The 103,048-nt window shown below is 65.9% G+C and carries 116 protein-coding genes (1 of these 116 running past the window's edge); 81 read left to right on the top strand and 35 right to left on the bottom strand.

The genetic code is table 11. From position 1 onward, the window contains the following. From FQK05_RS17590 to rplP, 12 genes are all read left to right on the top strand, one after another. Window positions 1-123, top strand: a 123-nt coding sequence (locus FQK05_RS17590; RefSeq protein WP_456064406.1) for an EF-Tu C-terminal domain-related protein, incomplete at its 5' end; no start/stop codon positions are given. Window positions 124-400: 277 nt separating this feature from the next. Continuing rightward, entirely contained in the window at window positions 401-715 is a 315-nt protein-coding gene (gene rpsJ / locus FQK05_RS17585) for a 30S ribosomal protein S10 (RefSeq protein ID WP_121068457.1), read from the top strand. Window positions 716-733: 18 nt separating this feature from the next. Next, a complete protein-coding gene (gene rplC / locus FQK05_RS17580; RefSeq protein ID WP_158969277.1) occupies window positions 734-1,462 on the top strand; it encodes a 50S ribosomal protein L3 in 729 nt (242 codons plus the stop codon). Further along, window positions 1,459-2,076 (top strand): 50S ribosomal protein L4, encoded by a 618-nt coding sequence (gene rplD / locus FQK05_RS17575; RefSeq protein ID WP_158969226.1) that lies wholly within the window; start codon window positions 1,459-1,461, stop codon window positions 2,074-2,076. The genes rplC and rplD overlap by 4 nt, the downstream gene beginning before the upstream one ends. After that, window positions 2,073-2,369 (top strand): 50S ribosomal protein L23, encoded by a 297-nt coding sequence (locus FQK05_RS17570; RefSeq protein ID WP_158969224.1) that lies wholly within the window; start codon window positions 2,073-2,075, stop codon window positions 2,367-2,369. The genes rplD and FQK05_RS17570 overlap by 4 nt, the downstream gene beginning before the upstream one ends. Window positions 2,370-2,578: 209 nt before the next feature. After that, window positions 2,579-3,052 (top strand): DUF4279 domain-containing protein, encoded by a 474-nt coding sequence (locus tag FQK05_RS17565; protein WP_158969222.1) that lies wholly within the window; start codon window positions 2,579-2,581, stop codon window positions 3,050-3,052. A gap of 440 nt (window positions 3,053-3,492) precedes the next feature. Beyond that, window positions 3,493-3,882, top strand: coding sequence for an SHOCT domain-containing protein (locus FQK05_RS17560; protein WP_158969220.1), 390 nt, complete (start codon window positions 3,493-3,495; stop codon window positions 3,880-3,882). Between the two features lie 804 nt (window positions 3,883-4,686). Further along, window positions 4,687-5,529 (top strand): 50S ribosomal protein L2, encoded by an 843-nt coding sequence (rplB, locus tag FQK05_RS17555; protein WP_158969218.1) that lies wholly within the window; start codon window positions 4,687-4,689, stop codon window positions 5,527-5,529. A 3-nt stretch (window positions 5,530-5,532) separates the two neighbouring features. Further along, window positions 5,533-5,811, top strand: a complete 279-nt coding sequence (gene rpsS / locus FQK05_RS17550; RefSeq protein ID WP_158969216.1) for a 30S ribosomal protein S19 — start codon at window positions 5,533-5,535, stop codon at window positions 5,809-5,811. Between the two features lie 3 nt (window positions 5,812-5,814). Then, window positions 5,815-6,195: a 50S ribosomal protein L22 gene (gene rplV / locus FQK05_RS17545; RefSeq protein ID WP_158969214.1), complete on the top strand. Its 381-nt coding sequence runs from the start codon at window positions 5,815-5,817 to the stop codon at window positions 6,193-6,195. Beyond that, a complete protein-coding gene (rpsC, locus tag FQK05_RS17540) occupies window positions 6,195-6,926 on the top strand; it encodes a 30S ribosomal protein S3 (protein WP_158969212.1) in 732 nt (243 codons plus the stop codon). The genes rplV and rpsC overlap by 1 nt, the downstream gene beginning before the upstream one ends. Window positions 6,927-6,943: 17 nt before the next feature. Beyond that, a complete protein-coding gene (gene rplP / locus FQK05_RS17535) occupies window positions 6,944-7,357 on the top strand; it encodes a 50S ribosomal protein L16 (protein ID WP_158969210.1) in 414 nt (137 codons plus the stop codon). 108 nt (window positions 7,358-7,465) lie between these two features. On the opposite strand, the gene FQK05_RS17530 is transcribed toward rplP, so the two are convergent. Then, window positions 7,466-8,149 (bottom strand): hypothetical protein, encoded by a 684-nt coding sequence (locus FQK05_RS17530; RefSeq protein WP_158969208.1) that lies wholly within the window; start codon window positions 8,147-8,149, stop codon window positions 7,466-7,468. Window positions 8,150-8,372: 223 nt separating this feature from the next. On the opposite strand from FQK05_RS17530, the gene FQK05_RS17525 reads away from it, so the two are divergent. Continuing rightward, window positions 8,373-8,993, top strand: a complete 621-nt coding sequence (locus tag FQK05_RS17525) for a 2OG-Fe(II) oxygenase family protein (RefSeq protein ID WP_158969206.1) — start codon at window positions 8,373-8,375, stop codon at window positions 8,991-8,993. Between the two features lie 120 nt (window positions 8,994-9,113). On the opposite strand, the gene FQK05_RS17520 is transcribed toward FQK05_RS17525, so the two are convergent. Further along, entirely contained in the window at window positions 9,114-10,199 is a 1,086-nt protein-coding gene (locus FQK05_RS17520) for a transporter substrate-binding domain-containing protein (protein ID WP_158969204.1), read from the bottom strand. 378 nt (window positions 10,200-10,577) lie between these two features. Between FQK05_RS17520 and rpmC the strand changes: the two genes are divergently transcribed. From rpmC to FQK05_RS17380, 28 genes are all read left to right on the top strand, one after another. Further along, window positions 10,578-10,778, top strand: coding sequence for a 50S ribosomal protein L29 (gene rpmC / locus FQK05_RS17515; RefSeq protein ID WP_158969202.1), 201 nt, complete (start codon window positions 10,578-10,580; stop codon window positions 10,776-10,778). A 12-nt stretch (window positions 10,779-10,790) separates the two neighbouring features. Continuing rightward, complete coding sequence (rpsQ, locus tag FQK05_RS17510; protein ID WP_158969200.1) at window positions 10,791-11,021, top strand: 30S ribosomal protein S17; 231 nt, start codon at window positions 10,791-10,793, stop codon at window positions 11,019-11,021. Between the two features lie 119 nt (window positions 11,022-11,140). Next, window positions 11,141-11,509 carry a 50S ribosomal protein L14 gene (rplN, locus tag FQK05_RS17505; RefSeq protein ID WP_005621870.1) on the top strand — a complete coding sequence of 123 codons (369 nt, stop codon included), beginning with the start codon at window positions 11,141-11,143 and terminating at the stop codon, window positions 11,507-11,509. A 1-nt stretch (window position 11,510) separates the two neighbouring features. Further along, window positions 11,511-11,822 (top strand): 50S ribosomal protein L24, encoded by a 312-nt coding sequence (rplX, locus tag FQK05_RS17500; protein ID WP_158969198.1) that lies wholly within the window; start codon window positions 11,511-11,513, stop codon window positions 11,820-11,822. Further along, window positions 11,815-12,378, top strand: coding sequence for a 50S ribosomal protein L5 (gene rplE / locus FQK05_RS17495; protein ID WP_158969196.1), 564 nt, complete (start codon window positions 11,815-11,817; stop codon window positions 12,376-12,378). Before rplX ends, rplE begins: the two co-directional genes overlap by 8 nt. 18 nt (window positions 12,379-12,396) lie before the next feature. Next, window positions 12,397-12,702, top strand: a complete 306-nt coding sequence (gene rpsN / locus FQK05_RS17490; RefSeq protein ID WP_158969194.1) for a 30S ribosomal protein S14 — start codon at window positions 12,397-12,399, stop codon at window positions 12,700-12,702. Between the two features lie 13 nt (window positions 12,703-12,715). Further along, a complete protein-coding gene (gene rpsH / locus FQK05_RS17485) occupies window positions 12,716-13,108 on the top strand; it encodes a 30S ribosomal protein S8 (protein ID WP_158969192.1) in 393 nt (130 codons plus the stop codon). A gap of 11 nt (window positions 13,109-13,119) precedes the next feature. Next, window positions 13,120-13,653 carry a 50S ribosomal protein L6 gene (gene rplF, locus FQK05_RS17480; RefSeq protein WP_158969190.1) on the top strand — a complete coding sequence of 178 codons (534 nt, stop codon included), beginning with the start codon at window positions 13,120-13,122 and terminating at the stop codon, window positions 13,651-13,653. A gap of 11 nt (window positions 13,654-13,664) precedes the next feature. Beyond that, window positions 13,665-14,024, top strand: coding sequence for a 50S ribosomal protein L18 (gene rplR / locus FQK05_RS17475; protein WP_158969188.1), 360 nt, complete (start codon window positions 13,665-13,667; stop codon window positions 14,022-14,024). Window positions 14,025-14,249: 225 nt separating this feature from the next. Next, complete coding sequence (rpsE, locus tag FQK05_RS17470) at window positions 14,250-14,831, top strand: 30S ribosomal protein S5 (protein WP_158969186.1); 582 nt, start codon at window positions 14,250-14,252, stop codon at window positions 14,829-14,831. Window positions 14,832-14,844: 13 nt separating this feature from the next. Further along, window positions 14,845-15,033 (top strand): 50S ribosomal protein L30, encoded by a 189-nt coding sequence (gene rpmD / locus FQK05_RS17465; protein ID WP_158969184.1) that lies wholly within the window; start codon window positions 14,845-14,847, stop codon window positions 15,031-15,033. A gap of 444 nt (window positions 15,034-15,477) precedes the next feature. Beyond that, complete coding sequence (gene rplO / locus FQK05_RS17460) at window positions 15,478-15,951, top strand: 50S ribosomal protein L15 (RefSeq protein WP_158969182.1); 474 nt, start codon at window positions 15,478-15,480, stop codon at window positions 15,949-15,951. Window positions 15,952-16,060: 109 nt separating this feature from the next. Further along, window positions 16,061-17,425: a preprotein translocase subunit SecY gene (secY, locus tag FQK05_RS17455; protein WP_158969180.1), complete on the top strand. Its 1,365-nt coding sequence runs from the start codon at window positions 16,061-16,063 to the stop codon at window positions 17,423-17,425. A gap of 35 nt (window positions 17,426-17,460) precedes the next feature. Then, window positions 17,461-18,108, top strand: coding sequence for an adenylate kinase (locus FQK05_RS17450; protein WP_158969178.1), 648 nt, complete (start codon window positions 17,461-17,463; stop codon window positions 18,106-18,108). 259 nt (window positions 18,109-18,367) lie between these two features. Continuing rightward, on the top strand, window positions 18,368-18,736 hold the full coding sequence (rpsM, locus tag FQK05_RS17445) for a 30S ribosomal protein S13 (protein WP_158969176.1): 369 nt from the start codon (window positions 18,368-18,370) through the stop codon (window positions 18,734-18,736). Window positions 18,737-18,751: 15 nt separating this feature from the next. Continuing rightward, window positions 18,752-19,147, top strand: coding sequence for a 30S ribosomal protein S11 (rpsK, locus tag FQK05_RS17440; RefSeq protein ID WP_158969174.1), 396 nt, complete (start codon window positions 18,752-18,754; stop codon window positions 19,145-19,147). Between the two features lie 118 nt (window positions 19,148-19,265). Next, entirely contained in the window at window positions 19,266-20,282 is a 1,017-nt protein-coding gene (locus tag FQK05_RS17435) for a DNA-directed RNA polymerase subunit alpha (RefSeq protein WP_158969172.1), read from the top strand. A 204-nt stretch (window positions 20,283-20,486) separates the two neighbouring features. Then, window positions 20,487-20,906: a 50S ribosomal protein L17 gene (gene rplQ / locus FQK05_RS17430; RefSeq protein WP_158969170.1), complete on the top strand. Its 420-nt coding sequence runs from the start codon at window positions 20,487-20,489 to the stop codon at window positions 20,904-20,906. A gap of 130 nt (window positions 20,907-21,036) precedes the next feature. Further along, the gene (locus FQK05_RS17425; protein WP_158969168.1) at window positions 21,037-22,419 is read left to right on the top strand and encodes a trypsin-like peptidase domain-containing protein; all 1,383 of its coding nucleotides are present in this window, start codon (window positions 21,037-21,039) and stop codon (window positions 22,417-22,419) included. Between the two features lie 3 nt (window positions 22,420-22,422). Continuing rightward, window positions 22,423-23,766, top strand: a complete 1,344-nt coding sequence (locus tag FQK05_RS17420; protein WP_158969166.1) for a replication-associated recombination protein A — start codon at window positions 22,423-22,425, stop codon at window positions 23,764-23,766. A 173-nt stretch (window positions 23,767-23,939) separates the two neighbouring features. Then, on the top strand, window positions 23,940-24,320 hold the full coding sequence (gene crcB, locus FQK05_RS17415) for a fluoride efflux transporter CrcB (protein ID WP_158969164.1): 381 nt from the start codon (window positions 23,940-23,942) through the stop codon (window positions 24,318-24,320). Next, complete coding sequence (locus FQK05_RS17410; RefSeq protein ID WP_158969162.1) at window positions 24,317-25,369, top strand: RluA family pseudouridine synthase; 1,053 nt, start codon at window positions 24,317-24,319, stop codon at window positions 25,367-25,369. The genes crcB and FQK05_RS17410 overlap by 4 nt, the downstream gene beginning before the upstream one ends. After that, entirely contained in the window at window positions 25,366-26,046 is a 681-nt protein-coding gene (locus FQK05_RS17405) for an HAD-IA family hydrolase (RefSeq protein WP_158969160.1), read from the top strand. Before FQK05_RS17410 ends, FQK05_RS17405 begins: the two co-directional genes overlap by 4 nt. After that, complete coding sequence (locus FQK05_RS17400; protein ID WP_158969158.1) at window positions 26,043-26,756, top strand: ATP12 family chaperone protein; 714 nt, start codon at window positions 26,043-26,045, stop codon at window positions 26,754-26,756. The genes FQK05_RS17405 and FQK05_RS17400 overlap by 4 nt, the downstream gene beginning before the upstream one ends. 212 nt (window positions 26,757-26,968) lie before the next feature. Beyond that, window positions 26,969-27,985 carry an amino acid ABC transporter substrate-binding protein gene (locus FQK05_RS17395; RefSeq protein WP_158969156.1) on the top strand — a complete coding sequence of 339 codons (1,017 nt, stop codon included), beginning with the start codon at window positions 26,969-26,971 and terminating at the stop codon, window positions 27,983-27,985. 156 nt (window positions 27,986-28,141) lie between these two features. Then, complete coding sequence (locus FQK05_RS17390) at window positions 28,142-29,374, top strand: amino acid ABC transporter permease (protein WP_158969154.1); 1,233 nt, start codon at window positions 28,142-28,144, stop codon at window positions 29,372-29,374. Window positions 29,375-29,377: 3 nt separating this feature from the next. Then, window positions 29,378-30,676, top strand: coding sequence for an amino acid ABC transporter permease (locus FQK05_RS17385; RefSeq protein WP_158969152.1), 1,299 nt, complete (start codon window positions 29,378-29,380; stop codon window positions 30,674-30,676). 10 nt (window positions 30,677-30,686) lie between these two features. Beyond that, a complete protein-coding gene (locus FQK05_RS17380; RefSeq protein WP_158969151.1) occupies window positions 30,687-31,454 on the top strand; it encodes an amino acid ABC transporter ATP-binding protein in 768 nt (255 codons plus the stop codon). Between the two features lie 98 nt (window positions 31,455-31,552). Here the strand turns inward: FQK05_RS17380 and FQK05_RS17375 are convergent, their stop codons facing one another. The 8 genes from FQK05_RS17375 to FQK05_RS17340 all read right to left on the bottom strand — a co-directional run bounded on the left by FQK05_RS17375 (window position 31,553) and on the right by FQK05_RS17340 (window position 40,687). After that, window positions 31,553-32,050, bottom strand: a complete 498-nt coding sequence (locus tag FQK05_RS17375) for a SixA phosphatase family protein (protein ID WP_158969149.1) — start codon at window positions 32,048-32,050, stop codon at window positions 31,553-31,555. Next, a complete protein-coding gene (locus tag FQK05_RS17370; RefSeq protein WP_158969147.1) occupies window positions 32,047-32,715 on the bottom strand; it encodes a ferredoxin in 669 nt (222 codons plus the stop codon). Before FQK05_RS17370 ends, FQK05_RS17375 begins: the two co-directional genes overlap by 4 nt. 160 nt (window positions 32,716-32,875) lie before the next feature. Continuing rightward, a complete protein-coding gene (gene argB / locus FQK05_RS17365; protein WP_158969145.1) occupies window positions 32,876-33,724 on the bottom strand; it encodes an acetylglutamate kinase in 849 nt (282 codons plus the stop codon). A 69-nt stretch (window positions 33,725-33,793) separates the two neighbouring features. After that, window positions 33,794-34,447 (bottom strand): ribosome biogenesis GTP-binding protein YihA/YsxC, encoded by a 654-nt coding sequence (yihA, locus tag FQK05_RS17360; protein WP_158969143.1) that lies wholly within the window; start codon window positions 34,445-34,447, stop codon window positions 33,794-33,796. Next, on the bottom strand, window positions 34,444-36,297 hold the full coding sequence (gene yidC, locus FQK05_RS17355) for a membrane protein insertase YidC (protein ID WP_158969141.1): 1,854 nt from the start codon (window positions 36,295-36,297) through the stop codon (window positions 34,444-34,446). The genes yihA and yidC overlap by 4 nt, the downstream gene beginning before the upstream one ends. A 313-nt stretch (window positions 36,298-36,610) precedes the next feature. Then, on the bottom strand, window positions 36,611-38,305 hold the full coding sequence (locus tag FQK05_RS17350) for a putative bifunctional diguanylate cyclase/phosphodiesterase (RefSeq protein WP_158969139.1): 1,695 nt from the start codon (window positions 38,303-38,305) through the stop codon (window positions 36,611-36,613). A 60-nt stretch (window positions 38,306-38,365) separates the two neighbouring features. Then, on the bottom strand, window positions 38,366-39,253 hold the full coding sequence (gene ttcA, locus FQK05_RS17345) for a tRNA 2-thiocytidine(32) synthetase TtcA (protein ID WP_158969137.1): 888 nt from the start codon (window positions 39,251-39,253) through the stop codon (window positions 38,366-38,368). Between the two features lie 432 nt (window positions 39,254-39,685). Further along, window positions 39,686-40,687 carry a DMT family transporter gene (locus tag FQK05_RS17340; protein ID WP_158969135.1) on the bottom strand — a complete coding sequence of 334 codons (1,002 nt, stop codon included), beginning with the start codon at window positions 40,685-40,687 and terminating at the stop codon, window positions 39,686-39,688. Window positions 40,688-40,882: 195 nt separating this feature from the next. Here FQK05_RS17340 and FQK05_RS17335 point away from each other — a divergent pair, with 195 nt between their 5' ends. The 8 genes from FQK05_RS17335 (at window position 40,883) to uvrC (ending at window position 48,330) form a co-directional block, all read left to right on the top strand. After that, window positions 40,883-41,401 (top strand): CoxG family protein, encoded by a 519-nt coding sequence (locus FQK05_RS17335; RefSeq protein WP_158969133.1) that lies wholly within the window; start codon window positions 40,883-40,885, stop codon window positions 41,399-41,401. A 104-nt stretch (window positions 41,402-41,505) separates the two neighbouring features. Further along, entirely contained in the window at window positions 41,506-42,447 is a 942-nt protein-coding gene (locus tag FQK05_RS17330; protein ID WP_158969131.1) for an ABC transporter ATP-binding protein, read from the top strand. Continuing rightward, the gene (locus tag FQK05_RS17325) at window positions 42,444-43,205 is read left to right on the top strand and encodes an ABC transporter permease (protein WP_158969129.1); all 762 of its coding nucleotides are present in this window, start codon (window positions 42,444-42,446) and stop codon (window positions 43,203-43,205) included. The genes FQK05_RS17330 and FQK05_RS17325 overlap by 4 nt, the downstream gene beginning before the upstream one ends. A 114-nt stretch (window positions 43,206-43,319) precedes the next feature. Next, window positions 43,320-44,117, top strand: a complete 798-nt coding sequence (locus FQK05_RS17320; protein WP_158969127.1) for a S49 family peptidase — start codon at window positions 43,320-43,322, stop codon at window positions 44,115-44,117. Between the two features lies 1 nt (window position 44,118). Then, window positions 44,119-44,331: a hypothetical protein gene (locus FQK05_RS26175; RefSeq protein WP_233270553.1), complete on the top strand. Its 213-nt coding sequence runs from the start codon at window positions 44,119-44,121 to the stop codon at window positions 44,329-44,331. Next, complete coding sequence (locus tag FQK05_RS17315) at window positions 44,328-45,281, top strand: calcium/sodium antiporter (protein WP_158969125.1); 954 nt, start codon at window positions 44,328-44,330, stop codon at window positions 45,279-45,281. The genes FQK05_RS26175 and FQK05_RS17315 overlap by 4 nt, the downstream gene beginning before the upstream one ends. 38 nt (window positions 45,282-45,319) lie before the next feature. After that, window positions 45,320-46,132, top strand: a complete 813-nt coding sequence (locus FQK05_RS17310) for an SDR family oxidoreductase (protein ID WP_267902372.1) — start codon at window positions 45,320-45,322, stop codon at window positions 46,130-46,132. A gap of 293 nt (window positions 46,133-46,425) precedes the next feature. Then, entirely contained in the window at window positions 46,426-48,330 is a 1,905-nt protein-coding gene (gene uvrC, locus FQK05_RS17305) for an excinuclease ABC subunit UvrC (RefSeq protein WP_158969273.1), read from the top strand. Window positions 48,331-48,547: 217 nt separating this feature from the next. Here the strand turns inward: uvrC and FQK05_RS17300 are convergent, their stop codons facing one another. Continuing rightward, window positions 48,548-48,925 (bottom strand): winged helix-turn-helix transcriptional regulator, encoded by a 378-nt coding sequence (locus tag FQK05_RS17300; protein ID WP_158969123.1) that lies wholly within the window; start codon window positions 48,923-48,925, stop codon window positions 48,548-48,550. Between the two features lie 168 nt (window positions 48,926-49,093). Between FQK05_RS17300 and FQK05_RS17295 the strand changes: the two genes are divergently transcribed. From FQK05_RS17295 to FQK05_RS17280, 4 genes are all read left to right on the top strand, one after another. Then, a complete protein-coding gene (locus FQK05_RS17295) occupies window positions 49,094-49,705 on the top strand; it encodes an NAD(P)-dependent oxidoreductase (RefSeq protein WP_158969121.1) in 612 nt (203 codons plus the stop codon). 438 nt (window positions 49,706-50,143) lie between these two features. Then, window positions 50,144-50,785, top strand: coding sequence for a CDP-diacylglycerol--glycerol-3-phosphate 3-phosphatidyltransferase (pgsA, locus tag FQK05_RS17290; protein WP_158969119.1), 642 nt, complete (start codon window positions 50,144-50,146; stop codon window positions 50,783-50,785). Beyond that, window positions 50,785-51,030 (top strand): molybdopterin converting factor subunit 1, encoded by a 246-nt coding sequence (moaD, locus tag FQK05_RS17285; RefSeq protein ID WP_158969117.1) that lies wholly within the window; start codon window positions 50,785-50,787, stop codon window positions 51,028-51,030. Before pgsA ends, moaD begins: the two co-directional genes overlap by 1 nt. A gap of 17 nt (window positions 51,031-51,047) precedes the next feature. After that, window positions 51,048-51,503: a molybdenum cofactor biosynthesis protein MoaE gene (locus FQK05_RS17280; RefSeq protein ID WP_158969271.1), complete on the top strand. Its 456-nt coding sequence runs from the start codon at window positions 51,048-51,050 to the stop codon at window positions 51,501-51,503. Window positions 51,504-52,060: 557 nt separating this feature from the next. On the opposite strand, the gene FQK05_RS17275 is transcribed toward FQK05_RS17280, so the two are convergent. The 3 genes from FQK05_RS17275 to ubiA all read right to left on the bottom strand — a co-directional run bounded on the left by FQK05_RS17275 (window position 52,061) and on the right by ubiA (window position 55,515). Then, on the bottom strand, window positions 52,061-52,393 hold the full coding sequence (locus FQK05_RS17275) for a hypothetical protein (protein ID WP_158969115.1): 333 nt from the start codon (window positions 52,391-52,393) through the stop codon (window positions 52,061-52,063). Then, window positions 52,390-54,447 carry an OmpA family protein gene (locus tag FQK05_RS17270; protein ID WP_158969113.1) on the bottom strand — a complete coding sequence of 686 codons (2,058 nt, stop codon included), beginning with the start codon at window positions 54,445-54,447 and terminating at the stop codon, window positions 52,390-52,392. Before FQK05_RS17270 ends, FQK05_RS17275 begins: the two co-directional genes overlap by 4 nt. 75 nt (window positions 54,448-54,522) lie before the next feature. Beyond that, window positions 54,523-55,515, bottom strand: coding sequence for a 4-hydroxybenzoate octaprenyltransferase (gene ubiA, locus FQK05_RS17265; protein WP_158969111.1), 993 nt, complete (start codon window positions 55,513-55,515; stop codon window positions 54,523-54,525). 11 nt (window positions 55,516-55,526) lie between these two features. On the opposite strand from ubiA, the gene FQK05_RS17260 reads away from it, so the two are divergent. From FQK05_RS17260 to FQK05_RS17250, 3 genes are all read left to right on the top strand, one after another. Continuing rightward, on the top strand, window positions 55,527-56,249 hold the full coding sequence (locus FQK05_RS17260) for a 16S rRNA (uracil(1498)-N(3))-methyltransferase (RefSeq protein WP_158969109.1): 723 nt from the start codon (window positions 55,527-55,529) through the stop codon (window positions 56,247-56,249). 82 nt (window positions 56,250-56,331) lie between these two features. After that, on the top strand, window positions 56,332-56,871 hold the full coding sequence (locus FQK05_RS17255; protein ID WP_158969107.1) for a hypothetical protein: 540 nt from the start codon (window positions 56,332-56,334) through the stop codon (window positions 56,869-56,871). A gap of 273 nt (window positions 56,872-57,144) precedes the next feature. Further along, on the top strand, window positions 57,145-58,515 hold the full coding sequence (locus FQK05_RS17250) for a glutamate--cysteine ligase (RefSeq protein WP_158969105.1): 1,371 nt from the start codon (window positions 57,145-57,147) through the stop codon (window positions 58,513-58,515). A gap of 135 nt (window positions 58,516-58,650) precedes the next feature. On the opposite strand, the gene FQK05_RS17245 is transcribed toward FQK05_RS17250, so the two are convergent. From FQK05_RS17245 to FQK05_RS17220, 6 genes are all read right to left on the bottom strand, one after another. Further along, window positions 58,651-59,025: a DUF805 domain-containing protein gene (locus FQK05_RS17245; protein ID WP_158969103.1), complete on the bottom strand. Its 375-nt coding sequence runs from the start codon at window positions 59,023-59,025 to the stop codon at window positions 58,651-58,653. Between the two features lie 237 nt (window positions 59,026-59,262). After that, a complete protein-coding gene (gene plsY / locus FQK05_RS17240) occupies window positions 59,263-59,868 on the bottom strand; it encodes a glycerol-3-phosphate 1-O-acyltransferase PlsY (protein WP_158969101.1) in 606 nt (201 codons plus the stop codon). Further along, window positions 59,865-61,181, bottom strand: a complete 1,317-nt coding sequence (pyrC, locus tag FQK05_RS17235) for a dihydroorotase (RefSeq protein ID WP_158969099.1) — start codon at window positions 61,179-61,181, stop codon at window positions 59,865-59,867. Before pyrC ends, plsY begins: the two co-directional genes overlap by 4 nt. After that, on the bottom strand, window positions 61,178-61,615 hold the full coding sequence (locus FQK05_RS17230) for a hypothetical protein (protein ID WP_158969097.1): 438 nt from the start codon (window positions 61,613-61,615) through the stop codon (window positions 61,178-61,180). The genes pyrC and FQK05_RS17230 overlap by 4 nt, the downstream gene beginning before the upstream one ends. 27 nt (window positions 61,616-61,642) lie before the next feature. After that, window positions 61,643-62,200, bottom strand: a complete 558-nt coding sequence (locus FQK05_RS17225; RefSeq protein WP_158969096.1) for a hypothetical protein — start codon at window positions 62,198-62,200, stop codon at window positions 61,643-61,645. Next, on the bottom strand, window positions 62,197-63,135 hold the full coding sequence (locus FQK05_RS17220; protein ID WP_158969094.1) for an aspartate carbamoyltransferase catalytic subunit: 939 nt from the start codon (window positions 63,133-63,135) through the stop codon (window positions 62,197-62,199). The genes FQK05_RS17225 and FQK05_RS17220 overlap by 4 nt, the downstream gene beginning before the upstream one ends. Window positions 63,136-63,393: 258 nt before the next feature. Between FQK05_RS17220 and FQK05_RS17215 the strand changes: the two genes are divergently transcribed. The 6 genes from FQK05_RS17215 (at window position 63,394) to FQK05_RS17190 (ending at window position 71,194) form a co-directional block, all read left to right on the top strand. Continuing rightward, entirely contained in the window at window positions 63,394-64,191 is a 798-nt protein-coding gene (locus tag FQK05_RS17215; RefSeq protein WP_158969092.1) for a uracil-DNA glycosylase, read from the top strand. 42 nt (window positions 64,192-64,233) lie between these two features. Further along, window positions 64,234-64,833 carry a metallophosphoesterase family protein gene (locus FQK05_RS17210; protein WP_158969090.1) on the top strand — a complete coding sequence of 200 codons (600 nt, stop codon included), beginning with the start codon at window positions 64,234-64,236 and terminating at the stop codon, window positions 64,831-64,833. Then, window positions 64,833-65,444: a LysE family translocator gene (locus tag FQK05_RS17205; protein ID WP_158969269.1), complete on the top strand. Its 612-nt coding sequence runs from the start codon at window positions 64,833-64,835 to the stop codon at window positions 65,442-65,444. Before FQK05_RS17210 ends, FQK05_RS17205 begins: the two co-directional genes overlap by 1 nt. Before the next feature lies 1 nt (window position 65,445). Next, window positions 65,446-65,979, top strand: a complete 534-nt coding sequence (gene moaB / locus FQK05_RS17200) for a molybdenum cofactor biosynthesis protein B (RefSeq protein ID WP_158969088.1) — start codon at window positions 65,446-65,448, stop codon at window positions 65,977-65,979. A gap of 176 nt (window positions 65,980-66,155) precedes the next feature. Beyond that, window positions 66,156-67,745, top strand: coding sequence for an efflux RND transporter periplasmic adaptor subunit (locus tag FQK05_RS17195; protein WP_158969086.1), 1,590 nt, complete (start codon window positions 66,156-66,158; stop codon window positions 67,743-67,745). A gap of 65 nt (window positions 67,746-67,810) precedes the next feature. Then, complete coding sequence (locus FQK05_RS17190; RefSeq protein ID WP_158969084.1) at window positions 67,811-71,194, top strand: efflux RND transporter permease subunit; 3,384 nt, start codon at window positions 67,811-67,813, stop codon at window positions 71,192-71,194. Here the strand turns inward: FQK05_RS17190 and FQK05_RS17185 are convergent. Then, window positions 71,164-71,631, bottom strand: a complete 468-nt coding sequence (locus FQK05_RS17185) for an NUDIX hydrolase (protein ID WP_158969081.1) — start codon at window positions 71,629-71,631, stop codon at window positions 71,164-71,166. The two genes, FQK05_RS17190 and FQK05_RS17185, sit on opposite strands and share 31 nt — an antisense overlap. Before the next feature lie 68 nt (window positions 71,632-71,699). After that, a complete protein-coding gene (locus tag FQK05_RS17180; protein ID WP_158969079.1) occupies window positions 71,700-72,536 on the bottom strand; it encodes a protein-disulfide reductase DsbD domain-containing protein in 837 nt (278 codons plus the stop codon). A gap of 491 nt (window positions 72,537-73,027) precedes the next feature. On the opposite strand from FQK05_RS17180, the gene FQK05_RS17175 reads away from it, so the two are divergent. Beyond that, window positions 73,028-73,582 carry a YqgE/AlgH family protein gene (locus FQK05_RS17175; RefSeq protein ID WP_158969267.1) on the top strand — a complete coding sequence of 185 codons (555 nt, stop codon included), beginning with the start codon at window positions 73,028-73,030 and terminating at the stop codon, window positions 73,580-73,582. Window positions 73,583-74,120: 538 nt separating this feature from the next. On the opposite strand, the gene FQK05_RS17170 is transcribed toward FQK05_RS17175, so the two are convergent. Both FQK05_RS17170 and FQK05_RS17165 read right to left on the bottom strand, forming a co-directional pair. Next, window positions 74,121-75,416 (bottom strand): hypothetical protein, encoded by a 1,296-nt coding sequence (locus FQK05_RS17170; RefSeq protein WP_158969077.1) that lies wholly within the window; start codon window positions 75,414-75,416, stop codon window positions 74,121-74,123. A 273-nt stretch (window positions 75,417-75,689) separates the two neighbouring features. Then, window positions 75,690-76,664 (bottom strand): L-threonylcarbamoyladenylate synthase, encoded by a 975-nt coding sequence (locus FQK05_RS17165; RefSeq protein ID WP_158969075.1) that lies wholly within the window; start codon window positions 76,662-76,664, stop codon window positions 75,690-75,692. 169 nt (window positions 76,665-76,833) lie between these two features. Between FQK05_RS17165 and FQK05_RS17160 the strand changes: the two genes are divergently transcribed. From FQK05_RS17160 to FQK05_RS17140, 5 genes are all read left to right on the top strand, one after another. Continuing rightward, window positions 76,834-78,555, top strand: coding sequence for an acyl-CoA dehydrogenase (locus FQK05_RS17160; protein ID WP_158969073.1), 1,722 nt, complete (start codon window positions 76,834-76,836; stop codon window positions 78,553-78,555). Window positions 78,556-78,559: 4 nt separating this feature from the next. Further along, window positions 78,560-79,606 carry an MBL fold metallo-hydrolase gene (locus tag FQK05_RS17155; protein WP_158969071.1) on the top strand — a complete coding sequence of 349 codons (1,047 nt, stop codon included), beginning with the start codon at window positions 78,560-78,562 and terminating at the stop codon, window positions 79,604-79,606. Window positions 79,607-79,669: 63 nt separating this feature from the next. Continuing rightward, entirely contained in the window at window positions 79,670-80,152 is a 483-nt protein-coding gene (locus FQK05_RS17150; protein ID WP_158969069.1) for a DUF6173 family protein, read from the top strand. Between the two features lie 251 nt (window positions 80,153-80,403). Next, window positions 80,404-80,538: an aa3-type cytochrome c oxidase subunit IV gene (locus tag FQK05_RS17145; RefSeq protein ID WP_158969067.1), complete on the top strand. Its 135-nt coding sequence runs from the start codon at window positions 80,404-80,406 to the stop codon at window positions 80,536-80,538. Between the two features lie 14 nt (window positions 80,539-80,552). Beyond that, on the top strand, window positions 80,553-81,206 hold the full coding sequence (locus tag FQK05_RS17140) for a hypothetical protein (protein ID WP_158969065.1): 654 nt from the start codon (window positions 80,553-80,555) through the stop codon (window positions 81,204-81,206). 29 nt (window positions 81,207-81,235) lie between these two features. Here FQK05_RS17140 and FQK05_RS17135 read toward each other — a convergent pair whose 3' ends face one another. Together FQK05_RS17135 and FQK05_RS17130 are read right to left on the bottom strand one after the other, a co-directional pair. Next, window positions 81,236-81,589, bottom strand: coding sequence for an AzlD domain-containing protein (locus FQK05_RS17135; RefSeq protein WP_158969063.1), 354 nt, complete (start codon window positions 81,587-81,589; stop codon window positions 81,236-81,238). Continuing rightward, window positions 81,582-82,304, bottom strand: a complete 723-nt coding sequence (locus tag FQK05_RS17130) for an AzlC family ABC transporter permease (RefSeq protein ID WP_158969061.1) — start codon at window positions 82,302-82,304, stop codon at window positions 81,582-81,584. The genes FQK05_RS17135 and FQK05_RS17130 overlap by 8 nt, the downstream gene beginning before the upstream one ends. Before the next feature lie 63 nt (window positions 82,305-82,367). On the opposite strand from FQK05_RS17130, the gene FQK05_RS17125 reads away from it, so the two are divergent. From FQK05_RS17125 to FQK05_RS17100, 6 genes are all read left to right on the top strand, one after another. Next, on the top strand, window positions 82,368-83,255 hold the full coding sequence (locus tag FQK05_RS17125) for a formate dehydrogenase accessory sulfurtransferase FdhD (RefSeq protein WP_158969059.1): 888 nt from the start codon (window positions 82,368-82,370) through the stop codon (window positions 83,253-83,255). Beyond that, the gene (locus tag FQK05_RS17120) at window positions 83,252-83,788 is read left to right on the top strand and encodes a hypothetical protein (protein ID WP_158969057.1); all 537 of its coding nucleotides are present in this window, start codon (window positions 83,252-83,254) and stop codon (window positions 83,786-83,788) included. The genes FQK05_RS17125 and FQK05_RS17120 overlap by 4 nt, the downstream gene beginning before the upstream one ends. Beyond that, window positions 83,785-84,402 carry a molybdenum cofactor guanylyltransferase MobA gene (mobA, locus tag FQK05_RS17115; protein ID WP_158969055.1) on the top strand — a complete coding sequence of 206 codons (618 nt, stop codon included), beginning with the start codon at window positions 83,785-83,787 and terminating at the stop codon, window positions 84,400-84,402. Before FQK05_RS17120 ends, mobA begins: the two co-directional genes overlap by 4 nt. Next, window positions 84,399-84,890 carry a molybdopterin-guanine dinucleotide biosynthesis protein B gene (mobB, locus tag FQK05_RS17110; RefSeq protein WP_158969053.1) on the top strand — a complete coding sequence of 164 codons (492 nt, stop codon included), beginning with the start codon at window positions 84,399-84,401 and terminating at the stop codon, window positions 84,888-84,890. Before mobA ends, mobB begins: the two co-directional genes overlap by 4 nt. Further along, entirely contained in the window at window positions 84,890-87,043 is a 2,154-nt protein-coding gene (locus FQK05_RS17105) for a molybdopterin-binding protein (protein WP_158969051.1), read from the top strand. The genes mobB and FQK05_RS17105 overlap by 1 nt, the downstream gene beginning before the upstream one ends. Window positions 87,044-87,188: 145 nt before the next feature. Beyond that, on the top strand, window positions 87,189-88,388 hold the full coding sequence (locus FQK05_RS17100) for a calcium-binding protein (protein WP_158969049.1): 1,200 nt from the start codon (window positions 87,189-87,191) through the stop codon (window positions 88,386-88,388). Here the strand turns inward: FQK05_RS17100 and FQK05_RS17095 are convergent, their stop codons facing one another. The 4 genes from FQK05_RS17095 to FQK05_RS17080 all read right to left on the bottom strand — a co-directional run bounded on the left by FQK05_RS17095 (window position 88,389) and on the right by FQK05_RS17080 (window position 92,503). Beyond that, window positions 88,389-89,747 (bottom strand): MFS transporter, encoded by a 1,359-nt coding sequence (locus FQK05_RS17095; protein ID WP_158969047.1) that lies wholly within the window; start codon window positions 89,745-89,747, stop codon window positions 88,389-88,391. Window positions 89,748-90,161: 414 nt separating this feature from the next. Beyond that, complete coding sequence (locus FQK05_RS26170) at window positions 90,162-91,439, bottom strand: hypothetical protein (protein ID WP_233270551.1); 1,278 nt, start codon at window positions 91,437-91,439, stop codon at window positions 90,162-90,164. A 16-nt stretch (window positions 91,440-91,455) separates the two neighbouring features. Then, the gene (gene greA / locus FQK05_RS17085) at window positions 91,456-91,926 is read right to left on the bottom strand and encodes a transcription elongation factor GreA (protein WP_158969045.1); all 471 of its coding nucleotides are present in this window, start codon (window positions 91,924-91,926) and stop codon (window positions 91,456-91,458) included. 199 nt (window positions 91,927-92,125) lie between these two features. Then, window positions 92,126-92,503 carry a VOC family protein gene (locus tag FQK05_RS17080; RefSeq protein WP_158969043.1) on the bottom strand — a complete coding sequence of 126 codons (378 nt, stop codon included), beginning with the start codon at window positions 92,501-92,503 and terminating at the stop codon, window positions 92,126-92,128. An 88-nt stretch (window positions 92,504-92,591) separates the two neighbouring features. Here FQK05_RS17080 and soxR point away from each other — a divergent pair, with 88 nt between their 5' ends. Then, complete coding sequence (gene soxR / locus FQK05_RS17075) at window positions 92,592-93,068, top strand: redox-sensitive transcriptional activator SoxR (RefSeq protein ID WP_158969041.1); 477 nt, start codon at window positions 92,592-92,594, stop codon at window positions 93,066-93,068. Window positions 93,069-93,102: 34 nt separating this feature from the next. Here the strand turns inward: soxR and FQK05_RS17070 are convergent, their stop codons facing one another. Beyond that, a complete protein-coding gene (locus FQK05_RS17070; RefSeq protein WP_158969039.1) occupies window positions 93,103-93,411 on the bottom strand; it encodes an EthD family reductase in 309 nt (102 codons plus the stop codon). A 304-nt stretch (window positions 93,412-93,715) separates the two neighbouring features. Here FQK05_RS17070 and FQK05_RS17065 point away from each other — a divergent pair, with 304 nt between their 5' ends. From FQK05_RS17065 to FQK05_RS17055, 3 genes are all read left to right on the top strand, one after another. Then, window positions 93,716-95,371, top strand: a complete 1,656-nt coding sequence (locus tag FQK05_RS17065) for an electron transfer flavoprotein-ubiquinone oxidoreductase (RefSeq protein ID WP_158969037.1) — start codon at window positions 93,716-93,718, stop codon at window positions 95,369-95,371. Between the two features lie 318 nt (window positions 95,372-95,689). Then, window positions 95,690-97,405: a tetratricopeptide repeat protein gene (locus FQK05_RS17060; RefSeq protein ID WP_158969035.1), complete on the top strand. Its 1,716-nt coding sequence runs from the start codon at window positions 95,690-95,692 to the stop codon at window positions 97,403-97,405. Next, entirely contained in the window at window positions 97,392-98,216 is an 825-nt protein-coding gene (locus FQK05_RS17055) for a 4-(cytidine 5'-diphospho)-2-C-methyl-D-erythritol kinase (RefSeq protein WP_158969033.1), read from the top strand. The genes FQK05_RS17060 and FQK05_RS17055 overlap by 14 nt, the downstream gene beginning before the upstream one ends. 114 nt (window positions 98,217-98,330) lie before the next feature. On the opposite strand, the gene FQK05_RS17050 is transcribed toward FQK05_RS17055, so the two are convergent. After that, window positions 98,331-99,329, bottom strand: coding sequence for a polyprenyl synthetase family protein (locus tag FQK05_RS17050; RefSeq protein ID WP_158969031.1), 999 nt, complete (start codon window positions 99,327-99,329; stop codon window positions 98,331-98,333). A gap of 167 nt (window positions 99,330-99,496) precedes the next feature. On the opposite strand from FQK05_RS17050, the gene FQK05_RS17045 reads away from it, so the two are divergent. The 3 genes from FQK05_RS17045 (at window position 99,497) to FQK05_RS17035 (ending at window position 100,723) form a co-directional block, all read left to right on the top strand. Next, on the top strand, window positions 99,497-99,709 hold the full coding sequence (locus tag FQK05_RS17045) for a putative signal transducing protein (RefSeq protein ID WP_158969029.1): 213 nt from the start codon (window positions 99,497-99,499) through the stop codon (window positions 99,707-99,709). After that, window positions 99,710-100,480, top strand: a complete 771-nt coding sequence (locus tag FQK05_RS17040) for a tRNA1(Val) (adenine(37)-N6)-methyltransferase (RefSeq protein WP_158969027.1) — start codon at window positions 99,710-99,712, stop codon at window positions 100,478-100,480. Window positions 100,481-100,558: 78 nt separating this feature from the next. Then, complete coding sequence (locus tag FQK05_RS17035) at window positions 100,559-100,723, top strand: YdcH family protein (RefSeq protein ID WP_158969025.1); 165 nt, start codon at window positions 100,559-100,561, stop codon at window positions 100,721-100,723. Between the two features lie 36 nt (window positions 100,724-100,759). Here FQK05_RS17035 and yddG read toward each other — a convergent pair whose 3' ends face one another. From yddG to FQK05_RS17020, 3 genes are all read right to left on the bottom strand, one after another. Continuing rightward, a complete protein-coding gene (gene yddG, locus FQK05_RS17030) occupies window positions 100,760-101,647 on the bottom strand; it encodes an aromatic amino acid exporter YddG (RefSeq protein ID WP_158969023.1) in 888 nt (295 codons plus the stop codon). A 147-nt stretch (window positions 101,648-101,794) separates the two neighbouring features. Next, window positions 101,795-102,517, bottom strand: a complete 723-nt coding sequence (gene phbB / locus FQK05_RS17025) for an acetoacetyl-CoA reductase (RefSeq protein ID WP_158969021.1) — start codon at window positions 102,515-102,517, stop codon at window positions 101,795-101,797. A 150-nt stretch (window positions 102,518-102,667) separates the two neighbouring features. Beyond that, window positions 102,668-103,048, bottom strand: the end of a protein-coding gene (locus tag FQK05_RS17020; RefSeq protein WP_158969019.1) for an acetyl-CoA C-acetyltransferase. Its footprint extends 795 nt past the window's final position; only the last 381 of its 1,176 coding nucleotides appear in the window; its start codon lies beyond the right edge, outside the window; its stop codon occupies window positions 102,668-102,670.

The raw sequence follows: 103,048 nt of genomic DNA, 5'->3' as shown, positions 1-103,048 counted from the left end.
GACAACGTCGGCTTCACGGTCGAGCTGATCGCGCCGATCGCCATGGAAGACGGCCTGCGCTTCGCCATCCGCGAAGGCGGCCGCACCGTCGGCGCAGGCGTCGTCGCAAAGATCATCGAGTAATCGGGATCGCCCGACGCTGCGATGTGCAAACAGTCGTTGACTTCCGCAGGGAAATCGACGACAGGGCGCCTTCGGAACGTCAGGCACCACGGCCAAGACCGCGTCGGGCGGGGGTCTACCTCGCCTGAACGGGCACCAGATACCGGGCCGCCGCAAGGCACATCCGGAAGACTGACTCTGAAGGGTCGGGGCAACCCGGCTCTCGGGTTCGACGAGGGCCGGCGGAGAAATCCGCCGGTCGTCCTATCAACTCCAACAGCCTGAAAGGGCGAGAACAATGCAAAGCCAGAATATCCGTATCCGGCTCAAGGCGTTCGATTACCGCGTGCTGGACGCCAGCACCCAGGAGATCGTCAACACCGCCAAGCGGACCGGTGCCACGGTGCGCGGGCCGATCCCGCTGCCGAACAAGATCGAGAAATTCACCGTTCTGCGTGGCCCTCACGTCGACAAGAAGTCGCGTGACCAGTTCGAGATCCGGACCCACAAGCGTCTTCTCGACATCGTCGATCCGACCCCGCAGACCGTTGACGCGCTCATGAAGCTCGACCTCGCCGCCGGCGTGGACGTCGAGATCAAGCTGCAGTCGTAAGGCCGGAGGTACATGAACATGCGTTCCGGAGTTATCGCCAAAAAAGTCGGGATGACCCGCCTCTTCATGGAAGACGGCAAGCAGATCCCGGTCACCGTTCTCCTGCTCGACAACCTTCAGGTCGTCGCTCAGCGCACCAAGGACAAGGACGGTTATACTGCTGTCCAGCTGGGCGCCGGCACCGCCAAGGTGAAGCGCGTGAGCCAGCCGATGCGGGGCCATTTCGCCGCCGCAAAGGTGGAGCCCAAGCGCAAGCTGTGCGAGTTCCGCGTGACGGAAGACAACATGATCGAAGTCGGCGCCGAGATCTCGGCCGAGCACTTCCTGGCCGGCCAGAAGGTCGACGTGTCGGGTACCTCGATCGGTAAGGGCTTCCAGGGCGGCATGAAGCGGCACAACTTCGGGGGCCTGCGGGCATCCCACGGTGTGTCGATCAGCCACCGCTCGCACGGTTCGACCGGTCAATGTCAGGATCCGGGCAAGGTCTTCAAAGGCAAGAAGATGGCCGGCCACATGGGTGCCGTGCGTGTCACCACGCAGAACCTCGAAGTGGTCAAGACCGACGCCGAGCGTGGCCTGATCATGATCAAGGGCGCCGTGCCCGGCTCCAAGGGTGGCTGGGTCACCGTCAAGGATGCAGTGAAGAAGAAACTTCCCGAAGGTCTGCCGACCCCGGCGGGGCTGAAAGCTGTCGCAGCTGCAGCCGCACCGGCCGAGGAAGCGCCCGCGGAAGGGGGTGAAGCATGAAATTCGATGTGATCAACCTCGACGGCGGCAAGGCCGGCGACATCGAGCTGGACGCGGAGCTGTTCGGCCTTGAGCCGCGCGCCGACATCCTGCACCGTGTCGTCCGCTGGCAGCGCGCCCGGGCACAGGCCGGTACGCACAGCACGCTGGGCCGGTCGGAAGTGTCGTACTCGACCAAGAAGATCTATCGCCAGAAGGGCACGGGCGGCGCACGCCACGGCTCGCGCAAGGCGCCGATCTTCCGCAAGGGCGGCATCTACAAGGGCCCCACGCCCCGCAGCCACGAGCATGACCTGCCGAAGAAGTTCCGCAAGCTGGGCCTGAAGCACGCGCTGTCGGCCAAGGCCAAGGCGGGCGAGCTGGTGGTCATCGAAGCGGCCGAAGCCGAAGGCAAGACCGCCGCGCTGGCCAAGCAGGTCGCAAACCTGGGCTGGAAGCGCGCGCTGATCATCGACGGTGCTGCCGTGAACGAAGGCTTCCTGAAGGCTTCGCGCAACATCGAGGGCCTGGACGTGCTGCCCAGCATGGGGGCCAACGTTTACGACATCCTGCGTCGCGACACCCTGGTGTTGACGAAGGCAGCTGTCCAAGCCCTGGAGGAGCGTCTGAAATGAGCGCGAAGCCGGAACATTACGACGTGATCCGCAAGCCGATCATCACCGAAAAGGCGACGATGGCTTCCGAGAACAACGCAGTGGTCTTCGAAGTGTCGATCGACAGTTCGAAGCCGCAGATCCGCGAAGCGGTCGAGGCGCTGTTCGGCGTGAAGGTCAAGGCGGTCAACACCGCGATCACCAAGGGCAAGAACAAGGTCTTCCGCGGCCGTCCCGGCAAGCGCAAGGACGTGAAGAAGGCCTATGTCACGCTTGAAGAAGGCAACACGATCGACGTGACCACCGGTCTCTGAGATCCGCCGTTGCGAACAAGATCGAAGGCCCTGCCGGCAACGGCGGGGCCTTTTCCATTGGCGTGGCCTTATCCGTGCAACGGTACACGCATCGTAGGGCGGGGTTTACCCCGCCGCCCCCGGTCGCGGCGGGGTAAACCCCGCTTTACGCATTGCCACACGTAGCCCTGCGGGGCACACTGGTGGTCTGTAGAAAAGGTGCTCGTTTCATGTGGCCTCCCACTCTGGATCGGCAGTATGCCTACTTCCGTGTCACTGGCTTGTTTGATCCGGCCGATGTGACAAAGGCTATCGGCATCGAACCCACTGAAGCCTGGGCCGTCGATGACAAATACAGCCGGAACGGACGCTCGTTTTCCCGTCACAGTTCTAAATGGACTTTGGGCAGCGGTCTGGATGACACACGTCTTCTGGACGATCATCTGGAGGCGCTGCTGTTTCGGCTTGAGCGTCGCTATTCAGGTGTCTTGCAGGCGTCGACATTGGGGCATTTGCAGTTTGTATGTGTCAGTTACTCATACCAGTCTTTCAGCTGGGAACTCGATTTCAGGCACCAGCAACGCGCCACAGCTCTGCACATCGGTTTCTGGATCGACAGCTACGGTCATGGCGACGTCCACGAAGAAGTGGTCGAGTTGCGCGAACAGTTGGGCCTTCGTGGATCGGACATGGAGGAGCGATAGGCTGGCCGATCCCCGCGCGCCCTTCCGCAGCCAATAGCCTCAGAAAACATGAGGCCGTTTTTCGCCTGTTCCAAGAACCTGCCGCTCTCTGTATCCATCAGCACGGCGGTCCGCTCTTGCGAGGCCTTGCCCCATGGTCCGCGATGGCGCACTTCTGTTGCGAGGTGGTGCAGGCAAGCAGTTGTTCATCATTAGGATTGCGCTACTGCCGCTCAAGCCTGTTGTCCCGAAAGCGGGCGGAACATCCTGGACGCCGACGAAGGCGCTTGCGGCTGGGATGGTGCGTGGGGACCACGCACCCTACGGGCGTCAGGCGGTATGGTAGGGGGGTGTTCCGCCGCCATGAACGGTTCAGGATTTGGTATCCTCCGTTCCACGGACCGGGTAATACGTGAATGCGACAGCGCCGGTTCGGCGCGGAACAGGGAAATGGGTGCGCAATGGAAAACGGTTTCGGTATTTTTCACGTCTTCTGGTCGATCTTCTGGCTGTTCCTGATGATCGCCTGGTTCTGGGTGCTGATTTCGGTGGTGGCCGACATCTTCCGCTCGAAGGACCTGTCGGGCGTCGCCAAGGCGCTCTGGGTGGCGTTCGTCATCCTGCTGCCGTGGCTTGGGGTTCTGGCCTACATCATCGTCCGCGGCGGCAAGATGGAGCAGCACCGGCTCGACTTCCAGAAGGAGATGGAGACGGCGCAGAAGGAATACATCCGGTCGGTCGCCAATGTGTCTGCGGCGGACGAGATCGAGCGTCTGGCCAAGCTGAAGGACAATGGCCACCTGTCGGAAGAGGAGTTCCAGGCGCAGAAGGCTAAGGTGCTGGGCACCTGACCGCGTAGGGCGGGGCGCTCTCTGCAGAGGGGACCAACCGCATGGCCCGGGGATCGTTCCTGGGCCGGATCGGGCCTGGAAGACAATGCGTGGGGGGCCACGCTCCTTACTGCAAACGGGCTGGCGCAGTTCCGGCGACAGTGGGGGCGAACCGGTGTTTGGTTTGTCGGCGGACGATTTGGCAAAGATCAATCCTTATGCACTTCTGACGGTGGTCGGTAGGCTGGCCCTCGCTGTCCTGTTTGCGTTCGCGGCGGCGATCCTGATCGAATTTGCTTATGCATCTGCACAGGTGCGTCTCCGCTGGCCACCCGAACTTGAGTATCTGTTCGGAATTCCGTTGGTGGGCCTTACAGCGATATGGGCGTTCCGGGGCTTCTGGCCACGATTGCTTGTTGGCTGTGGCGCTGCTTCCTGTTTGCTATACCGGCATACTTTGGGGGGCTTTTCTGGGCTTCGGCGAACTCTGGTGATGCCGCAGATCCAACGATCGGATCGGCGGATGCCGCATGTCCCCGTCCGGCGTTCGCAGTACGGCCAGATTAGGCCCTAGACCTTACATTCTTCATCTGCTAGGTCCCGCCAACCACCACGGCCCCGGATTCGATCCGGGGTTCGTTGTTTTGGTCAGGTCATGGTGCGTGGCAACCACGCACCCCATGGCTGGACCGACCGGCGCGCGGAAACGGGCGCCTTGTAACCGGGGACCTTCGGGGCCCTATACCCTCGGCCGACGCCTGCAAGGGCAGGGCCGCAAACATAGGGGGACGCAAGTTCCCCAACGCTAAACGGAAGACAGAAAGCATGGCACTCAAGTCGTATAAGCCGACGACGCCGGGCCAGCGCGGGCTGGTGCTGATCGACCGTTCGGAGCTGTACAAAGGACGCCCCGTCAAGGCCCTGACCCAGGGTCTGACTGGCAAGGGCGGCCGTAACAACACCGGACGGATCACGATGCGCCGCCGTGGCGGGGGCGTGAAACGCCTCTATCGGATCGTCGATTTCAAACGGAACAAGTTCGATGTGGCCGGCACGGTCGAGCGCATCGAATACGACCCCAACCGGACCGCGTTCATCGCGCTGATCAAATACGCCGACGGCGAGCTGGCCTATATCCTGGCCCCGCAGCGTCTGGCGGTCGGCGATCAGGTGATCTCGTCCAAGAAGGCAGACATCAAGCCGGGCAACGCGATGCCGTTCTCGGGCCTGCCAATCGGTACGATCGTCCACAACATCGAGATGAAGCCCGGCAAGGGCGGCCAGATCGCGCGCGCCGCAGGCACCTATGCGCAGTTCGTCGGCCGCGATGGCGGCTATGCGCAGATCCGCCTGTCCTCGGGGGAACTGCGTCTGGTGCGCCAGGAATGCATGGCCACCGTCGGTGCAGTGTCGAACCCCGACAACTCGAACCAGAACATCGGTAAGGCTGGCCGCAACCGGCACAAGGGGCGTCGTCCCCATGTCCGCGGCGTTGTCATGAACCCGATCGACCACCCGCACGGCGGTGGTGAAGGCCGGACCTCGGGCGGCCGTCACCCTGTGACGCCGTGGGGCAAGCCCACCAAGGGGGCGAAGACGCGCAATCGCAAGAAGGCGTCGTCCAAGCTCATCGTCCGTTCGCGGCACGCCAAGAAGAAAGGGCGCTAATCCATGACTCGCTCTGTTTGGAAGGGCCCCTTCGTCGACGCTTACGTGCTTAAGAAAGCCGAAGCGGCGCGCGAATCGGGTCGTAACGACGTCATCAAGATCTGGTCCCGTCGGTCCACCATTCTGCCCCAGTTCGTCGGGCTGACCTTTGGTGTGTACAACGGCCAGAAGCACATTCCCGTCTCGGTGACGGAAGACATGATCGGTCAGAAGTTCGGTGAATACTCGCCGACGCGGACCTATTACGGTCACGCCGCCGACAAGAAAGCGAAGCGGAAGTAAGCCATGGGCAAGGAAAAGAACCCCCGCCGCGTGGCAGACAACGAAGCAATGGCCAAGACGCGCATGCTCCGTACCTCGCCGCAGAAGCTGAACCTGGTGGCCGCCATGATCCGCGGCAAGAAGGTGGAACAGGCCCTGACGGACCTGACCTTCTCGAACAAGCGGGTCGCGCTGGACGTGAAGAAATGCCTTCAGTCCGCCATCGCCAATGCCGAGAACAACCACAACCTGGACGTTGACGAACTGATCGTCGCCGAAGCCTGGGTTGGCAAGGGCCTGGTCATGAAGCGTGGCCGTCCGCGGGCACGTGGCCGTTTCGGGCCGCTGAAAAAGCCGTTCTCGGAAATCACCATCAAGGTGCGTCAGGTCGAGGAGCAAGCCTAATGGGACAGAAAGTCAATCCGATTGGCATGCGCCTGCAGGTGAACCGCACCTGGGACAGCCGCTGGTATGCCGACACCAAGGATTACGGTGATCTTCTTCTGGAAGACATCCGGATCCGTGACTTCATCAAGGAAGAGTGCAAGCAGGCCGGTATCGCCCGCGTGATCATCGAGCGTCCGCACAAGAAGTGCCGCGTCACGATCCACACGGCACGTCCCGGTGTCATCATCGGCCGCAAGGGCGCCGACATCGAAGTGCTGCGCAAGAAGCTCGCCTCGATGACCGACAGCGAACTGCACCTGAACATCGTCGAAGTCCGCAAGCCCGAGCTTGACGCTCAGCTGGTGGCCGAGTCGATCGCGCAGCAGCTGGAACGCCGCGTGTCCTTCCGTCGTGCGATGAAGCGTTCGGTCCAGAACGCGATGCGCATGGGGTCGCTGGGCATCCGGGTGAACGTCGCCGGCCGCCTGGGCGGTGCCGAGATCGCACGGACGGAATGGTATCGCGAAGGTCGCGTGCCGCTTCACACCCTGCGGGCCGACATCGACTATGCGACCGCCGAGGCATCGACGCCGTACGGGATCATCGGGATCAAGGTCTGGCTCTTCAAGGGCGAGATCATGGAACACGATCCGTCCGCACGCGACCGCCGCACGCAAGAGCTGCAGGACGGGCCGGCGCCGCGCGGTGCTGGTGGCGGCAATCGCCGCGACCGTGACCGCGATCGCTGAGCTGAGGAGACAGGAAAATGCTTCAGCCAAAACGCACCAAGTTCCGCAAGATGCACAAGGGCCGTATCCACGGCGAGGCAAAAGGCGGATCGGACCTCAACTTCGGCACCTACGGCCTGAAGGCGACCGAACCGGAGCGGATCACCGCTCGCCAGATCGAAGCCGCCCGCCGGGCCATGACGCGTCACATGAAGCGTCAGGGCCGCGTCTGGATCCGGATCTTCCCCGACACCGCGGTGTCGTCGAAGCCGACCGAAGTCCGGATGGGTAAAGGTAAAGGTTCCGTCGACTATTGGGCGGCCAAGGTCAAACCCGGCCGGATCATGTTCGAACTGGACGGCGTGTCGGAAGACATCGCACGCGAGGCCCTGCGCCTGGCCGCGATGAAACTGCCGATCAAGACCCGGGTCGTGGTCCGCGAGGACTGGTAAGGCGGCGCGTGGATCCCACGCCCCCTGACCGACAAGATCAAGGAACCCCCGCCGAGAAATCGGCGGGGGTTTTTCGTTGCGGCGACTGGTGCGTGGGAACCACGCACCCTACGGCAGGCCCCAGAAGTCGTTCGTTGTTTCACTGGCGAAGAAGCCTTCGAAGTACTGGGCCGGAGAGGCCCGCTCTAGGCTTTGCGCGGTCTGGCAGACCAGTGTGTAGTGATAGTCGATGTAGATCGTGGCGAAGATGGAATGGTCGTCGGTCCACCATTGCGCCGGGTTGTACAGGTCGGCGCGATCTTGGAAGGCGCTGATCGGCATGTGGCCGGTGTCGCTTCCGAAATGGTCGGCGATGTTGACATTTGGTTGGTCGAGGGCCGTCAGGAAATGGAAGGTGGCCAGATCCATGGGCGGGGTCGAATGGCCTTCGTCCGGGGGATAGATGTCGCGCGCCGCGCAGTCCGACATCAGGCGGGCCGTGTCGCCCGGGGCCGAAAGTTCGGGGGCCAGGTTTCTTGACCCCGTAAGCCTAAGGGCGCGGTTGACGTATCTAATGTCAGGGAATTCGCAGTTCCTGGCGACTTCGGACCAGGTCACGGCGCATTCTTCGGGATGACGGGACGCATGGGCCAGGACGTCGTCCGGGATCCAGTTCCCGTTTTTCCACCTTGAGTGCCCGATAACGCGCAGGAAGGGAGGCAGGGCCACGAAGACGGACACGAAGTCGCGGCCGAACCACTCCAGATAAGGGACTTCGTCCGTTTCGGGGTAGGAATAGGGCGGGCGGTTCATCGGGACGCGGACATGCCTGTGAAGGTTTGCACCGATGCTAGCGCAGGGGGCGTACGTGCGGTAGCTGCGATTGGTTTTCGGTTGCGGCGACCGGTGCGTGGGAACCACGCACCCTACGGCAGGTTTCGGGACCTTGTCGCAGGCGAGTGCGACGGGCGCCGGCGCGGCGGAGGAGGGCGATAGGCCCTCGCGCGAAGCGTGCGGGGGATGTATCAGGCAGGCCATGGCACAGATCGATTCCCTTTTCGTCACCCGTCTTTACCGCGCGTCCCTGACCGAGCTTGGGGACAGCTTCGATCCGGCAGAGCTGGAGAATTCCTGCTATTCCATCGCCGACGACGACGAGGCGGGGCAGGAGTGGTGCGAGGAGAACGACTATGCCGGGTACACGTCCTATGCCTCGCTGACGGATCTGCCCTGGCGGTTCCCGATTTTCGCCGACCTGGTGGCGATCCTGGACAAGCATGTCGCGGCCTTCATCGCGGACCTGGAATTCGATCTGGACGGCCGCGAGGTCAAGCTGGAAGATATCTGGATCAACATCCTGCCGGAAGGCGGGATCCATACCAGCCACATCCATCCGCACTCGGTGATCAGCGGCACGACCTATGTTGCCGTGCCGGAAGGGGCCAGTGCCATCAAGTACGAGGATCCGCGGTCGGCCATGATGATGGCGGCGCCGACCCGGAAGAAGGACGCGCGGCGCGAGCTGAAGACGTTCATCTATGAAAAGCCGAAACCTGGCGACGTTCTGCTGTGGGAAAGCTGGCTCCGGCACGAGGTGCCGATGAACATGGCCGAAGACGACCGGATCAGCGTCAGCTTCAACTACAGCTGGGCCTGACGGCGTTGGGGGCGCAATCAGCCCCCACGAGCGACAGCCTGCCCTTTGCCGGGACGGCAAGATCCGCCCGGCGCCTGACGGGCGGTGCCCTCGGCACCGCCCCCGCCATGGACCCTGACGCTATTGGCCCAGATAGTTGGACTGGATCCGGGCCCAATCCTGGGTGTTGATGAAGGATAGGATCGCGCGGTTCGCCTGTTCGCGCATCGGGCTGTTTTCCGGCAGGATGATGCCATAGTCCTGATCGGCGAACTGCAGGTCGGTCATGCGCAACGTGTGAAAGTTCTGCACGTTCCAGGCCAGCACCGGGCGGTCGTGGACGAAGGCATCGATATAGCCTTCGCCCAGGGCCTGAAGCCCTTCTTCCACAGTGTCGAATTCGGTCGGGCGGACGTGCAGTTCGCGCAGCGGCCCGCCAGAGGAAGCGCCGGCGAGCGCGCCCACGCGGACACGGGGCAAATCGGTCACCGCCGAAACCGGGTTGACCATGGATGCAGCGGTCAGGCTGGCGGCCAGCTGTGCGGTGAAGACCGCCGTCAGGATCAGGGCCGAAAACATCCAGACCATGGCCACGATCCGTCCGGCATTGGTGACCGGCGCCTTGTCGCCATAGCCCACCGTAGTCATCGTTACGGCGGCCCACCAGAACCCGGACAGCAGGCCCTTCTTCATCTCGGGCTCGAACTGCTCGGGATTGGCGCGCCGTTCGACCCGCCAGGCGACATAGCCTACGATGAACAGAAGCGTGACCAGCACGCCCAGCGTGCCCAGAAAGGTCGGCGAGGTCAGCGCGACAAGCAGCGTGGCAAAGCCGCCGCGCTGAGTGTCTGCCACTGCCACACCCAGCCCGGTGCGATAATAAGGATGTGAAAAGTCGACGACCTCCTCCCGGGTGGGGGTGATCGTCATCGCAGCGATGGAGGCGTCGAGAGATCCGTTCGCGACATTGTCGACCATGCCGGACAACGACGTCTCGACCAGGCGATAGTCGAAATGCAGGTCGTTCGACAGGTGCTCCAGCAGGTCGATGGCGATGCCGTTCCAGTCGCCGTTGGCATCCTTCATCGCGAAGGGCGGGGCGTCTCGGGTCCCGATGCGCAGTTCGCGGTTCGTGGTCTGTGCGGCCGCGTCAGGGACGGGCAGCAGGAGGACTGCGAAAAGAGCTGCGATGATGGTGCGAAGAATGACCTGGAAACGGAAAAACATGGGGGCCCCTTGTGAACGCGAGCCGGCCCCGGCGAAAATGTCCGGGCGGCAGGGAGTCGGCGGATATCTACGGTTTTTACAAGACTGTGCGCCGGGGTTCCGTCGAAATGGTGCAGGGCGGGGTGCTTGCAGCCGCAAGTGGTGCGTGGGGACCACGCACCCTACGGCAGCGTGATAGGGGGTGCCACGGCAGGGATCCGGGGCTATTTCCCGCCAGGGCAGGGGAGTCTTGGGCCCTGACCGAGGATTCCGAGCTTTAGGGCTTGCCATGCAGGGCTTTGCAGAGTATCCGGCCCCCTCATCCAAGACCTCCACTGGAATCAGGGTGACCCGAGGCATTCGGGGCTCTCCAGTGATGTTGAAAGAAGGAACGGGCGCATGAACGCCACCGATCTGCGGAACAAGTCCGCGGACCAGCTCCGCGAGGACCTGGTCGCACTCAAGAAAGAAGCCTTCAACCTGCGTTTCCAGCAGGCGACGGGCCAGATGGAAAACACGGCGCGCATCCGCACCGTGCGCCGCGACGTGGCGCGCGTGATCACCGTGTTGAACGAAAAAGCCGCAGCGGCTGCCGAGTAAGGAACGCCTGATATGCCCAAACGCATCCTCCAAGGCGTCGTGACCTCGAACGCCAACGCACAAACGGTGACCGTCTCTGTCGAGCGTCGCTTCACGCACCCGGTTCTGAAGAAGACCGTGCGGAAGTCGAAGAAGTACCGCGCCCACGACGAGAACAACACCTACAACGTCGGCGACAAGGTCCGCATCATCGAATGCGCACCGAAGTCGAAAACGAAACGCTGGGAAGTGTACGAAGCCTGACCGGCAGTTGGCGCCCTCGGAACGGGGGCGCTTTTTCTGTCGTCTGGCCGGGACATTTCCCGGTTTGAACGAAACCCTGGGGCCGAAAGGCCTGGTCCCCAAAGGTCGGGAGTAACCTCATGATCCAGATGCAGACGAATCTGGATGTTGCTGACAACAGCGGCGCTCGCCGTGTTCAGTGCATCAAGGTTCTTGGCGGATCCAAGCGCAAGTACGCTTCTGTCGGCGACATCATTGTGGTGTCGGTGAAAGAAGCCATTCCGCGCGGCCGTGTGAAGAAAGGTGATGTCCGCAAGGCCGTCGTCGTGCGCACCGCCAAGGAAGTCCGCCGTGAAGACGGTACTGCGATCCGCTTCGATCGCAACGCCGCCGTCATCCTCAACAACAACAACGAGCCCGTCGGCACCCGGATCTTTGGCCCGGTCGTCCGCGAGCTGCGCGCGAAGAACTTCATGAAGATCATTTCGCTCGCCCCGGAGGTGCTGTGAGATGGCTGCTAAACTGAAGAAAGGCGACTCGGTCATCGTGATCGCCGGGCGCGACAAGGGCAAGGAAGGCACGATCCAGTCTGTCGACCCCAAGGCCGGTAAGGCCGTGGTCGAAGGGATCAACATGGCCATCCGCCACACCCGTCAAAGCCAGACGAGCCAGGGCGGCCGCCTTCCGAAGGCGCTGCCGATCGACCTGTCGAACCTCGCCTACAAGGATGCCAACGGCAAGCCTTCCCGTGTCGGCTTCAAGCTGGAAGACGGCAAGAAGGTGCGTTTCGCCAAGACCACGGGAGACGTGATCGATGCTTGATGCCGCTGATTACACGCCGCGCCTGAAGGCGCTGTACCGGACCTCCATCCGCGCAGCGATGAAGGAAGAGTTCGGCTACAAGAACGACATGATGATCCCCAAGCTGGACAAGATCGTTCTGAACATCGGCTGTGGCGCCGAGGCCGTGCGGGATTCCAAGAAGGCCAAGTCGGCCCAGGAAGATCTCAGCAAGATCGCCGGCCAGAAGGCCGTCGTGACCAAGGCCAAGAAGTCGATCGCCGGCTTCCGTGTCCGCGAAGAGATGCCGCTGGGTGCCAAGGTGACCCTGCGCGGTGACCGGATGTACGAATTCCTGGATCGTCTGACCACCGTGGCGATGCCCCGTATCCGCGACTTCCGCGGCGTCCCGGGCAAGAGCTTCGACGGTCGTGGCAACTATGCCATGGGCATCAAGGAACACATCGTTTTCCCCGAAATCGACTTCGACAAGGTCGACGAGAACTGGGGGATGGACATCGTTATTGCCACCACGGCGAAAACCGACGACGAAGCCAAGGCGCTGTTGAAGCATTTCAACATGCCCTTCAACTCGTAAGCGCGGAAGGAACACCACATGGCTAAGAAATCCATGATCGAACGCGAAAAGAAGCGCGAGAAGCTGGTGGCCCAATACGCTGCCAAGCGTGCCGCGCTGAAGGAAATCGCGAATGACGACAGCCTTCCGATGGAAGAGCGGTTCAAGGCACGGCTGAAGCTGGCAAAGCTGCCGCGCAACAGCTCGCCCACGCGGCTGCACAACCGGTGCCAGCTGACGGGCCGTCCGCACGCGTATTATCGCAAACTCAAGGTCAGCCGGATCATGCTGCGGGAGCTGGGCTCCAACGGTCAGATCCCGGGCCTTGTGAAGTCCAGCTGGTAAGGGAGGGCAGATCATGAACGATCCTATCGGCGATATGCTCACCCGGATCCGCAACGCGCAGATGCGTCGTCGCTCCACTGTTCTGACCCCTGCGTCCAAGCTGCGTGCCTGGGTCCTGGATGTGCTGGCCGACGAAGGCTACATCCGTGGCTACGAGCACGTGACCGGCGAGAACGGCCACCCGGCACTGGAAATCAGCCTGAAGTACTATGAAGGCGCTCCGGTGATCCGTGAACTCAAGCGTGTTTCGACCCCCGGTCGTCGCGTTTACATGGGCGTCAAAGACCTGCCGGAAGTCCGCCAGGGTCTGGGCGTCTCGATTGTCTCCACGCCGAAGGGCGTGATGTCGGATGCAAGCGCGCGCAGCCAGAATGTTGGCGGCGAAGTGCTCTGCACCGTCTTCTAAGGAGGTCGGAAATGTCTCGGATTGGGAAAAGACCGGTCGAGCTTCCGGGCGGCGTGTCCGCATCGGTGTCTGGCCAGACGATCGAGGTGAAGGGTCCGAAAGGCACCCGCGCCTTCACTGCCACGGACGACGTGACCATCGCCGTTGAAGACAATGCCGTGTCGGTTCAGCCGCGCGGCAAGTCCAAGCGGGCGCTCCAGCAGTGGGGCATGAGCCGCACAATGGTGCAGAACCTGGTCACCGGCGTCACCGAAGGCTTCAAGAAAGAGCTCGAGATCCAGGGTGTGGGTTACCGCGCCCAGATGCAGGGCAACGTCCTGAAGCTGAACCTCGGCTACAGCCATGACGTGGACTTCACGGTGCCCCAGGGCATCACCGTGACCACGCCGAAGCAGACCGAGATCGTCGTGGAAGGCATCGACCAGCAGGAAGTTGGTCAGGTTGCCGCGAACATTCGCGCTTGGCGCGGGCCGGAGCCCTACAAGGGCAAGGGCATCCGCTACAAGGGCGAGTACATCTTCCGCAAGGAAGGCAAGAAGAAGTAAGGGCTCGCACAATGGCAAACAGCAAACGTACACTGTTTCTGAAGCGCCGCATGCGCGTCCGGAACAAGCTTCGCAAGGTGAACGCCGGCCGCATGCGGCTGTCGGTGCACCGTTCGAACAAGAACATCTCGGTCCAGTTGATCGACGACGTGGCAGGCCGCACCATCGCGGCAGCCTCGACGTTGGAGAAGGACCTGGGGTTCGTCGGCAAGAACAATGTCGAAGCGGCGGCGAAAGTCGGCGCGGCGATTGCCGAACGCGCCAAGGCGGCCGGGGTCGAAGAGGCCTATTTCGACCGCGGTGGCTTCCTGTTCCACGGGAAAGTCAAGGCGCTGGCCGATGCGGCACGCGAAGGCGGCCTGAGGATCTGAGGACGGTTGCGGTGCGTGGTCGTCACGCACCCTGCCGCGCAGATCGGCCTTGGGTACGGGTTTCGGTCCGTCCCGGGGGCACAAGGACTGTAGGGTGCGTGGTCTCCACGCACCTTTCGTGTAGGCAGCTTTGCCTGCCTCGATGATCGAGGGCCCGCGCCAGATCGCGGTCCACTGTGATCGACCCGAACCGGCGCACGGGCGCCAGGATTGAAGGAATGCCGCATGGCAGAACGTGATAACAACCGCCGGGGCAACCGTCGCGACCGCGACGAAACTCCGGAATTCGCAGACCGCCTGGTCGCGATCAACCGTGTGTCGAAGACCGTGAAGGGCGGCAAGCGCTTCGGCTTTGCTGCTCTGGTCGTCGTTGGCGACCAGAAGGGCCGCGTCGGCTTTGGCAAGGGCAAGGCCAAGGAAGTTCCGGAAGCGATCCGCAAGGCCACCGAACAGGCCAAGCGCAAGATGATCCGTGTGCCGCTGCGCGAAGGCCGTACGCTGCACCACGACATGGCGGGCCGCTGGGGCGCCGGCAAGGTCATCATGCGGTCGGCTCCGGAAGGGACCGGGATCATCGCGGGTGGTCCGATGCGCGCCGTGTTCGAGATGCTGGGCATCAAGGACGTCGTGTCGAAATCGCTGGGTTCGCAGAACCCCTACAACATGATCCGCGCCACCATCGACGGCCTGCAGAAAGAGCAGTCGCCCCGCATGGTGGCCCAGCGCCGCGGCAAGAAGGTCGCCGACATCCTGTCCAAGAAGGATGAGGCCCCCGCCGCTGCAGCTGCCGAGCCGGCAGAAGCGTAAGGAGTAGCGCACCATGGCAAAGACGATCGTCGTCAAGCAGATCGGTTCCCCGATCCGCCGCCCCGCCGTCCAGCGTCAGACGCTGGTGGGCCTGGGCCTGAACAAGATGCACAAGACGCGCGAACTGGAAGACACGCCCGCGATCCGCGGCATGGTCGCCAAGATCCCGCACCTGGTGGAGATCATCGAAGAGCGCGAGTGATCGCATTCCTCGATCGGTGCGTGGATCCCACACACCGGAAGGCAAGATCGGCAGGCGCCCCGCGAAAGCGGGGCGTTTCGCGTTTCGGGGCAGGGGGTGAGGAGCGAGCGCCAAGCCGCTGAACCTTCGAAGGCAGACAAGAAGCAGGTGTTGATCTGGGGCAATCGGAGACACGCGGTACGACAATCTGCAAGGCCTGCGTGAAACTGCAAGGGCTGCGTGCCCGATCAGGCCCTCCCGCCGCCCGTCTTGGCAGCGGAATCCCGGTGCCTGAATCGCGCTGACACATGATTTTGGCAGTGTCGCAGCCCGGCGTGGACTTGCACGCGGGGCGGACAGGTCCTATACGCGGCCGGTGGTCCGTCGGGCCATGGAATCAACACAAAGAAAAGCCGTGTTCGCCCCATATCGCTTCGAGGGGCGCTTCCGGTCAGGAGAAGCGACATGAAACTGAATGAACTGCGCGACAATCCCGGCGCCGCCAAAAAGGCCCGCCGCGTTGCACGTGGCCCGGGTTCGTCCAAGGGCAAGACCGCCGGCCGCGGTATCAAGGGTCAGAAATCTCGCTCGGGCGTGGCCATCAACGGCTACGAAGGCGGCCAGATGCCGCTCTACCAGCGCCTGCCCAAGCGTGGCTTCAACAAGCCGAACCGCAAGGATTACGCTGTCGTCAACCTGGGCCTGATCCAGAAGTTCGTCGACGCCGGCAAGATCGACGCCGGTCAGCCGGTGACCGAGGATGTGCTGGTCGCGTCTGGCCTGGTGCGCCGCAAGCTGGACGGCGTCCGCGTGCTGGCCAAGGGTGACGTGACCGCAGCTCTGACGCTGACTGTGACCGGGGCATCCGCCGCGGCCGTGGCGGCTGTCGAGAAGGCGGGCGGCTCGCTCACCGTGGCGGCAGCAGCCGCGACGGCCTGACGGGTTGTGGGCCGCATGAACGCGGTCTATCTAACCTCCTAGTTTTCCCAGACGCCGCCCGTGCCGGAAAACGGCTCCGGGCGGCGTTGCCGTTAGAAGAGACCTCTCCATGGTATCAGCTGCCGAACAGATGGCCGCAAACACCAGCTGGGCTGCGCTGGGCAAGGCAACGGAACTTCGCAAGCGCATCATCTTCACGCTGATCCTGCTGGTCGTCTACCGGCTGGGCACCTTCATTCCGGTGCCGGGGATCGATGCGGTGGCGCTGCGCCAGTTCATGGCCGAGGCCGGACAGGGCATCGGCGGCATGGTGTCGATGTTCACCGGCGGCGCGCTGGGCCGCATGGGTGTCTTTGCCCTGGGCATCATGCCCTACATTTCCGCCTCGATCATCGTTCAGTTGCTGACGGCCATGGTGCCGGCGATGGAGCAGCTGAAGAAGGAAGGCGAACAAGGCCGCAAGAAGATCAACCAGTACACCCGCTATGGCACGGTGCTTCTGGCGACGGTGCAGGCCTACGGCCTGGCCGTGTCGCTTCAGTCGGGCGACCTGGTGACGACGCCGGGCATGTTCTTCATCGTCTCGACCATGATCACACTGGTCGGCGGCACGATGTTCCTGATGTGGCTGGGCGAACAGATCACCGCCCGCGGCGTAGGCAACGGCGTGTCCCTGATCATCTTCGTCGGTATCATCGCCGAGATCCCGGCGGCGCTGGCGCAGTTCCTGGCTTCGGGCCGATCCGGTGCCGTCAGCCCCGGCGTGATCATTGGGGTGATCATTGCCGTGATCGCCATGATCACCTTCGTGGTCTTCATGGAACGCGCCCTGCGGAAGATCCATATTCAGTACCCGCGCCGCCAGGTCGGCATGAAAGTCTATGACGGCGGATCGTCGCACCTTCCGGTCAAAGTCAACCCCGCGGGCGTGATCCCGGCGATCTTCGCGTCGTCGCTTCTGCTGCTTCCGGTCACGATTTCGACCTTCTCGGCGACGACGGCGACGGGCCCGATCATGTCGACCCTGCTGGCCTATTTCGGCCCGGGGCAGCCGCTTTACCTGCTGTTCTTCGTGCTGATGATCGTGTTCTTCACCTACTTCTACACGTTCAATGTTTCGTTCAAGCCGGACGACGTTTCCGATAACCTCAAGAAACAGAACGGTTTTATTCCGGGTATCCGCCCGGGTAAGCGGACGGCAGAGTATATCGAATACGTGGTGAACCGGGTTCTGGTGCTGGGTTCTGCCTATCTGGCCGCGATCTGTATCTTCCCGGAAATCCTGCGGGGCCAGTTCTCGATCCCGTTCTATTTCGGCGGTACTTCGGTGCTGATTGTGGTGTCGGTCACGATGGACACGATCCAGCAGGTCCAGAGCCACCTTTTGGCGCACCAGTACGAGGGGCTGATTGAAAAGTCCCAACTGCGCGGTAAAAGCAAGAAGCGAACGAAGCGGAGTCCCGTGCGGCGCTGACCGGCGCCGACCGCACACGGGCAGTGGGGAAGATCATGAACATTATCCTGTTGGGCCCGCCGGGTGCGGGAAAGGGAACGCAAGCGCGTTACCTCGTCGAAAACCGCGGCATGGTGCAGCTGTCCACCGGCGACATGCTGCGCGAAGCCCGCACCAGCGGCACCGAGATGGGCAAGATCGTGGCCGATGTGATGGACCGCGGTCAGCTGGTGACCGACGAGATCGTGATCGGCCTGATCCGCGAGAAGCTGGAAACCGTGAAGGGCGCCGGCTTCATTTTCGACGGCTTTCCCCGGACGCTGGGGCAGGCCGATGCGCTGGCCACGCTCTTGGCCGAGGAAGGTCAGGAGCTGGGCGCCGCCATCGCCATGGAAGTCGATGACGAGGCGCTGGTTGAACGTATCACCGCCCGGTCGACCTGCGGCACCTGCGGCGAGGTCTACAACGACAAGACCAAGCCGATCCCGGCCGATGGCAAGTGCACGAACTGCGGCGGGACCGAGTTCAAGCGCCGTGCCGACGATAACGAGGAAAGCCTCAAGACGCGGCTGATGGAATACTACAAGAAGACATCCCCGCTGATCGGCTACTATTATGCAAAGGGCCTTCTGGCGACTGTCGACGGCCTGGCCGACATGGCGGCGGTGCGTGCCGCCATCGCGAAAGTCATGGACGAGGCGTGACCTCTTTTATTTGTTGTTTGAATTGCTTTGAATTCAATCTGACCGATTTGGCGGCGATTTGACCACGCCGCCGATCCACCGGCCTTGACGAATTGTTGCAATCCTCTTAAGAGCCGGTGTCTCGCAACAGAATCAGGTTTTTGCCGGTCGCGGCCGGACGGATCGATTCGTCTCAATACAGATGCTCGGGTGCTTGCACCCGGCGTTGTGAAAAAAGGTTCTGGGGTTACGGAACCGCAACGAAAAAGGATAAGACCACGTGGCACGTATTGCCGGCGTAAACATCCCGACTGCCAAGCGGGTTCCCATTGCGCTTACCTACATCACCGGAATCGGTCACACCTCGGCCAAGAGCATCTGCGAAGCGGTGGGCATCGACCCGGCGCGTCGCGTGAATGAACTCTCGGACGCCGAAGTGTTGCAGATCCGCGAACATATCGACGCGAACTTCACGGTCGAAGGCGACCTGCGCCGTGAAACGCAGATGAACATCAAACGTCTGATGGACCTGGGCTGCTACCGCGGTCTGCGCCATCGCCGTAACCTCCCCGTGCGCGGTCAGCGGACCCACACGAACGCACGGACCCGCAAGGGCCCGGCCAAGCCGATCGCCGGCAAGAAGAAGTAAGGGAGAGATCGGACAATGGCACGCGATACCCGCCGCGCAGGCGGCAAAAAGAAGGTTTCCAAGAACATCGCCACCGGCGTTGCTCATGTGAACTCGACCTTCAACAACACCAAGATCCTGATCTCGGACGTGCAGGGCAATGCGATCGCATGGTCGTCGGCTGGCACCATGGGCTTCAAGGGCTCGCGCAAATCGACCCCTTACGCCGCCCAGATGGCCGCCGAAGATGCCGGCCGCAAGGCGCAGGAACACGGTGTGAAGACGCTGGACGTCGAAGTGCAGGGGCCGGGTTCGGGCCGCGAGAGCGCCCTGCGCGCCCTGGCTGCCGTCGGCTTCAACATCAACTCGATCCGCGACGTGACGCCGATCGCGCACAACGGCTGCCGCCCGCCGAAGCGTCGGCGCGTCTGACCTTTCACCCAACTTTCGAAGGCCGCGCCGATTGCGCGGCCTTTGGCCGTCGACGAATTCACCTCGGGCGATCGTTTCTTGCCGGACATGGGAAACGATCAGGAATGGAGGGATACACATGATCCACAAGAACTGGGCTGAGCTAATCAAACCGACCCAGCTGGACGTGCGGCCGGGCAACGACCCGGCGCGGCAGGCCACCGTCGTCGCTGAACCGCTGGAACGTGGCTTCGGCCTGACGCTGGGCAACGCCCTGCGCCGGATCCTGCTGTCGTCGCTGCAGGGTGCTGCGGTGACGTCGGTTCAGATCGACAACGTCCTGCACGAGTTCTCGTCGGTGGCCGGTGTCCGGGAAGATGTCACCGACATCATCCTGAACCTGAAAGCCGTCGCCTTGCGCATGGACGTCGAAGGCCCCAAGCGGGTCACCGTGACCAAGCGTGGCCCGGGTGTCGTGACTGCGGGTGACATCACCGAAAGCGCCGGGATCGAGATCCTGAACCGCGATCACGTGATCTGCCACCTGGACGACGGCGCCGAGCTGTACATGGAACTGACGGTCAACACCGGCAAGGGCTATGTATCGGCGGAAAAGAACAAGCCGGAAGATGCGCCCATCGGCCTGATCCCGATCGACGCGATCTATTCGCCGGTCAAGAAGGTCTCCTACGAAGTGCAGCCCACCCGTGAGGGCCAGGTGCTGGACTACGACAAGCTGACCATGAAGATCGAGACGGACGGATCGGTCACGCCGGACGACGCCGTGGCCTATGCCGCGCGGATCCTGCAGGACCAGCTGTCGGTCTTCGTGAACTTCGACGAGCCGGAATCGGCTGGCCGCCAGGACGACGACGACGGGCTGGAATTCAACCCGCTGCTTCTGAAGAAGGTGGACGAGCTGGAACTTTCGGTCCGTTCGGCCAACTGCCTGAAGAACGACAACATCGTCTATATCGGCGACCTGATCCAGAAAACCGAAGCCGAGATGCTGCGCACCCCGAACTTCGGCCGCAAGTCGCTGAACGAGATCAAGGAAGTGCTGTCCGGCATGGGCCTGCACCTCGGCATGGATGTCGAGGACTGGCCGCCCGACAACATCGAAGATCTGGCGAAGAAGTTCGACGACGCGTTTTGATGTAGCGGTGCGTGGGAACCACGCACCCTACCGCAAGACCGACCGGTAGGGCGGGGTGAACCCCGCCCAACGCAAAACAGAGCCGCAGGGTGCGTGGTCTGAACGCACCTTTCGACCAGGGAAAGACCGGGCATTCCGCCCCAAGGAGAGCGGGCCGTACGCAGGCACCGCCGGACAAAGCAAAACACGTGAAAGGATAAACCCATGCGTCACGCCCGCGGATACCGCCGCCTCAACCGTACCCACGAACACCGCAAGGCTCTCTGGGCCAACATGGCCGGCTCGCTGATCGAGCACGAGCAGATCAAGACGACGCTGCCCAAGGCCAAGGAACTGCGTCCGATCGTGGAAAAGCTGATCACCCTCGCCAAGCGCGGTGACCTGCACGCCCGCCGCAACGCCGCATCGCGCCTGAAGGAAGACAAGGACGTCGCCAAGCTGTTCGAAGTCCTGGGCCCGCGCTACAAGGACCGTCAGGGCGGCTATGTCCGGATCCTGAAAGCCGGCTTCCGGTATGGCGACATGGCGCCGATGGCGATCATCGAACTGGTTGACCGCGATCCGAACGCAAAAGGCGCCGCCGACAAGGCCCGCGTCGCCGCAGAAGAGGCCGCCGAGGAGTAATCCTTCGGTGCCACGGAATTCCGAAACGCCCCGGTCAGATCCCTGGCCGGGGCGTTTTGCCGTTCGGGAGATGGTGACTTGCATCCCCCGGGCGGCCCCCGCATATCCGAAGCAGAAAAGGACCCGTTCGATGATCCGACTTGTCGTATTCTGTCTGACCGTTCTGGCGGTCACCCCTGCCGGGGCCGACACAAGCGTTCCTGCCTCACAGGCCGAAATCTCGTTGTCCTTCGCCCCGGTGGTGAAGAAGACGGCGCCGGCCGTGGTCAACATCTATGCCCGGCGCATCACCCAAGGCACGACCAGCCCCTTCGCAGGCGATCCGTTCTTCGAGGATTTCTTCCGCGGCTTCGGTACGCCCCGCCCGCGGGTGGAAAACTCGCTGGGGTCGGGCGTGATCCTGGGATCCGACGGGTTGGTCGTTTCGAACTACCACGTGGTGGGGGGCGCCGATGACATTCGTGTCGTCCTGACCGACCGTCGGGAATTCAAGGCGACCGTCCTGCTAGCGGATCAGGAGGCCGACCTGGCTGTCCTTCAGATGGAAGATGCCCATGACCTGCCGGCCCTGTCCCTGCGCGACAGCGATGCGGTCGAGGTGGGTGAACTGGTGCTGGCCATCGGCAACCCTTTCGGCGTGGGCCAGACCGTGACCAGCGGAATCGTCTCGGGCCTTGCCCGGTCCGGCGTGATCCGCGGCAATGCGTGGAGCTATTTCCTGCAGACCGATGCGCCGATCAACCCGGGCAATTCGGGCGGGGCGCTGGTGGACGTGAACGGGGACCTCATCGGCATCAACGCCGCGATCCTGTCCCGATCGGGTGGGTCGAACGGGATCGGCTTCGCGATTCCCGCCAACCTTGTCCGTGAATTCCTGGCGCAGGCCCAGGCCGGGCGGGACCGGTTCCACCGTCCCTGGGCCGGGATCGCCGGGCAAGACGTCGACGGCGACATGGCCGGCGTGCTGGGTCTGGACCTGCCGGGCGGTGTGCTTATTTCCGACCTCCACGATGCCAGCCCCTTCAAGGCAGCGGGTTTTGCCGTGGGCGACGTGATCACGGACGTGGACGGGTTGGACGTGAATTCCCCGCCCGAGATGGTCTTTCGCATGACCACCGCCGGGATGGGGCACACGGCCATCGTGACCCGCGTCCGGGACGGCAAGGCCGAGGATATTGCGGTCGAGATGATCGACGCCCCCGACGACCCGCCGGCAGAGGAAACGGTCCTGGACGACTCGAGCGCCCTGCCGGGCCTGACAGTCGGGCGGATCAATCCCGCAATCATCGCGCGTTATGACCTGTCGATGCAGGCCGATGGCGTGGCGGTGCTGGACCCGGGCCCGCTGGGTGCGCGCGCCGGCCTGCAACCCGGCGATGTGCTGATCGAGGCCAATGGGCGCGAGATCCATCGCAGCGTCGACGTCGCGACCGCCCTGTCCCGCGGGAACGGCCGTGTCCGGCTGGAGATCGAGCGGGCAGGGCGCCGGTATTCGCTGGCCTTCCGGACCTGACGGATGGCCGATCTGTTCGACAGCGCGCCGGGGTCGGAACCCGAACGTCCCGTGGCCGCGGGCGATGCGAAGGCTCCTCCGCGACCCTTGGCAGATCGGCTGCGGCCGGCGACTCTGGCAGAGGTGATCGGCCAGCGCCAGATTCTGGGGCCGGAGGCGCCGCTGGGCGCGATGCTGGAGTCGGGGAACTTCTCCAGCCTGATCTTCTGGGGGCCGCCGGGTGTGGGCAAGACCACCATCGCGCGGCTGCTGGCGGCGGAAACCGACTTGCACTTCGTCCAGATCAGCGCGATCTTTTCCGGGGTGGCGGACCTGAAGAAGGTCTTCGAAGCCGCGAAGATGCGCCGTACGAACGGGAAGGGGACGCTTCTCTTCGTCGACGAGATCCACCGTTTCAACAAGGCGCAACAGGACGGGTTCCTGCCGCACATGGAGGACGGAACGATCCTGCTGGTCGGTGCCACGACCGAGAACCCGTCCTTCGAACTGAATGCTGCACTTCTCAGCCGGGCGCAGGTTCTGGTGCTGGAACGGCTGTCCGACGCCGATCTGGAAGACCTGACCACCCGGGCCGAGGCGGAGTTGGGCAAGACACTGCCCCTGACCGATGGGGCGCGGGCGGCATTGTTCGAGATGGCGGATGGCGACGGACGCGCGGCGCTGAACCTGATCGAGCAGGTGGCGGGCTGGAAGGTCGGCGAGCCTCTGGACCGGGCGCAGTTGTCGGCGCGGCTGACGCGTCGGGCCACGAAATACGACAAGACCGGGGACGAACATTACAACCTGATCTCGGCTCTTCACAAATCGGTCCGTGGATCCGATCCCGACGCCGCGGTCTACTGGTTCGCGCGGATGCTGAAGGGGGGCGAGGATCCCCGCTTTCTGGCGCGGCGGCTGACCCGGATGGCGGTCGAGGATATCGGCCTGGCCGACCCGCAGGCCCAGACCATCTGCCTTGGCGCGTGGGAAGCCTACGAACGGCTGGGCTCTCCCGAAGGGGAACTGGCGCTGGCGCAGGCGGTGCTGTACTTGGCGCTGGCGCCCAAATCGAACGCCGGCTACGTGGCGTACAAGGCGGCGATGGCCTTGGCGGAAAAGACCGGATCGGTCGCGCCGCCCAAGCATATCCTGAACGCGCCGACGCGGCTGATGCGGGAACAGGGATACGGTCGCGGCTATGCCTATGACCACGATGCCGAGGACGGGTTTTCCGGGCAGGACTATTTCCCGGAAGGTCTGGCGCGGGCGGACCTGTACCAGCCCGTCGAACGCGGGTTCGAACGGGATCTGCGCAAACGGCTGGACTATTTTTCCCGGCTTCGGGCGGAACGGCAGGCCGAAGACTAGGCGGGGCTTCGGCCGGTCGCGCGGATCGCGCCCGGGCCGACCCACGATTTTGGGCAGCAGACGACGGGCACCGGGCCCGTTCCGTTGGCGCCCTGGGACAAGAGAGCGGGAGGAGGGGGGCCTGCCCCCAAGCCCGGCTTGACAGCGACGGGCCGCCGCGCGACAGGAGGCCCATGTTTACAACGCTTCTTCAGGTTGCCGCCGGCGGTGCGACCGGCGCCATGTGCCGCTATCTGCTTGGGCTTGGCGTGCTTCAGCTTCTGGGGCGCACGGCGTTTCCCATGGGGGTGCTGACGGCCAATGTGCTGGGCTCCTTCGCGATGGGCGTGCTGTTCGTCACCTTCGCGGGCCGCGGCCTGACCCATTTCAGCCCGTTGATCCTGACCGGCTTTCTGGGCGGGTTCACGACGTTTTCGTCCTTCTCGCTGGAAACGGTCGACCTGCTGGACAAGGGTCAGTTCGGACTGGCCGGACTTTACATCGCGCTGTCGGTCGGCGTGTCGGTGCTTGCACTGACGCTGGGCATGGCACTGGCAAGAGGATTGGCATCATGAGCGGCGTTCAGACGATCACTGTGGCAGAGGGGGAGGGCGACCAGCGCCTGGACCGCTGGCTGCGCCGGCAGTTCCCCCATGTCAGTCAGGGCCGGATCGAGAAGATGTGCCGCAAGGGCGAGTTGCGGGTCGATGGCGGACGGGTGAAGGCCAATACAAGGCTGGAAGCCGGCCAGCAGGTGCGCGTCCCGCCGATCCCGGTGGAAGAGGCCGTGACGCCGGCGCCGAAACCTGAACCACGGGTTTCGGATGCCGACACGAAGCTGATCCAGTCGACCGTCCTTTACCGCGACGACCACGTCATCGCGATCAACAAGCCCGCGGGTTTGCCGACGCAAGGCGGATCCGGTCAGACGCGCCATGTCGACGGAATGGCCGAGGCGCTGCGCTTCGGCTTCGACGAGAAGCCGCGGCTGGTCCACCGGCTGGACAAGGACACGTCCGGCGTCCTGCTGCTGGCGCGGACCCGCGCCGTGGCGCAGACCCTGACCGCCGCGATCCGCCACCGCGAGACGCGCAAGATCTACTGGGCGCTGGTCGCCGGTGTGCCGACGCCCTATTTGGGCGAGATCCGCTATGGGCTGGTGAAGGCGCCGGGCCACGGCAAGGCTGGCGAGAACGAGAAGATGCGCTGTGTCCACCCGCGCGAGATGGACAGCACGCCGGGCGCCAAGCGGGCGCATACGCTTTATGCCACGCTCTACCGTGTGGCCAGCCGTGCGGCCTGGGTCGCGATGGAGCCGATCACCGGCCGGACCCACCAGTTGCGCGCCCACATGGCCGAGATCGGGCATCCGATCATCGGCGACGGGAAATATGGCGGGTCGGGGCAGGAAAACCTGGGCGACGGATGGGGTGCGCAGCTTGGGGGCATCATTTCCCGCAAGCTGCACCTGCATGCGCGATCGATGACTTTCGAACATCCCGTGACGCATCGGGCGGTGACCGTGACGGCGCCGCTGCCGCCGCATATGGCCGAAACCTGGGAAACCTTGGGCTGGACCGAGGACCTGGCGGCCGACGATCCCTTCGAGGGGAGCCTGAAATGACCTCGCTGAAACTGGTGATCTTCGATGTCGACGGCACGCTGGTCGACAGCCAGGGGGCCATCGTGGGCGCGATGACCGCGGCGCTGAACGCCGAAGGACTGGACGTGCCCGACCGGGCCGCGATCCTGTCCATCGTGGGCCTGTCGCTGGACCATGCCGTTGCGCGCCTGTTGCCCGAACTGGACGCCGGCCTGCGCGCCCGGGTCGTCGCCGGCTACAAGGATGCGTTCCACGCACAGCGCAAGGCCGGCGCGGCCGAAGCGGCCTCGCCCCTGTATCCGGGCATCCGCGAGTTGCTGGATGCACTGGCGGTCCGGGACGAGATCCTGATGGGCGTGGCCACGGGCAAGTCGCGCCGGGGGCTGGACGCGCTGATCGAAGGGCACGGGCTGGAACGGTACTTCGTGACCCGGCAATGCGCCGACGATCACCCGTCGAAACCGCATCCGTCTATGGTGCTGACCGCCCTGGTCGAAGCCGGGGTCGATGCACATGACGCGGTGATGGTGGGCGATACCAGTTACGACATGGAAATGGCTCATGCGGCCGGTGTGGCAGGGCTGGGCGTCAGTTGGGGCTATCATGCGCCCGACGCGCTGCACATGGCGCGGCACGTCGTACATTCGGCCGACGACATGGGCCCGGCCCTGCAAACCCTGTGGGGTATCCCGGCATGAGCGAATGGGCCCCGAAACGATTCTGGAAATCGGCCGAAGTTATCGACGGCGCCGCGGGCTTTGGCGTCGCGCTGGACGGACGGCCGGTGCGGACGCCGGGCAAATCCCTTCTCCGTGTTCCGACCCGTGCCATGGCGCAGGCCGTCGCGGACGAATGGAACGCCGTTGAAACCCTGGTTCTGCCAGACCGGATGCCGATGACCCGCCGGGCCAATTCCTCGATCGAGAAGGTCGCGCCCCAGAAGGACGGCGTGGTCGAGATGCTGGCCGCCTATGGCGATGCAGACCTTTTGTGCTATCGCGCCGACCACCCGGAAGGGCTGGTCGAACGGCAGAAGGCGGCCTGGGATCCGGCGCTGGACTGGGCGGCCCAGACCCTGGGCGCGCGGCTGGAGCCCCGGACCGGGCTGATGCACCGGCCGCAGGACCCGAAGGCTCTGGCGCGGCTGGAAGAACGGCTGGCCGCATTCGACCATTTCCAGCTGACCGGGGTTCACGATCTGGTGACCCTTTCCGGATCCCTCGTGCTGGGACTGGCTGCAACCGCAGGTTGGAAAACCCCGGAAGAGATCTGGGACATTTCCCGCGTGGACGAGACCTGGCAGCAGGAACAATGGGGTGCCGACGACGAGGCGGCAGAGGCCGCGCTGGCCCGTCGAAACGGCTTCCTCGATGCCATGCTGTTTTTTCAGCTTGCTGGCGCTGAATAGCCCGGCAGATACGCCAAAAAACAGGCATTACCGCTCGTTAACTGCCCTCTGCTGCAGCGGTTGGGACTGATCCAACCCTTGACGCCGCTTCATGAATACCCCCACAATCCGGGTACAGATGGGGGGGAACACCCTGTTTGGCCTTTCGCTCCGGCATTTTCAATGTCGGATAACCGCCCGTGTTTGAGGCGGACAATCAGGAAGAGGTAGACATGAAGAAATCCATTCTTTTCGGCGCCCTCGCCGTTGCCGGATTTGCTGCGGGGGGAGCCGCTGCATCGACTCTCGACGACGTCAAGGCGCGCGGCAAGCTCAACTGTGGCGTGACCACCGGCCTCGTGGGCTTTGCCGCTCCCGACGCGAACGGTGAATGGAACGGCTTTGACGTTGCAGTCTGCCGCGCAGTGGCGGCCGCCGTCCTTGGCGATCCGACCGCCGTCGAATTCGTGCCCACCACCGGCAAGACCCGCTTTACCGCGCTCGCCTCTGGCGAGATCGACATGCTCGCCCGGAACACCACCTGGACCTTCTCGCGCGATATCGACCTGAAGTTCGATTTCACCGGCGTGAACTACTATGACGGTCAGGGCTTCATGGTTCCGAAGGAACTGGGTGTGACCTCGGCCAAGGAACTGGACGGCGCAACCGTCTGCATCCAGACCGGCACCACGACCGAACTGAACCTGGCCGACTTCTTCCGCGCCAACAACATGAGCTACGAGCCGGTTCCGATCGAAACCAACGCCGAAGCTCAGCAGCAGTTCCTGGCAGGGGCCTGCGACGTCTATACGACGGACGCGTCCGGTCTGGCCGCAACCCGTGCCACCTTCGAAGATCCGACCGCCTACGTGATCATGCCCGAAATCATCTCGAAAGAGCCGCTGGGCCCGCTGGTCCGCCACGGCGACAGCGAGTGGGGTGACGTGGTGCGCTGGACCCTGTTCGCACTGGTCGCAGCCGAAGAGCTGGGCATCACCTCGGCCAATGCGTCCGAACTCGCCGCCGGCACCAACAACCCGGAAGTCAACCGTATCCTGGGCACCGAAGGTGACCTGGGCGCGATGATGGGCCTGCCGGCCGACTGGGCGCTGAAGGCGATCCAGACCCAGGGCAACTATGGCGAGATCTTCGCCAAGAACATCGGTGTCGACACGCCGATCGGTCTGGCCCGCGGCCTGAACGCACAATGGACCGAAGGCGGTCTGATGTACGCACCGCCGTTCCGTTAAACGGCTCGGGGCGCAGGGGGAAACTCCTGCGCCCTATTCGATTTTAGAATACTCAAGATACTTCGCTGAACCACACCGAGCCAGGGGGTGGCGAGCAGGGGTCAACCCTGCCGCCAAGAGCACCGTCTGTGCCGTTCAACAGGGGGCGAATGCCAAATGACAATACTAACAGATCCGCCCGAAGAGCAGTTCCGCATTTCGATGCTGCTCAGCGATACGCGGTATCGCTCCTTGACGTTCCAGGGGATTGCGCTGGTCGTGCTGATCTTCGCGATCGCCTACCTGGCCGGCAATCTGATCCAGAACCTGACACAGGCCGGGCTGAGCATCAGCTACGAGTTCCTGTTCAAGCCGTCCGGCTATGACATCAACCAGACGCTGATCCCGTACACCAGCCAGTCGACCAACCTGCGGGCGGCGATCGTGGGGGTGCTGAACACACTGCTGGTCGCGGGTCTGGCCTGCGTGACGGCGACGATCTTCGGGGTCACGGCCGGGGTGCTGCGGCTTTCGAAGAACTGGCTGATCAGAAAGCTGATGGCCGTTTATGTCGAGATCTTCCGGAACATCCCGGTCCTGATCTGGATCATCATCATCTTCACGATCATGACCGCAGTGATGCCGGCGCCCAGTGCCTTCCGCGGCGAGGATCCGGACTCGACTATGCTGCTGGGCCTGTTCGCCTTCACCAACCGCGGCGTCTATGTGCCCGGTCCGCAACTGGCCAGCCCTCTCTTTGCCGCCACGGCGCTGAACTGGTTCCTGGTCGTGCTGTTCCTGGTCGGATCCTGGTTCGGCGGACGGGCGCTGGGCACCTGGGCCACGGCCAAGCAGGAAGCCACCGGCGTCCGGCCGACGACCTGGTACTGGACGCTGGCGATCTGGTTCGTTCCGGCGGGCATCCTTCTGGCGATCATGGGCCTGCACTGGCAGATCCCGGCGCTGAAGGGCTTCAACTTCTCCGGCGGCATCAAGGTTGGCGGGCCGCTGATCGCGCTGTGGTTTGCGCTGTCGATCTATACCGGCGCCTTCATCGCCGAAAACGTGCGCGCCGGTATCCAGGCCATTTCCAAGGGCCAGACCGAAGCTGCGGCGTCGCTGGGTCTGCGGCCGGGCCGGATCATGAACCTGGTCATCCTGCCCCAGGCGCTGCGGGTCATCATCCCTCCGTTGATCTCGCAGTACCTCAACATCACCAAGAACAGCTCGCTTGCAATTGCGGTGGGCTATGCCGACGTCACGGCGACGCTGGGCGGCATCACGCTGAACCAGACCGGCCGTGCGATCGAATGCGTGCTGCTGCTGATGCTGTTCTACCTCACCATCTCGCTGTCGATCTCGGCGGTGATGAACATCTACAACAACTCCGTGAAGCTGAAGGAGCGCTGACCCATGTCCGATGCACATGCCCATAGTGTCGCCTTCGTGCGGACCGAGGTGATCCCGCAAAGCCCGCCGCCTGCACAGCAGACCGGCGTGATGAAATGGTTGCGGGACAACCTGTTTTCCAGCTGGGCCAACACGCTGCTGACGCTTGTCGCGGCCTGGTTGATCTACCTGATCCTGTCGGCAATCCTGCCCTGGATCTTCAACGGGGTCTGGAATGCCGACAGCCTGACCCAATGCCGCGAGATCCTGGCCGGCCGGACGGGCGCCTGTTTCGCGGTCCTGACCGAACGCTGGAACCAGCTTCTGTTCGGCTATTCCTACCCGCGTGACCTGTACTGGCGGCCGGTCCTGGCCTTCGCCATCATGCTGGTGGCCATCGCGCCGGTGCTGTTCTTCGATCTGCCGCGCAAGCTGCTGATCGTCACGGCGCTGTTTCCGTTCATCGCGTTCTACCTGATCTGGGGTGGTCCGATCCTCACGCCGATCGTGGCGCTTCTGGGCTGTGGCGCGGGCTATGTCGTGTTCAACCGCTACGGCAAGGGCAACTTCGCCGCGGGCTTCTTCGGCGGGATTGCCACGGCCTTCGTCGTATGGGGCGTCGGTGGCTTCGTCGTCGACCTGGTGCGCCCGGAAACGCCGTGGATGACTCCGGTGCCCAGCCGTGACCTTGGCGGCTTCATGCTGAACATGATGCTGGGCGTCACCTGCGTGTCGCTGTCGGTGCCGCTGGGCATCGTTCTGGCGCTGGGGCGGCAATCGGACATGCCGCTGATCAAGGGCATCTGCGTGGTGTTCATCGAGTTCGTCCGCGGCGTGCCGCTGATCACGCTGCTGTTCGTGGCTTCGGTCATGCTGGCCTATTTCTTCCCGCCGGACAGCACCGTCGACCTGTTCCTGCGGGTGGTCATCATGATCACGATGTTCTCGTCCGCCTATATCGCCGAGGTCATCCGCGGCGGTCTGGCAGCCCTGCCCAAGGGCCAGTTCGAGGCGGCCGACAGCCTGGGCCTGGATTACCCGCAGGCGATGCGGCTGATCATCCTGCCGCAGGCGCTGAAAATCTCGATCCCGGGCATCGTGAACGTGGCCGTGGGTCTTTTCAAGGATACCACCCTCGTCTCGGTCATCTCGATGTTCGACCTGATCGGCATGATCCGAGGGCCCATCCTCGCCTCGACCGAATGGAACGGGGTCTACTGGGAACTGCTGGGCTTCGCGTCCCTGCTGTTCTTCGTCGTCTGCTACGGCATCTCGCAATACTCGCAGTGGCTCGAGCGTCGTCTCGCCACGGATCACAGGTAAGGATAGGCACATGGCACAAGCACAGGAATTGATGGTCTCGGACGAAATCGCGATCGACATCAGCAACATGAACAAGTGGTACGGCAGCTTCCACGTGTTGCGTGATATCAACCTGAAGGTCCGCCGGGGCGAACGCATCGTCATCGCCGGGCCGTCTGGATCGGGCAAGTCCACCATGATCCGCTGCATCAACGCGCTGGAGGAACACCAGCAGGGCCGGATCGAGGTGGACGGCACGGTCCTGTCGTCGGACGTCAAGAACATCGACAAGATCCGTTCCGAAGTCGGAATGGTGTTCCAGCACTTCAACCTGTTTCCGCACCTGACGATCCTGGAAAACTGCACGCTGGCGCCGATCTGGGTCCGCAAGATCCCCAAGAAGGAAGCCGAAGCCACGGCGATGCACTTCCTGGAAAAGGTGAAGATCCCGGAACAGGCCAACAAGTACCCGGGCCAGCTTTCGGGCGGTCAGCAGCAGCGGGTGGCAATCGCCCGGTCGCTGTGCATGCGGCCGCGGATCATGCTGTTTGATGAACCGACCTCGGCCCTCGACCCCGAAATGATCAAGGAGGTGCTCGACACCATGGTCAGCCTCGCGGAGGAGGGGATGACCATGCTTTGCGTCACGCACGAGATGGGCTTTGCCCGTCAGGTGGCGAACCGGGTGATCTTCATGGATGCCGGGCAGATCGTGGAGCAGAACGAACCGGAAGAGTTCTTCAACAACCCGCAGAACGAACGCACCAAGCTGTTCCTCAGCCAGATCCTGGGGCACTGAACCTTTCGTCGGCGGGGGATCGCGCCCTCGCCGCCCCACGTACCCGCCCCTGGCGGTCTCGGGCGCGATGCGGCACGGCCGTGCCGCGCCTTTTTCTTTCAGATGTCGGTCAGTTCGCGGGGGGCGACAAAGTCCAGCACCGTTCCGGTGCCGGGCGTCAGGTCGGCCCAGTGGCCGATGTCGAAGCGGACGATCAGCGTGGCACCGGTGGGATAGTCGTGGAACCGCGGATGATCCGGGGCCTCGGCCACCAGACGTTCGGCGAAGGCGGCGATGCCGGGATTGTGGCCGACCATCAGCACGTTCGCGCCCGAAGCCTCGCGCAGGATCTCAAGCATCTCGGCCGGGCCGGCATGGTAGAGATCGGCGCGCAACTGCGGCAGCAGCGGGATCTTCAGACCTTCGTAGGTTTCTTGCGTGCGCGTGGCCGTGGAACACAGCACCTGGTCCGGTGCGATCCCTTCAAGCGCCAGCCAGTCACCCAGGGCCACGGCGCTTTTGCGGCCGCGCTTGTTCAGGGGGCGGTCATGGTCGTCCAGCCTCGGGTCGTCCCAGCTCGATTTTGCGTGGCGCATCAGGATCAGGGTACGGGTCATGACGGGTGGAACGCTTTCATGTGATGCGCGGATTGTGCGGGACTGCGCCCGGCGCCGCGGCTGACGGGGCAGGCGCGGCGGACCGCGCATCCCCGGGTCATGCAATCGGTGCCTTCGGGCGTGGCCAGGAAGGCGTGGCAGGCGGGCACGTCATAGGCATGGTCCGCCCCCAGCGCATCCACCGGGCAGGCTGTCAGGCAGGGTTGCCTGTCGCAGGCGATGCAGGGTGAGGCCGCACAGGCCTGCGGCACGCCCGACAGCGGGCCGCCAAAGGCCAGCGCCCCACGGTACGAGATCATTAGCCCCACGGTATCGTGGACCAGCATCCCCGTCGGGCTGGACCATGCCCGGCCCGAGGCCTTGGCCCAGGCGATGAAGGGCTCGTAGGGTGGACCGCCGAAGGGAAAGTGTGGATCTGCCTTCAGGTCACGGGCCAGGGCGCTGATCACCCGGACCGACCAGCGGTCGACCGGGTCGGGGGCGTTGTCGGCGCCTTCGGGCGACGTCCGGAACGCCTGCCAGAACCCGGGCCCGGCGCCCAGCAGGACGATCGGCCCGGGCATGTCGGCGCCTGCCGGAACCGTGCCCATCACGATCAGCCCGGCCGCTTCGGCGCGAAACCGGACATCCTGAAAGACAGGTCTGGAAAGTGCGGCATTGCCCATGGCGGCACTCTACCGACACGGGGGAAGGGGGGACAACGATTCCGTGGCGGGTGCGCTATGCGCCGCCTGCTGGGCGGCGCATAGCGCACCCGCCACGGAACGCGGCCAGCTGGGACAGGGGAGGGGGGATGTGAAGGCGCGATCGTTCGACCGCGACCCGTCAGTTCAGCCGGATCAGGGTCCCGGCGCCGTGCTCGGTGAAAAGCTCCAGCAGGCAGGCATGGGGCGCGCGCCCATCCAGGATGACCGAGGCGCGAACACCGGCGCGCAGGGCCTCCAGCGCGGTTTCGGTCTTGGGGATCATGCCGCCGGCGATGGTGCCGTCCGCGGTCATCGCCTCGATCTGCTCGGCGGTCATGTTGGTCACGACATTGCCTTCGGCGTTCTTGACGCCGGACACGTCGGTCAGCAGCAGCAGCCGATCCGCTTTCAGCGCACCGGCAATGGCACCGGCAGCGGTGTCGCCATTGATGTTGTAGCCCTGGCCGGTCACGTCGGCCCCCAGAGGCGCGATCACCGGAATCATCTCGGCCTGGCCCAGCACCCGCAGGACAGACGGATCGACCTTGGTGGGGGTGCCCACGAAGCCCAGCTTGGGATCGGTCGCTTCGCACAGGATCAGGTTCGCGTCCTTGCCCGACAAGCCCACGGCCTTGCCGCCCTGCCGGTTGATCGCCTGCACGATGCGCTTGTTCACCAGGCCCGACAGGACCATTTCGACCACTTCCATCGTGGCGGCATCGGTCACCCGCTTGCCGTTCACGAACTCGGACTTGATCTCCAGCTTGGTCAGCATCTCGGTGATCATCGGCCCGCCGCCATGGACGACGACCGGGTTCAGGCCGACCTGCTGCATCAGCACCATGTCGCGGGCGAAATCGTCCATCGCGGCATCGCTGCCCATGGCATGACCGCCCAGCTTGATGACGACCGTCGCGCCATCATAGCGTTGCAGGTAGGGAAGGGCCCGTGCCAGCGTGTTCGCAGTCGCAATCCATTCGCGGTTCATGACGGTCCCTCCCGTAGAATATGACCCGCCGGGGCTTATCGCCAAGGCGGACGCATATCAAGCGGATGGTTAATCGATGCTGGCGATGATCGAGCGCAGCACCGCGATGCCTTCGCCCTTCTCGGACGAGGTCATGACGATCTCGGGGAAGGCTGCGGGGTGCCTGGACAGGGCGCCACGGACCTGTTCCAGCACCTTTTCCAGGTCCTTGGTCTTCATCTTGTCGGACTTGGTCAGCACCGCCTGGAAGGTCACGGCGGATTTGTCCAGCAGCGACAGGATTTCCTCGTCCACCTTCTTCACGCCGTGGCGCGCGTCGATCAGAACGAAGACGCGCCGCAGCGACGGGCGGCCCGACAGGTAAGATTTCAGCAGCCGCTGCCACTTTTCCACGACGGCGACAGGCGCATTGGCGAAGCCATAGCCGGGCAGGTCGACCAGATAGAGGTCGGGGCCTTGCGTGAAAAAGTTGATTTCCTGTGTCCGGCCCGGCGTGTTGGATGCGCGGGCCAGCGCCTTGGTCCCGGTCAGGGCGTTGATCAGGCTGGACTTGCCGACATTGGACCGGCCGGCAAAGCAGACCTCGACCCGGTCGGCAGGCGGCATGCCGTCCATCGCGACGACGCCCTTCAGGAATTCGGAGGGGCCGGCAAACAGAAGCCGGCCCGCCTCGCGTGCGTCTTCCTCCGGCTCTTCGGCCAGCGGAAAGGGAAGCGAAGTCACTTCTTGCCCTTGGGTTCGGCAGACTTGTTTGCGGCCTTGTCTTTTGGCGTCCGCTTGAAGCCCGACTTGATGTTGCCGAAAACGTCCGGCGTGTACCCTTGGCTGCGCATGATGATGTACTGCTGCGTGAAGGTGATCGTGTTGTTCGTGATCCAGTAGATCACGAGGCCGCTGGCAAAGTTGCCCAGCATGAACATGAACACCCACGGCATCCAGGCAAAGATCATCTGCTGCGTCGGATCGGCCGGCGCCGGGTTCAGTTTCTGCTGCAGGAACATCGAGACGCCCAGGAACAGCGGCAGGATGCCGATCATGACCGTGGCCAGCATCGTCCCCGGCTCGGGTCCTGCCCAGGGCAGAAGCCCGAACAGGTTCATGATCGAGGTCGGATCCGGCATCGACAGGTCCTGGAACGGGCCGAACCAGGGCGCCTGGCGCAGTTCCAGCGTGACGAAGATCACCTTGTAGAGCGAGAAGAAGATCGGGATCTGCAGGAGGATCGGCAGACAGCCGGCCGCCGGGTTGACCTTGTTGGTCTTGTACAGCTCCATCATGCCCTGCTGAAGCTTCTGGCGGTCGTCGCCCGCCTTTTCCTTCAGCTTCTCCATCTCGGGCTGGAGTTCCTTCATCTTCGCCATCGAGACATAGGACTTGAACGCCAGCGGGAACAGGATCGCCTTCAGGATCAGCGTCAGGCCGATGATCGACCAGCCCATGTTGCCGATGATCTTATGCATCTCGTGCAGCAGCCAGAAGATCGGCTTGGTCAGGAAGAAGAACCAGCCCCAGTCGATGGAATCGATGAACTTGACCACGCCCTGCTTCTGGTATTCGCGGATCGTGGCCCATTCCTTGGCCCCCGAGAACAGGCGCGAGGTGACGGTGGCGCTTTCGCCGGGGGCGACGGTCTGCGTTTCCATCCGGGCCTGCGTCTCATAGACGTCGCGGTTCTCGAAGTACTTGGCGACCTGGGTGACCGGCGCGCCGTCCGGTGCGATCAGCATCGTCATCCAGTAGTGGTCGGTGAACCCGATCCAGCCGTCTTTCTCGGCCTCTGTGACCTCCGCCGGGGCGCCTTCGCGGGGAACGTTGTCCAGCTTGCGCAGGGCCTTGTACTTGAATTCCTCGAGCGTGCCGTCCTTCATGATCATCGCGCCCTCGAAGAGGACGAAGAAGTTCTTCAGGTCGGCCGGTTCGCCATGGCGCGAGATGATGCCATAGGGCTGCAGCGTCACCGGGCTGTCGGTCGCGTTCTCGACGCTTTGGGCCACGGTGAACATGTAGTTGTCGTCGATCGAGATTTCGCGCCGGAAGGTCAGGCCGTTGCCGTTGTCCCAGGCCAGCGTGACCGGGGTATCCGGGGTCAGCGTCTCGCCCTGTTCCAGGGTCCAGACGGTATTGGCGCCGGGGACCTGGTCGAAATCCAGACCGCCACCCGGGGCCCAGCCATAAAGCGCATAATACGCGTTGGGCGTGCCGGTGGGCTTCAGCAGGGTGACGATGGGTGAGTCGGGCTGGATCGTCTCGCGGTAATCCTTCAGTGCCAGCTCGTCGATGCGGCCGCCGACCAGCGAGAGAGAGCCCTTCAGGCGGCCGGTTTCGATCGGGACGCGGGGGGCATCTGCTTCGGCCGGGGCAGGGGCGGCTGCGGCCGCGCCGGGGGTCGAGGCGGCGGGAACGCCGCTTTGCGTGGTCGCGGCTGCGGGCACGGACCCCTGCGGCGCGGCCTGTTCGGCGGTCGCCGGGTCTTCTGGCGGGGCTTCCGGTGGCGGGAACAGCAGGAACCACCCCAGGATCACCGCAAAACTCAAAGCCGTGGCCAGAATGAGGTTCTTGTTCTGATCGTCCATGCGGAACACCACACCTATCGGGCAGGGAAAGTCAGCCCGCGTTCAACAGGGGAAGGCTGGCAAGGTCAAGCGGTTTCCCGGTCCGGCGGCGGAACGTGACCGTGAGGTCCGGCGAAGCCGGGTCAGGTAATTGGCCGTTCCGGCCGGATTTCAGGGGGAAATCAAGGGTGGTGGGGTCATAGTGCCCGGGCGGGACGTCCGGCGGGCTCCGCACTGGGCGCGCGGCCGGTTCCGGGCTGCGGACCAGGATCGGTCGCAAGCGCCGTCACCTTCGCTCGTCCGCGGGCGAACGCCACGCGATGCGCGAACCCGGTCAGCCGACGCTGCGGCCGATGATCGGGGCGTCCTGAATCTTGGCATTGTGGCGGTCGATCCAGACCAGCGTTTCGGCGAAGGGCATCGGGCGGCCGATGCCGAAGCCCTGCACGTGGTCGCAACCCAGCTGAGACAGCAGCGCGTGTTCGCCGACCGTTTCCACCCCTTCGGCGAGTGTGCGCAGTTCCAGCCGCTCGGCCATGGTCAGGATCGCGGCGATCATCTTTTGCTGTTCCGGGTCGCGGTCGGCCCTGGTGACGAAAGAGCGGTCGATCTTGATCCGCGATACGTCGAACCGGCGGATCGCCGCGATCGAGGAATGACCGGTTCCGAAATCGTCCAGATCGATCCGGCAGCCCATCGCGGCCAAGCCAGAGATGTTGCGGGCCACAGTGTCCTGAGGCCGGTCCGAGACGACGGTCTCCAGGATTTCGATGCACAGCCGTTCGGGCGCGATGCCGAACCGTTCCAGTTCCCACCGTACGCGGTCCAGCAGGCCGGGGCTGCGCAGCTCTTCCGTGGCGAAGTTGACGGCGACGCCCGGCACCTCGACTCCGGCCTTGTCCCATCCGGCCAGTGCGCTCAGCGACTGGAACAGCATGACCCGGCCCAGCCGTTCGACCCGGCCTGCCGCCGCCAGCGCCGGCATGAACCGTTCCGGCGACAGCACGCCCTGTTCGGGATGTTCCCAGCGCGCCAGCGCCTCGAACCCGGAAATCCGGCCGGTATCGGTGGAAATCTGGGGCTGGAACCAGGCCAGGATCTGGCCGTTCTCCAGCGCGTTTTCGGCGTCGGCGCGCAGCGAGGTGCGCGCGCGTGTCCGGCGGTGCAGGTCGGTGGTATAGGCGCGGATGGCAGAGGGGCCGGCCACGCGCGCCTCGTCCAGGGCGGCTTCGGCCGCGCCCAGCCAGTTCACGGCGCCGGGCACGTCGCGGCCCCGGCCGGGGCGCAGCGGCATGCGCGTCGCGTGGGCCCGCGGCGCTGCCTCGCCCGGTCTGGCGCGTTCCGTCACGGCCAGAAGCGGACCGTCCGGCCCCGGCACGCGGCTGCGCAGGCAGAAACCGATGGCGCAGGACGGATGCATGGCCATGCCTTCGACGGAGTATCCGTCCTCTACCGTGGCCTGCAGGCGGCCGGCGATCTGGACGCACAGTTCCAGGTCGGCGGTTCGCCCCGCGGCCAGGCAGATGCCGAACCGGTTTTCCCCGATCCGCGCGACCACGTCGCCCTGCCGCAGCGCAGCCAGGATTCGTTCGCCGACCCGCAGCACCAGTTCGTCCACCGCGCTGGTCCCCAGCCTGCCTGTCAGCTTGGCCCAGTCGGATATTTCCAGCACGAAGCAGGCCGACCGCAGTTCGGGCGCCGCTGTTTCCAGGTAGATGTCGGCAATCGAATCCTCGAATCCGTCGCGCAGCATCAGGCCGCTGGCGCCGTCGCGGGCGGTCGTGCGCTGCGGGTCGGCGGGGTGGAATCCGCCGGCAAGGGCGATGACCAGCGGCAGCCCCAGGGCCACGATGACCAGCGCCGCCTCGCCCCCCAGCCAGAATGCGCCCAGCACCAGCGCCGGCAGGAAGGCCAGGCCGGCCGGACCGATGAACCAGGTGACCACGGCAACCAGCCGTACGCCTGCCCGCCGGGGCAATCCGGGAAGGAACCAGCCTGCATCGCGCCGGCCGGTACAGGGCATTCGCATGGCGCAGCCTCGCATTACCGTTTCAGGCACTGACGGTAATGCGCGGACCTGAGCGGTCCGTTAACGCAGGCGGGGAACTTTGTCCAAATTGGGGCGAAATTCGGGCTGCTCATGTGGTGTAAGTTGCAAGCCCGCGAAATCAAACAGCTTTGGGTCGAGCAAATGCGACGGACGCGCGTTCATCAGCGCCCGGAACATCACCTGACGCCGCCCGGGGCTGCGCTGTTCCCAGCCGTCGAGAATCTGTTTCACCTGCTGCCGCTGCAGCCCGTCCTGCGACCCGCAAAGGTCGCAGGGAATGATCGGATAGTTCATGGCCTTCGCGAAGGCCTCGCAATCCGCCTCGGCCACGTGGGCCAGCGGGCGATAGAGGAACAGGTCGCCTTCCTCGTTCACCAGCTTCGGCGGCATCGTTGCCAGCCGGCCGCCATGAAAGAGGTTCATGAAGAACGTCTCAAGGATATCGTCGCGGTGGTGGCCAAGCACGATGGCGGAGCAGCCCTCCTCGCGCGCGATGCGGTACAGATGTCCGCGGCGCAGGCGCGAGCAAAGCGCGCAATAGGTCCGGCCCTCGGGCACCTTGTCGGTGACGATGGAATAGGTGTCGCGGTATTCGATCCGGTGCGGCACGCCCATCTTTTCCAGGAAGGCCGGCAGCACCGTGGCGGGAAAGCCCGGCTGGCCCTGGTCCAGATTGCAGGCCAGAATGTCGACCGGCAGCAGCCCGCGCCACTGCAGTTCGTGCAGGATCGCAAGCAGGGTGTAACTGTCCTTGCCACCGGACATGCAGACCAGCCAGCGGGCGCCGCGTTCGACCATGCCGTACTGGTCCACCGCTTCGCGCACATAGCGGACCAGCCGTTTCCGCAGCTTGCGGAACGATGTCGTCTTGGGGGCGCCGTGGAACAGCGGATGGATATCGGCGTCTGCGTCGTCGTCGTCGAACATGTGTCTTTTCCCGGGAATGCCCCGCCTTAGCGCAAGACGCGGTCTGCGGAAAGGGGCAGGGCGTTTACGGATCGTCCATTCCTTTGACCTGGTCTTGCCCGGCCGCAGATGCGGGAGAGCGCAGTTGGAAAACATGATCGGCCGCGGGCCGGGGGCAGGACCGCCGGCGGCCCGAACACGGGGGCCGCCCCGGCAGGGCGCGCCCGTCCGCCAGAGGCTTGGGGCCATCGTCCTGCTGCGCCGGTTGCCGCGAAGCGGGCCGCGCGCGTATCGCAGGCCGCGGCGGCGTTCGAACATCTCTCGGGTCGGCGGCGCGGCGCCCTTCTGTGGATCGTGGCCCGGGTGACAGAGGTGTGGCTGGGCCCCGGTGGCGCGCTGGACCTTCTGGCGCCGGGGGAAGGATGTTCGCCGGAAACGGACCAGAACCGACGCTTAGTATCGCGACTTGATCGGGCCGCGGGCCAGGCGGCGGGCCAGGATGCGTTCGCGGACGAATACGACAAGGCCCGCGCTCACAATCAGACCCATGCCCAGCCAGACCGGCGGCAGCGGCAGGTCGCCGAACATCCACCAGCCCCAGAACACGGCCAGCGGCAGGGCGGAATATTCGAAGGGCGCCACCACGGCGGCATCCGACAGGCGATAGGCCTGGTTCAGGCAATAGCCGATCAACGTCGTCATCAGCCCCAGGCTGCCCAGGATCACCCAGTCGCCGGGCCGTGGCCAGACCCAGGCGCGCAGCAGGAAGCGCAGGCTGGGATCCGTGCTGCCGTCGACGAACCGCCCGTCGCCGGCCACCAGCCAGAAGGCCAACGATACAAGGATGAAGGTCGCCTGCATGTAGATCGTCATGGCCGAGGCCTTGCTTTCCACCCCCAGCCGTCGGGTCATGATCTGGGACAGCGCGTACCCCAGCGCGGCGATCACCGGCAGCAGCAGGACCAGGCGGTTGGCCCCCAGCGCCTCGCCCTCGGCCCAGGGGCGCTGCATCAGTATGACGCCGATCAGGCCGACCAGGACGGCCCCCATGCGCCAGGGCCCGACCTTTTCGCCCAGGATCGGGATCGACAGGACGGTGATGAACAGGGGGGCTGCGAAGAACAGCGCGGTGGCATCCGCCAGCGGGATCACCGACAGGGCCACGAAATAGGTCATGTTGGCCAGCACCACCGCCAGGCAGCGGATCGCGTGGAGGCCCGGCCGACGGGTCCGCAGGATAGACCAGCCGCCTTCGTACTGGACCAGCAGAAGGCTGAAGAAGATCCCGATCCCCGACCGCGCCATCACGATCTGGTGCAGCGGATAGCCCCCCGACAACAACTTGATCAGCATGTCCTGGACCGAGATGGCCACGATGCCCACCAGCAGGAAGCCCACGCCCGCCAGCGTGCCGGACGGGGGCAGGCCCAGACTGGAATTTGCGGGGGACGTCATGCGGATTACCTTCTGGCCCGGACCCTGGCCCGTTCTTCCTGCGCTAGTCAATTCCGGGGTCCTGCACAATGGCCCCTCCGCGTTCTCACAGCCGGGGCGGCGGATGGTACTTGGCCCGTGGCCCCGGCTGCGGTAGACAGGCGCTTGCGTGCCAAGGGGCACGACACATCCATTCGATATGCAGGAGACCGGCCAATGCAGATGAGCGACCAGCGCGAGATCAAGGCCGATCCGGCAACCGTCTTTGCAGCCCTTCTCGATCCCGAGGTCCTGAAGGCCTGCGTGCCGGGCACCCAGGAGATCTCGGGCTCGCCCGAGGATGGGTTCGAGGCGACCGTGGTCCAGAAGGTCGGCCCCGTGAAGGCGACCTTCAAGGGACAGGTCACGATTTCTGACGTGGTCCCGAACGAGAAGCTGACGATCTCGGGCGAGGGCAAGGGCGGCGCGGCAGGTTTCGCCAAGGGCGGCGCCGTCGTGACGCTGGCACCGACCGCCGAGGGCACGCTTCTGTCCTACGAGGTCGAGGCCAAGGTCGGCGGCAAGCTGGCCCAGCTGGGCAGCCGCCTGATCGACGGTTTTGCCAAGAAGATGGCCGACAGCTTTTTCGAGACGCTGCAGGCGGAACTGGAAGGCCCGGCCGAAGGCGATGCCCCGGCGGAAGAGGCCGCACCGGCCAAGACCGGGTTCCTGGCCCGCCTGAAGGGCAAGAGCTGACCGCCTGACCTGAAAGGCCTCCTAAGGGGCCTGGCAGAACCAGACCGCACCCGGCGCCCGTTCAGGGGCGGCGGGACATTTTTTCATGAACGGACTGGCAGGGCATGGCACCGATCCTTTCTGTGCGCGATCTGCGCAAGACTTATGACGGCGGCTTCGAGGCGCTGAAGGGTGTGACGCTCGAGATCGAGCAGGGCGAGATCCTGGCTCTGCTGGGGCCCAACGGCGCCGGCAAGACCACCCTGATTTCCACAATTTGCGGCCTGACGGTGCCGACCTCCGGCACGGTCACGGTCGGCGGCTTCGACATCGCCCGCGACTATCGCAAGACCCGCAGCCTGATCGGCCTTGTGCCGCAGGACATCGCGCTGGAACCGTTCGAGACGGTGTACCGCACCGTGTCCTTTTCCCGCGGGCTGTTCGGCAAGCCGCGCAACGACGCCTTTGTCGGCGAGGTGCTGAAGAAGCTGTCGCTGTGGGACAAGAAGGACAGCCAGATCAAGGAACTGTCCGGCGGCATGAAGCGCCGGGTGCTGATCGCCAAGGCGCTGAGCCACGAACCCCGCGTGCTGTTCCTGGACGAACCCACCGCCGGCGTCGACGTGGCGCTGCGCAAGGACATGTGGGACGTGGTCGACGGTCTGCGCGCCGATGGCGTGACGATCATCCTGACGACTCACTATATCGAGGAAGCCGAGGCCATCGCCGACCGTGTGGGCGTGATCAACGGCGGGCGCATCCTGCTGGTCGAGGACAAGGATGCGCTGATGGTCCAGATGGGCAAGAAGCAGCTGGACGTCATCCTGACCGATCCCGTCGATGCCCTGCCCGAAAGCCTGGCCCGTCCGGGCCTGGAACTGTCGGCGGACGGCACAAGGCTGGTCTACAGCTATGACACCAAGGCCGAACGGACCGGGATCACCCGGCTGTTGCAGGACGTGGCCGAAGCCGGGCTGGTCCTGCGCGACGTCCAGACGCGGGAATCCAGCCTGGAGGACATCTTCGTGGGTCTTGTCGAAGAACACAGCGCGGGAGAAGCGTCATGAACCGGACCGCGGTTGCCGCCATCTACAAGTTCGAGATGACGCGCTTTTTCCGGACCTGGAAGCAAAGTTTCCTGTCGCCGGTGATTTCGACCTCGCTGTATTTCGTGGTCTTCGGCGCGGCGATCGGGTCGCGGATCGAACAGGTCGAAGGTGTCAGCTATGGCGCCTTCATCGTGCCGGGCCTGATCATGCTGTCGGTCATCGTCCAGTCGGTGATGAACGGGTCCTTCGGCATCCACTTCCCGAAATTCGTGGGCACCGTGTTCGAGATCCTGTCGGCTCCGGTGAATTATGTCGAGATCGTGCTGGGCTATGTCGGGGCAGCGGCAACCAAGTCGCTGCTGATCGGGCTGGTGATCCTGGCGACCTCGGCCCTGTTCGTCGATATCTCGATCCAGCATCCCCTGGCCATGATCGCCTTCCTTCTGCTGACCTGCATCAGCTTTTCGCTGCTGGGCTTCATCGTCGGCATATGGGCCAAGAACTTCGAACAGCTGCAGATCGTGCCGATGATGGTGATCACACCCCTGATCTTTCTGGGGGGCTCTTTCTATTCCATTTCCATGCTGCCGCCGTTCTGGCAGACGGTGACGCTGTTCAATCCGGTGGTCTACCTCGTGTCGGGCTTTCGCTGGGCCTTCTTCGGCACAGCCGATGTGCCGGTCGGGCTAAGCCTTTGCGCCATTGCCCTTTTCACCGGCGTTTGCCTGTGGGTCGTGGCCTGGATCTTTCGCACCGGCTGGCGCATCCGCGATTGATGGCGCCGGACCTACGGGCCGGAAAACATGCGATGCAGGCGAAAGCGGGACCTGCGCGTTTTGACCGCGGATCGCACCTTGTGCCGGGCGGAGGCGCTATCTACATGAGGCTGCATGGGGTTTCGTATACCATTTCTTGACCGCCCGCCGGTCGTCGCCGTCGTCCGTCTGGCAGGGGCAATCGGCTCCATGGGCCGGGGATCGATCACCGACCGCGGCATCGCCCCGGTTCTGGAAAAGGCATTCAAGCGCGGCAAGCCCAAGGCCGTCGCGCTGGAGATCAACTCTCCCGGCGGGTCGCCCGTTCAGTCGGCGCTGATCGCGTCGCGCATCCGTGCATTATCCGAAGAAACCGGCGTTCCCGTCATCGCCTTCGTCGAAGACGTCGCGGCCTCGGGCGGGTACTGGCTGGCCGTTGCCGCGGACGAGATCCTGGCCGACGAGAATTCGATGCTGGGATCGATCGGCGTCATCTCCTCGGGGTTCGGGGCGCATGTCTTTTTGGCCCGGCAGGGGATCGAAAGGCGCGTCCACACCGCCGGCGAAAGCAAGAGCTTTCTGGATCCCTTCGTCCCCGAGAACGAGGAAGACGTGGCCCGCCTGCAGGACCTGCTGGAAGAGATCCACGCGAATTTCAAGGCGCATGTCACCGACCGCCGGGGCGCCAAGCTGGTGTCCGGCAAGGATCTGTTTACCGGAGACGTGTGGCTAGGCCGTCGCGCCGTGGAACTGGGCCTGATCGACGGGATCGGCCATATCCGCGCCACGCTGCGTGCCCGTTACGGGGCGAAGGTGAAGATCCGCCGCTATGACATGCGCAGACCGATCTGGTCGCGCTTCGGCACCTCGCTGGCGCAGGACGCCATCGCCGGGATCGAGGAGCGCGCGTCCTTCGCGCGTTTCGGCCTCTGACGTGATCCTGAAGGCCGTCACACTCTTCCTGATCGCCATGGGCGTGCTGGCCATGTTCGGCAAGCTGCGCCTGCCAGGCGCGACAGGGGGAAGGACCCGGCCGGGATCGCGGGTCGAAACGGCCCTGAAATGCCCTTCCTGCGGGCGATACCGGATTGGCAAGACACCCTGCGACTGCGGTAAAGCCGGGAAGAACAGGAGTAAGCGCACATGATGCCATGGATCTTTTCGGCCGTGGGGTTGGCAATCCTGCTCCTGGCCGGCGATCTGCTTGTGCGCGGCGCCGTCAACCTCAGCCTGAGGCTGGGCGTGCCTGCCATGATCGTCAGCCTGACCATCGTGGCCTTCGGCACCTCGGCGCCCGAGCTTCTGATTTCGGTTCAGGCGGTCTGGGACGATGCCGACGGTATCGCCATCGGCAACGTGGTGGGGTCGAACATCGCCAACGTGCTACTGGTGTTGGGCATTCCGGCACTGTTGCGGCCGCTGCACACATCTGAATGCGACTCGCGCCGGAACTACATCGCGATGATGCTGGCGACGGTCCTGTTCATGGCGCTGGCCTGGCGGGGTCAGTTCATCTGGGTGTCGGGCATCGTCCTGCTGGCCGGTCTTGCCCTTATTCTGGGCGATGCCTACCGCCTGACCATGGCCCACAAGCGTGCGGGCGAAGCCACGCCCGAAATTGACGAGGCGCTGGAAGAAGCCGATCCCGACATGCCGTACTGGCGGGTCTTCCTGTTCCTGGCGCTGGGCCTGATCGGGCTGCCCTCCGGGGCCAGCCTGCTGGTGGAAAACGCCACCGTCATCGCCCAGACCTATGGCGTCAGCGATGCCGTGATCGGTCTGACGCTGGTGGCTGTCGGCACCTCGCTGCCGGAACTGGCGACGACCGTGATGGCCGCCATCCGTCGGCAGGCCGACGTGGCGCTGGGCAATGTCATCGGGTCGAACATGTTCAACCTTCTGGCCATCATCGGCCTGGCATCCTTCGTCGAACCCATCGATGTCGCCGACGAGTTCCTGCAATTCGACCTGTGGGTCATGCTTGCCGCCTCGCTGATCCTGATCCCCTTCGTCTTCCTGCGCTGCAACATCACCCGCATCTGGGGGATTGTGCTGACCGCGCTCTATGGGGTCTACGTGGTGTCGGTCCTGATCTGAGGACCGTGCAAGACCCCCACAGACGACCGGAGGACCGGGTGACCCAGACGGCCCCCCTGACAGACCCCTATCCGCCCCGCGCACTGGTGACCGGCGCCGGCAAGCGCCTTGGCCGCGCCATGGCGCTGTTCCTTGGCGCCCGCGGCTTCGATGTGGCGCTGCACTATGCCAGTTCGGCCGACGGCGCCGAAAGCGCGGCCGAGGAGATCCGCGCCATGGGCCGGCAGGCCGTGGCCCTGCAGGCCGACCTGCTGGCCGAGGCCCAGACGAATGCCCTGCTGCCCGCCGCCGCGGCGGCGCTGGGCGGGCCGATCACATGCCTGATCAACAATGCCTCGATCTTCGAACATGACGATTTCCGCACCGCGACCCGCGCCAGTTGGGACCGGCATATCGAAAGCAACCTGCGCGCGCCCTTCGTCCTGATCCAGGCAATGGCGGGGCAGGGCCTTCGGCCCCTGGTCGACGAAAACGGCGAACCCCTGGCCAGCGGCCTTGTGGTCAACATGATCGACCAGCGGGTGCGCAAGCTGACCCCCTTCTTCATGAGCTATACCGTCGCCAAGATGGGCCTGTGGGCGCTGACCCAGACCGCAGCGCAGGCACTGGCGCCCGCGATCCGCGTCAATGCGATCGGGCCCGGCCCGACCCTGAAAGGCGCACGGCAGAGCGAGGACCACTTTGCGCGCCAGCGCGCCGCCACGATCCTGAAGCGCGGCGCCAGCCCCGCCGACGTGACCGCCGCGCTGGGCTATTTCCTGGATGCGCCGTCCGTCACCGGGCAGCTGCTGTGCACCGATGGCGGGCAGCACCTGGCCTGGCAGACACCGGACATCGCGGGGCTGGAATGACGGATGGGCGGGAAAGTTGTTCACCGCGTACATCTTTGTTACCCAGCCGTTACAAAAATCGCTTTGATTTCATCGCCTTGCCATGGACCTGAAAATCTTTCCTTTGATATCAATGTCTTGGAAAATCGCTCAAAAATTACTCAAATCAATGAAGGCCACGAAAAGTCAGCGAAAATCCGGTCTGCCCAAAACTTGTCCGCAAGGTTATCCACAGATTCCGTGGATTCATTCCGGCTTGAATTCCTCTGGCACCGGTTGCAGCTGAACGGGGAATCAATCCGCTATACGCCATGATGACAGAGTCCGACCCTTCCCAGCCTTTTGAAGCCGTTTCCGAGGACGATCCGGAGCGGCCCCTAGGCTATGCCTGCATCCAGGCATATCTGAAGACACTGGACGGCTCGCCCGGCGTCTACCGGATGCTGGATGCCCAGGCGCGGGTGCTTTACGTCGGCAAGGCGCGGAACCTGAAGGCGCGGGTGTCGAACTATTCCCGGCCGGGCAATCATTCGGGACGGATCGACCGGATGATCCGCGAAACCGCGTCGATGATGTTCCTGACGACGCGGACGGAAACCGAAGCGCTGCTGCTGGAACAGAACCTGATCAAGCAGCTGAAGCCCAAGTACAACGTGCTTCTGCGCGACGACAAGAGCTTCCCCAATATCCTGGTGCCGAACGATCATCCCTTTCCGATGATCAAGAAGCACCGCGGCGCGAAGAAGGAGAAGGGGACCTATTTCGGCCCCTTCGCCAGCGCCGGCGCCGTGAACCGGACACTGAACCAGCTGCAGAAGGCATTCCTTCTGCGCAACTGCACCGACAGTACCTTCGACGCCCGGACCCGGCCCTGCCTGCTCTACCAGATCAAGCGCTGTTCCGGGCCCTGCGTCGGCCTGATCTCGCGCGCCGACTATGCCGCCTCCGTGGCCGATGCCGAACGCTTCCTGTCCGGCAAGTCCACCAAGGTGCAGGAGGAACTGGCGGTCGAAATGCAGAAGGCCTCGGACGCGATGGAGTTCGAACGCGCGGCGGCGCTGCGCGACCGGATCCGCGCGCTGACCCATGTGCAGGGCACGCAAGGGATCAACCCGAAAGGCGTGACCGAGGCCGACATCATCGCGCTCTACATGGAAAGCGGGCAGGCCTGCGTGCAGGTGTTCTTCATCCGGTCGGGCCAGAACTGGGGCAACCGGGACTTCTATCCGCGGGCGGGGACCGAGGTGTCGGCGGCCGAGGTGATGGAGGCCTTCCTGGGCCAGTTCTACGACAACAAGGAACCGCCGCGGCAGTTGATCCTGTCGGACGGGATCGAGAACTTGGACCTGATGGTCGCGGCCCTGTCGGAAAAGGCCGGCCGCAAGGTCGAGATCCTGGTGCCGCAACGGGGCGAGAAGGCGGAACTTGTCGCAAGCGCGCAGCGCAACGCGGCGGAAAGCCTGGCGCGGCGGATGTCGGAAAGCGCCACGCAGGGCAGGCTGCTGCGCGGCCTGGCCGAGGCCTTCGGGCTGGATGCGGCGCCGAACCGGATCGAGGTTTACGACAACTCTCACATCATGGGCACGAACGCGGTTGGCGGCATGATCGTCGCAGGGCCGGACGGTTTCATGAAGAACGCCTATCGCAAGTTCAACATCAAGGGCGACGATCTGACCCCGGGCGACGATTTCGGCATGATGAAAGAGGTCCTGTCGCGCCGGATCACGCGGCTTCAGAAGGAAGACCCGGACCGGACCAAGGGGCACTGGCCGGACCTGCTGCTGATCGACGGCGGCGCGGGCCAGGTGAACGCGGTGGCAGAGATCCTGCGCGAACACGGGGTGGAAGACCTGGCCGTGATCGGCGTTGCCAAGGGCATCGACCGAGACCACGGCAAGGAGGAGTTCCATCGCCCCGGCGCGCTTCGTCCCTTCGCGCTCCGCCACAACGACCCGGTTCTCTATTTCGTCCAGCGTCTGCGGGACGAGGCACACCGTTTCGCCATCGGCACCCATCGCGCGAAACGCGCCAAGGCCGTGGGGGCCACGCCCCTGGACGAGGTCCCGGGCGTCGGTGCCTCGCGCAAGCGCGCGCTGCTGGCGCATTTCGGCTCTGCCAAGGCGGTTAGCCGCGCGGACCTGGCCGACCTGAAGGCTGTCGACGGCATCTCTGCCTCCCTGGCCCAGAAGATCTACGATTTCTTCCACGAGAAGGGCTGAGCCGATCCGGGATCGGCGCGTGCTGTGCGCGCACCCTGTGGCGGCCTGACGGCCCGCTGAACTGGCGCGGCGGCGGGGTGAACCCCGCCCCCCGCGCTCGCGCGGCCCCCGCTTCTTTGATCTTCAAATACCCTCGGGGGAGGCGGGCCCACAGGGCCCGGCGGGGGCAGAGCCCCCGGGCAACCGCAACGCCGGACCCACGCCGGCAGCGCGGGGTTCACCCCGCCGCCTGCGTCCCTTGCGCGTAGCGCCGCCGCGACAGCACGATAGTCCGGTGGTTCTCGTCCGCCCAGCGGGTCAGCGCTGCCATCGGTTCCATGAAGGACCGCCCCATATCCGTCAGTTCGTATTCCACGCGGGGCGGCACTTCGGGATAGACGGTGCGGCGGATCAGTCCGTCCTGTTCCAGCCGGCGCAGGGTCTTCGACAGCATCTGTTTCGACACATCGCCGATATCGCGCTGCAGCGCGTTGAAGCGTTTTGTGCCGGATTGCAGTTCGGTCATGGCCAGAAGGCTCCATTGGTCGCCGATCCGGTCCAGCACGTCGCGGATCGGGCAGGGCTGGTCGAACTGGAAGGCGCTTTCGTGCTGCATCTCGTCTCTTTCCCGTCTGTGCCCGATTGGGGGCGGTCATTCCGCGGTGACCTTGTCGCCGGAAGATGACTTCTTGTGGCCGGTCGCGACTGTCCCTAGGTCTTTGGTGTGAAATTCGGACCAGGTCCGAATTTCATACCTGGATTTGATTAGCATGAGGAATGGACCATGGCAAATGTGGCTGTAATCGGGGCGTCGGGGAACGTGGGCACCCGGCTGGTGAAGGAACTTTCGGACCGTGGGCACGAGGTCACGGGCATCGCGCGGCACCCCGAAAAGGTGGCCGATCTGCCGGGCGTCACATCCATGGCCGGCGACATCGCCGCGCCGGAGGCGCTGGCCCAGATCCTGAAGGGGCACGATGCCGTCATCAGCACCGTCATGTTCGCATCGGTCGACCCGGAAGCCCTGATCGGCGTGGTGCGCGCATCGGGCGTGAAGCGCTATCTGGTCGTCGGCGGCGCCGGCAGCCTGGAGGTCGCACCGGGCATGCGGGTGATCGACACGCCGGACTTCCCCGCGGAATACATGACCGAGGCCGGCGCCGGCTGCACCTTCCTGGAACGGCTGCGCCTGGCGGACGACCTGGAATGGACCTTCCTGTCGCCGTCGGCCGTGTTCTTCCCGGGTGAGCGGACCGGCACGTTCCGGTTGGGCTCCGATACCCTGCTGGCGACCGACGAAGGTTCGTCGATTTCCTACGAGGATTTCGCCATCGCGATGGTGGACGAGATCGAGACCCCGGCCCATGTGCGGTCGCGGTTCACCGTCGGCTACTGAGGCGTCCGGCGCAGTGGGGGCTCTGCCCCCGCCGGGCCTTTCAGGCCCGACTCCCCCGAGGTATTTGGAGACCGAAGAAGCGGGAAGCGCCGGGAACGGGTTGCCAGCGCTCCGGACGGCCTGCGATCAGTCGCGCAGATGGCCCGGGGCGCAGGCGACAGCCCCGGGAAAAGCGATCGGGGCACCGTCAAAGTCAAAGTCAAAATTTGCGAACCGTGGTGCCCACGGCAAGGGCAGGGCCGTGCTGTTGCGCGTCCGGGTCAGCCGGACCTGTTAACCTGGGGATGCTATTGTCGCCCGGCTGGCGGGAATGGCGAGGACGATCATGAGCATTTTTCGGACGATCCCGCGCCCCCGGGTCCGGGCTGTGGCGGCTCGGCGCGGATGGGACGTCACGTCTCTTCCCCTTCGCCGCGTCTGGGGATACGAGGTGATGTCATGAACCTGCCGACCCTTCTGACCGTTCTGCGCCTGCTGGCCGCGCCGCTTCTGGCGGTGGGGTTCCTGGTCCTGCCGCGCCTGGGGGCGGATGTGCTGGGCTTCGTGCTGTTCGTCGGCGCCTCGGTGACCGACTGGTTCGATGGCTATCTTGCGCGGCGCTGGAAGCAGGAGACGCGACTGGGCGCCATGCTGGACCCGATCGCGGACAAGGCGATGGTGGCGGTGGCGTTGCTCACATTGGCCGTGTTCTCTCCCCTTGGGCTGGCGCTGCTGATGCCGGGGATGATCATCCTGTTCCGCGAGGTCTTCGTGTCCGGCCTGCGCGAATTCCTGGGCCAGACGGCGGGCACGCTGAAGGTGACGCAGCTGGCCAAGTGGAAGACCACCGTCCAGCTTGTGGCGATTGCCGTCCTGTTCGCGCAAGGTATAGCGCTGTTTGCCGGTGGCGCAGGGGGCGCCACGCCCGGAGGCGTCGTGCTGGATCCGGGCCTGACGGGGCAGGCGGCCGCCGTTCCCTTCGGGGCAGCGCTTCTGGCCTGGCTGGGCCTTGGTCTTCTTTGGCTGGCCGCGGCATTGACCTTGATCTCGGGCGTCGATTACTTCCGGAAGGCGCTGCCGCATCTGAGGGAGAAGAGCTGATGGACGTGCTGTACTTCGCCTGGGTCCGGGAACGGATCGGCCTGCCCCGGGAACGGGTCGTGACCGATGCCGCGACCGTCGCCGACCTGGTGGAGGAGCTGCGTGCGCGGGAAGACCGCTATGCCATCGCCTTTTCCGACCTGTCGGCGCTGCGGGTGGCGGTCGATCAGGATCTGGCCGATTTCGGGACATCGCTGGACGGGGTGCGGGAGGTTGCCTTCTTCCCGCCGATGACCGGCGGGTGAGGGACGACATGTAGATGGTGCAGATCCGCGTTCAGGAAGAGATCTTCGATCCCGGCGAGGAGGTGAACGCCTTTTCCCGGTCATTGCAGGGCGCGGGGGCCATGGTCTCTTTCACCGGTATCGTCCGGGACCGGCCCGAAGGGGGGCTGGATGCGCTGGAGATCGAGCACTATCCCGGGATGACGGAAAGCGCCCTGACCGAGATCGCGGCCGAGGCGATGGAGCGCTGGGCGCTGACCGACGCGCTGATCGTGCACAGGTTCGGGCGGTTGCAACTGGGCGAGCCGATCATGATGGTCGCCACCGCCGCACCGCATCGGGGCGATGCCTTTGCCTCGGCCGAGTTCCTGATGGATTACCTGAAATCCCGCGCCCCTTTCTGGAAGAAGGAATTCGTGGCCACCGGCGAGGCCTGGGTCGAGGCCCGGGCAGAGGACGAGGAAGCGCTGGAGCGCTGGCAGGGCGAGAGCTGACAAACTGCCTTGGGCGGCTGCCCCCCCGCCAGGACGGCCAACCCGCCGGATCCGTGCCGCATCCGGCGGGGCGTCCAGCCAAGGCGCGCGGGGCATTGATGGCATCGGTGGAGGATGAGGCACGCCGCGGGTGCCCCCCCCACCCGTGGACGCTTGCAGAACCGGACGAGGGGGCGGTGGGCAGGACCCGCGCTCGGGACAGGCTGACTGAGACCCAAGGCGGCCGTACGATTGCTTCAACGGATCTGGCGGGGGCGTGGACAAGACCGCGGAGATGCGGACAGCGCATTTCCGGACGTGGTGCCGAAATCTTCCGGCGCCCGTCGTCGCAGGCCGGCTGCCGAGCCGTCGGGAAGGGCTGCGTGCCGCTGTCCTGCTGTTCAACTGTTCACGGACTGAAACGTCTGGCTGGCGTGGAGGCTTCGGCTGCAGTTTCCGAGGGGCCGACCGCGGTGGTGCGATGCGATCAGTGGATCGCCGTGCCGTTATTGGGGCACGTGCGGTCCGGCGCGGAACCGACAGCCAAGGCCCGACTGGCTGCCGTTCCGACGGCGCGGTCAGGTGCCGCTCGGTTCCAGGTGCTCGATATAGGCGCGGAGTTCTTCGGCCTCGCGGCGGGCATCGCGCAGGCCGTCCATGGCCGCGGCCAGTTCGGCCTCGGTCTGGGTCAGCTGGTTGGTCAGCTCGGCCTCGCGCTGCTGCAGGTAGGTGATCGCCTGGTCACGGGTTTCTTCCGCCTCGTGCAGCTCCTGGCTCATCCGGTCCATTTCCGACAGGTCGTTCTGCCCGATGCGGGTGAATCGGTGCACCAGCCAATAGGCGAACCATCCGAGCAGGAAGGCCACGAAAAGGACGATCGCCGTCATCAGGATGAATTCGGTACGGTTCATTCTGTGACCTCCATCAGCTTGCCATCCTGGTTTTCTTCGTCCGCGTCCGCGGTGTCGTCAAGGTCGCCAGAGGGCATGTCGTCCATCCCGTCCGTCTCGCCGTCTGAGATTTCTTCGGACAAGTCGTCAGAAAGGTCGCCGTTCATGTCGTCTGTCGCCTCGGCCCCGTCGTTGACCATGTCCTCCTCGGACGCGTCCAGCGCGGTCTCGTCGACCGTCTCTTCGCCGTCATCGGCAGCCTCGGGTTCCGGACGGACGATCACGAAGTCGATCCGGCGGTTGGCCTCGCGCCCCTCGGCAGTGTCGTTGGACGCGATTGGGTTTTCTTCGCCATAGCCCACGGCGGTGTAGTTCGCCGTCAACAGGCGCCGCGCGCGCAGGTCGGCCAGGACGGCATCGGCGCGTTCCTGGCTCAGCTGCTTGTTCATCGTTTCGCGGCCCTGGCTGTCGGTGTGGCCCTGGATTTCCAGTGCCACGGGACCGCAGGCGGTCAGGATGTCGGCGACCCGGTTCAGCGTGGTGGCCGAATCCGCCGCGATCTTGGCGGAGCCGGGTTCGAACAGGATCTTCTCGTCATGCTGCACCTCGCGCAGCTGGGACGAGCATTCGGCCAGCGAATAGGGGTTGTCGGCCGTCTTCGGCGGTTCGCGATAGGTGATCTTCAGATCGTACTGCGCCTTGCCGCCCAGTTTTTCCGCGAACAGGCCGGCGATGGTGGCGGTGGCGTCCTCGTCGAAGCTGACGCCCGACAGCGCGATGGAATCGGGGGTGACGGCCAGGGCGCCATTTTCAAGATAGCCAAGGGCTTCCAGCCCCGACAGCACGCGCAGCGGCCAGTCGGGCGACAGGTCCGAGGTGATGCGGGTCGCGACGTGGACATTGCCGCTGCCGAACTGGGCGCGGGCGAAGCTGTCCACGGTTTCGCGCAGCAGCGCGTCGTTCACCCGGCCGCGCAGCTGCACCTGGCCTTCGGGGGACAGGGTGGCCACGAATTCCGGGATCTCTGCCGGACCGTCGACCTCGGGTTCGGGCAGGACGGCGTGCAAGGCAAAGACCGGGGGCAGGGCGGTTTGCAGTTCGCCCACCACATGGTCGAACCGGCTGGCATCGGTATTCTGCAGGGCCACCAGCGTGATGTCGGCGTCCGAGAAGGTGATCGAGCCGCCGCCCAGGTCGCGCAGGGCCCGCAGGCTTTTTTCAACCGCCTCGGCCCAGCGGGGCGAGGGCACGCCCATGCCGACAGTACAGTTGCGCCGGGCGGGGCCCGCGACCTCTTCCGCGACGCGCAGGATCTTGCGGCGGCCTTCTTCGGTCGCGGCGGAACAGGCGTCGAAACGGCCGCCGTCCTCGTCCATCAGGAAGCGCAGGGTGAAGGGCGTGATCACCGGGCGGGGGGCCGCGATGTCCAGCGCCACGCGGACATGCGCCGGGGCATCGCGCTTCAGTTCGCGCTCCAGTCTTGCCTTGTCGGCGGCGGACTGGGCGATGGCCGTCACCTCGATCACGCCATCGTTGACCGCCACCTTCGACCGGGGCAGCTTGGCCAGCGCGGAAACGGCGAAGGCCATCGAATCGTTCCAGTTTTCGGGGACTGGATAAGCCGCGGTTTCCAGCAGGTCCGTGACGGTGGCGGCACCGTCGATCTGGGACAGGCGGCCGATCAGGCCGGCACGGTCCGTGGCCGAAGGGATCAGCCCCACGACCGAGATGCCGCTTTCATTGCGCAGGATCTTGGCGGAAAACTTGGGCGGGGCGATGTCGGCTGCGGGCTTGACCGTCATGCGGTCGATCACCCTGGCCGGGTCGACAACCCCGCCGGCGACAGAGATCGCGTCGAAGCGTTCCGCCTCGTCCGGGGCAAGGCCGTGCAGGACCAGTTGCAGCCCGTTGGCATGGACCTCTGCCCAACCCAGATCCTCGAAATCCAATGCGTCGCGGGTCGCAATCTCGCTGCTGCGTTCGATCACCGTCACGGCAAAGCGGGCGGCGACCAGCGAAAGCCCTGCCGCGCAGATAAAAGCCCCTGCGACGATGGCGAGAGAAGAGATACGCATGTACCTGGATATCCTTTCCCGGCCTAGCCGTTCAGTCGGTGGGGTGTTTTAAGCCCTGCCGTCGCCGGGGGTCAATCACAGTGCCGCCGCCAACAGCAGCAGGATGAGCGGAATAAGGCCTGCATTCCGGTTCGACCTGAACAGCACCAGAAGCCCGTCCTGATCGTTGGGGTCGAAGCGCACCAGCTGCCAGACCATATGCGCGCCGAAGGCCAGCGGCGCGGCCATGGTCACGACGGTCTGCAGGGACGGGGCATCGGCGGGCAGCACCAGCCAGATCGTCAGCGCCATAAGGGCCACGCTGATCGCCAGGAAGGCGCGGAGCCACCGGGGACTGTGTTCGCCGAAGAGGCGGGCGGTGGACTTCACGCCGATCAGGGCGTCGTCCTCGGTATCCTGATGGGCATAGATCGTGTCGTAGAACAGCGTCCACGCGATGCCGGCGACATAGAGGATCAGCGACCGCGGATCGAAGGCGCCGGAATGGGCCGTCCAGGCCAGGATGGCGCCCCAGTTGAACGCAAGCCCAAGGAAGACCTGTGGCCACCAGGTGAAGCGCTTGGCGAAGGGATAGATCGTGACCGGCACCAGCGACAGGACGCCCAGGGCGATGGTCGGGGTGTTGAAGGTCAGCAGGATGCAGAAGGCCAGCAGCGACTGCGCGATGCCCCAGGCCAGCGCCTGTTTCGCGGTGACGGCGCCCGAGGGAATCGGGCGCGACCGGGTCCGCGCGACCGCTCCGTCGAAGTCGCGGTCGGTGATGTCGTTCCAGGTGCACCCCGCGCCGCGCATCAGCCAGGCGCCCATGCCACAGCCCAATGCGATCCACAGATCGCCCCAGCGTGGGTTGCCGCCGGCCAGCATGGCCAGGGCGATCCCCCACCAGCATGGCAGCAGCAGAAGCCATGTGCCGATCGGCCGGTCTGCCCGCGACAGGCGCAGATAGGGGCGGGTGGAAGCCGGCGCCAGCGTGTCGACCCAGTTGCCGCCGACCGCATCTGCGACCGCATCCGCAACACCGTGCACGCGAAGCGACGGATCGGCTGGTTTCGGACCGGTGGCAGGCATATGTAGGCTCCATGGCATCGACGGTCAGACTGTATGTAGATCACCCGCTGGGGCAGGGGCAATCGGTTCCCCTGTCACAGCCTCAGGCGCATTACCTGTTCGGGGTGATGCGGCTGACGGTCGGTGTGTCCGTGGAACTGTTCAACGGACAGGACGGCGAATGGCGGGCCGAGGTGGTCGAGGCCGGCAAGCGCGGCGGGGCGCTGGACTGCGTGGAGCAGCTGCGCCCGCTTCAGATGCCGCCGGACCTGTGGCTGTGCTTTGCGCCGGTGAAGAAGGCCCGGACCGACTTCATCGTCGAAAAGGCGGTGGAAATGGGGGTGCGCCGCATCCAGCCCATGCAGACGCTGCACACCAATTCCGAACGGATCCGGCAGGACCGGCTGCAGGCCCATGCGGTCGAGGCAGCCGAACAATGCGGCGCGACCTTTGTTCCGGACGTGGCAGAGCTGATTCGCATGGACCGGCTGCTGGACCAGTGGCCTGCCGACAGGCGCCTGCTGTTCTGCGACGAGACCGCGGCGGGGCAGGGACTTTCGCTGCCGGACCGCGATGGCAGTCCCTGGGCGATCCTGATCGGCCCCGAAGGCGGTTTTGCCGAGGCGGAACGTGCGCGGCTGAGCCGCTTGCCATTGGCCCATCCCGTGGCGCTGGGCCCGCGCATCCTGCGGGCCGATACGGCGGCGGTGGCGGCGTTGACGCTGTGGCAGTCCCGGCTGGGGGACTGGACATGATCTTTCGGTCCTGCAGGGATGTTTCGTGGCCCGTGTCCGCATCTGTCGTGGCAGGACAGGGCCGCATGAGGGGGACCGGGCAATGAGCTTCATCCGACCCGAGGCGCAGGAAGCGCTGCGGCGCTGGCGCTTCGCGCTGAGCGGTGCGGCCCTGGCCGCCCTTGGCGTCTATTGCAGTCTTGGCTTTGGCGGCCTTGTGGGCTGGATCGGCTGGCCTCTGGCGGGTGCCGGGGTGGCGCTGGGCGTCGTGGGCATCCAGCGCGCGCGCTTCGACACCGGCCATGATGGCCCCGGCGTGGTCGAGATCGACGAGGGCGAGATCACCTATTATGGCCCCCTGAACGGCGGATCCGTGTCCACGGGCGAGATCGAACGGCTGATTCTCGACCCGACGTCGCGGCCGCCCTGCTGGGTGATGGTGGACCGCGCAAACGGGATCCTTCAGGTGCCGGTCAATGCCGACGGCGCGGACGAGCTTTTCGAGGCGTTCGCGGCGCTGCCGGGGCTGCGCACCTCGCGCCTTCTCAGCGAACTCAGGTCCGGGATGGAGCGCAAGGGCGGTATCCCGACGGTGATCTGGGAGCGCCATGCCGAAACGGTGGACCGGCGGCGGCTGAACTGAGCCGGGACGCGCCGTGCAGATTGCGTGGCGTGCGTGACCGGTTTGCGGGCAGGCCCCTTGGATTTTCCTGCGGGGCATGGGAACGGAGCGCGCGGCAGAGCGGCGCATCGCCCCGGACCGATGACGCATTTCTGGCAGGCCGATGGCGCATTGCGCGTAGGCCATCCTCGCCGCGCGCGCAGGGATGTGCGCAGGCCCGCACCGATCCGCGCTTGACACCCCCCTGCCGGGAAGTCACCCATGGCCTCGACAGTGACTGCGGAAGGTGAAGCGATGTCCATTCCCCAATCCGGCGGCGGTCCGATCGAGAATCGCGCCCAGCTGGCCGAATATCTGGAAGCGGGCTGCAAGCCGAAGGCCGACTGGCGGATCGGGACCGAACACGAGAAGTTCGGCTATTGCCGCGACAGCCTGAAGCCGCTTCCCTATGAAGGCGAACGGTCGATCCTGGCGGTGCTGGAAGCGCTGCGGGACAACCACGGCTGGGACCCGCTGACCGAAGGCGGCAACCTGATCGGGCTGACCAAGGACGGCGCCAACATCTCGCTGGAACCGGGCGGGCAGCTGGAACTGTCGGGCGCCCCGCTGGAAACGATCCACGAGACCTGCGACGAGGTGAACAGCCACCTGGCGCAGGTGAAGGACATCGCCGACAAGATCGGCGTGGGCTTCATCGGTCTGGGTGCTGCGCCGCAGTGGATGCATGAAGACATGCCGCTGATGCCCAAGGGGCGCTACAAGCTGATGGATGCCTACATGCAGAAGGTGGGCACCACGGGGCAGATCATGATGCGCCGGACCTGCACCGTGCAGGTGAACCTCGACTTCGGGTCCGAGGCCGACATGGTGCAGAAGATGCGCGTGGCGCTGGCGCTGCAGCCGGTGGCCAATGCGCTGTTCGGCACCTCGCCCTTCTTCGAGAACAAGCTGAACGGATACAAAAGCTGGCGCGGCTATGTCTGGCAGCACCTGGATGCGGCGCGGACTGGCATGCTGCCCTTCGTCTTCGACGAGGGCTTCGGGTTCGAGGCCTGGGTGGAATACGCGCTCGATGTACCGATGTACTTCGTCTACCGCGATGGCAAGTATATCGACGCGCTGGGCCAGTCCTTCCGGGACTTCATGGATGGCAAGCTGCCGGCCCTGCCGGGCGAGACGCCGACCCTGTCGGACTGGGCGGACCACCTGACCACGATCTTCCCCGAGGCACGGCTGAAGAAGTTTATCGAGATGCGCGGTGCCGATGGTGGCCCGTGGCGCAGGCTCTGTGCGCTGCCTGCCTTCTGGGTCGGGCTGATGTACGACCAGGGAACGCTGGATGCGGCCTGGGACATGGTCAAGGACTGGGATGCGGAAACCCGCGAGGGCCTGCGCCAGGCCGCGGCCAAGGACGGGCTGAAGGGCGAGGCCGGCGGTCTCAAGCTTCTCGACATCGCGCGTCAGGCCGTGGCGCTGTCGGATGCCGGGCTGAAGGCCCGGGCGCGGACCGGTGCCGGCGGGCTGATCCCGGACGAGACGCATTTCCTGGATACGCTGAAGGAAAGCGTCGAAAGCGGCCAGGCCCAGGCGGACGAGATGCTGGAGCGTTACGCGGGCGACTGGGGCGGCGACCTGACCCGCGTCTACTCCGACTACAGCTACTGACCTGCAGGTCGCGGTGGGCGAAGGCGCTTTCTGCAAGCGCCTTCCCCGGTCAGGTCTTCGGGCGATGGTCCTGAACGGCCGGATGGAAGAAGGGCGCTTGAAGAAAGTGCCTTGCGCCGGTCCTTGCCGGTGGTCTCAGCCGTTCAACCACTCGTCGCCGAAGCGGTTCGGGCCGGGCGTGCCGGGCTTGGTCCAGAACACGATCAGCACGATGATCCCGATCACGGGGATAAGGCCCAGCAGCAACCACCAGCCGGTGCGGTCCGTGTCGTGCAGGCGTCGGACGCTGACCGCGAGACCGGGAATGAAGCTCGCCAGCCCGTAGAGATTCGACAAGGGGTGGACGGGGCCGCTCATCGTAAAGCCCAGAACCTGAGCGTCTATGATCCCCAGGACCACCCCTGCGATGACGTTGAACAGTGCGAACCACCAGAATTCGGGCCGCGACGAGCGGCCGCTGAATTCGAAGTACCGAGAATAGACCTGCCTGACGGCAGTCGGCAATGTCATCATGATTTTCCCCAATGTCTTGCCTTGAAATAGTCGAGGAATTCCCCGTGGCGCGCGCGCAATCTAGGGGAGAGATGCGCTTCGCGAAACGGCAAAAGGATGCGACTGTGGAGATTTGGTACGGTAAAGAAGCAATTCTGTGCGGCTGGGGGTAGATGCGGCAAGGGCCGGGCAACCGGCGCATTGCCGAGGGCAATCTGTCGGCTGTTGCGCGCCGTCTTCGTCCGCCCGGTTCGCTCAGCCGCCGATCCGGGGCTCCGTCCCCGACCGCAGGCGCGAGATGTTCTCGTGGTGCCGCCAGTAGACCAGCGCGGCCAGGATCGCCCCCAGCGCCAGCGTGTCCGACCGGCCGAAGACCGGGGCCCAGACCAGGGCGCTGGCAACCGCCGCCAGTGCACCCAGCGACGAGACCCGGGTGACCAGCGCCGCGATCGCCCAGGTGGCACAGCAGGCCAGGCCCACGGGCCAAGCCAGCGCCAGCCAGACGCCCAGGAAGGTCGCCACGCCCTTGCCGCCCTTGAACATCAGCCAGACCGGATAGCAATGGCCCAGCATGGCGGCCAGCGCGGCCGCCTGGGCGGCTTCCTCGCCCGCGAACCAGCGCGCGGCCAGAACCGCCACCGCACCCTTCAGGCCGTCCAGCAGCAGCGTCGCCGCGGCGGCCGCCTTGTTGCCGGTGCGAAGGACGTTGGTTGCGCCGATATTGCCCGATCCGATCTCGCGCAGGTTGCCAAGGTTCATGGCGCGCGTCAGAAGCAGGCCGAAGGGGATGGACCCCAGCCCGTAGGCGATGACGGCCCAAAGCGCGATGATCGGCAGCGGTGTATCGAAACTCGGTATCATGCCCGGCGCCAGACCTCTTGTCCCCCGACCCAGGTGCCCAGCACCCGGCCCTGCATCCGTTGTTCGTCATAAGGCGTATTCAGCGATTTCGACTTCAGCGTATAGCGGTCCATCACGAAGGGAATGTCCGGATCGAACAGCACCAGATCCGCGGGCGCGCCCGATGCAAGCCGGCCACAGGGCAGGCCCAGCCGTTTTGCCGGGTTCGCCGACAGGGCGCGGAACAGCTGCGCCAGGGTCAGGTCCCGGGAATGGTAGAGTCGTAGTGCGGCGGGCAGCAGCGTTTCCAGGCCCACGGCGCCGCTGGCGGCTTCCTCGAAGGGCAGGCGCTTGCTTTCCTCGTCCTGGGGGGAGTGCATCGAACAGATGATGTCGATCAGCCCGGATCCCACTGCCTCGACCGCGGCGCGGCGGTCGTCTTCGGACCGCAAGGGCGGCGTCAGCTTGAAGAAGGTGCGATAGTCGGCGACGTCCAGTTCGTTCAGCGTCAGGTGATGGACAGAAATGCCGGCAGTGATGTCCAGCCCGTTGGCCTTGGCGCGTTCCAGCGCGGGCAGGGCGCGGGCGGTGGTGATCTGGTCGGCGTGATAGCGCGCGCCAGTCATCTCGATCACGGCGATGTCGCGGTCCAGCCCCATCCGCTCGGCCATGGGGGACACGGCGGGAAGACCGCGCAGCGACGCGAACTTGCCCGAGGTCACGACGGCGCCCTTCGACAGGATCGGCTCCTGCGGGTGGCCGATAACCAACGCGCCAAGCGAGCGCGCATAGGTCAGGGCGCGGGAAAAGACCTTGGTGTCGGCCACGACGCGGGCACAATCGGTGAAGGCCACGGCGCCGGCATCCATCAGGAAGCCGATTTCGGTCATTTCCCGGCCCTGCCGGCCCTTGGTCAGGGCGGCCATGGCCAGCACCCGCACCGGCGTTTCCGCCTGCGCGCGGCGGGTGACGAATTCCAGCGTTTCCGGGTTGTCGATGGCGGGCTGGGTGTCGGGCCGGGTGACCATGGTCGTCACACCGCCCGCGGCCGCGGCCTGACCGGCGGACTTGTAGCTTTCCTTGTGCCGTTCCCCGGGCTCTCCGACCTTCACGCCGATATCGACGATCCCCGGCGCCAGACAGGCGCCGCGGCAGTCGACCACTTCGGCCGACAGGCCCCGTTCGCGGGCGATGTCGGCGGCGGGGGCGTCGGCGGGCAGGATCCCCACGATCCGCCCGTCCGAGACCAGCAGATGCCCGGTCCGGCCGTTGGCGTCGTCGGAACAGGCCTCCGGGTCGATCAGGCGGGCGTTGGAAAAGATCAGGTCGGTCATTCCACGCCTCGCATGGTTCGGTGTCGTTGGGTCAGCCGGTCTGTGACCGCCTTCGGGTCGGCCTGGTATCGGATCAGGTACTTGTTCCCGTCGGTCGTGATGACCTGCACCATGTGCCCGGCGGACCGGACCGTTTCGATCCGGTCCAGGTGCAGGCGTGTGTCGCCGGGGCCGGTCAGGGTGTCGCCCTGCAGGTGCCATTCGGCGGACAGTTCGTCTGACGCCAGATACCAGCCCCGCAGCGCGATGGCGGCCAGCCCGCCAATTGCGCCGGTCCATATGTAGGGGCTGTCCATCATCCACAGGACCGCCATGCCGCCGGCCATTGCAAGGGCCGCCAGCCAGGCCTGGGCCCGGATATAGGTCGACCGGTCCGGCGCGAAGCGCGCGCCCGCGGGCGCGGCGGCCTGCGGTTCTGGTCCGGCGTCGGTCATCTGGGTGTCTTCCCGGTCACGACATCCTCACAGGAAATGGGTGGCCAGCGTCACCAGCGCGATCAGCAGGCCCAACGACAGGATCAGCAGTGCGATCCCCGCCTCGCGGGATGTCTTGCGACGGGTGCGGGGCGCCTCGCGCGCCGGCGCGCCGCCGGGGCGGGCGCTTTCGAAGTCGGGCATCGGTTCCGCCCCGGCCGCGGGGGGCTCGGTGAAGAAGGCCACCGGCACAACGCCTGCATGCAGGGTCAGGTCTGCTGGCTTGCCCCCGAAAGCGCGCGAGCGGACGATCATCACCGCGCCGTCCAGCGCGTTCAGCCGCGGGGCGGCCTCGGCCACCTGCTCCTCGGGCACGCCGCAGCCGTCGACGAGGTAGCCGGCAATGCCCACTTCCTCCAGGTCCCTGACCTGGAAGATGTCGACCTGTGCGCGGTCCAGTTCCGCCACGCCCAGCACCTGTTCCAGGGCCCCGGGTTCCGACAGGAAACGGACCTGTTCGGCCGGCATCTGCAGCGCATAGACGCGGATCGCGCCGGCCTCGAAGGCCGCGACATGGGTCATCTCGGGTGTCATGGGATCGGTCATGCGGCTTCGGCCCTCAGGTTGCGGGCCAGAAGGTCCATCGCGGCCATGCGCACGGCCACGCCCATTTCGACCTGGTCCTGGATCACCGACCGGTTGATGTCGTCGGCGATGGTGCCGTCGATTTCCACGCCCCGGTTCATCGGGCCCGGGTGCATGACGATGGCGTCGGGTTTAGCCAGCGCCAGCTTGTCCCGGTCCAGCCCGTAGCGGTGGAAGTACTCGCGTTCCGACGGGATGAAGCCGCCGTCCATCCGTTCCTTCTGAAGCCGCAGCATCATGACGACATCGGCGTCCTTCAGGCCTTCGCGCATGTCGTCATAGACTTCGACACCGAACTCGCCGATGCCCGACGGCATCAGGGTGGGGGGGCCGATCAGGCGGATACGGTTTTCCATCTTGCCCAGCAGCAGCAGATTTGACCGGGCGACGCGCGAATGGGCGATGTCGCCGCAGATCGCGATCACCAGCCGGTGAAGCCGCCCCTTGGCGCGGCGGATCGTCAGCGCGTCCAGCAGCGCCTGCGTCGGGTGTTCGTGCCGCCCGTCGCCCGCGTTCAGGACGGCGCAGTTGACCTTCTGCGCCAGCAGCGCCACGGCGCCGGAATGCGGATGCCGTACGACCAGAAGGTCGGGGCGCATGGCGTTCAGCGTCAGGGCCGTGTCGATCAGCGTCTCGCCCTTTTTGATCGACGAGGCCTGCATCGCCATGTTCATCACGTCGGCGCCCAGTCGTTGCCCGGCCAGTTCGAAACTGGCCTGGGTGCGGGTCGAGTTCTCGAAGAACATGTTGATCTGGGTCAGGCCGGACAGAGCGTCGGAGTGTTTCCCGCGGCTGCGCGAGAGGTCGACATAGGTTTCGGCCAGATCGAGAAGGGCGACGATGTCCCGCGGGGCGAGCTGTTCGATGCCGAGAAGGTGGCGGTGGGGAAAGCTCATGTCCTGTCCTGGCTGTAGTGGCCCAAGCGGCGGGATGGGTCGCGGGCGTTATAGGAAGGGGGCCGTTCTGCGTAAAGGGCATGAAGGTCCCAGGCGGCACGCCGCCGCGAATCCGCGCCCAGGCCAGTCCACCCCGTCCGGATCCGGAACGGATCCGCCCAACCCGTCCGACGCGCGCGCCGCTGCGGGACCGGTGCTTCCGCCCCCTGCGCGGGTCCGGCCCTTTCGGCGGACGGAGGAGGGGGGTACTCTGCCGGCATGGAATCGTCCGTCTCCCTCTCTCTCGACCTCGACCCGGCCGCCGCGCTGGCGCTGCTGGACTGGCAGATCGAACTGGGGGCCACCGATGCCATCGGCGATGTGCCGGTGAACCGCTATGAACTGGAAGCCGCGGCCCCCCGTCCGGTGCGCGAAGCCGCCGCCGCGAAGGCGGCCGCCCCGGTGCCGCTCCCGATCCCGGAAGAAGACCCGGTGGAGGTCGCCCGGACCATGGCCGCCGGCGCCCAGACCCTGGCCGAACTGAAGGTCGCCCTGGGGGCCTTCGACCATTGCAGCCTGAAGGCCGGGGCCAACAGCCTTGTCTTTTCGGACGGGGTGGCCGGATCGCCGGTGATGATCATCGGCGAGGCGCCGGGCCGGGACGAGGACCGGCAGGGCAAGCCTTTCGTCGGCCGCGCCGGCCAGCTTCTGGACCGCATGCTGGCCGAGATCGGTATGAGCCGCACCGAAAACGTCTATATCACCAATGTCCTGCCGTGGCGGCCGCCGCAGAACCGCGATCCCGAACCGCAGGAACGGGCGATGATGAAGCCTTTCCTGGAGCGCCATGTCGTGCTGGCCAGGCCCAGGGTGCTGGTCCTGATGGGCAATATCAGCCTGGAAACGGTGCTGGGCCGCAAGGGCATCACCCGCATGCGCGGCACCTGGGACGAGGCCTGGGGCCTGCCGGTCCTGCCGATGTTCCATCCGGCCTTCCTGCTGCGCCAGCCGGCGCAGAAACGGCAGGCCTGGGCCGACCTTTTGTCGCTGAAGGCGCGCCTTGCGTCCGGCGGATAACGGGCGGATGACAGTCCAAACGGTGCCTCTGGAAGGATGACGATGAAGATCCTGGCCTTTTCCGACCTTCACCTGGCGCGCGCCCGCGCCGCCGATCTGGTTGCCGCCAGCGCGGATGCCGACCTGGTCATCGGCGCCGGCGACTTCTGCAACATGCGGCAGGGCCTGACCGACGCGATGGAACTGCTGGAAGGGATCGAGGCGCCGATGGTCGTGGTTCCCGGCAATGCCGAAAGCCTGGCCGAGCTGAAGGCTGCCGCCTTCGACGGGATGAAGGTCCTGCATGGCTCCGGGACCGAGGTCGGGGGGCTGAAGATCTTCGGTCTGGGCTACGCCGTGCCGCGCACGCCCTTCGGGCAGTGGTCCTGCGACCTGGACGAGGACGAGGCCGAGGCGATGTTGGCCAGGTGCGACGCCGCCGACCTGCTGGTCTTCCACTCGCCGCCCAAGGGAATCGCCGACGTGACCGGCACCGGCCTGTCGATCGGATCGACGTCGGTTTATGCGGCCATCGAACGGATCCAGCCGAAACTGGCGGTCTGCGGTCATATCCACGACTGCTGGGGCAAGGAAGGCACCATCGGCGCGACCCGCGTCGTGAACCTGGGCCCCACGGTGAACTGGTTCGAGATCGCCAGGTGATCGTCGAGCCCTTGACCCTTCTGGCCTTCGTGCCGGCGGCGCTGGCGCTGAACCTGACGCCAGGGGCCGACATGATGTTCTGCATGGGGCAGGGCTTGCAGCACGGACGCCGTGCGGCCTGGGCGGCCAGTGCCGGGATTTCCGCAGGGTCATCCATCCACGTGACACTGGCAGGGCTGGGGCTGGGCGCCGTCGTCGCGGCGCAGCCCTGGCTGTTCGACGTGATCCGCTGGGCCGGCGTGGCCTATCTTCTGTGGCTGGCGGCGCAATCCCTGCGGGCCGGGCCGGTGCGACCGACCACGCGCGGGGGCGACCATGCCTTCCGCGACGGGCTGGTGGTGAACCTGACCAATCCCAAGGTCATCCTGTTCGTGCTGGCCTTCATCCCGCAATTCGTCAGCCCCGATCACCCGGTCCTGCCGCAGTTCCTGGTCTATGGCGCGGTGCTGGGGCTGGGCGGTTTCATCGTCAACGGTCTGGTCGGCGTCTTTGCCGGCAGCATCGGCCGGCGGCTGGCGGGCAATGAAGGCGTGTCCCGCTGGCTGGGCCGGATCAGCGCCGGCATCTTTGGCGCGCTTGCCCTGCGCCTGGCCCTGATGGAGCGTGCATGACATGACCACGACCCGAGAGTTCATTCCCGTCCGGATCGCGGTACTGACCGTTTCCGACACCCGCAGCCTGGACGAAGACCGCTCCGGCCAGGTGCTGGTCGACCGGATCGAGGCCGCGGGCCACGTGATCGCCGCGCGAACCATCCTGCGGGACGAACGGACCGAGATCGCGGACCAGCTGCGCGCCTGGGTGGCGGATCCCGATATCGACGTCGTGATTTCCACCGGCGGGACCGGGCTGACGGGGCGCGACGTGACGGTCGAGGCGCATCGCGATGTCTATGAAAAGGAGATCGACGCCTTCGGTACGGTCTTCACCATCGTGTCGATGCAGAAGATCGGCACCTCGGCCGTGCAAAGCCGCGCGACCGGCGGCGTGGCGGGGGGAACCTACCTCTTTGCACTGCCGGGCAGCCCGGGGGCCTGCAAGGACGCCTGGGACGAGATCCTGGTCAAACAGCTCGACTATCGGCACATGCCCTGCAACTTCGTCGAGATCTTCCCGCGCCTGGAAGAAGGGCAGCGCCGGAAATAGGCCTGTGGGCCTCCGCTTATGACAAATCCGTGATCTCGCGTCGGAACTTTAGGGTTCGACCGTATCATCCGGAAAGATCCCGAATATGCCGCGTTGCCGTCGCGGTCCTGTGGGTTTCCTTTAATGTGGACGGGTCTAAAGTTCACACTCGCCGACGGCACGGAGGGTAAGGCGCAATGCGATTTCTGCGGAGGGGTCTTGGCGGGCTCTTTCTTCTGGCGGTGACCCTGGCCCTTCTGGCCTTCGCCGTCGATCGCGTGCGCGATGCCGTCGAGACGCAGATGAACGCCGAATACAAGGCGCCGCCGGCGAGGGAACGGGTCTTTGCCGTCGACCTGATGACGGCCGAACTTGAAACGGTCTCTCCGCAGATGCCGGCCTTTGGCCAGATCCAGAGCCGCCGCACGCTGGAACTGCGCGCGCCCACCAGCGGCCGGGTCCTGTGGCTGTCGCGGCAGTTCGTCGAAGGCGGCGAGGTTTCCGAAGGCGAGGTTCTGGTCCAGCTGGACCCGACCGATGCGCAATCGGTGCTGGACCGGACCCGCACCGAACGCATGGATGCCGAGGCCGAGGTCCGCGATGCCGACCGGGCCCTTGTGATCGCGCGCGATGCGGTCAAGGCCTCGCAGGATCAGGCGGACCTGCGGGTGCGCGCCTTCCAGCGCCAGCAGGATCTGCGTGCGCGCAATGTGGGCACCGCGGCCCAGGCGGAAGAGGCGGAACTGACCGCCGCCGCCGCGCGGCAGGCGGTTCTGTCCAGCCGCCAGGCCGAAGCCACGGCCGAGGCCCGCGTCGATCAGGCAGCCACCCGATTGCAGCGCGCCCGCATCGCCGAGGCCGAGGCGCAGCGCGTGCTGGACGATACCACGATCCGTGCCGAATTCGACGGCACCCTAAGCGAGGTGCAACTGGTCGAAGGCCGCCTGCAATCCGCGAACGAAAAGCTGGCCGATCTGGTCGATCCGCAGGCGTTGGAAGTGGCCTTCCGGATTTCGACCGGGCAGTACATCCGGCTGCTGAACGACGAGGGGCGCCTGCTGTCGGTTCCAGTGACCGTGTCGCTGGACACGGCCGGTGACGACCTGCGTGCGTCCGGCCACGTCATCCGCGACAGTGCCGCGGCCGGCGACGGCCAGACGGGGCGGTTGCTGTTCGCGCATCTGAACGACCCGCGCGGCTTCAAGCCCGGCGATTTCGTGTCCGTGATGGTCGAGGAACCGCCGGTCGACAATGTCGTCCGCCTGCCGGCCACGGCGCTGGGCATCGACGGTTCCGTTCTGGTCGCGGATGACCAGATGCGGCTGGAGGCGGTGCCGGTGACGCTGGTCCGCCGGCAGGGCGACGATATCCTGGTCACCGGCGCGGGCCTGGATGGCCGGCAGGTGGTCAAGGGGCGCACGCCGCTTCTGGGGGCCGGGATCAAGGTCCGTCCGCTGCGGCCGACGGCGGATGCCGCGCCCGAATCGGCGGCTGCGGCCGCCAAGGCGACCAACGCGGCCGCGTTGGCGCCCACCGAAACGGGCAGCGAAGCGGGTCGGGCCGGTGTGCCGCAGACGGTGGCGGCCACCGCTGCCGCGGCGGTTGCGACCGGGGCATCCGGCGGCACCATCGCCCTGACCGACGACCGGCGTGCGCGCCTGATCGACTTTGTCGAACAAAGCAACGGCATGCCGGCCGAGATGAAGGCCGTGGTCCTGGCCCAGCTCAGCCGCGACCAGGTCCCGTCGCAGCTGGTCGAACGCATCGAAGCGCGGATGGGGGGCTGAGCGCATGATCCGGCCCGCGACGCCTTTCGCCGGTCAGGGGCCGGACCTCCCGAAGGACGGTGCCGATGCGTGAGATGCCGAAGGGGGCGGGTGGCGTCCTCAGCTATTTCGTCCGTCACCGGACGGCCGCGAACCTTGTCCTTGTGCTGATGATGGCGCTGGGCGTCGCCGCCATGCCGCGGATGCGGGCGCAGTTCCTGCCAGACAACGTGGTCGACACGATCAATGTGACCGTCATCTGGGAAAATGCCGGCCCCGAGGATGTCGACAATGCCATCGTCCAGCTGCTGGAACCGTCCCTTCTGGCGGTCGAAGGCGTGGAGACGTCGGAATCAACCTCGCGCGAGGGGCGGGCCCGTATCGAGCTGGAATTCGAACCCGGCTGGGACATGAGCCGCGCGGCCGACGACGTGCGGACCGCCCTGGATGAGGTCACCGACCTGCCGGAAGAGGCAGAGGAGCCGACGGTCCGCCGCGGCGGGTGGAGAGACCGTGTGACCGACGTGGTGATCACCGGCCCGGTTTCGCCCCAGCAGCTGGGGCTTTACGCCGACGAACTGACACTGCGCCTGTTCGCGGCGGGGGTGACCCGGACCACGATCCGCGGCGTCGCCGCCCCCCAGACCCTGGTCGAGGTGCCGTCGGTCAACCTGATTGCGCAGGATATCGGCATGGCCGACATCGCTGCCGCCGTGGGAGCAGAGGTCAACGCCGACCCGGCCGGCGAGGTTTCGGGCGCCAATGCACGTGTACGTACGGGGCGGGAGAAGCGCACGCCCGACGACATCCTGAACATCGTGCTGCGGTCGAACCCGGACGGGTCCACCCTGACGGTGGGCGATGTCGCCACCGTCCGCGTGGAAGGCACCGACCGGTCGCGCGCCTATTTCGTGGGGCCGAACCCGGCCGTTTCGATCCGGGTTGACCGCTCGGACCTGGGCGACGCCATCGACATCCAGCACACGGTCGAGGGCGTGACGGCGGAAATGCAGTCGACCCTGCCAGAGGGCGTGACGGTGCAACTGATCCGAACCCGGGCCGAGGCGATCACCGCCCGCCTGAACATCCTGGTCGATAACGGCCTGATGGGGCTGGGCTTGGTCGTGCTGCTGCTGTTCCTGTTCCTGAACGCGCGCACCGCGATCTGGGTGGCGGCCGGTATCCCCGCGTCGATGTTCGCGGCCGTGGCGCTGATGTACGCGTTCGGCATCACGCTCAACATGATCTCGCTCTTCGGGCTGATCATCACCACGGGCATCGTGGTCGACGACGCCATCGTGGTGGGCGAGCACACCGATTTTCGCGCGCGGACGCTGGGCGAACATCCCGTATTGGCGGCCGAACGGGCCGCGCTTCACATGGCGATGCCGGTCTTCGCATCGACCCTGACCACGGTGATCGCCTTCTTCGGCCTGACCGCCATCGGCGGGCGCTTCGGCAACATGATCATGGACGTACCCTTCACGGTGATCGTGGTGCTTCTGGCCTCGCTGGTGGAATGCTTCCTGATCCTGCCCAACCACATGGCCCATGCCGTGGCGGACCGCGGCAAGAGGCATTGGTACGACTGGCCCAACCGGCAGGTGAACAAGGGCTTCGTCCGGGCGCGCGAATTCCTCTTCCGGCCCATGATCGCCTGGGTGATCTGGGCGCGCTACGCCGTCGTGGCCGCGGCCATCGCCCTTCTGGCCTCGCAGGTCGCGCTGTTCATCGAAGGCGGCGTGAAGTGGCGGTTCTTCAACTCTCCGGAACAGGGGTCGGTCACCGCCAACTTCTCGATGCTGGAAGGCGCCACGCGGGAAGACACGCTGGAGATGATGCGCGAACTGCAGCGCGCGACGGAGGCGCTGGCACAGGACTACGAGGGCCGTCATGGCACCACCCCGCTGGACTTTGTCATTGCCGAGATTGGCGGCAATTCGGGACGTGCCCTGACCAGTGCCGAAGGCAAGGACGCCGACTTGCTGGGCGCGATTTCGATCGAGCTGATCGACCCCGACCTGCGCCCCTATTCCAGCTATGCCTTCGTGGAAGAGCTGCAGAATACCGTCGTCCAGCACCCGCTGCTGGAGGAGCTCAGCTTCCGCAGCTGGCGGTCGGGGCCAGGGGGCGATGCGCTGGACGTGCAGCTGTTCGGTGCCGATGTCGACACGCTGAAGGCCGCGGCCGAGGACCTGAAGAAGGCTGTCCTGCGCTATCCGGAAGTGTCGGCGGTCGAGGATACGCTGGCCTATGACAAGGAAGAGCTGCAGCTGGAACTGACGGCGCAGGGCACCGCGCTGGGCTTCACCGCCGACGGACTGGGCCGCATCCTGCGGGCACGGCTGGCGGGGATCGAGGCGGCGACCTATCCCGAAGGCCCCCGCAGCGCCACGATCCGCGTGGAACTGCCGGACAGCGAACAGACCGCCGATTTCCTGTCACGGACCTATCTGCGCACGAACGACGGGATCTATGTGCCGCTGGCCGACATCGTGAACGTCACCCGCAAGACCGGCTTTTCCACCGTCCGGCGCGAGGATGGGATCCGTCTGGTTTCCGTCAGCGGCGACATCTCCGAGGACGATCCGGCCCGGGCCGAGGAGATCAACCGCGCGCTGGAGCAGGAGATCCTGCCGAAAATCGCCGAGGAACGTCAGATCGACTGGCGCATGTCGGGCCTCTCGGAGCAGGAGAACCGTTTCCTGGCAGAGGCGCGGACCGGCACGACCCTGGTGCTGCTGGGGATCTATCTGGTGCTGGCCTGGGTCTTTGCCAGCTGGACACGGCCGCTGGTGGTGATGGCGGTCATACCGTTCGGCCTGGTGGGCGCGATCTGGGGTCACTACATCTGGGACACGCCCCTGTCGATGTTCACCGTCGTGGGGCTGCTGGGGATGGTCGGGATCATCATCAACGATTCCATCGTGCTGGTCGGCACCATCGACGAGTACGCCAAGGAGAGGGGCCTGTGGCCCGCCATCGTGGATGCCACCGCCGACCGCCTGCGGCCGGTGATGCTGACCACGCTGACGACGGTGCTGGGTCTGGCGCCGCTGCTTTACGAACGTTCGCAACAGGCGCAGTTCCTGAAGCCCACGGTGATCACGCTGGTCTATGGCCTGGGCTTCGGCATGGTGCTGGTGCTTCTGGTGGTGCCGGCGCTGGTCGCGATCCAGCAGGATGTGGCCCGCCCCTGGGCCGCCTACCGCCGCGGGCTTCGGACCAAGGCGCGCCAGGTGCGCCGGCCGCTGACCGCCGCGCTGGCGCTGACCGTTGCGTGGTTCGCGGTGACGGTCGGCTGGACACTGGTCTTCCGGTCGCTGCCCGCCCCCATCGCCGCGGTGACCGGCCCCGGCGGGCTGGGCCTGGCGGTGCTGCTGTTCCTGGCCGGCACCGCACTGGTCTGCCTGGTCAGCTATGCCGTGGCCGCGCTGCGCTATGGGGCGGAATTGTCCAGGCGCGTATAGGCGCCGGTCAGGGCCAGCTCCATCAGCTCGACCACGTGCTCGCTCATCGCGACGCTGCGGGTCCGGATCGCGGCCACGTCGAACCAGCGGGCATCCAGCGCATCGTCGGCCGCGACGGGCGAGCCTGTGCGATATACGCACAACACGCCGACCAGAAGATAGTGCACCAGGATCTCTCCGCGCGCGCCGTGGCGCAGCAGGTCGATATTGGTCAGATAACCTTGCGGGGTTGCCGTGACGCCGGTTTCCTCCGCCAGTTCGCGGGCGGCTGCGGTCAGGACCGTTTCCCCGGCCTCGACATGGCCGCCGGGAAACCCCCAGAGACCGGCATCGGGGTCCTTCCTGCGGCGGACCAGCAGGACCCGGTCGTCGTGCACGACGACCGCCAGTGCGCCAAGGCGCGGCCAGGGGCGGTGGGGAGAGGGGAGCTCGGTCATGGACAGCGGTCTAGGCCCGCCAGGCCCGACTGTCATCTGTCCAAGGTGGCGCAGGCCCCGGGGAACCCCTAGCCGGCGCTGCAGCCCCGGATGTCGACGGCGTGGCGCTGGCCCAGTACGGTGATCCGGACCTGGCTGCGGTCGATCATCGGCAACGCGCCGTTTTCCGACACGACCTCGCTAGACGCGATCAGCCGGTCGCCCTGCCGTTCGGTCCGGGTGCCTGCGGCCCAATAGGGACCGTCGCCCGGTTCGATCACCGCAACCTCCCGACCGCCGGCCGAAGGCATGCGGATCTCGGCCGTCAGTTGCAGACCGTTGCGCGTCGGCCGGACCGTGCACGTGGCCGAAGCCACCCGGGCCTCGCGCGCGGAATAGGGGCGGTCGGCCTGGGCTGCGGCAATGGCCGGGTTCCGGGCCGAAGTGCCGTCGATCTGCCGGTCGAAATCCAGCGTGCCGGGGATGCAGACATCGCTGCAGATCCCGAATTCCATCCGGCCGCGCAGAACCACCGGCTGGCCGGGGTGGCGGGGAACGATCTCGATCGGCAGGACCATCTGATGTTCGTAGGCGATGGTGGTCAGCCCGTCCTGTTCGATCACCTTGGGTGTGGGCCAGGTGATTTCCACGCCGGCCAGGTTGCGCGACCCGGACCAGTCGAAGCGGGGCGGGATGCCCGCCTCTCCCGGTGCGCGCCAATAGGTCTTCCATCCGTCCTTCAGCACCAGCCGGATTGCGCCGACATAGGCACCGTCGCGGGTCTGACCGCCGTCCAGAACCTCGATCCGGACCAGGTCGTCCAGGCTGTCGGCCCGGGCCGCCTGCGGCAACAGCGCGGCCGAGGCGAGGCCCGCGGCAAGGACCAGCGGACGCAGGGTGCGGAAAGGGGACGGGATGCGAGTCATGTCCCCAGAATTGGGGGGCAGCGGGTGAAAAGCCAAGGGTCACGTGGTCACGTTCCGTTCAGCCCTTTGCAATAGGATGGGGCCGGGCGGATGAAAGGGCAGGCGTTCCGTGTCCGGACGGTTCACGTTTAGGCATGGACCGGCGCCGCGGCCAGAAGTTACTTGCGTGGCCGGAACCGGCTCGCCATCTTTCCCTCCGTGGTCGGGTGCACGCCATCCCGGTTACGCCCGCATCCGGCGGGCCCCGAAGGGACCACTGGCACCGGGGCCGGTGGCATTCGACGCCGTTTCCCGTTGCGCTTCCGGCGCTGCCCTTAGGAAAAGGGCAGGACATGGGGACGCGCGGCAGGCCCGGAACGTCGGGCCGGACGACAACCGGTCCCTTGCGGGGACGGGCGACCGGACTAGATGTCCAGTGGTTGCATGGCCGAATGAACCGGTCGGAAGGGCCCGCGGGGCCTTGTCCGGCCAGACGGATAGGATCGATGTCTATGGACCTGACCGGCAAACTTCTGATCGCGATGCCCGGCATGGGGGATCCCCGTTTCGGTCATTCCGTTGTCTTCCTGTGTTCGCATGGCCAGGACGGGGCGATGGGGCTGATCGTGAACAAGCCTTCGCAGGACCTGAAGGTCTTCGACCTGCTGGGGCAACTGGATATCGAGGCGCGGCCTTCGGTGCCGAATGCGCCTGTCTATTTCGGCGGTCCGGTGGAAACGGCGCGGGGCTTCGTGCTGCATTCGCCGGGGAACGGCAATCGGGCCGGTTCGATGAAGGTCAATGACGGTTTCGCGATGACGGCCACGGTCGATATCCTGGAAGATATCGCCGCGGGCGTGGGCCCGGGCGAGGCGATCCTGGCCCTGGGCTATGCCGGCTGGGGTCCCGGCCAGCTGGAGGGCGAGATCGCCCAGAACGGCTGGCTGACCGGCGATGCAGAGCCGGACCTTGTCTTCTCGCAACCGGACCAAACGAAATGGTCTGCCGCGCTGAACGCACTTGGGATCGACCCTCTGAGCCTTTCGGCAGAGGCGGGTCGGGCCTGATCGCAGACTTTTCGCCTTGAGCTTCTGACGAGTTCCTGACCGGTGCGCCGCGCATCGCGCCTTTCACGGCCCACTCGCCAAGCCCCACGCGGACCGGAATCCCCGCGCCTGGTGCTTCGGGCGCGACGGGGGGCACGGGGGCGGCTTGTCCCTTACATCTGCATGCGCCGCTCTTCGTCGTTCCGCGCTGCCCGGCCGGCATGAAGAAACCCGGGCCCACAGGGTTTCGGCCTGCCTCGCCCGTCGGTGTCCGCCGTCCGGTGCGGCGGGCGGGCGACGCAACCGTGCAGGACCGCGCGAGAGGCGTCCAGGGCTGCCAATTCCATCTTCGATGGCATCTGCCGGGCCTTGTCGCCCGCCACCGGGAAGGGTGGGCGACGCTTCGTGGCCGGGGAACGCGCCAGGGGGGACGGGGGCTTATGGCGACCGCGCAGGCTGCGGCGTGTTCGCGTGTCCGGGGGCATGGGGCCATTTTGGGGGCGCGTGTTCGCAATGGCCCGCAAAATGTGGTCCGGGCCGGACGTCAGGTCCGCGGGATCTACGGACAGGTCAGCCCTGCCAGCAGCGCACCCGTGCCGCGCAGTTCGTAGCTGCGGTAGATGCCGTCGCCCGGTTCCATGTCGAGCGCGCGGATGCGGAGCACGTCGCCCGATGCGATCTCGTGCACCAGGGCCTGTTGCAGCGGCCGGTCGGTCAGACTTTCGGCGGTCTGTGCGTCCGGCAGGGTCAGCCCGATCTGGTAAGGCGCATTGTCATCCACCTGAAGCTCGTAGCCATAGGTCATGGGCTGACCCGTGACGGCGGTGGGACGGGCATAGCGGGGCAGGGGCGCGATTCCGAAGCGGTGGTCGCAGGTCAGGACCAGATCCTCGATCGCCGTGTCGGGATCGCCGAATGTCATGGCAGGAACCGTCCGGTCCTGCGCGTCGGTCCGGGTCGAGGACTGCCAGGCGCCATTGACAAGGATCCCCGGACCGCCCGTGGCCTGTGCCGGATCCGGGCCATAGCAGCGTTCGTTCTGCAGCGCCCTGGCGGAGCCGTTCAGGGCGAATTCCGTGACCAGGGGGGCCGTGTCCTCCGCGGTTTCGGCGGTCAGCGTGACGCTGTTCCCCTTCCGAAGGGCGGCGATCAGGTCGGGCGGGAACTCGGCATGAAGAAGGTCGACCTCGATCCGGCTGGGTACGGCGGTTTGTGTCACAAGCGGGCCGTCCGCGCCTTGCACGTCGAGCGTGATCCGGGCCCAGTCGTCCCGCTGGGCCACGGGGCCGAAGACGATCTGTGCCTGGCCGCGACCGAAGCAGCCGGCCGTCAGTAGGTGGCCCGCCTCGTCCACGACAAGCCCGCCGCGGGCGACGGTCAGGTCCGGAAGGCCGGGACGGTCGGGGCGCAGGATTTCCGTCCGGTGGGCCCATTGACCGACGGGGGGCGGTCCGCCCGGGATCGACAGCCGGTAGCCTGTGGGCTCGCGCGGCGGGGGCGCTTCTGTCGGGGCGTTTCGGGCCGGTTGGTTTGGATCAGCCGGGTCCTCGACTGGGGGCGTCTCCGCCTCGGCCGCTCCGGCCGCGATCTGCACGGTGACGGCTGCGGACGTGCAGTCCACGAAGACCCTGCCGAACCGCTGGACGTCCTCGGGCGAGGTGCCTGCATAATCGTGGGCGATCAGCTTCCCAAGGGTTTCGTCGCTGAAGCCTTCGCCTGCGGAACGCTCGATCAGGCAGGGGCAGATTTCGGGGAAATCCGGGTTCGCGGCCTGACAGCTGGCCAGCGGGTCGGCCCGGGCTGCGGTGCCGGCGGCGAGGATGGCGAGGAGCGTGGCGGCGCCGAGGCGGATCATGGGTGCTCTCTTCCGGGCTGGGCAATGGTCAGGGCGGCAATCCTGCGCGCCCGCGGACGGCCCGCGGGCCCGGACAGTCCGGCTCTCCGCGCGACCCGGCCGACCGTTCCCGGCCACGTGGGTTGCCAGGCGGATTCCGGAGTTTGGCAGACGAAGGACGGCAGGGAAGCCTGGGGCACGGAACCTATGACCTGGACGAACGGGCAGATGGTGTCAGGGCGCAGACTAGCAGGCGCAGGGCGGAATGATAACCGGGGGCCTGGGGCTTTGACTCTAGGGTCGCGGCGCCGCGGCCCGGCGCAGGCGATCATTGATGGCAAGGCCCAGGCCACTGTCGGGAATGGGCGCCACAGCGATGGGGCGGCCGGTCGCATCCAGCCGGTGCAGGCAGTCGAAGAGCCGGGCCGCGGCCTGCGCCAGGTCCCCGTCGGGCGACAGGGACAGGTCGCAGGGGCCGGGGCCGAAGCCCAGGAAGACCTCGTCCCCTTGGGACGCTTCGGCATTCAGGCGGACCGCACCGGCCGGGGCATAGTGGCTGGACAACTGCCCGGGGGCGGTGATGTCGTCGCTGGCAGGCTGGGCAAGGGCGTGGCCCAGCACGGCTTCAATTGGTTCCGTGGCCAGCCCGCCGGGGCGCAGCAGGCGCGGCACGCCGTCGGCCAGCCCGACGATGGTGCTTTCGACGCCGACGCTGCAGGGGCCATCGTCCAGCACGGCCGCGATCCGGCCAGACAGGCCTGCCAGCACGTGATCCGCCGTCGTGGGGCTGATCCGGCCGGAAGGATTGGCCGAAGGCGCGGCCAGGGGCCCGTCGAATGCCCGCAGCAGGGCCTGTGCCGCCGGGTGCGCCGGGACGCGGACGGCCAGCGTATCCAGCCCTGCAGTGGTCAGGGAAGAAATCCCGTGGTCCGGGGCCAAGGGCAGGACCAGCGTCAGGGGGCCGGGCCAGAAGGCCCGGGCCAGCTTTTCGGCCAGGTCGGACCAGACCACATGACGCTGGGCCGACGCGGCATCGGCGACATGGGCGATCAGCGGGTTGAAGCTGGGCCGGCCCTTCGCGGCATAGATCCCGGCCACCGCTTCACCGTTCCGCGCATCGGCGCCCAGACCATAGACCGTTTCCGTCGGGAAGGCGACGCAGGCCCCGTCGCGCAAAAGCTGCGCAGCCCGGGCCAAGCCATGGTCATCTGCCGCAAGGCGCTCGGTCACCGCGGAAATTTGGCTGACATCTGACAGGTTTGGCGCCATTCGGGGCGAACTTCCATTCTGCGGGATCGTGACGCCGCGTTTCGGTTGATCGGTTGGGGCCCGCGGCTAGATACCCGCACCGAGCGCCGTTCATAACAGGCGTGCGGGCAGCCTGCCAAGACCGGGCCGCGCCGCGCGCGCCCCCAACGTCCAGCCAATGGAGAGGCCCATGCCGTACCGCGCCCCTGTCTCGGAACACGAATTCCTTCTGCGCGAGGTGGTCGGCTTCGACCGCGTCGCGGCCACCGACCTGTTCGCGGAGGCCAGCCCCGAGACCGTCAGCGCGATCCTGGCCGAGGCCGGCAAGCTGTCGGACGAAGTGATGGCGCCGGTGAACCGCAATGGCGACCTTCACCCGGCCAAGCTGGAAAACGGGGTCGTGCGGACGTCCCCCGGTTTCGCGGAAGGCTGGAAGGCGATTGCCGAAGGCGGCTGGGTCGGGATCTCCGGCAGCCCGGAATATGGCGGGATGGGTCTGCCGATGGCGGTGACCACCGCCGTCAACGACATGATGTCGGGCGCCTGCCTGTCGCTGCAGCTGTGCCCGCTGCTGACCCATGGCCAGATCGAGGCGCTGGAGCATCACGCCAGCGACGAGTTGAAGGACCTGTACCTGCCCAAGCTGAATTCCGGCGAGTGGACCGGGACCATGAACCTGACCGAACCCCATGCCGGTTCGGATGTGGGCGCGCTGTCGTCGAAGGCTGTGCCGAACGGCGACGGGACCTATGCGGTGTCGGGTCAGAAGATCTTCATCAGCTGGGGCGACCATGACGTGGCGGAAAACATCGTCCACCTGGTGCTGGCGCGCCTGCCGGACGGCGTGCCCGGGACCAAGGGGATCAGCCTGTTCCTGGTGCCGAAATACCTGCCGGACGAAAACGGCAAGCCGGGCGTGGCCAACACGCTGAAGGTGGTCAGCCTGGAGCACAAGCTGGGCCTGCATGGCTCGCCCACCTGCGTCATGGAATTCGACGGGGCCAAGGGCTGGCTGGTGGGCCACGAGCATGGCGGCATGGCCGCGATGTTCACCATGATGAACAACGCCCGCCTGGGCGTGGGCACCCAGGGGGTCGGCGCTGCGGAAGGCGCCTATCAGCACGCGCTGGCCTTCGCGATGGAGCGCAAGCAGGGCAAGACGCCGCTGTCTGGCAAGCCCGAAGGCACCGGGACCATCGTCGACCATGCCGATGTGCGCCGGATGCTGATCACCATGAAGGCCGATATCCTGGCGGCGCGCGCGATCGCGCTGGCCTGTGCGGTGGCCATCGACATGACCAAGGCCACGGGCGATGCGGACTGGTCGGCGCGGGCCGCGCTGCTGACGCCGCTGGCCAAGGCCTTCGGCACCGATACCGGCATGGCCGTGGCCGAAACCGGCGTGCAGATCCACGGCGGCATGGGCTTCATCGAGGAAACGGGCGCCGCGCAATATGCCCGCGATGTCCGCGTCACCGCGATCTATGAAGGCACCAACGGCATCCAGGCCATGGATCTTGTCGCGCGCAAGATGATGGACGGGGGCGAGGCCGCCTTCCGCCTGCTGGACGAGATCCAGGGCCATGCCGAAACCGTTCGTGGCACCCTTCCGGAGCTGGCCGAGGCCGTCTGGCAATCGGCCGAGACGCTGCGCGAGGCCGTTGAATGGCTGGTGGGGCAGGAGATGAACGAACGTTTCGCCGGGGCCGTTCCCTTTGCCCGCGCCTTTGCCCGGGTGCTGGGCGGTCACTATCACCTGAAGGCGGCGGCGGCCGAGCCGGCAGGCCCGCGGGTGAAGCTGGCGGCCTTCTACGTCAATCGCCTGTTGCCGGAACACGAAAGCCTGCTGCAGTCGGCGCGGGCTGGGGCCGAAGGGCTTTACGCCATCAGCACCGACGATCTGGCGGCCTGAGCGCATGGATGGCAGCACGACCGGCGGTGGCCTGAGGTATCCCTGGGAGACGCCCCCGAAAGGCGTCGAGGCGATCGAGGTCGCCCCCGGAGTCCTGTGGATGCGCATGCCCCTGCCGATGCGGCTGGACCATGTGAACGTGTTCGCGCTGGATGACGGCGATGGCTGGACCATCGTCGACACCGGTTTCAAGACCAAGGACGCGCGGGATCTGTGGACCGCGCTGATGGCGGGACCGCTGGGCGGCAAGCCGGTCACAAGGGTGGTGGTCACGCATCACCATCCCGACCATATCGGCAATGCCGGCTGGTTCCAGACCGAGCACGGTGCCGAACTGGTCACGACCCGCACCTCGTGGCTTATGGCCCGGATGCTGAGCCTGGACGTCCATGTCACGCCGCCCGACGAAGTCGTGGCCTTCTGGCGGTCTGCGGGCATGAAGCCGGAAATCCTGGAAGCGCGGATCAAGGACAATGGCTGGCACTTCAAGGACGTCTGTTCCAGGCTGCCGCCGGGCTATACCCGTATTGCACAGGGCGACACGATCCGCATGGGCGGGCGTACCTGGGACATCCATATCGGCAACGGCCATGCGCCGGAACACGCCACGTTCTGGAGCCGCGACGACGACTTGGTGATTGCGGGGGACCAGATCATCTCGTCCATCTCGCCCAATCTCAGCCTGCATGCGAACGAACCCGGGGCCGACCCGGTGGGCGACTGGCTGGAAAGCTGCGAACGGCTGGCGACACTGGCGGAACCGCGGCATCTGGTACTGGGCGGGCACAAGTTGGTCTTCACCGGCCTTCCGACCCGGCTGCGCCAGCTGATCGACAATCACCACGGCGGGCTGAACCGGCTGGTGAAGCACCTGGACACGCCGAAGACGGCGTCGGACTGCTTTCCTCCGCTGTTCAAGCGGACCATCGGGGACAGCGAATATGGGCTGGCCCTGTTTGAAGCCATGGCCCATGTGCACCATCTGTACGTAACGGGGCAGGCCACGCGCGAGATGGGGCCGGACGGCGCCTGGTATTACACGCGGGCCTGAACCATCGGGCCTGACGCGCGCGGCCGGGTTTGCCCCGAACGAGAAATCGGGAAGGACATCGGCATGAGCGACACGCACGACACGGACACCCTGATCGGGCCGCAGATACCGGTGAAGCACGATGTACAGACCGACCCGTCGGCCTGTCCCCCGTGCGAGGGCGTGCCGGAGAGGCTGGCCAAGGCCGCGGCGGGGAAAAGCCCGGCGCGCTGGGCCTATGAACGCATGATCCTCTATATCCGCAGTTTCGAAGCACAGCTGGATGCGGAACACGAGGTGGCGATGGGCCTGGCGGGCGGCGACATGGGTGTCATGCGGATTGCCGGTATGGGCTATTTCGACCCGGATATCGTGACCTTTTACGGCACCGATCCGTCGGGTTCGCGGACACAGCTGGTCCAGCACGTGACCCAGCTGAACGTGATGCTGCGTGCGGTGCCGAAGCCCAAGCCCGAGGCGCCGCCGAACCGGATCGGGTTCCGGCTGTCCGCGGATATCGACGACGGGGTCCCTGACCAGGCCGGGGAAGACGTGCCCGGGACCTGACGTCAGCCTTCCCGTCGGCGCGTGTGGCGGGAGGACTCCACCCGGATTTTGCGGGTCCGCCCTTCCGCCCCCGGCGGATGCGCGCCGCACCCACCGTTCCTGCCACGCGCGCGGGGCGTTTCCCGATGCAAGGCACGGAATACACACGGGCAAATCGCCGCGTCGGATCGGGTCTGTGGCGGGATGACAAGGGCGTGACGATGGGGTAGGGACGTCTTTGACCCGATCCACTCAGATGACCGAGGGCCAAGATGGCGGAATACAAGCACGGCGAAATGGAAATGACGGAGCACTACGAGACCTTCGACGGTTTCATTCGCGCATCCACGCGTGTCGTTGGCGTCGTCGTGGTCCTGATCATCCTGATGGCCATCTTCTGGACCTGAGCCGAACCCGTCCGATGCGAGTTCCGCTTTTGTGCCTGGGCATCGCTTGCCTGGCGCTGGCCGGCTGTGCCACGCCGGGACAGCGCTATGCCACGGATGCCGAAATGGCGGCGTCGCATTACCGCGAACCGGGTCCGAACACGCTGACACTGATCACCATGGTGTCGAACCGGACCGGCAACGGGGCGCATTCCGCCCTGCTGATCAATGCACCGGGCGAACGGGTCATGTTCGACCCGGCCGGATCCTTCGTTCTGGACGGTGTGCCGGAACGCAACGACGTGCTGTACGGCATCACTCCGCAGGAACTGGCCTATTACAAAAGCGCCCATGCGCGGTCGACCTTCCACGTCGTCCTGCAGACGGTCGAGGTGACGCCCGAACAGGCCCAGACCGCGCTGCAACTGGCGCAGCGGGAAGGCCATGTCGCGGCCTTGTTCTGTGCGAATTCGACATCCGGCGTGCTGCGGCGGGTGCCGGGCTTCGGCCAGATCAAGCAGGTGATGCAGCCCAACGCCCTTATGAACCAGTTCGCCCAGATCCCCGGCGTCACGACCGAGAAATATTTCGAGGATGACGAGGGCAACATCCAGGATGGCGTGGCCGCGGTGAATGCCCAGAAGGCCGCCGCCGAAGCGGCCAAGGCGGCCCAGCCCTTCACGAACTGACGCCTGCCGGTCGGCGGTTCAGCCGCCGATCACAGGTACTGTACCAGATACAGTGTCACGATCCCGCCCAGGATTCCCCCCAGCGCACTGCGGGTCACGTACCCGGCGATCACCGTCATGGCCCCGGCTGCAAGGTGCGGCAGGCTGAAGACCCCGTCGGTCGCTGCGGGCCAGATCACCAGCGGCGTCACCAGCGCCGGCAGGATCGCCACGGCGGTATAGCGCAGGTGGCGCAGCACGGCTTCGGGCATGGTGCGCCCGCCCATCAGTGCCAGGAAGCCGAAGCGCAGGGCAAAGCTGCCGACGGCCAGCCCGGCGCAGATGATCCAGAACTGCGCATCGGTGAAGGCGCGTTCGACAACGACCACGGTTTCCTCAGGCATCGGTCCAGCTTCCCTTGCGCCGCAGCGACAGTTCTACTCTGGCGCCTACGATCATCCCCAGCGCCCCGGCCACGATTAGCCCCAGGTTATAGGGCAGGAATGCCGCCGGCAGCGATACCAGCCCGGCCGTCAGCGCCGCTATCCTGTGCGCGGGTGTGCGCAGCATCGGCGCCACCAGGCTGAGAAAGGCGATGGGCACGATGAAGTCCAGGTTCCAGCTGTCGGGGATCTGCACCCCCACGAGGGCCCCCACCAGCGTCGCCGCGCACCAGAGCGGCGCGATGACCGCGGCGGTCCCGAAGAAATAGGCATAGCGGTTGGGCATCGGCATGTCCCGGTCCCTTTCGAACCGGGCCAGCGACAGGGCATAGGACTGATCGACCATCAGGTAGGCCGCGATGGCGCGTTTCCACAGAGGCGCGTCGCCCATGTAGGGGGTCAGCGAGGCAGAATACATCCCCATCCGCAGGTTCACCGCCAGACCGGACAACAGCGCGATGATCGTCGGCGCCTGTTCCTGCAGAAGGCCAAGCGAGGTCAGCTGCGCCGCGCCCGCGAAGATCGACCCGGTATAGACCATGATCTGGAACAGGTTCAGCCCGGAACCGGCGGCGACCACTCCGAAAACCGCGCCGAATGGACCGACGACAAGGATGAAGGGTATGCTGTCCCGCGCACCGCGAAGGAAATCGGAAAAGGATGTGGAGGAGGACATGCAAACTTCCTAGGGTAGGCCAGCAAGCTTTAGCGGCGAAGAACGGGCGATGCAAACGGGGGGATGACCATGGCCAGGCTGGATGCGACCGGGGGCTGGATCATCGCGCCGGATCCGCAGGCCGCGGGGCTGACGCGGGCAGTGATCGGGCACGACCAGACCGGGGCCGAGGTCGCCCTTTCGGTGGTCGAGGAACGTCCGCTGACGATCTACCTCAATTCGCGTGAGATCGTGACGGCCATGACCATCGGCGATTACCCGGAATACCTGGCGCTGGGGTTCCTGAAGAACCAGGGCATGCTGGGCACCGCGGACGAGGTGACGGGCGTCGACTATGACGAGGAGGTCGAGGCGGTGGTCGTGCGGACGAAGGTCGAAACCTCGCACGAGGCGAAACTGGCCAAAAAGACGCGCACCTCGGGCTGTGCCGTGGGGACGGTCTTCGGCGACATGATGGAAGGGCTGGAGGGGCTGACCCTGCCTGCGGCAGAGGCGCGGACATCGTGGCTTTACGCCCTGTCCCACCAGATCAACCGTACGCCGTCGCTGTACCTGGAGGCCGGGGCGATCCACGGCACGGTGCTCTGCCAACAGGACCAACCGCTGGTTTACATGGAAGACGTCGGCCGCCACAACGCTGTCGACAAGATCGCGGGCTGGATGTTTTCGACCGGAACCCCTGCTGCGGACAAGATCCTCTACACAACAGGCCGGCTGACGTCCGAGATGGTGATCAAGACGGCGCTGATGGGGATTCCGGTCCTTGCCTCCCGCTCCGGCTTTACCGCCTGGGGGGTGGAGATCGCACGTCAGGTTGGCCTGACCCTGATCGGCCGCATGAAGGGCGCGCGCTTCGTCTGCCTTGCGGGAGAGGAAAGGCTGGTCCGCGACGCGGATCCGGCGCAGGTTCCGGAGGAGGGGCGAAGCTCTCGCCGGAAAGGTGCGTCATGATTGAATTCGGGTACCGGTTGACCAAGGCCGAAGTGAAGACCGGCGGGCAGGCGGTTTCGAGGTCGATCTATTCCGGCGGCGCGCGGATCGGGTGGATCGCCCAACAGGCCAGCGTGAGCGTCGGAATTGGGGTTCTTCCCTTCCTTGCCGGCTATTTCATTATCACCGCGGCGGGAGCGACCCCGGAGGCCAATGCCAGGGAATGGTTGCTTCTGAGCCTCGTGATCGGTGGGATTCTGGTCGTGCTGATCCAACGGAACGAAAGGCGTCGCTTGGCTGTGACGACAAAAGTCGTGGACGATGGGGCATGGCGCATGGCGATCGACAGTCAGGGCCTGTCCATGACCAACGGGCGCAGCAAAGCGTTCAACGCTTGGGCCGATTGCGACGACCTTGTAGAAGCAAAGCGCATGATCGTTTTGCGTGTTGGCGCGGTGGGATATGCGATTCCGGACCGGCTTCTGGCCCAGGTCGGAGACGTCGCCGATCTGCGCCGTCAGATCGTCAGTTGGTACGCGGCGTCCCGCACATGACGATTCCGGGCATCATCCTGGCCGGCGGACAGGCGCGGCGCATGGGGGGCGGGGACAAGGGGTTTCTGCCGCTGGGCGATGGCACCCTGCTGGACCGCGTGATCGCCCGGCTGGGGCCGCAGGTCTCCGGCCTGGCGCTGAACGCCAATGGCGATTCGGGCCGGTTCGCGGGTCTGGGCCTGCCGGTGATCCCGGATTCGCTGCCCGATTATCCCGGGCCGCTGGCGGGGGTTCTGGCGGGGCTCGACTGGGCTGCGGGGCAGGGGGCAGAGGCCATCGTGACCGCCGCCGCGGACACCCCGTTCTTTCCGGGCGATCTGGTCGCGCGGCTGGTCGATGTCAGTTCTGACATGGACGTGCCCCTTGCCCTGGCCGCCACGCCGGACCCCGAACGTGGCATGTCGCGGCATCCGACTTTCGGCCTCTGGCCCGTCGCCCTGCGTCACGACCTGCGGACGGCGCTGGAAGGGGGCTTGCGCAAGGTCGTGCTGTGGACGGATGCGCACAACGCGGCGACGGCGGTCTTTTCCGGCGGCAGCTATGATCCGTTCTTCAACGTCAACACGCCCGAAGACCTGGCCCGGGCAGAGGAGATGTTGGAGGTGATGGCATGAAGGTCTGGGGTGTCACCGGCTGGAAGAATGTCGGCAAGACCGGGCTCGTCACCCGCCTGGTGACCGAAATCGCGGGCCGCGGGCTGACCGTGTCGACCGTCAAGCATGCGCATCACGCCTTCGACGTCGACCAGCCCGGGCGGGATTCCTACCGCCACCGCCAGGCCGGCGCGGCCGAGGTTCTGGTGGCAGGCGCCGACCGTTTTGCCCTGATGGCCGAACTGCGCGGCGCGCCCGAACCCACGCTGACGGAACTGCTGGGCCGGATGCGACCCGTGGACCTGGTGCTGGTCGAAGGCTTCAAGCGCGAGCCCCATCCGAAGGTCGAGGCGTTCCGGGCCGAGGCCGGCCATGCCCTGATCGCCCCCGGCGACCCGTCGGTCCGCGCCGTGGCCAGCGACGTGGCGCTGGACCTGGACCGGCCGGTCTTCGCCCTGGACGATACCCGCGCGATTGCCGATTTCATCCTGGCCGAGGCTGGCTTTTGATGCGGTTCGACACCTTCGCCATGGTCGACTGGTCCGGCGGCAACGACACCGGCCCGCGCCCGCGAAAGGACGCGATCTGGATTTGCCTGGCCTCGGCCAGCGGAGTCGAGACGCCGCTTTACTTCCGGAACCGCGACCTCGCGGAACGCTGGATCGCCGACCTGATCGCGGAGGAGCTGGAAGCGGGACGGCGGCTGTGTATCGGCTTCGATTTCCCCTTCGCCTACCCGAAAGGCTTCGCGCAGGCGTTGACCGGCTCGGCAGATCCTTTCGCTGTCTGGGACTGGCTGGAGGACCGCATATCCGACAGCCCCCGGGCCAACACCCGCTTCGATGTGGCGGGAGAGATCAACCGTGCGCTGGGCGGCGGGCGCGGTCCGTTCTGGGCCAACGGGCTGCGTAATCGCGACATCGACGGGCTGCCGCGGACCAAGCACGGCTATGCCAACCCCTTTCCCGACCGCCGCGCGGCGGAGGCGCGGGCGACAGGCACCTTCACCTGCTGGCAGATGGCGGGCGCCGGCGCCGTGGGCGGGCAGGTCATGACAGGCCTGCCGGTGCTGACGCGCCTGCGCCGCCGCTTTGCCGATGCGCTGGCCGTCTGGCCGTTCGAGCCCCTGACCCGCCCTGTCGCGGTGATGGAGATCTGGCCCTCGCTTCTGTCCGACGTTCTGGCCGAGGAAACGGCAAGCGCCGAGGCCGCCGGGCAGGCCCCTATCCGCGACGCCCTGCAGGTGCAGATCGTGGCGGCGGCGCTGGCGGGGCTGGGCGCGAAGGATCTGGCGAGGATCGCAGATTTGGACGCGCCCGAGGAAGGCTGGATCCTGGGGCTGGGCCACGAAACCGCCCTGGCCGCGGCTGCGCGCAAGGTGTTGGAGGTTCGGACGCCTGCGCTGCCCCGCCCGCCGCGGCTGACCAACGACTGTTTCGCCCTGCCGCCGGGTGTCGACTGGACCCCGGTCGACATGGCGCTGGCGCGACTGCGGTCGGGTCTTCATGCGGTGACGGGGACCGAAGACATGCCGGTGACACATGCGCTGGGCCGCGTGCTGGCCGCGCCTGCGGTGGCGGGGCGGTCGCATCCGCCGGCGGCGAATTCGGCGGTCGATGGCTATGGCTTTGCTGGCGGTGCCAATGCCGGCGGGCAGGTGCTGGAACTGCTGCCGGGCCGCTCTGCCGCCGGGCAGCCCTATGCGGGCCGGGTCGGGCGAGGCCAGGCGCTGCGGATTCTGACTGGCGCGCAGATCCCCGAGGGCGTCGATACCGTCGTGCTGGAGGAAGACGTGGCCCTGTCCGCCGGGCACGTGGCGTTTAACGGCCCGCTGAAGCGCGGCGCCAATACCCGTAAGGCGGGCGAGGACGTGGCCGAAGGCCACGTGGCCCTTGGTCCCGGGCGTGTGCTGGCGCCGCAGGACCTGGCGCTGCTGGCGGCCGTGGGGATCGGCCGGGTGACGGTCAGGCGACGCTTGCGCGTGGGTGTCCTGTCCACCGGCGACGAACTGGCCGAACCCGGGGAGGAGATCGGCGCCGACCGCATCCACGACGCCAACCGGCCCATGCTTCTGGGGTTGGTCGACCGCTTTGGTCATGTTCCCGTGGATCTGGGCCGGGTGCGGGACGACCGCGCGGCGCTGGCCGCCTGCCTGGCTGATGCGGTGAAGGGCAAGCGGGTCGATGCGATCCTGACCTCCGGCGGGGCGTCGGCGGGGGAGGAGGATCATGTCTCGGCGCTCTTGTCGGCCGAAGGCGCGATCGAGACCTGGCGGATCGCGATGAAGCCGGGCCGGCCGCTGGCGCTGGGTCTTTGGCGGGGCGTTCCGGTCTTCGGCCTGCCGGGGAACCCGGTCGCGGCCTTCACCTGTGCGCTGATCTTTGCGCGCCCCGCACTGTCGCTTCTGGCCGGAGCCGGCTGGGTCGAACCGCAGGGTTTCGACGTGCCGGCCGCCTTTGAGAAACGCAAGAAGCCCGGGCGCCGCGAATACCTGCGGGCGCGCATCCGGGACGGACGCGCGGAACCCTTTGCCTCTGAAGGGTCGGGCCGGGTCAGCGGCCTTAGCTGGGCCGAAGGTTTCGTCGAACTCCCGGACAGAGAGGCGCATGTTCGCCCGGGCGACCCGGTGCGTTTCTTGCCGTTCGGCAGCTTCGGGCCTTAGGGGCACGGCACGCAGCGGCCCGGTCTGCCGCCCGGGGCCGTAAAGCTGGCGTGGGCCGGTTTTCCCGACTTGTCCGGTTGTGCGGATCGGGGCACGCTTTCCCAGCAACGCGCCGGTCCGACAGGCGTGAGGGGAGAATGAACAAATGAGCCTTTTTCAGATCACGCCGGTCCTCGGCTATGCGGATGTCGTGCTGGATTTCCACAATTCCGGCACAGGACCGATCGACGATGCGCCTTACGGCGGCACCTATAACGAAACGACGCTGGCCGGGTCCTTCCCGGTCACGGTGGGCCTGGGCGTCGTGCTGGGCGACGACCCGGACGCGACCGTCGACTTCCTGTCGCTGCCCCAGGGCTCCCATGTCTCGGTCGGGTTCCTGGACGAGGTGGTGGTCGATGGCACAGGCGACGACATCTTCATCACCGAGATCGCGGGAAATGGCGAGAACGCGGAGGTCTGGGTCGGCAGCGGCGACGGGACCTATGTCTATCTGGGCAATGCCGGCGGCGGTACGACCAGCTCCTTCGATCTGGCAGACATCGGCTGGAAGGGCTTCGTGAACGAGGTCAGGATCGTCGGCCTGGACACCCTGGGCGGCTCGCCCGGATTCGACGTGGTGAACGTCAAGGTCCTGCCCGGCGCGGTCGAGGATCTGGACGACGACAACGATTTCGACGGTACGACCGGCGACGATCAGGTCGACCTGGGCGATGGCGACGACGTGTTTGACGGCAAGGGCGGCGACGACGTGGCCGAAGGCGGGGCCGGTGACGACGAGATGACGGGCGGCGGCGGCCGGGACAAGCTGAGCGGGGGAGGCGGCAAGGACCTGCTGAAGGGGGGCGCCGGCAATGACGATCTGAGCGGCGGCGGCAGGAAGGACAAGCTATTCGGCGGCAAGGGCGCGGACGACATGGACGGTGGCGGCGGTCGCGACAAGTTGTTCGGCGGCAACGGCGCCGATGAGGCCCGGGGCGACGCGGGCAATGACCGCGTCTTCGGCGGCAAGGGCGCCGACGAGCTCTTCGGCAATGGCGGGCAGGACCTGGTGAGCGGCGGTGACGGCGCGGACTTTATCGACGGCGGCAAGGGCAACGACAACCTGATGGGCGGGGCCGATGGCGACGTCTTCTGCTTCAGGACCGGCAGCGGCGCCGATTCGATCTACGACTTCGAGGCCGGGCTGGACATGGTGGAGATCGCGAAGGGCGCCAACAGGTTCGGCCAGCTGGTCTTCGACGCGTTCGAGGACGGCGTCCAGGTCAGCTTTTCCAACGTCTCTATCTTCTTCGCGGACATGACGCTGGATCAGGTCAAGGATCCCGACAACTTCCTGTTCTGATCAACGCTCGGGCGCGGTGCGCCGTGCCCGCGGCGGTGATGGCCAGCGCCGGTGTTCGTCGTCGATGACGAAGGCATGGCGATGGCCGCCTTGGCCGTCCGCTTCCAGATGCGGGTGGCCGGGGGCCAGGTCCGGGTGATCGTGGGCCAGGCTTTCGGGATCGTGCGGTGGCCAGGTCATGTGGGCCAGGACGGCGCCTGCCAGCCCCATGGCGCCCAGAATCAGCAGCGTGGCGGGCATGCCCAGAGCCTCGCCGCCGATGCCCGCAACCGGGTAGGCGATCAGCCAGCAGGCATGGGACAGCGTGAACTGCGCGGTGAAGAGCGCCGGCCGGTCCTCCGGGCGGGCGGAGCGGCGCAGCAGCCGCCCCGAGGGGGTCAGGATCGCGGAATAGAGGAACCCGCCAAGCGCCCAGAGGGCCAGGAAGACCGGCCAGGCGGGCAGGCCCGCCAGCCAGGTCCAGAGACCCAGCACCACGGTCCAGAGCGTCACTGCCGTGCCTGCCGTCACCATCACGGGCCGGTCGGGCATGTGGTCGAGGAGCTGAGGCAGCACCAGCGCGGCCAGCATAGACCCGGCCCCATAGCAGGCCAGTGCCACCGCGACCTGGGTTTCTGCCCCGCCGAAGCCCGCGCGCACAAGGACGACGGTGTTGACCAGGACAAAGGCGCTGGTCGCCGCGGCTGCCATCGACAGGCCCAAAAGGCCCCGCAGCCGGGGCGTGGCCATGTAAATGCGAAGCCCGCGCGTCGCGCGTTCGGCAAAGCTGCGGGTCCGGGTCGCGGCCTTGCGCAAGGGCAGGGCCACACTGGCGACCATAAGGGCGGATCCCGCGAATCCCACGACGGTGCCCAGAAACAGGTTGTGATAGCCCGTCACCAGCAACAGCACACCGGCCAGCGCCGGGCTGAGCAGGTTTTCCAGATCATAGGCCAGCCGCGAGAGCGACAGGGCGCGGGTATAGTCGGCCTCGGATTCGAAGAGATCGGGGATGGTGGCCTGGAATGTCGGCGTGAAGGTGGCCGAGGCCGCCTGAAGGACGAAGATCAGCAGGTAGATCTGCCAGACCGCGTCGACAAAGGGCAGGGCCAGCGCCACGACGGCACGGATCAGGTCGGCGCCGATCAGCACGGCCTTGCGCGGCAGCCGGTCGGCCGCGGCATTGGCCAGGGGCGCCAGGCCGACATAGGCCACCATCTTGATCGCGAAGGCGGTGCCCAGAACGGCCCCCGCACCTGTCCCGGCGATGTCATAGGCCAGAAGCCCAAGGGCCACGGTCAGAAGCCCGGTGCCCACCAGCGCGATGCACTGGGCCGAGAAAAGGCGGGCAAATACCGGATTGGCGAGAATGGCAAGCATCTGGGTGATCCGTTCGGGGAGCCGGATTTCAACCTAACCGGTTTCCAAAGGCCTGTCGCGCGGGGCAGCTGGATCGCCGCGCCCCCGGATCGCGTGCGCCGCGGTCCACCCCGGCCGGATCCTTCCTCCCACCCCGGGGGGATAGGTGCCGCATCCCCCGCCCCGCGCCGGGCGCGATCCGGGGGCCCGGGGGCGGGGCCGGCCCGCGGGCTGCTGTGGCAGGTCCTGTCCGCAGGTCGGCAGGATTCGCTGCCGGCGCGGGGCCGGCAACCCCATGGCAGGTAAAGCAGTTGGCAGGCGGAAAGAGCCGCGATGCCATGCTATGGCCACGGCCAGAGGCGCAGTTACAGCCCGGCCATCGGGGGGTAAATCACTTGCCTTCGTCGCCGCACCGGGCGCCTCAGAGCTCAGACCTCAATCGAAGGTGCCGGCGACGCGGGCCAGCAACATGAAGGCGCGGGCGGTACGGGTGTCGCCGAAGGCCGCCATCTCGGCATCCGAGGCGCCGGGTTCGAATTCGGCGGCCGCGCGGTCGAAGAGGCGTAGGAAATGGTGCGCGGAATCGCGGAAGATCGTGTCCTGCCGCATCTTCAGCGTGATCCGGGCCAGAAGCTCGCGGTCGTGGATGCCACCCAGATCCGCCACGGCCCGCCCGCGCACGCCCTTTGCAAACAGCCGCCATGTTTCTGGCCGCGCCTGGTCGGGGCGGAGGTCGTCCATGTAGACGCCTTCCTGGCTGAGAAGGGTCAGCACGTCCTCGGCCGACTGGATCATCTGCGCCGTCTGCCGGTCGCGCATCGCTCGTCGCAGCGCGCCGAAGCCTTCCTTGTCATCCGCCGTTTCCGGAAAATTCAGCGCACGCACGTAATCCGAAGCCGCGGGGCGGGGCGGCCTTGCGACCTCTGGCAGGTCGAAGGCCAGCGCGCCTTGCAGGGCGTCGGTTTCTCTGGCAGGGGCCGTCGCGTCCGGTTCTTCCGGCAGCTGGTCCAACCTGCCTTCCGGCGCGTCTTCTGCCCCATCTGCGGGGGGCGCCGGATCGGACACGTCTGTCAGGCGGGCCAGCAAGCCGGATTCGGCGGCGTCCAGGGCGGCATGCATGGCCTCGTCGTCCTCGTCGGGGGCGATGTCGTCCCCGGCCGGCAGGCTGGGGGCATCGACCGCGACCGGCGCGGGGGCCGCGGCCGGGGCCGTCGCGACGGAGAATTCCGGCGCGATGTCTTCAGGCGTGGTCGCCTCGATCAGCATCAGCTCGACCCGGTCCAGACGGTCGATCATATCGTCCAGCTTGCGCGCCAGTTTCGATTCCAGGCCGGCGGACTGGCGCTGCTGCTGGGCAATGGCGGTCTGGCGAATGGTGGCCAGCGCCTCCTGCAGCTTGTGGCTGTCGCGGCGGATCTCCTCCTGTGCGCGGGCCATGGCCATCAGGACCCAGATCCCGCCCAGCGGCATCACGGCCGCCAGCACGGCGACCACGAAACCCAGCCCGGCAAAGCTTTCGCGCCAGGCGACATCGGTCAGCAGCAGGAAACCGCCGCACAGCCCCAGCCAGAGAACGCTGAATGCGAATGCCAGCGCCCGCCACGACGCCACCTCGCGGCGGGTCGTGGCGGCGGTGATCCCCAGCGCGGAATCCCGTGGCGATGTCGGCTGCGAGATCGACTGTGACGTCGACTGGGGGGCGTCGTCGGTCATGGCCCCTTCTTCCCGGTCAGGCGTAGACGATTTTCAGGACTTCATAGGACCGCTGCCCCCCGGGGGTGCGGACCTCGACGCTGTCGCCTTCGTCCTTGCCGATCAGGGCACGGGCGATGGGCGACTTGATGTTCAGAAGACCGTTCTCGATATCGGCCTCGTGCTCGCCGACGATCTGCCAGGTCTTCTCTTCATCCGTATCCTCGTCGACCAGCGTGACCCTGGCGCCGAACTTGATCGAACCGGACAGCTTGGCAGGATCGATCACCTCGGCCAGGCTCAGGATGCCCTCCAGTTCCTTGATCCGGCCCTCGATGAAAGACTGCTTCTCGCGGGCCGAATGGTACTCGGCATTTTCCGACAGGTCGCCATGTTCGCGCGCCTCGGCGATCGCCTTGATGATGGCGGGCCGTTCGACGGATTTCAGCTGCTTCAGTTCGGCCTCGAGCGCGGCGTGGCCCTTGCGGGTCATCGGTATCTTTTCCATTCCCTCTCTCTTCCCACGCGTCCTGTGTTGTATGCGCAAATGGTGCGCCCCGCCGCGGAACTGCGACGGGGCGGATTTGGGTCAGGAACGACCTGATCAAGTCTGACGGGGATTTGCAAGGGGAGAGCGGCGCCCCCCGTTCCCCGACCAGGGCGATTTCCGGCCGGTTTCCTGCGTAAACCGGCGATTTCGGACCGGTTCAGCTATAGGAGACGACCTCGTATTCGATTCCGTCGGTATCGTCGAAATAGAAGCGGCGGCCGGGTTCATAGTCGTCATGGTTGTGGGGCTCGAAGCCATGTGCGCGAAGCCGCGTTTCGGTCGTGTCGAGATCGCCGACCACGACCCCGACATGGTTCATCATCGACATGCCCCGGGGCGCCGGCCCGTCGCGCGGTTCCGTGCCGGGGCCGGTGTAAAGCGCCAGATAGGCGTCGTCGGTGCCGACATGGACCGTTCGGCCGTCGCGGGCCGGCCCGGACCATCGGATCTTCCAGCCGAAGATGTCGCACATCCAGGCCGCGGTGGCATCGCAGTCCGAGACGGTGAAATTGACGTGTTCAAGGGCGGCAGTCATTGGGAACCTCCTGATTTTGTCCTGTCTGCGAATCCGTGGTAATTCCTCAACCGAACTTTAGGTCAAAGGAAAAATGAGGAGGCGGCGGATGGCGGTATCGGACGGTTTGCCCATCGGGGCGCTGGCGGCGCGGACAGGCCTGGCGGTGTCGGCGATCCGCTTTTACGAGGCGCAGGGGCTGATCCGGCCCTGGCGCAACGCCGGCGGTCAGCGGCGGTTCCAGCGGGCGGATATCCGGCGGTTGAGCTTCGTCATGGTGGCGCAGCGGGTCGGGTTGTCCCTGCCGGAAATCCGCGCGGTGCTGCAAACGCTGCCCGGCGGGCGCACGCCGACCAAGGCGGACTGGGATCGGATGGCGGCCGCCTTCCGCGCACATCTGGATGCGCGCATCGCGGAGCTGGAGCTGCTGCGGGACAATCTGGACGGCTGCATCGGCTGTGGCTGCCTGAGCCTGCCGACCTGCGCCCTGCACAATCCCAAGGACCGGATGGGAGCTCGCGGTGCGGGACCGAGATTCCTGCTGGGAGACGTGCTGGAAAAGGAAGAGGGGCGCGGCGACGGCTGACGTCGCGCCCCGGTGTCTGGATGGGTCGGGTGCCTTAGCCGGCGACTTCGCCGAACAGCATCTGGGCCTTGCCGTTGTAGAAGTTCGGGATGTCCTTCACGGCATCGGCCGAATCCTTCAGCGCCTCGTTCATTGCGGCCTGGTCCTTGAAGACCATGGTGGCGATGGCGTGATAGCCCGGCGGCACGCCGGGGCCGCCGGCGAGCCCGCGGGTGACCAGCGTCTGGTCCAGGTGGGGCCCAAAGCTGTCGGCCACCAATTTCATGTGTGTGTCCATGTAATAATCGAAGTCGAAGGTCGTACCCTCGGTCGCGGGGTAGATGACTTGCATGGATGCGGACATGGGTTCCTCCGGTCTCTGCCGGATCTGATGGCCGGCTGGGCGCACTCTGCCGCACCGGAAGGGAAGGGTCAAAGCCTTGTGGGGGGTGACGCCGCGACCGGGGAGGGGGCTCTGCCCCCGAGGATATTTGAAGACCAAAGAATCGGCGGGCGCCCGCGGGATTGCCGGCGGGCGCCAAGTTAGGGCCGTTTGCCGCGCAGGAATGTTGCGCAGGGCAATTGACCTTAGCAAGGAAGCAACGATAGTCAGATGCGACCTAGATTGACACTGACACATGTCAGGCGCCACAGGAGGGAATGCCGGAATGGCCGAGATCGAACGCGAGGCAATGGAATACGACGTGGTGATCGTGGGCGCCGGACCGGCCGGCTTGTCCGCCGCCATCCGTCTGAAGCAGCTCGACGCCGATCTGAACGTCGTGGTCCTGGAAAAGGGATCCGAAGTGGGCGCGCACATCCTGTCCGGCGCCGTGCTGGATCCGTCGGGGCTGACCCGGCTGATGCCCGACTGGAAGGAAAAGGGCGCGCCGCTGAACGTGCCCGTGAAGGAAGACAACTTCTATATCCTGGGCGAGGCGGGGCATCTGCGGCTGCCGAACTTCATGATGCCGCCGCTGATGAACAACCACGGCAACTATATCGTTTCCATGGGGAACGTTTGCCGCTGGATGGCCGAGCAGGCCGAGGAAATGGGGGTCGAGATCTTCCCGGGCATGGCCTGTTCGGAGCTGGTCTTTGGCGAGAACGGTGAAGTGAAGGGCGTGGTCGCGGGCGAGTTCGGCCGCGAGCCCGACGGCACGCCGGGCCCGTCCTACGAGCCGGGGATGGAGCTGCACGGCAAATACGTGTTCCTGGGCGAAGGTGCACGGGGATCGCTGTCGAAGCAGGTGCTGGCCAAGTACGACCTGGCCAAGGATTGCGACGTGCCGAAATTCGGCCTGGGCATGAAAGAAATCTGGGAAGTCGACCCGGCCAAGCACAATGAAGGCGAGGTCACCCACACCATGGGCTGGCCGCTGGGCTTCAAGAATTCCGGCGGATCCTTCGTCTATCACCTGGACAACAACCAGGTTTATGTCGGCTATATCGTCGACCTGAACTACAAGAACCCGTACCTTTACCCGTACATGGAATTCCAGAAGTTCAAGCATCACCCGAAGATCGCGGAGCTGCTGAAGGGCGGCAAACGCGTGGCCTATGGCGCGCGGGCGGTGACCAAGGGCGGCTATCAGTCGATCCCCCAGGTGGCTTTCCCCGGTGGTGCGCTGCTGGGCTGTTCGGCGGGGCTGGTGAACCTGCCGCGGATCAAGGGCAACCACAACGCCATGCATTCCGGCATCGAAGCCGCCGAGGCCGCCTTTGCCGCCATCGGCGCGGGCCGGGCGGGCGATGTCCTGACCGAATACGACACCGCGCTGAAGGCAGGTCCGGTCGGCAAGGACCTGAAGACGGTGCGCAATGTGGCGCCGCTGAACGGCAAGCTGGGCCCCTTGGGCGGTCTGACGCTGGGCGGTTTCGACATGTGGTTCCAGACGCTCTTCGGTGGCGCGTCGCTGTTCGGGACGGTCAAGCATGGCAAAACCGATGCGCAGGCAACGGAACGGGCCGAATGGCACAAGCCGATCGACTATCCGAAGCCCGATGGCGTGCTGTCCTTCGACAGGCTGACCAACGTGAGCTTTTCGATGACGAACCACGAGGAAAGCCAGCCGGCGCACCTGAAGCTGAAGGATCCCAAGATCCCGGTGTCGGTGAACCTTCCGGACTTCGCCGGGCCGTCGGCACGTTACTGCCCGGCGGGCGTCTACGAGTTCGTCGAGGAAGAGGGCAAGCCCACACGCTTTGTCATCAACTTCCAGAACTGCGTCCACTGCAAGACCTGCGATATCAAGGACCCGAGCCAGAACATCAACTGGACCTGTCCGCAGGGCGGCGACGGGCCGAACTATCCCAACATGTAAACCGGTACGCGGTGGGCTGGATCGCCGGGGCCCGACCCGGGTGACGGCGCCCCGCCCACCGACCCTCACCGGATCCCTGCGGGATCCGGTGGCCCGCCGTGCCGGCGATCCGGTCCGGTCCTTTTCCGCCGATCCCTTTCCGGCCTGCCGGGGGGGCATTTGCGGATGATCCCGATGAAATACGCGTGAAACAAGGCGAATCTGCCGAAAATTGTCGCGCAGCGGCGGGCGAAGTCGCAGAGCCCCCATTGCGGCTGCCGCCTCGCGGGCCTAGCTTGTAATCTTGACAGGCATGTTATCGCTCGCAGGGAGACTTTGGTGACCACAGGTTTCGCACGTGCGGCCGCTGCGGCGGTCTTCGCTTTGATCGCGCTGCCGCAGACGGCCCCGGCCGAGGGTCTGTCCGGGGCCTACCTGGCCGGTCGGCAAGCCCTGATCATGAACGACTTCGCTGCCGCCGCAGATCATTACGCGCGCGCGTTGGAGACGGATACAACCAACGACTACCTGCTCGAAAGCACGATCATTTCCCTTCTGTCGCTGGGTGAGGCGCGCAAGGCGCTGCCCTATGCCAATATCCTGCAGTCGGCCGGTGGCGACCGGCCGCTGGCGCGGCTGACGATTCTGGCCGACAAGGCCCAGGCGGGCGACTGGGACGGCGTTCTGGAGATCGCGGCCACTGCCCCCGACACGGATCCGATCACCGGCAGCCTGGTGGCCGGCTGGGCGCTGGTCGGCAAGGGCGACCGCGACGGCGCCATGGCGCGCTTCGATGCCGTGGGCGAAGATCCCGGGCTGAAGGTGCTGGCGCTTTATCACAAGGCGCTCGCCCTGGCAGCGCTGGGCGATTTCGAGGCCGCCGAGGCGATCTTTGACGAAGAGGACCGGAGCCTGTTCCGGACCCGCCGCGGCGCGATGGCACGGGCCGAGATCCTGTCGCAGCTGGGCCGCAACGACGAGGCGCTGGAAAGGCTGGCCGATGCGTTCCGGTCGGGCTTTGACCCCGGACTGACGGAGATGGCGGACCGGCTGGCATCCGGCGAGACGATCCCCTTCGATACGGTCGCGGATGCGAAAGAAGGCCTGGCCGAGCTGCACTTTACCCTGTCGCTGATGCTGGATTCCGAAGACACGGTGCTTCTGTCCCTGATCCAGTCGCGGCTGGCGGGCTATCTGCGGCCGGATCATGTCGACGCCATCCTGATGAGCGCCGAGATGCTGGAAGGGTTGGAACAGTACGATCTGGCAGTCGAGACCTACCGCAAGGTGTCGAAGGACAGCCCCGATTTCTATGCCGCCGAGCAGGGCCGGGCCGAGGCACTGGGACGCGCCGGCAAGCCCGATGCCGCCATCGAGGTGCTGGAGCGGCTGTCGAAGGATTACCCGACGCTGCCGTCGGTTTATGCCTCGCTGGGGGATTTCTACCGGACCGAAGGACGCTTTGCCGAGGCGGCGGGGGCCTATGACAGGGCGCTGGAGTACCTGGAAGAGGACAGCGGGCGGCGCTGGGCGTATCTTTACGCCCGCGGGATCGCCCGCGAACGCCTGCAGCGCTGGGACGATGCCGAGGCGGATTTCCGGCTGGCGCTGGACCTTCAGCCCGGCCATCCGATGGTGCTGAACTACCTAGGCTATTCCCTGGTCGAAAAGCAGCAGAATCTGGACGAGGCACTGGCCATGATCGAGGAGGCCGTCGCGACCCGTCCCGACAATGGCTATATCGTCGATTCGCTGGGCTGGGCGCTGTACCGGCTGGGCCGCTATGAAGAAGCGGTTGCGCATATGGAGCGTGCGGTGGCGCTGGAGGCCGTGGATCCTGTGATCAACGACCACCTGGGCGACGTCTACTGGGCCGTGGGCCGCAAGCGCGAGGCGGAATTCCAGTGGAAGCGTGCGCTGTCCTTCGTCGATCCGACCGAAGAGGGATCGGAAGCCGACCCCGACCGGATGCGGCGCAAGCTGGCCATCGGGCTCGACGCTACGCTGGCCGAGGAAGGATCGCCGCCGCTGAAGGTGGCCGATGGCAAGAACTGAAGCCTTCGCCCCGGCGAAGGTCAATCTGGCACTGCATGTGACGGGGCGTCGGGCAGATGGATACCATCTGCTCGATTCGCTTGTGGCCTTTGCGGATGTGGGCGATCGGGTCTTCGTGGATGACGGCCCGGGCCTGTCGCTAACGGTCAGCGGGCCGCGCGCGGCGGGTGTGCCGGCGGGGCCGGAAAACCTGGTGCTGAAGGCTGCGGTCTTTGCAGGCGTCGCGGATGCGGCGATTTCACTGGAAAAGCATCTGCCATCCGCAGGCGGGATCGGCGGCGGGTCTTCGGATGCAGCGGCGACCTTGCGGGCCTGTGCCGTGCGGTTCGGGACCCAGGTGCCGGATACGCTGCCGCTGGGGGCAGACCTGCCGGTCTGCGTGCTGGCGAGGGCCTGCCGGATGGCGGGAATCGGAGAGATCCTGACCCCGGTCGGGGGCCTGCCCCCCTTGCCGGCAGTTCTGGTCAACGCGGGTGTGGACGTGCCCACGGGGGCCGTGTTCTCTCGCCTTGCCAGCCGCCACAACGCACCGATGGATCCGGTTCCGGCCGATTGGGGCGACGTGCCCGCGACGGTCGACTGGCTGGGCCGTCAGCGCAACGACCTGGAGGCGCCGGCGCAGGAAGTAGCCCCGGTCATCGGGGACGTGCTGGCGGCGCTCCGCGGCTCTGGTGCGCTGCTGGCACGGATGAGCGGGTCCGGCGGGACCTGTTTCGGCGTTTTCTCGGACGAAGGGCAGGCGGCGTCCTGCGCGGCGTCGCTGCGCGAGGCGCATCCCGGCTGGTGGGTGGCTGAAACCGTCCTGAATTGAAGCGTGCTCCGCGGAGGCCCACCCCGTTCGGATCACGTGGATCCTCGCTCCCACCCCGGCGCATGGTCGGGACCATGTGCCCCGTCCCGCACGCGATCCGGGACAGGAACAGGGTCAGTTGAGGCGCGACACCACGTAGCCCGCCAGGTCGTGCAGGATGTCCCGCAGCTCGTGCTCGGGGCAGGGGGCCAGGGCTTGCTGCGCAGTCTCGGCCCAGCGGTAGGCCTGATCCCTTGTGGCGTTCAGCGTGCCGTGCCTGTTCATCAGGTCCAGCGCCGTTTCCAGGTCGCCGTCGGCCTGCCTGCCGTCGGCGATGGTGCGCTTCCAGAAGGCGCGTTCGTCGGCATCGGCCGCGGCGATGGCCTTGATCACGGGCAGGGTCAGCTTGCGTTCGCGGAAGTCGTCGCCGACGTTCTTGCCCGTGGCCGCGCTGTCGCCCTGATAGTCCAGAAGGTCGTCGGCGATTTGGAAGGCGATCCCCAGTGCCTCGCCATAGGCGCGCAGGCCCTCGATCGCCGCGGGATCCGCGTCGGCGACGATACCGCCCACTTCCATCGCGGCCGAGAACAGTGCCGCGGTCTTGCCTTTCACCACCTGGATATAGATCGCTTCGGTCGTTGCCAGATCCTGCGCCGCGCTCAGCTGCAGCACTTCGCCTTCCGCAATTGTGGCGGAGGCGTTGGCAAGGATCCCCAGCACCTCGATCCGGTCAGTTTCGACCATCAGCTGGAAGGACCGCGCAAAGAGGTAGTCGCCCACCAGAACGCTGGACTGGTTGTCCCACAGAAGGTTCGCCGTCGGCCGCCCCCGCCGCTGGGCGCTTTCGTCGACGACGTCGTCATGCAGAAGCGTGGCGGTGTGGATGAATTCCACCGTCGCGGCAAGCTTCACCGCATCCGGGCCTTCGTACCCGCACAGGCCGGCCGCAGCCAGCGTCAGCATCGGGCGCAAACGCTTGCCGCCGGCCTCGACCAGATGGGCCGTCACCTCGGGGATGCGGGGCGCATGTTCGGACGCCATGCGGACGCGAATCAGATCGTTGACGCGGCCCATGTCGGCAGACAGTGCCGCGGCCAGACGTTCCTGAGGCTTTGCAACCGTGCGGGAATCCATCCTACCTCCGCAATAAAATCTTACGGGGCGGAGTCCGCCCGAGCATGTCCGGCTTAGGACGCCGCTGCCCCCCTGCAAAGGCCCGACCCGCCATTTGGCGACCAGACTGTTGCCGGATTGGGGCCCGGGGCTCGACACTTGCACCGGGGCGGCCTAGATCCAGACCCATGAAAGAACTTCTGCGTACCACCGATCCAACCGTGATGGCCTTCGCCTCCGCCCTTCTCCAAGGCGAGGGTATAGAGGCCTTTCCGCTGGACGTAAACATGAGCGTACTGGAAGGCGGCATAGGCGCTTTGCCGCGCCGGCTGATGGTGCGCGACCAGGATTTCGACCGTGCCGTCCGTGTCTTGGTCGACAACGAAATTCCCCGGGCCTGAGTGGCAGACTTCGCCGACAGCGACCTGACGCTGGACGCCTTCCTGGGCGGCGCGCTGATGCTGTCGCAGCCCCGCAAGGGCTATCGCGCCGGGGTGGATCCGGTGTTGCTGGCCGCCGCGGTGCCGGCAGAGCCGGGTGACAGCGTTCTGGAACTGGGATGCGGGGCAGGGGCCGCGATCCTGTGTCTTGGACGCCGGGTGCCGGAGCTGGCCCTGACGGGGGTCGAGCTTCAGGACGACTATGCCACGCTGGCGCACCGCAATGCCCGACGGAACGATCTGCCGCTTGAGGTCGTGACCGCCGATCTGGCGGCCCTGCCGTCCGATGTACGGGCTCGCAGCTTCGACCATGTCCTGGCCAATCCACCCTACTTCCGGGCCGGGGCGCATCAGCCTGCCGATGACAGCGGTCGGGCCACCGCGCTGGGGGGAGCCACACCCCTGTCGCAGTGGATTGGGATTGCAGCCAAAAGGCTGAAGCCCAGGGGCTATCTGCACATGATCAACCGCACCGACCGCCTGCCAGAGATGCTGTCGGCGGCGGAAGGACGACTCGGCTCGATTGAAGTGCTGCCGATCTCTGCACGCTTAGGTAGATCCCCTGATTTGGTGATTCTCCGTATGCGGAAAGACGGGCGGGCGCCGTTCCGGCTGCATGCACCCCTGGTCCTGCATGTGGGCTTTGCCCATGTGCAGGATGGCGCCGACGACTACGTGCCTGAAATTGCAGCAGTTCTACGACGCGGGGCAAAGCTGGTATGGCCTTCTTAGTCGCAACTCAACGCGCCGCGTGACAGAATGATGACGTTGTGCTCCACTGGTCTTGCAGCAAACGGAATGGAGAGTCCTATGAGCACGGAATCGCATCTGGTCGAGCTGAAGAAGAAGCATCAGACGCTGGAAACACGACTTGAAGCTGCGCAACGATCGCCAAGTACCGATCGCCTTGAAATCAACGAAATGAAGAAGAAGAAGCTTCGGCTGAAGGATCAGATCCAGCGCCTGTCGCATTGATGGCCTGACGGCCCCGCCCGCGTCGCGGGTCGGGGTCTAGGGGATCGGTGAAGGGCGGGGATTGGCGCGCAGGCTTGCCAAGGCGGCCAGCGCGGCGCCCCCTGTGATCAGCACGGCTGCCAGCCCCAGCGTCCAGCTGGGTGCTGCAATGCCTGTTGCCACCAGGATCAGCGTCGACAGCAGCGGCGCGGCATAGGATGCCGTGCCGAGAAGTTGGATGTCGCCCCGCTTTACCCCAATGTCCCAGACATAGAAGGCCAGGCCCACCGGCCCCAGGCCCAGCCCCAGCGTGGCCAGCCAACCCAGCGTGTCTTCGGGCCAGACGGTTTCTTCGACCCCCAAGTGGAGGGCGGCCGACAGCACCGCCGTGGCCAGGCAAAAGACCGCGACCGAGGCCGTGGGCGCATTGCCCAGCCGGCGTGACAGGACGGAATATCCCGACCAGGTCAGGGCGCAGCACAGCGCCAGCAGATAGCCGGGCAGGTAGGCGGTGCTGAAGCCGGTCGCTCCGCCCGACACGATCAGGGCCGCGCCGGCAAAGCCCAGCAGCCCGCCAGCCAGGTGACCGGGCCGCAGATGCTCGCCCGGCAGCAGGCCGGATAGCAGCACGATCAGCAGGGGCCACAGATAGGCGATCAGCCCGGCCTCGGCCGCGGGCGCCAGGCGCAGGGCCGAGAAATAGAGTGCATGATAGCCGAACAGGCCCAGCGTCCCGAAGGCATAGACTTTCAGCGGCACCCGGCGCAGCTGGCCCAGGCCGCCGTCCATCGCGGTCCACACCAAGCCGATGGCCCCCCCGATCGCAAAGCACAGCGCGTTCAGAAGAAGGGGCGGCACCGGGGCAGACCCCACGGTGAACAGGGCCAGCAGCGACCACAGAAGGACGGCAATGAAGCCGATGAATGTTGCGCTGGAGCGGGTCATGACCGCCCGATAGCAGGCCCGGCGGAAATAATCACGACCCCTGGTGCGGCCTGGTCCCGCGGCGTATCGGCACCGCACCGCTTCCCGAACCGCGGCGGGAGGCGGTGGCCGGCGAGGGGTGATCCCCCGCCGGCCGGATTTCAAGGCTCAGACGAAGAACTGACCGCCATTCGCGGTGATGGTCGACCCGTTCAGGAAGGCCGCATCGTCCGAGGCCAGGAAGACCACGCAGCGCGCGATCTCTTCCGGTTCGCCCAGGCGGCCGGTGGGGATCTGCGCGATGATCGAATTGCGCACCTTTTCCGGCACCGCCATGACCATGTCGGTCGCGATGTAGCCGGGGCAGATCGCGTTCGCGGTGATGCCCTTGGCAGCACCTTCCTGCGCCAGCGCCTTCACGAAGCCCAGGTCGCCCGCCTTGGTTGCGGAATAGTTCACCTGGCCGAACTGGCCCTTCTGCCCGTTGATCGAGCTGATGACGATCACCCGGCCGAAGCCGCGTTCGCGCATGCCCGGATAGATCGGGTGCACGGTGTTGAAGACGCCGGTCAAGTTGGTGTTCACCACGTCGTGCCACTGTTCCGGGGTCATCCGGTGGAACGGGGCGTCACGGGTGATGCCGGCATTGGCCACGACCACATCGATGGGGCCAAGGTCCGATTCGACCTGCGCCAGCCCGGCCTTCGACGCCTCGTAGTTGCCCACATCCCACTTGTAGGTCTTGATACCGGTTTCTTCGGTGAACTTGGCTGCCGCTTCATCGTTACCGGCATAGCTGGCGGCCACCGTGTAACCGGCGCCCTTCAGGGCCTTGCTGATGGCCGCGCCGATCCCCCGGCTGCCACCGGTCACTAAGGCTACACGAGACATTCTGATCGTTCCTCCAAAAAAGTCAGCATAATCTTGTTAAGCCGCAATGGGCTGTTTGCGCAATATTATTTCGCGGACAAAAAAAGAAACCTGCGGCATTTGCCGCAGGTTCCATTAACCACCATCATATGACGTGGACTTTGATCTGTATCAGTCGCGTGCGACGCACATTGCCACACCCATGCCGCCGCCGATGCACAGGGTCGCCAGACCCTTCTTGGCATCCCGGCGCTGCATTTCGAACAGTAGGGTGTTCAGGACGCGCGCGCCCGAGGCGCCGATCGGGTGACCGATGGCGATGGCACCGCCGTTCACGTTCACCTTGGCCGGATCCCAGCCCATGTCCTTGTTCACGGCGCAGGCCTGGGCCGCGAAGGCCTCGTTCGCTTCGATCAGGTCCAGGTCGTCGGCCTTCCAGCCGGCCTTTTCCAGCGCCTTGCGCGACGCATAGATCGGCCCCACGCCCATGATCGACGGGTCCAGGCCCACGGTCGCGAAGGAAACGATTCGCGCCAGCGGTGTGATCCCGCG

Origin of the sequence: Chachezhania sediminis (assembly GCF_009765275.1) — a bacterium.
In the GTDB taxonomy this organism is placed as follows: Bacteria; Pseudomonadota; Alphaproteobacteria; order Rhodobacterales; family Rhodobacteraceae; genus Chachezhania; species Chachezhania sediminis.
Note: the sequence above shows the minus strand (reverse complement) of the source record. Positions and strands in the feature narration are given on the sequence as shown.

Excerpts from the sequence above, each read along its gene's own strand:
- rpsJ (WP_121068457.1), top strand. The coding sequence starts at position 401 with ATGCAAAGCCAGAATATCCGTATCCGGCTCAAGGCGTTCGATTACCGC.
- rplC (WP_158969277.1), top strand. The coding sequence starts at position 734 with ATGCGTTCCGGAGTTATCGCCAAAAAAGTCGGGATGACCCGCCTCTTC.
- rplD (WP_158969226.1), top strand. The coding sequence starts at position 1,459 with ATGAAATTCGATGTGATCAACCTCGACGGCGGCAAGGCCGGCGACATC.
- FQK05_RS17570 (WP_158969224.1), top strand. The coding sequence starts at position 2,073 with ATGAGCGCGAAGCCGGAACATTACGACGTGATCCGCAAGCCGATCATC.
- FQK05_RS17565 (WP_158969222.1), top strand. The coding sequence starts at position 2,579 with ATGTGGCCTCCCACTCTGGATCGGCAGTATGCCTACTTCCGTGTCACT.
- FQK05_RS17560 (WP_158969220.1), top strand. The coding sequence starts at position 3,493 with ATGGAAAACGGTTTCGGTATTTTTCACGTCTTCTGGTCGATCTTCTGG.
- rplB (WP_158969218.1), top strand. The coding sequence starts at position 4,687 with ATGGCACTCAAGTCGTATAAGCCGACGACGCCGGGCCAGCGCGGGCTG.
- rpsS (WP_158969216.1), top strand. The coding sequence starts at position 5,533 with ATGACTCGCTCTGTTTGGAAGGGCCCCTTCGTCGACGCTTACGTGCTT.
- rplV (WP_158969214.1), top strand. The coding sequence starts at position 5,815 with ATGGGCAAGGAAAAGAACCCCCGCCGCGTGGCAGACAACGAAGCAATG.
- rpsC (WP_158969212.1), top strand. The coding sequence starts at position 6,195 with ATGGGACAGAAAGTCAATCCGATTGGCATGCGCCTGCAGGTGAACCGC.
- rplP (WP_158969210.1), top strand. The coding sequence starts at position 6,944 with ATGCTTCAGCCAAAACGCACCAAGTTCCGCAAGATGCACAAGGGCCGT.
- FQK05_RS17530 (WP_158969208.1), bottom strand. The coding sequence starts at position 8,149 with ATGAACCGCCCGCCCTATTCCTACCCCGAAACGGACGAAGTCCCTTAT.
- FQK05_RS17525 (WP_158969206.1), top strand. The coding sequence starts at position 8,373 with ATGGCACAGATCGATTCCCTTTTCGTCACCCGTCTTTACCGCGCGTCC.
- FQK05_RS17520 (WP_158969204.1), bottom strand. The coding sequence starts at position 10,199 with ATGTTTTTCCGTTTCCAGGTCATTCTTCGCACCATCATCGCAGCTCTT.
- rpmC (WP_158969202.1), top strand. The coding sequence starts at position 10,578 with ATGAACGCCACCGATCTGCGGAACAAGTCCGCGGACCAGCTCCGCGAG.
- rpsQ (WP_158969200.1), top strand. The coding sequence starts at position 10,791 with ATGCCCAAACGCATCCTCCAAGGCGTCGTGACCTCGAACGCCAACGCA.
- rplN (WP_005621870.1), top strand. The coding sequence starts at position 11,141 with ATGATCCAGATGCAGACGAATCTGGATGTTGCTGACAACAGCGGCGCT.
- rplX (WP_158969198.1), top strand. The coding sequence starts at position 11,511 with ATGGCTGCTAAACTGAAGAAAGGCGACTCGGTCATCGTGATCGCCGGG.
- rplE (WP_158969196.1), top strand. The coding sequence starts at position 11,815 with ATGCTTGATGCCGCTGATTACACGCCGCGCCTGAAGGCGCTGTACCGG.
- rpsN (WP_158969194.1), top strand. The coding sequence starts at position 12,397 with ATGGCTAAGAAATCCATGATCGAACGCGAAAAGAAGCGCGAGAAGCTG.
- rpsH (WP_158969192.1), top strand. The coding sequence starts at position 12,716 with ATGAACGATCCTATCGGCGATATGCTCACCCGGATCCGCAACGCGCAG.
- rplF (WP_158969190.1), top strand. The coding sequence starts at position 13,120 with ATGTCTCGGATTGGGAAAAGACCGGTCGAGCTTCCGGGCGGCGTGTCC.
- rplR (WP_158969188.1), top strand. The coding sequence starts at position 13,665 with ATGGCAAACAGCAAACGTACACTGTTTCTGAAGCGCCGCATGCGCGTC.
- rpsE (WP_158969186.1), top strand. The coding sequence starts at position 14,250 with ATGGCAGAACGTGATAACAACCGCCGGGGCAACCGTCGCGACCGCGAC.
- rpmD (WP_158969184.1), top strand. The coding sequence starts at position 14,845 with ATGGCAAAGACGATCGTCGTCAAGCAGATCGGTTCCCCGATCCGCCGC.
- rplO (WP_158969182.1), top strand. The coding sequence starts at position 15,478 with ATGAAACTGAATGAACTGCGCGACAATCCCGGCGCCGCCAAAAAGGCC.
- secY (WP_158969180.1), top strand. The coding sequence starts at position 16,061 with ATGGTATCAGCTGCCGAACAGATGGCCGCAAACACCAGCTGGGCTGCG.
- FQK05_RS17450 (WP_158969178.1), top strand. The coding sequence starts at position 17,461 with ATGAACATTATCCTGTTGGGCCCGCCGGGTGCGGGAAAGGGAACGCAA.
- rpsK (WP_158969174.1), top strand. The coding sequence starts at position 18,752 with ATGGCACGCGATACCCGCCGCGCAGGCGGCAAAAAGAAGGTTTCCAAG.
- FQK05_RS17435 (WP_158969172.1), top strand. The coding sequence starts at position 19,266 with ATGATCCACAAGAACTGGGCTGAGCTAATCAAACCGACCCAGCTGGAC.
- rplQ (WP_158969170.1), top strand. The coding sequence starts at position 20,487 with ATGCGTCACGCCCGCGGATACCGCCGCCTCAACCGTACCCACGAACAC.
- FQK05_RS17425 (WP_158969168.1), top strand. The coding sequence starts at position 21,037 with ATGATCCGACTTGTCGTATTCTGTCTGACCGTTCTGGCGGTCACCCCT.
- FQK05_RS17420 (WP_158969166.1), top strand. The coding sequence starts at position 22,423 with ATGGCCGATCTGTTCGACAGCGCGCCGGGGTCGGAACCCGAACGTCCC.
- crcB (WP_158969164.1), top strand. The coding sequence starts at position 23,940 with ATGTTTACAACGCTTCTTCAGGTTGCCGCCGGCGGTGCGACCGGCGCC.
- FQK05_RS17410 (WP_158969162.1), top strand. The coding sequence starts at position 24,317 with ATGAGCGGCGTTCAGACGATCACTGTGGCAGAGGGGGAGGGCGACCAG.
- FQK05_RS17405 (WP_158969160.1), top strand. The coding sequence starts at position 25,366 with ATGACCTCGCTGAAACTGGTGATCTTCGATGTCGACGGCACGCTGGTC.
- FQK05_RS17400 (WP_158969158.1), top strand. The coding sequence starts at position 26,043 with ATGAGCGAATGGGCCCCGAAACGATTCTGGAAATCGGCCGAAGTTATC.
- FQK05_RS17395 (WP_158969156.1), top strand. The coding sequence starts at position 26,969 with ATGAAGAAATCCATTCTTTTCGGCGCCCTCGCCGTTGCCGGATTTGCT.
- FQK05_RS17390 (WP_158969154.1), top strand. The coding sequence starts at position 28,142 with ATGACAATACTAACAGATCCGCCCGAAGAGCAGTTCCGCATTTCGATG.
- FQK05_RS17385 (WP_158969152.1), top strand. The coding sequence starts at position 29,378 with ATGTCCGATGCACATGCCCATAGTGTCGCCTTCGTGCGGACCGAGGTG.
- FQK05_RS17380 (WP_158969151.1), top strand. The coding sequence starts at position 30,687 with ATGGCACAAGCACAGGAATTGATGGTCTCGGACGAAATCGCGATCGAC.
- FQK05_RS17375 (WP_158969149.1), bottom strand. The coding sequence starts at position 32,050 with ATGACCCGTACCCTGATCCTGATGCGCCACGCAAAATCGAGCTGGGAC.
- FQK05_RS17370 (WP_158969147.1), bottom strand. The coding sequence starts at position 32,715 with ATGGGCAATGCCGCACTTTCCAGACCTGTCTTTCAGGATGTCCGGTTT.
- argB (WP_158969145.1), bottom strand. The coding sequence starts at position 33,724 with ATGAACCGCGAATGGATTGCGACTGCGAACACGCTGGCACGGGCCCTT.
- yidC (WP_158969141.1), bottom strand. The coding sequence starts at position 36,297 with ATGGACGATCAGAACAAGAACCTCATTCTGGCCACGGCTTTGAGTTTT.
- FQK05_RS17350 (WP_158969139.1), bottom strand. The coding sequence starts at position 38,305 with ATGCGAATGCCCTGTACCGGCCGGCGCGATGCAGGCTGGTTCCTTCCC.
- ttcA (WP_158969137.1), bottom strand. The coding sequence starts at position 39,253 with ATGTTCGACGACGACGACGCAGACGCCGATATCCATCCGCTGTTCCAC.
- FQK05_RS17340 (WP_158969135.1), bottom strand. The coding sequence starts at position 40,687 with ATGACGTCCCCCGCAAATTCCAGTCTGGGCCTGCCCCCGTCCGGCACG.
- FQK05_RS17335 (WP_158969133.1), top strand. The coding sequence starts at position 40,883 with ATGCAGATGAGCGACCAGCGCGAGATCAAGGCCGATCCGGCAACCGTC.
- FQK05_RS17330 (WP_158969131.1), top strand. The coding sequence starts at position 41,506 with ATGGCACCGATCCTTTCTGTGCGCGATCTGCGCAAGACTTATGACGGC.
- FQK05_RS17325 (WP_158969129.1), top strand. The coding sequence starts at position 42,444 with ATGAACCGGACCGCGGTTGCCGCCATCTACAAGTTCGAGATGACGCGC.
- FQK05_RS17320 (WP_158969127.1), top strand. The coding sequence starts at position 43,320 with ATGGGGTTTCGTATACCATTTCTTGACCGCCCGCCGGTCGTCGCCGTC.
- FQK05_RS17315 (WP_158969125.1), top strand. The coding sequence starts at position 44,328 with ATGATGCCATGGATCTTTTCGGCCGTGGGGTTGGCAATCCTGCTCCTG.
- uvrC (WP_158969273.1), top strand. The coding sequence starts at position 46,426 with ATGACAGAGTCCGACCCTTCCCAGCCTTTTGAAGCCGTTTCCGAGGAC.
- FQK05_RS17300 (WP_158969123.1), bottom strand. The coding sequence starts at position 48,925 with ATGCAGCACGAAAGCGCCTTCCAGTTCGACCAGCCCTGCCCGATCCGC.
- FQK05_RS17295 (WP_158969121.1), top strand. The coding sequence starts at position 49,094 with ATGGCAAATGTGGCTGTAATCGGGGCGTCGGGGAACGTGGGCACCCGG.
- pgsA (WP_158969119.1), top strand. The coding sequence starts at position 50,144 with ATGAACCTGCCGACCCTTCTGACCGTTCTGCGCCTGCTGGCCGCGCCG.
- moaD (WP_158969117.1), top strand. The coding sequence starts at position 50,785 with ATGGACGTGCTGTACTTCGCCTGGGTCCGGGAACGGATCGGCCTGCCC.
- FQK05_RS17275 (WP_158969115.1), bottom strand. The coding sequence starts at position 52,393 with ATGAACCGTACCGAATTCATCCTGATGACGGCGATCGTCCTTTTCGTG.
- FQK05_RS17270 (WP_158969113.1), bottom strand. The coding sequence starts at position 54,447 with ATGCGTATCTCTTCTCTCGCCATCGTCGCAGGGGCTTTTATCTGCGCG.
- ubiA (WP_158969111.1), bottom strand. The coding sequence starts at position 55,515 with ATGCCTGCCACCGGTCCGAAACCAGCCGATCCGTCGCTTCGCGTGCAC.
- FQK05_RS17260 (WP_158969109.1), top strand. The coding sequence starts at position 55,527 with ATGGCATCGACGGTCAGACTGTATGTAGATCACCCGCTGGGGCAGGGG.
- FQK05_RS17255 (WP_158969107.1), top strand. The coding sequence starts at position 56,332 with ATGAGCTTCATCCGACCCGAGGCGCAGGAAGCGCTGCGGCGCTGGCGC.
- FQK05_RS17250 (WP_158969105.1), top strand. The coding sequence starts at position 57,145 with ATGTCCATTCCCCAATCCGGCGGCGGTCCGATCGAGAATCGCGCCCAG.
- FQK05_RS17245 (WP_158969103.1), bottom strand. The coding sequence starts at position 59,025 with ATGACATTGCCGACTGCCGTCAGGCAGGTCTATTCTCGGTACTTCGAA.
- plsY (WP_158969101.1), bottom strand. The coding sequence starts at position 59,868 with ATGATACCGAGTTTCGATACACCGCTGCCGATCATCGCGCTTTGGGCC.
- pyrC (WP_158969099.1), bottom strand. The coding sequence starts at position 61,181 with ATGACCGACCTGATCTTTTCCAACGCCCGCCTGATCGACCCGGAGGCC.
- FQK05_RS17230 (WP_158969097.1), bottom strand. The coding sequence starts at position 61,615 with ATGACCGACGCCGGACCAGAACCGCAGGCCGCCGCGCCCGCGGGCGCG.
- FQK05_RS17225 (WP_158969096.1), bottom strand. The coding sequence starts at position 62,200 with ATGACCGATCCCATGACACCCGAGATGACCCATGTCGCGGCCTTCGAG.
- FQK05_RS17220 (WP_158969094.1), bottom strand. The coding sequence starts at position 63,135 with ATGAGCTTTCCCCACCGCCACCTTCTCGGCATCGAACAGCTCGCCCCG.
- FQK05_RS17215 (WP_158969092.1), top strand. The coding sequence starts at position 63,394 with ATGGAATCGTCCGTCTCCCTCTCTCTCGACCTCGACCCGGCCGCCGCG.
- FQK05_RS17210 (WP_158969090.1), top strand. The coding sequence starts at position 64,234 with ATGAAGATCCTGGCCTTTTCCGACCTTCACCTGGCGCGCGCCCGCGCC.
- moaB (WP_158969088.1), top strand. The coding sequence starts at position 65,446 with ATGACCACGACCCGAGAGTTCATTCCCGTCCGGATCGCGGTACTGACC.
- FQK05_RS17195 (WP_158969086.1), top strand. The coding sequence starts at position 66,156 with ATGCGATTTCTGCGGAGGGGTCTTGGCGGGCTCTTTCTTCTGGCGGTG.
- FQK05_RS17190 (WP_158969084.1), top strand. The coding sequence starts at position 67,811 with ATGCGTGAGATGCCGAAGGGGGCGGGTGGCGTCCTCAGCTATTTCGTC.
- FQK05_RS17185 (WP_158969081.1), bottom strand. The coding sequence starts at position 71,631 with ATGACCGAGCTCCCCTCTCCCCACCGCCCCTGGCCGCGCCTTGGCGCA.
- FQK05_RS17180 (WP_158969079.1), bottom strand. The coding sequence starts at position 72,536 with ATGACTCGCATCCCGTCCCCTTTCCGCACCCTGCGTCCGCTGGTCCTT.
- FQK05_RS17175 (WP_158969267.1), top strand. The coding sequence starts at position 73,028 with ATGGACCTGACCGGCAAACTTCTGATCGCGATGCCCGGCATGGGGGAT.
- FQK05_RS17170 (WP_158969077.1), bottom strand. The coding sequence starts at position 75,416 with ATGATCCGCCTCGGCGCCGCCACGCTCCTCGCCATCCTCGCCGCCGGC.
- FQK05_RS17165 (WP_158969075.1), bottom strand. The coding sequence starts at position 76,664 with ATGGCGCCAAACCTGTCAGATGTCAGCCAAATTTCCGCGGTGACCGAG.
- FQK05_RS17160 (WP_158969073.1), top strand. The coding sequence starts at position 76,834 with ATGCCGTACCGCGCCCCTGTCTCGGAACACGAATTCCTTCTGCGCGAG.
- FQK05_RS17155 (WP_158969071.1), top strand. The coding sequence starts at position 78,560 with ATGGATGGCAGCACGACCGGCGGTGGCCTGAGGTATCCCTGGGAGACG.
- FQK05_RS17150 (WP_158969069.1), top strand. The coding sequence starts at position 79,670 with ATGAGCGACACGCACGACACGGACACCCTGATCGGGCCGCAGATACCG.
- FQK05_RS17145 (WP_158969067.1), top strand. The coding sequence starts at position 80,404 with ATGGCGGAATACAAGCACGGCGAAATGGAAATGACGGAGCACTACGAG.
- FQK05_RS17140 (WP_158969065.1), top strand. The coding sequence starts at position 80,553 with ATGCGAGTTCCGCTTTTGTGCCTGGGCATCGCTTGCCTGGCGCTGGCC.
- FQK05_RS17135 (WP_158969063.1), bottom strand. The coding sequence starts at position 81,589 with ATGCCTGAGGAAACCGTGGTCGTTGTCGAACGCGCCTTCACCGATGCG.
- FQK05_RS17130 (WP_158969061.1), bottom strand. The coding sequence starts at position 82,304 with ATGTCCTCCTCCACATCCTTTTCCGATTTCCTTCGCGGTGCGCGGGAC.
- FQK05_RS17125 (WP_158969059.1), top strand. The coding sequence starts at position 82,368 with ATGACCATGGCCAGGCTGGATGCGACCGGGGGCTGGATCATCGCGCCG.
- FQK05_RS17120 (WP_158969057.1), top strand. The coding sequence starts at position 83,252 with ATGATTGAATTCGGGTACCGGTTGACCAAGGCCGAAGTGAAGACCGGC.
- mobA (WP_158969055.1), top strand. The coding sequence starts at position 83,785 with ATGACGATTCCGGGCATCATCCTGGCCGGCGGACAGGCGCGGCGCATG.
- mobB (WP_158969053.1), top strand. The coding sequence starts at position 84,399 with ATGAAGGTCTGGGGTGTCACCGGCTGGAAGAATGTCGGCAAGACCGGG.
- FQK05_RS17105 (WP_158969051.1), top strand. The coding sequence starts at position 84,890 with ATGCGGTTCGACACCTTCGCCATGGTCGACTGGTCCGGCGGCAACGAC.
- FQK05_RS17100 (WP_158969049.1), top strand. The coding sequence starts at position 87,189 with ATGAGCCTTTTTCAGATCACGCCGGTCCTCGGCTATGCGGATGTCGTG.
- FQK05_RS17095 (WP_158969047.1), bottom strand. The coding sequence starts at position 89,747 with ATGCTTGCCATTCTCGCCAATCCGGTATTTGCCCGCCTTTTCTCGGCC.
- FQK05_RS26170 (WP_233270551.1), bottom strand. The coding sequence starts at position 91,439 with ATGACCGACGACGCCCCCCAGTCGACGTCACAGTCGATCTCGCAGCCG.
- greA (WP_158969045.1), bottom strand. The coding sequence starts at position 91,926 with ATGGAAAAGATACCGATGACCCGCAAGGGCCACGCCGCGCTCGAGGCC.
- FQK05_RS17080 (WP_158969043.1), bottom strand. The coding sequence starts at position 92,503 with ATGACTGCCGCCCTTGAACACGTCAATTTCACCGTCTCGGACTGCGAT.
- soxR (WP_158969041.1), top strand. The coding sequence starts at position 92,592 with ATGGCGGTATCGGACGGTTTGCCCATCGGGGCGCTGGCGGCGCGGACA.
- FQK05_RS17070 (WP_158969039.1), bottom strand. The coding sequence starts at position 93,411 with ATGTCCGCATCCATGCAAGTCATCTACCCCGCGACCGAGGGTACGACC.
- FQK05_RS17065 (WP_158969037.1), top strand. The coding sequence starts at position 93,716 with ATGGCCGAGATCGAACGCGAGGCAATGGAATACGACGTGGTGATCGTG.
- FQK05_RS17055 (WP_158969033.1), top strand. The coding sequence starts at position 97,392 with ATGGCAAGAACTGAAGCCTTCGCCCCGGCGAAGGTCAATCTGGCACTG.
- FQK05_RS17050 (WP_158969031.1), bottom strand. The coding sequence starts at position 99,329 with ATGGATTCCCGCACGGTTGCAAAGCCTCAGGAACGTCTGGCCGCGGCA.
- FQK05_RS17045 (WP_158969029.1), top strand. The coding sequence starts at position 99,497 with ATGAAAGAACTTCTGCGTACCACCGATCCAACCGTGATGGCCTTCGCC.
- FQK05_RS17035 (WP_158969025.1), top strand. The coding sequence starts at position 100,559 with ATGAGCACGGAATCGCATCTGGTCGAGCTGAAGAAGAAGCATCAGACG.
- yddG (WP_158969023.1), bottom strand. The coding sequence starts at position 101,647 with ATGACCCGCTCCAGCGCAACATTCATCGGCTTCATTGCCGTCCTTCTG.
- phbB (WP_158969021.1), bottom strand. The coding sequence starts at position 102,517 with ATGTCTCGTGTAGCCTTAGTGACCGGTGGCAGCCGGGGGATCGGCGCG.